Source organism: Allosphingosinicella sp. (assembly GCF_059502505.1).
Window position 1 is genome coordinate 495,357 of record NZ_JCACEU010000019.1, and the last position, 111,622, is coordinate 606,978.

General features: G+C 67.1%; 109 protein-coding genes, 4 tRNA genes and 1 pseudogene (1 of these 114 running past the window's edge). 69 read left to right on the forward strand and 45 right to left on the reverse strand.

Going from position 1 to position 111,622, the window contains the following annotated elements:
* The 3 genes in view from AC5JBD_RS14945 to AC5JBD_RS14955 are tightly spaced (at most 11 nt apart) and all read left to right on the forward strand, a layout consistent with a single transcriptional unit that may run on beyond the window.
* Positions 1-773: the 3' portion of an efflux RND transporter periplasmic adaptor subunit gene (locus tag AC5JBD_RS14945; RefSeq protein WP_495722608.1), read on the forward strand. Its footprint begins 433 nt before the window's first position; the window shows 773 of its 1,206 coding nt (coding positions 434-1,206); the start codon falls outside the window, past its left edge; its stop codon occupies positions 771-773.
* A gap of 11 nt (positions 774-784) precedes the next feature.
* Positions 785-4,009 (forward strand): efflux RND transporter permease subunit, encoded by a 3,225-nt coding sequence (locus AC5JBD_RS14950; RefSeq protein WP_495722609.1) that lies wholly within the window; start codon positions 785-787, stop codon positions 4,007-4,009.
* Positions 4,006-5,400 carry an efflux transporter outer membrane subunit gene (locus AC5JBD_RS14955; protein ID WP_495722610.1) on the forward strand — a complete coding sequence of 465 codons (1,395 nt, stop codon included), beginning with the start codon at positions 4,006-4,008 and terminating at the stop codon, positions 5,398-5,400. The genes AC5JBD_RS14950 and AC5JBD_RS14955 overlap by 4 nt, the downstream gene beginning before the upstream one ends.
* Before the next feature lie 381 nt (positions 5,401-5,781).
* Here the strand turns inward: AC5JBD_RS14955 and AC5JBD_RS14960 are convergent, their stop codons facing one another.
* From AC5JBD_RS14960 to AC5JBD_RS14975, 4 genes are all read right to left on the reverse strand, one after another.
* A complete protein-coding gene (locus AC5JBD_RS14960) occupies positions 5,782-9,000 on the reverse strand; it encodes an autotransporter outer membrane beta-barrel domain-containing protein (RefSeq protein ID WP_495722611.1) in 3,219 nt (1,072 codons plus the stop codon).
* A gap of 112 nt (positions 9,001-9,112) precedes the next feature.
* Complete coding sequence (locus AC5JBD_RS14965) at positions 9,113-11,488, reverse strand: TonB-dependent receptor (protein ID WP_495722612.1); 2,376 nt, start codon at positions 11,486-11,488, stop codon at positions 9,113-9,115.
* Positions 11,475-12,434: a FecR family protein gene (locus tag AC5JBD_RS14970; RefSeq protein WP_495722613.1), complete on the reverse strand. Its 960-nt coding sequence runs from the start codon at positions 12,432-12,434 to the stop codon at positions 11,475-11,477. Before AC5JBD_RS14970 ends, AC5JBD_RS14965 begins: the two co-directional genes overlap by 14 nt.
* Positions 12,435-12,470: 36 nt before the next feature.
* Positions 12,471-12,989: an RNA polymerase sigma factor gene (locus tag AC5JBD_RS14975; RefSeq protein ID WP_495722614.1), complete on the reverse strand. Its 519-nt coding sequence runs from the start codon at positions 12,987-12,989 to the stop codon at positions 12,471-12,473.
* Between the two features lie 244 nt (positions 12,990-13,233).
* On the opposite strand from AC5JBD_RS14975, the gene AC5JBD_RS14980 reads away from it, so the two are divergent.
* The 3 genes from AC5JBD_RS14980 to AC5JBD_RS14990 all read left to right on the forward strand — a co-directional run bounded on the left by AC5JBD_RS14980 (position 13,234) and on the right by AC5JBD_RS14990 (position 16,189).
* Positions 13,234-13,318: transfer RNA gene (locus tag AC5JBD_RS14980), tRNA-Leu, on the forward strand.
* 125 nt (positions 13,319-13,443) lie between these two features.
* The gene (gene tig / locus AC5JBD_RS14985) at positions 13,444-15,054 is read left to right on the forward strand and encodes a trigger factor (protein ID WP_495722615.1); all 1,611 of its coding nucleotides are present in this window, start codon (positions 13,444-13,446) and stop codon (positions 15,052-15,054) included.
* 187 nt (positions 15,055-15,241) lie between these two features.
* Positions 15,242-16,189 (forward strand): glycosyltransferase, encoded by a 948-nt coding sequence (locus tag AC5JBD_RS14990; RefSeq protein ID WP_495722616.1) that lies wholly within the window; start codon positions 15,242-15,244, stop codon positions 16,187-16,189.
* A 160-nt stretch (positions 16,190-16,349) separates the two neighbouring features.
* Here AC5JBD_RS14990 and AC5JBD_RS14995 read toward each other — a convergent pair whose 3' ends face one another.
* Positions 16,350-16,748, reverse strand: coding sequence for a VOC family protein (locus tag AC5JBD_RS14995; protein WP_495722617.1), 399 nt, complete (start codon positions 16,746-16,748; stop codon positions 16,350-16,352).
* 80 nt (positions 16,749-16,828) lie between these two features.
* Here AC5JBD_RS14995 and soxR point away from each other — a divergent pair, with 80 nt between their 5' ends.
* Positions 16,829-17,293 (forward strand): redox-sensitive transcriptional activator SoxR, encoded by a 465-nt coding sequence (gene soxR, locus AC5JBD_RS15000; protein WP_495722618.1) that lies wholly within the window; start codon positions 16,829-16,831, stop codon positions 17,291-17,293.
* Between the two features lie 5 nt (positions 17,294-17,298).
* On the opposite strand, the gene AC5JBD_RS15005 is transcribed toward soxR, so the two are convergent.
* Positions 17,299-17,727: a hypothetical protein gene (locus AC5JBD_RS15005; RefSeq protein ID WP_495722619.1), complete on the reverse strand. Its 429-nt coding sequence runs from the start codon at positions 17,725-17,727 to the stop codon at positions 17,299-17,301.
* A gap of 130 nt (positions 17,728-17,857) precedes the next feature.
* Here AC5JBD_RS15005 and AC5JBD_RS15010 point away from each other — a divergent pair, with 130 nt between their 5' ends.
* Positions 17,858-18,235, forward strand: a complete 378-nt coding sequence (locus AC5JBD_RS15010; protein WP_495722620.1) for a GFA family protein — start codon at positions 17,858-17,860, stop codon at positions 18,233-18,235.
* A 6-nt stretch (positions 18,236-18,241) separates the two neighbouring features.
* Here AC5JBD_RS15010 and AC5JBD_RS15015 read toward each other — a convergent pair whose 3' ends face one another.
* Both AC5JBD_RS15015 and AC5JBD_RS15020 read right to left on the reverse strand, forming a co-directional pair.
* Positions 18,242-18,598, reverse strand: coding sequence for a hypothetical protein (locus AC5JBD_RS15015; protein WP_495722621.1), 357 nt, complete (start codon positions 18,596-18,598; stop codon positions 18,242-18,244).
* Between the two features lie 62 nt (positions 18,599-18,660).
* Positions 18,661-19,200, reverse strand: a complete 540-nt coding sequence (locus tag AC5JBD_RS15020; protein WP_495722622.1) for a D-Ala-D-Ala carboxypeptidase family metallohydrolase — start codon at positions 19,198-19,200, stop codon at positions 18,661-18,663.
* Positions 19,201-19,399: 199 nt separating this feature from the next.
* On the opposite strand from AC5JBD_RS15020, the gene clpP reads away from it, so the two are divergent.
* The 7 genes from clpP to AC5JBD_RS15055 all read left to right on the forward strand — a co-directional run bounded on the left by clpP (position 19,400) and on the right by AC5JBD_RS15055 (position 26,302).
* Positions 19,400-20,047, forward strand: coding sequence for an ATP-dependent Clp endopeptidase proteolytic subunit ClpP (gene clpP / locus AC5JBD_RS15025; protein WP_495722623.1), 648 nt, complete (start codon positions 19,400-19,402; stop codon positions 20,045-20,047).
* A gap of 101 nt (positions 20,048-20,148) precedes the next feature.
* Positions 20,149-21,408, forward strand: a complete 1,260-nt coding sequence (gene clpX, locus AC5JBD_RS15030; RefSeq protein ID WP_495722624.1) for an ATP-dependent Clp protease ATP-binding subunit ClpX — start codon at positions 20,149-20,151, stop codon at positions 21,406-21,408.
* Between the two features lie 96 nt (positions 21,409-21,504).
* Entirely contained in the window at positions 21,505-22,620 is a 1,116-nt protein-coding gene (locus tag AC5JBD_RS15035) for a class I SAM-dependent methyltransferase (protein WP_495722625.1), read from the forward strand.
* Between the two features lie 61 nt (positions 22,621-22,681).
* Positions 22,682-23,221 (forward strand): hypothetical protein, encoded by a 540-nt coding sequence (locus tag AC5JBD_RS15040; RefSeq protein ID WP_495722626.1) that lies wholly within the window; start codon positions 22,682-22,684, stop codon positions 23,219-23,221.
* A 98-nt stretch (positions 23,222-23,319) separates the two neighbouring features.
* Positions 23,320-25,677 (forward strand): endopeptidase La, encoded by a 2,358-nt coding sequence (gene lon / locus AC5JBD_RS15045; protein WP_495722758.1) that lies wholly within the window; start codon positions 23,320-23,322, stop codon positions 25,675-25,677.
* A gap of 151 nt (positions 25,678-25,828) precedes the next feature.
* Positions 25,829-26,104: an HU family DNA-binding protein gene (locus tag AC5JBD_RS15050; RefSeq protein ID WP_495722627.1), complete on the forward strand. Its 276-nt coding sequence runs from the start codon at positions 25,829-25,831 to the stop codon at positions 26,102-26,104.
* Between the two features lie 123 nt (positions 26,105-26,227).
* Positions 26,228-26,302, forward strand: a tRNA-Val gene (locus tag AC5JBD_RS15055).
* Positions 26,303-26,450: 148 nt separating this feature from the next.
* Here the strand turns inward: AC5JBD_RS15055 and AC5JBD_RS15060 are convergent.
* On the reverse strand, positions 26,451-26,651 hold the full coding sequence (locus AC5JBD_RS15060; protein ID WP_495722628.1) for a hypothetical protein: 201 nt from the start codon (positions 26,649-26,651) through the stop codon (positions 26,451-26,453).
* Between the two features lie 115 nt (positions 26,652-26,766).
* Between AC5JBD_RS15060 and AC5JBD_RS15065 the strand changes: the two genes are divergently transcribed.
* Together AC5JBD_RS15065 and AC5JBD_RS15070 are read left to right on the forward strand one after the other, a co-directional pair.
* Positions 26,767-26,843, forward strand: a tRNA-His gene (locus AC5JBD_RS15065).
* Between the two features lie 29 nt (positions 26,844-26,872).
* Entirely contained in the window at positions 26,873-27,922 is a 1,050-nt protein-coding gene (locus tag AC5JBD_RS15070) for a Glu/Leu/Phe/Val family dehydrogenase (protein WP_495722629.1), read from the forward strand.
* A gap of 97 nt (positions 27,923-28,019) precedes the next feature.
* Here the strand turns inward: AC5JBD_RS15070 and AC5JBD_RS15075 are convergent, their stop codons facing one another.
* The gene (locus tag AC5JBD_RS15075) at positions 28,020-28,940 is read right to left on the reverse strand and encodes a DMT family transporter (protein ID WP_495722630.1); all 921 of its coding nucleotides are present in this window, start codon (positions 28,938-28,940) and stop codon (positions 28,020-28,022) included.
* 100 nt (positions 28,941-29,040) lie between these two features.
* On the opposite strand from AC5JBD_RS15075, the gene ccmC reads away from it, so the two are divergent.
* From ccmC to AC5JBD_RS15110, 7 genes are read left to right on the forward strand one after another with little or no spacing between them, the layout of a single operon-like run.
* Positions 29,041-29,754 (forward strand): heme ABC transporter permease CcmC, encoded by a 714-nt coding sequence (gene ccmC, locus AC5JBD_RS15080; RefSeq protein ID WP_495722631.1) that lies wholly within the window; start codon positions 29,041-29,043, stop codon positions 29,752-29,754.
* Complete coding sequence (locus tag AC5JBD_RS15085) at positions 29,751-29,882, forward strand: hypothetical protein (RefSeq protein WP_495722632.1); 132 nt, start codon at positions 29,751-29,753, stop codon at positions 29,880-29,882. The genes ccmC and AC5JBD_RS15085 overlap by 4 nt, the downstream gene beginning before the upstream one ends.
* A complete protein-coding gene (gene ccmE, locus AC5JBD_RS15090; RefSeq protein ID WP_495722633.1) occupies positions 29,879-30,331 on the forward strand; it encodes a cytochrome c maturation protein CcmE in 453 nt (150 codons plus the stop codon). Before AC5JBD_RS15085 ends, ccmE begins: the two co-directional genes overlap by 4 nt.
* A complete protein-coding gene (locus AC5JBD_RS15095) occupies positions 30,328-32,256 on the forward strand; it encodes a heme lyase CcmF/NrfE family subunit (RefSeq protein WP_495722634.1) in 1,929 nt (642 codons plus the stop codon). The genes ccmE and AC5JBD_RS15095 overlap by 4 nt, the downstream gene beginning before the upstream one ends.
* Entirely contained in the window at positions 32,253-32,780 is a 528-nt protein-coding gene (locus tag AC5JBD_RS15100; RefSeq protein WP_495722635.1) for a DsbE family thiol:disulfide interchange protein, read from the forward strand. Before AC5JBD_RS15095 ends, AC5JBD_RS15100 begins: the two co-directional genes overlap by 4 nt.
* 29 nt (positions 32,781-32,809) lie before the next feature.
* Complete coding sequence (locus tag AC5JBD_RS15105) at positions 32,810-33,214, forward strand: cytochrome c-type biogenesis protein (RefSeq protein ID WP_495722636.1); 405 nt, start codon at positions 32,810-32,812, stop codon at positions 33,212-33,214.
* On the forward strand, positions 33,214-33,873 hold the full coding sequence (locus AC5JBD_RS15110) for a tetratricopeptide repeat protein (RefSeq protein ID WP_495722637.1): 660 nt from the start codon (positions 33,214-33,216) through the stop codon (positions 33,871-33,873). The genes AC5JBD_RS15105 and AC5JBD_RS15110 overlap by 1 nt, the downstream gene beginning before the upstream one ends.
* A gap of 38 nt (positions 33,874-33,911) precedes the next feature.
* Here AC5JBD_RS15110 and AC5JBD_RS15115 read toward each other — a convergent pair whose 3' ends face one another.
* Both AC5JBD_RS15115 and ald read right to left on the reverse strand, forming a co-directional pair.
* Positions 33,912-34,133 carry a DUF3072 domain-containing protein gene (locus tag AC5JBD_RS15115; protein ID WP_495722638.1) on the reverse strand — a complete coding sequence of 74 codons (222 nt, stop codon included), beginning with the start codon at positions 34,131-34,133 and terminating at the stop codon, positions 33,912-33,914.
* A 61-nt stretch (positions 34,134-34,194) separates the two neighbouring features.
* The gene (gene ald, locus AC5JBD_RS15120; protein WP_495722639.1) at positions 34,195-35,298 is read right to left on the reverse strand and encodes an alanine dehydrogenase; all 1,104 of its coding nucleotides are present in this window, start codon (positions 35,296-35,298) and stop codon (positions 34,195-34,197) included.
* Positions 35,299-35,459: 161 nt separating this feature from the next.
* On the opposite strand from ald, the gene AC5JBD_RS15125 reads away from it, so the two are divergent.
* Positions 35,460-37,412, forward strand: coding sequence for a potassium transporter Kup (locus AC5JBD_RS15125; protein ID WP_495722640.1), 1,953 nt, complete (start codon positions 35,460-35,462; stop codon positions 37,410-37,412).
* A gap of 17 nt (positions 37,413-37,429) precedes the next feature.
* Positions 37,430-37,918 carry a 2'-5' RNA ligase family protein gene (locus AC5JBD_RS15130; RefSeq protein WP_495722759.1) on the forward strand — a complete coding sequence of 163 codons (489 nt, stop codon included), beginning with the start codon at positions 37,430-37,432 and terminating at the stop codon, positions 37,916-37,918.
* A 3-nt stretch (positions 37,919-37,921) separates the two neighbouring features.
* Here the strand turns inward: AC5JBD_RS15130 and AC5JBD_RS15135 are convergent, their stop codons facing one another.
* Complete coding sequence (locus AC5JBD_RS15135) at positions 37,922-38,347, reverse strand: DUF3775 domain-containing protein (RefSeq protein WP_495722641.1); 426 nt, start codon at positions 38,345-38,347, stop codon at positions 37,922-37,924.
* A gap of 155 nt (positions 38,348-38,502) precedes the next feature.
* Here AC5JBD_RS15135 and AC5JBD_RS15140 point away from each other — a divergent pair.
* The 4 genes from AC5JBD_RS15140 (at position 38,503) to AC5JBD_RS15155 (ending at position 40,274) form a co-directional block, all read left to right on the forward strand.
* A tRNA-Met gene (locus AC5JBD_RS15140) sits at positions 38,503-38,579 on the forward strand.
* Between the two features lie 25 nt (positions 38,580-38,604).
* On the forward strand, positions 38,605-38,850 hold the full coding sequence (locus AC5JBD_RS15145; protein WP_495722642.1) for a hypothetical protein: 246 nt from the start codon (positions 38,605-38,607) through the stop codon (positions 38,848-38,850).
* Between the two features lie 36 nt (positions 38,851-38,886).
* Complete coding sequence (locus AC5JBD_RS15150) at positions 38,887-39,546, forward strand: hypothetical protein (protein WP_495722643.1); 660 nt, start codon at positions 38,887-38,889, stop codon at positions 39,544-39,546.
* A 14-nt stretch (positions 39,547-39,560) separates the two neighbouring features.
* On the forward strand, positions 39,561-40,274 hold the full coding sequence (locus AC5JBD_RS15155; protein ID WP_495722760.1) for a DUF72 domain-containing protein: 714 nt from the start codon (positions 39,561-39,563) through the stop codon (positions 40,272-40,274).
* Here AC5JBD_RS15155 and AC5JBD_RS15160 read toward each other — a convergent pair.
* Together AC5JBD_RS15160 and hppD are read right to left on the reverse strand one after the other, a co-directional pair.
* Positions 40,261-41,385 (reverse strand): alanine racemase, encoded by a 1,125-nt coding sequence (locus AC5JBD_RS15160; protein WP_495722644.1) that lies wholly within the window; start codon positions 41,383-41,385, stop codon positions 40,261-40,263. The genes AC5JBD_RS15155 and AC5JBD_RS15160 overlap by 14 nt on opposite strands.
* Positions 41,385-42,440 (reverse strand): 4-hydroxyphenylpyruvate dioxygenase, encoded by a 1,056-nt coding sequence (gene hppD / locus AC5JBD_RS15165; RefSeq protein ID WP_495722645.1) that lies wholly within the window; start codon positions 42,438-42,440, stop codon positions 41,385-41,387. Before hppD ends, AC5JBD_RS15160 begins: the two co-directional genes overlap by 1 nt.
* A gap of 150 nt (positions 42,441-42,590) precedes the next feature.
* On the opposite strand from hppD, the gene trxB reads away from it, so the two are divergent.
* Positions 42,591-43,556: a thioredoxin-disulfide reductase gene (gene trxB, locus AC5JBD_RS15170; RefSeq protein WP_495722646.1), complete on the forward strand. Its 966-nt coding sequence runs from the start codon at positions 42,591-42,593 to the stop codon at positions 43,554-43,556.
* Here the strand turns inward: trxB and AC5JBD_RS15175 are convergent.
* Together AC5JBD_RS15175 and AC5JBD_RS15180 are read right to left on the reverse strand one after the other, a co-directional pair.
* Positions 43,542-44,663 (reverse strand): GNAT family N-acetyltransferase, encoded by a 1,122-nt coding sequence (locus AC5JBD_RS15175; RefSeq protein WP_495722647.1) that lies wholly within the window; start codon positions 44,661-44,663, stop codon positions 43,542-43,544. The two genes, trxB and AC5JBD_RS15175, sit on opposite strands and share 15 nt — an antisense overlap.
* Positions 44,660-44,941 carry an acyl carrier protein gene (locus AC5JBD_RS15180; protein WP_495722648.1) on the reverse strand — a complete coding sequence of 94 codons (282 nt, stop codon included), beginning with the start codon at positions 44,939-44,941 and terminating at the stop codon, positions 44,660-44,662. Before AC5JBD_RS15180 ends, AC5JBD_RS15175 begins: the two co-directional genes overlap by 4 nt.
* A 93-nt stretch (positions 44,942-45,034) precedes the next feature.
* Here AC5JBD_RS15180 and AC5JBD_RS15185 point away from each other — a divergent pair, with 93 nt between their 5' ends.
* The 12 genes from AC5JBD_RS15185 to AC5JBD_RS15240 all read left to right on the forward strand — a co-directional run bounded on the left by AC5JBD_RS15185 (position 45,035) and on the right by AC5JBD_RS15240 (position 60,664).
* Entirely contained in the window at positions 45,035-46,537 is a 1,503-nt protein-coding gene (locus tag AC5JBD_RS15185) for an acyl-CoA ligase (AMP-forming), exosortase A system-associated (protein ID WP_495722649.1), read from the forward strand.
* An 8-nt stretch (positions 46,538-46,545) separates the two neighbouring features.
* The gene (locus AC5JBD_RS15190) at positions 46,546-47,766 is read left to right on the forward strand and encodes a pyridoxal-dependent decarboxylase, exosortase A system-associated (protein WP_495722761.1); all 1,221 of its coding nucleotides are present in this window, start codon (positions 46,546-46,548) and stop codon (positions 47,764-47,766) included.
* Positions 47,767-47,998: 232 nt separating this feature from the next.
* Entirely contained in the window at positions 47,999-48,610 is a 612-nt protein-coding gene (locus AC5JBD_RS15195) for an XrtA/PEP-CTERM system exopolysaccharide export protein (protein WP_495722762.1), read from the forward strand.
* 41 nt (positions 48,611-48,651) lie between these two features.
* Positions 48,652-50,202, forward strand: a complete 1,551-nt coding sequence (locus tag AC5JBD_RS15200; protein WP_495722650.1) for an XrtA system polysaccharide chain length determinant — start codon at positions 48,652-48,654, stop codon at positions 50,200-50,202.
* 11 nt (positions 50,203-50,213) lie between these two features.
* Complete coding sequence (locus AC5JBD_RS15205; protein WP_495722651.1) at positions 50,214-51,290, forward strand: P-loop NTPase family protein; 1,077 nt, start codon at positions 50,214-50,216, stop codon at positions 51,288-51,290.
* Positions 51,287-52,924, forward strand: coding sequence for a porin family protein (locus AC5JBD_RS15210; protein ID WP_495722652.1), 1,638 nt, complete (start codon positions 51,287-51,289; stop codon positions 52,922-52,924). Before AC5JBD_RS15205 ends, AC5JBD_RS15210 begins: the two co-directional genes overlap by 4 nt.
* Positions 52,925-52,949: 25 nt before the next feature.
* Positions 52,950-53,972: an XrtA/PEP-CTERM system-associated ATPase gene (locus AC5JBD_RS15215; RefSeq protein WP_495722653.1), complete on the forward strand. Its 1,023-nt coding sequence runs from the start codon at positions 52,950-52,952 to the stop codon at positions 53,970-53,972.
* A gap of 24 nt (positions 53,973-53,996) precedes the next feature.
* A complete protein-coding gene (locus AC5JBD_RS15220; RefSeq protein ID WP_495722654.1) occupies positions 53,997-54,842 on the forward strand; it encodes an XrtA system polysaccharide deacetylase in 846 nt (281 codons plus the stop codon).
* Positions 54,839-55,897, forward strand: a complete 1,059-nt coding sequence (locus AC5JBD_RS15225; RefSeq protein ID WP_495722655.1) for a FemAB family XrtA/PEP-CTERM system-associated protein — start codon at positions 54,839-54,841, stop codon at positions 55,895-55,897. Before AC5JBD_RS15220 ends, AC5JBD_RS15225 begins: the two co-directional genes overlap by 4 nt.
* On the forward strand, positions 55,894-57,132 hold the full coding sequence (locus AC5JBD_RS15230; RefSeq protein WP_495722656.1) for a TIGR03087 family PEP-CTERM/XrtA system glycosyltransferase: 1,239 nt from the start codon (positions 55,894-55,896) through the stop codon (positions 57,130-57,132). The genes AC5JBD_RS15225 and AC5JBD_RS15230 overlap by 4 nt, the downstream gene beginning before the upstream one ends.
* Complete coding sequence (xrtA, locus tag AC5JBD_RS15235) at positions 57,129-58,685, forward strand: exosortase A (RefSeq protein WP_495722657.1); 1,557 nt, start codon at positions 57,129-57,131, stop codon at positions 58,683-58,685. The genes AC5JBD_RS15230 and xrtA overlap by 4 nt, the downstream gene beginning before the upstream one ends.
* Positions 58,685-60,664, forward strand: a complete 1,980-nt coding sequence (locus AC5JBD_RS15240; protein WP_495722658.1) for an XrtA/PEP-CTERM system amidotransferase — start codon at positions 58,685-58,687, stop codon at positions 60,662-60,664. The genes xrtA and AC5JBD_RS15240 overlap by 1 nt, the downstream gene beginning before the upstream one ends.
* On the opposite strand, the gene truA is transcribed toward AC5JBD_RS15240, so the two are convergent.
* Positions 60,556-61,326 (reverse strand): tRNA pseudouridine(38-40) synthase TruA, encoded by a 771-nt coding sequence (gene truA / locus AC5JBD_RS15245; RefSeq protein WP_495722659.1) that lies wholly within the window; start codon positions 61,324-61,326, stop codon positions 60,556-60,558. The genes AC5JBD_RS15240 and truA overlap by 109 nt on opposite strands.
* Entirely contained in the window at positions 61,323-62,228 is a 906-nt protein-coding gene (gene fmt, locus AC5JBD_RS15250; protein ID WP_495722660.1) for a methionyl-tRNA formyltransferase, read from the reverse strand. The genes truA and fmt overlap by 4 nt, the downstream gene beginning before the upstream one ends.
* Before the next feature lie 66 nt (positions 62,229-62,294).
* On the opposite strand from fmt, the gene recR reads away from it, so the two are divergent.
* Positions 62,295-62,891: a recombination mediator RecR gene (gene recR / locus AC5JBD_RS15255; protein WP_495722661.1), complete on the forward strand. Its 597-nt coding sequence runs from the start codon at positions 62,295-62,297 to the stop codon at positions 62,889-62,891.
* 31 nt (positions 62,892-62,922) lie between these two features.
* Entirely contained in the window at positions 62,923-63,462 is a 540-nt protein-coding gene (def, locus tag AC5JBD_RS15260) for a peptide deformylase (protein WP_495722662.1), read from the forward strand.
* A gap of 4 nt (positions 63,463-63,466) precedes the next feature.
* On the opposite strand, the gene AC5JBD_RS15265 is transcribed toward def, so the two are convergent.
* Positions 63,467-63,901, reverse strand: a complete 435-nt coding sequence (locus tag AC5JBD_RS15265) for a hypothetical protein (RefSeq protein WP_495722663.1) — start codon at positions 63,899-63,901, stop codon at positions 63,467-63,469.
* On the reverse strand, positions 63,901-64,275 hold the full coding sequence (locus AC5JBD_RS15270) for a four-helix bundle copper-binding protein (protein ID WP_495722664.1): 375 nt from the start codon (positions 64,273-64,275) through the stop codon (positions 63,901-63,903). The genes AC5JBD_RS15265 and AC5JBD_RS15270 overlap by 1 nt, the downstream gene beginning before the upstream one ends.
* 132 nt (positions 64,276-64,407) lie before the next feature.
* On the opposite strand from AC5JBD_RS15270, the gene AC5JBD_RS15275 reads away from it, so the two are divergent.
* Positions 64,408-65,847: a DNA recombination protein RmuC gene (locus AC5JBD_RS15275; protein ID WP_495722665.1), complete on the forward strand. Its 1,440-nt coding sequence runs from the start codon at positions 64,408-64,410 to the stop codon at positions 65,845-65,847.
* A gap of 9 nt (positions 65,848-65,856) precedes the next feature.
* On the opposite strand, the gene AC5JBD_RS15280 is transcribed toward AC5JBD_RS15275, so the two are convergent.
* The 8 genes from AC5JBD_RS15280 to AC5JBD_RS15315 are packed head-to-tail and all read right to left on the reverse strand — an operon-like array spanning position 65,857 to position 71,479.
* On the reverse strand, positions 65,857-66,234 hold the full coding sequence (locus AC5JBD_RS15280) for a hypothetical protein (RefSeq protein WP_495722666.1): 378 nt from the start codon (positions 66,232-66,234) through the stop codon (positions 65,857-65,859).
* A 55-nt stretch (positions 66,235-66,289) separates the two neighbouring features.
* Positions 66,290-67,096 (reverse strand): TrmH family RNA methyltransferase, encoded by an 807-nt coding sequence (locus tag AC5JBD_RS15285; RefSeq protein WP_495722667.1) that lies wholly within the window; start codon positions 67,094-67,096, stop codon positions 66,290-66,292.
* A 32-nt stretch (positions 67,097-67,128) separates the two neighbouring features.
* Positions 67,129-67,395, reverse strand: coding sequence for an HPr family phosphocarrier protein (locus AC5JBD_RS15290; RefSeq protein ID WP_495722668.1), 267 nt, complete (start codon positions 67,393-67,395; stop codon positions 67,129-67,131).
* A gap of 2 nt (positions 67,396-67,397) precedes the next feature.
* The gene (locus AC5JBD_RS15295) at positions 67,398-67,805 is read right to left on the reverse strand and encodes a PTS sugar transporter subunit IIA (RefSeq protein WP_495722669.1); all 408 of its coding nucleotides are present in this window, start codon (positions 67,803-67,805) and stop codon (positions 67,398-67,400) included.
* Positions 67,806-67,814: 9 nt separating this feature from the next.
* On the reverse strand, positions 67,815-68,744 hold the full coding sequence (gene rapZ, locus AC5JBD_RS15300) for an RNase adapter RapZ (RefSeq protein WP_495722670.1): 930 nt from the start codon (positions 68,742-68,744) through the stop codon (positions 67,815-67,817).
* Between the two features lie 8 nt (positions 68,745-68,752).
* Positions 68,753-69,193: an HPr kinase/phosphorylase gene (locus tag AC5JBD_RS15305; RefSeq protein WP_495722671.1), complete on the reverse strand. Its 441-nt coding sequence runs from the start codon at positions 69,191-69,193 to the stop codon at positions 68,753-68,755.
* Positions 69,190-70,782 carry a sensor histidine kinase gene (locus tag AC5JBD_RS15310; protein ID WP_495722672.1) on the reverse strand — a complete coding sequence of 531 codons (1,593 nt, stop codon included), beginning with the start codon at positions 70,780-70,782 and terminating at the stop codon, positions 69,190-69,192. Before AC5JBD_RS15310 ends, AC5JBD_RS15305 begins: the two co-directional genes overlap by 4 nt.
* A complete protein-coding gene (locus tag AC5JBD_RS15315; protein WP_495722673.1) occupies positions 70,769-71,479 on the reverse strand; it encodes a response regulator transcription factor in 711 nt (236 codons plus the stop codon). Before AC5JBD_RS15315 ends, AC5JBD_RS15310 begins: the two co-directional genes overlap by 14 nt.
* 163 nt (positions 71,480-71,642) lie before the next feature.
* Between AC5JBD_RS15315 and AC5JBD_RS15320 the strand changes: the two genes are divergently transcribed.
* From AC5JBD_RS15320 to AC5JBD_RS15330, 3 genes are all read left to right on the forward strand, one after another.
* On the forward strand, positions 71,643-73,238 hold the full coding sequence (locus AC5JBD_RS15320) for a phosphoenolpyruvate carboxykinase (protein ID WP_495722674.1): 1,596 nt from the start codon (positions 71,643-71,645) through the stop codon (positions 73,236-73,238).
* Positions 73,239-73,330: 92 nt separating this feature from the next.
* A complete protein-coding gene (locus tag AC5JBD_RS15325) occupies positions 73,331-73,786 on the forward strand; it encodes a hypothetical protein (protein ID WP_495722675.1) in 456 nt (151 codons plus the stop codon).
* A gap of 85 nt (positions 73,787-73,871) precedes the next feature.
* Positions 73,872-74,528, forward strand: coding sequence for a glutathione S-transferase family protein (locus AC5JBD_RS15330; protein WP_495722676.1), 657 nt, complete (start codon positions 73,872-73,874; stop codon positions 74,526-74,528).
* A gap of 33 nt (positions 74,529-74,561) precedes the next feature.
* Here the strand turns inward: AC5JBD_RS15330 and AC5JBD_RS15335 are convergent, their stop codons facing one another.
* A complete protein-coding gene (locus AC5JBD_RS15335; protein ID WP_495722677.1) occupies positions 74,562-74,798 on the reverse strand; it encodes a hypothetical protein in 237 nt (78 codons plus the stop codon).
* A 310-nt stretch (positions 74,799-75,108) separates the two neighbouring features.
* Here AC5JBD_RS15335 and AC5JBD_RS15340 point away from each other — a divergent pair.
* A pseudogene (locus AC5JBD_RS15340) lies at positions 75,109-75,342 on the forward strand (DUF2171 domain-containing protein); the annotation flags it as partial.
* Between the two features lie 209 nt (positions 75,343-75,551).
* Here the strand turns inward: AC5JBD_RS15340 and AC5JBD_RS15345 are convergent.
* Genes AC5JBD_RS15345 through AC5JBD_RS15355 form a run of 3 tightly spaced genes read right to left on the reverse strand, consistent with a single transcriptional unit; the run spans position 75,552 to position 78,828 of the window.
* Positions 75,552-77,378, reverse strand: coding sequence for a DUF885 domain-containing protein (locus AC5JBD_RS15345; protein WP_495722678.1), 1,827 nt, complete (start codon positions 77,376-77,378; stop codon positions 75,552-75,554).
* Positions 77,379-77,404: 26 nt separating this feature from the next.
* Positions 77,405-77,854, reverse strand: a complete 450-nt coding sequence (locus tag AC5JBD_RS15350) for an NfeD family protein (protein ID WP_495722679.1) — start codon at positions 77,852-77,854, stop codon at positions 77,405-77,407.
* Positions 77,851-78,828, reverse strand: a complete 978-nt coding sequence (locus AC5JBD_RS15355) for an SPFH domain-containing protein (protein ID WP_495722680.1) — start codon at positions 78,826-78,828, stop codon at positions 77,851-77,853. The genes AC5JBD_RS15350 and AC5JBD_RS15355 overlap by 4 nt, the downstream gene beginning before the upstream one ends.
* A gap of 73 nt (positions 78,829-78,901) precedes the next feature.
* On the opposite strand from AC5JBD_RS15355, the gene AC5JBD_RS15360 reads away from it, so the two are divergent.
* From AC5JBD_RS15360 to AC5JBD_RS15380, 5 genes are read left to right on the forward strand one after another with little or no spacing between them, the layout of a single operon-like run.
* On the forward strand, positions 78,902-79,708 hold the full coding sequence (locus AC5JBD_RS15360; protein WP_495722681.1) for an HpcH/HpaI aldolase/citrate lyase family protein: 807 nt from the start codon (positions 78,902-78,904) through the stop codon (positions 79,706-79,708).
* A gap of 38 nt (positions 79,709-79,746) precedes the next feature.
* The gene (locus AC5JBD_RS15365; RefSeq protein WP_495722682.1) at positions 79,747-81,207 is read left to right on the forward strand and encodes a M28 family peptidase; all 1,461 of its coding nucleotides are present in this window, start codon (positions 79,747-79,749) and stop codon (positions 81,205-81,207) included.
* 53 nt (positions 81,208-81,260) lie between these two features.
* Entirely contained in the window at positions 81,261-82,718 is a 1,458-nt protein-coding gene (guaB, locus tag AC5JBD_RS15370) for an IMP dehydrogenase (protein WP_495722683.1), read from the forward strand.
* Positions 82,719-83,903 carry an RsmB/NOP family class I SAM-dependent RNA methyltransferase gene (locus AC5JBD_RS15375; RefSeq protein ID WP_495722684.1) on the forward strand — a complete coding sequence of 395 codons (1,185 nt, stop codon included), beginning with the start codon at positions 82,719-82,721 and terminating at the stop codon, positions 83,901-83,903.
* A 30-nt stretch (positions 83,904-83,933) separates the two neighbouring features.
* Complete coding sequence (locus AC5JBD_RS15380) at positions 83,934-84,440, forward strand: tetratricopeptide repeat protein (protein ID WP_495722685.1); 507 nt, start codon at positions 83,934-83,936, stop codon at positions 84,438-84,440.
* Here the strand turns inward: AC5JBD_RS15380 and rsmA are convergent.
* The 4 genes from rsmA to AC5JBD_RS15400 form a co-directional block, all read right to left on the reverse strand.
* Complete coding sequence (gene rsmA / locus AC5JBD_RS15385) at positions 84,437-85,258, reverse strand: 16S rRNA (adenine(1518)-N(6)/adenine(1519)-N(6))-dimethyltransferase RsmA (RefSeq protein ID WP_495722686.1); 822 nt, start codon at positions 85,256-85,258, stop codon at positions 84,437-84,439. The two genes, AC5JBD_RS15380 and rsmA, sit on opposite strands and share 4 nt — an antisense overlap.
* 1 nt (position 85,259) lies before the next feature.
* Positions 85,260-86,255, reverse strand: a complete 996-nt coding sequence (gene pdxA, locus AC5JBD_RS15390) for a 4-hydroxythreonine-4-phosphate dehydrogenase PdxA (protein WP_495722687.1) — start codon at positions 86,253-86,255, stop codon at positions 85,260-85,262.
* 1 nt (position 86,256) lies between these two features.
* Positions 86,257-87,594 (reverse strand): peptidylprolyl isomerase, encoded by a 1,338-nt coding sequence (locus tag AC5JBD_RS15395; RefSeq protein WP_495722688.1) that lies wholly within the window; start codon positions 87,592-87,594, stop codon positions 86,257-86,259.
* Between the two features lie 105 nt (positions 87,595-87,699).
* The gene (locus AC5JBD_RS15400; RefSeq protein ID WP_495722689.1) at positions 87,700-89,919 is read right to left on the reverse strand and encodes an LPS-assembly protein LptD; all 2,220 of its coding nucleotides are present in this window, start codon (positions 89,917-89,919) and stop codon (positions 87,700-87,702) included.
* 149 nt (positions 89,920-90,068) lie between these two features.
* Here AC5JBD_RS15400 and AC5JBD_RS15405 point away from each other — a divergent pair, with 149 nt between their 5' ends.
* Positions 90,069-91,547: a leucyl aminopeptidase gene (locus AC5JBD_RS15405; RefSeq protein ID WP_495722690.1), complete on the forward strand. Its 1,479-nt coding sequence runs from the start codon at positions 90,069-90,071 to the stop codon at positions 91,545-91,547.
* A gap of 10 nt (positions 91,548-91,557) precedes the next feature.
* Positions 91,558-91,995 (forward strand): DNA polymerase III subunit chi, encoded by a 438-nt coding sequence (locus tag AC5JBD_RS15410; RefSeq protein WP_495722691.1) that lies wholly within the window; start codon positions 91,558-91,560, stop codon positions 91,993-91,995.
* Between the two features lie 58 nt (positions 91,996-92,053).
* On the opposite strand, the gene AC5JBD_RS15415 is transcribed toward AC5JBD_RS15410, so the two are convergent.
* Positions 92,054-92,563: a hypothetical protein gene (locus AC5JBD_RS15415; protein WP_495722692.1), complete on the reverse strand. Its 510-nt coding sequence runs from the start codon at positions 92,561-92,563 to the stop codon at positions 92,054-92,056.
* A gap of 460 nt (positions 92,564-93,023) precedes the next feature.
* On the opposite strand from AC5JBD_RS15415, the gene ndk reads away from it, so the two are divergent.
* Positions 93,024-93,446 (forward strand): nucleoside-diphosphate kinase, encoded by a 423-nt coding sequence (gene ndk / locus AC5JBD_RS15420; RefSeq protein WP_495722693.1) that lies wholly within the window; start codon positions 93,024-93,026, stop codon positions 93,444-93,446.
* 95 nt (positions 93,447-93,541) lie between these two features.
* Here ndk and AC5JBD_RS15425 read toward each other — a convergent pair whose 3' ends face one another.
* The 3 genes from AC5JBD_RS15425 to purM are packed head-to-tail and all read right to left on the reverse strand — an operon-like array spanning position 93,542 to position 95,853.
* Positions 93,542-94,150, reverse strand: a complete 609-nt coding sequence (locus AC5JBD_RS15425) for a hypothetical protein (RefSeq protein WP_495722694.1) — start codon at positions 94,148-94,150, stop codon at positions 93,542-93,544.
* Positions 94,137-94,757 (reverse strand): phosphoribosylglycinamide formyltransferase, encoded by a 621-nt coding sequence (purN, locus tag AC5JBD_RS15430; RefSeq protein WP_495722695.1) that lies wholly within the window; start codon positions 94,755-94,757, stop codon positions 94,137-94,139. The genes AC5JBD_RS15425 and purN overlap by 14 nt, the downstream gene beginning before the upstream one ends.
* Positions 94,750-95,853: a phosphoribosylformylglycinamidine cyclo-ligase gene (gene purM / locus AC5JBD_RS15435; RefSeq protein WP_495722696.1), complete on the reverse strand. Its 1,104-nt coding sequence runs from the start codon at positions 95,851-95,853 to the stop codon at positions 94,750-94,752. Before purM ends, purN begins: the two co-directional genes overlap by 8 nt.
* A 60-nt stretch (positions 95,854-95,913) precedes the next feature.
* On the opposite strand from purM, the gene AC5JBD_RS15440 reads away from it, so the two are divergent.
* Genes AC5JBD_RS15440 through AC5JBD_RS15455 form a run of 4 tightly spaced genes read left to right on the forward strand, consistent with a single transcriptional unit; the run spans position 95,914 to position 101,441 of the window.
* Positions 95,914-97,179: a heavy-metal-associated domain-containing protein gene (locus AC5JBD_RS15440; protein WP_495722697.1), complete on the forward strand. Its 1,266-nt coding sequence runs from the start codon at positions 95,914-95,916 to the stop codon at positions 97,177-97,179.
* Between the two features lie 7 nt (positions 97,180-97,186).
* Positions 97,187-97,807 (forward strand): P-loop NTPase family protein, encoded by a 621-nt coding sequence (locus AC5JBD_RS15445; RefSeq protein ID WP_495722698.1) that lies wholly within the window; start codon positions 97,187-97,189, stop codon positions 97,805-97,807.
* Positions 97,808-97,809: 2 nt separating this feature from the next.
* Entirely contained in the window at positions 97,810-99,978 is a 2,169-nt protein-coding gene (locus AC5JBD_RS15450; protein ID WP_495722699.1) for an RNA degradosome polyphosphate kinase, read from the forward strand.
* 8 nt (positions 99,979-99,986) lie between these two features.
* Positions 99,987-101,441 (forward strand): Ppx/GppA phosphatase family protein, encoded by a 1,455-nt coding sequence (locus AC5JBD_RS15455; protein ID WP_495722700.1) that lies wholly within the window; start codon positions 99,987-99,989, stop codon positions 101,439-101,441.
* 1 nt (position 101,442) lies between these two features.
* Here the strand turns inward: AC5JBD_RS15455 and AC5JBD_RS15460 are convergent, their stop codons facing one another.
* Positions 101,443-101,745, reverse strand: coding sequence for an I78 family peptidase inhibitor (locus tag AC5JBD_RS15460; RefSeq protein WP_495722701.1), 303 nt, complete (start codon positions 101,743-101,745; stop codon positions 101,443-101,445).
* The gene (gene rnd / locus AC5JBD_RS15465; RefSeq protein WP_495722702.1) at positions 101,742-102,917 is read right to left on the reverse strand and encodes a ribonuclease D; all 1,176 of its coding nucleotides are present in this window, start codon (positions 102,915-102,917) and stop codon (positions 101,742-101,744) included. The genes AC5JBD_RS15460 and rnd overlap by 4 nt, the downstream gene beginning before the upstream one ends.
* A 109-nt stretch (positions 102,918-103,026) precedes the next feature.
* Between rnd and aspS the strand changes: the two genes are divergently transcribed.
* The 3 genes from aspS (at position 103,027) to AC5JBD_RS15480 (ending at position 106,200) form a co-directional block, all read left to right on the forward strand.
* Positions 103,027-104,847: an aspartate--tRNA ligase gene (aspS, locus tag AC5JBD_RS15470; RefSeq protein ID WP_495722703.1), complete on the forward strand. Its 1,821-nt coding sequence runs from the start codon at positions 103,027-103,029 to the stop codon at positions 104,845-104,847.
* 109 nt (positions 104,848-104,956) lie between these two features.
* Positions 104,957-105,733 carry a polyphosphate kinase 2 family protein gene (locus AC5JBD_RS15475; RefSeq protein WP_495722704.1) on the forward strand — a complete coding sequence of 259 codons (777 nt, stop codon included), beginning with the start codon at positions 104,957-104,959 and terminating at the stop codon, positions 105,731-105,733.
* 77 nt (positions 105,734-105,810) lie between these two features.
* Positions 105,811-106,200 (forward strand): hypothetical protein, encoded by a 390-nt coding sequence (locus AC5JBD_RS15480; RefSeq protein WP_495722705.1) that lies wholly within the window; start codon positions 105,811-105,813, stop codon positions 106,198-106,200.
* On the opposite strand, the gene greB is transcribed toward AC5JBD_RS15480, so the two are convergent.
* Entirely contained in the window at positions 106,197-106,691 is a 495-nt protein-coding gene (gene greB, locus AC5JBD_RS15485; protein ID WP_495722706.1) for a transcription elongation factor GreB, read from the reverse strand. The genes AC5JBD_RS15480 and greB overlap by 4 nt on opposite strands.
* A 9-nt stretch (positions 106,692-106,700) precedes the next feature.
* Entirely contained in the window at positions 106,701-108,737 is a 2,037-nt protein-coding gene (locus tag AC5JBD_RS15490; protein ID WP_495722763.1) for a lytic transglycosylase domain-containing protein, read from the reverse strand.
* A 101-nt stretch (positions 108,738-108,838) separates the two neighbouring features.
* On the opposite strand from AC5JBD_RS15490, the gene dapA reads away from it, so the two are divergent.
* The 4 genes from dapA to AC5JBD_RS15510 all read left to right on the forward strand — a co-directional run bounded on the left by dapA (position 108,839) and on the right by AC5JBD_RS15510 (position 111,622).
* Positions 108,839-109,714: a 4-hydroxy-tetrahydrodipicolinate synthase gene (gene dapA, locus AC5JBD_RS15495; RefSeq protein ID WP_495722707.1), complete on the forward strand. Its 876-nt coding sequence runs from the start codon at positions 108,839-108,841 to the stop codon at positions 109,712-109,714.
* Positions 109,715-109,769: 55 nt separating this feature from the next.
* Positions 109,770-110,519 (forward strand): GNAT family N-acetyltransferase, encoded by a 750-nt coding sequence (locus AC5JBD_RS15500; protein ID WP_495722708.1) that lies wholly within the window; start codon positions 109,770-109,772, stop codon positions 110,517-110,519.
* A 73-nt stretch (positions 110,520-110,592) separates the two neighbouring features.
* Positions 110,593-111,075 carry an SsrA-binding protein SmpB gene (smpB, locus tag AC5JBD_RS15505; RefSeq protein ID WP_495722709.1) on the forward strand — a complete coding sequence of 161 codons (483 nt, stop codon included), beginning with the start codon at positions 110,593-110,595 and terminating at the stop codon, positions 111,073-111,075.
* Positions 111,076-111,085: 10 nt separating this feature from the next.
* Positions 111,086-111,622, forward strand: a complete 537-nt coding sequence (locus AC5JBD_RS15510) for a DUF2062 domain-containing protein (RefSeq protein ID WP_495722764.1) — start codon at positions 111,086-111,088, stop codon at positions 111,620-111,622.

Genomic DNA, 111,622 nt, shown 5'->3' on the forward strand with positions numbered 1-111,622 from the left:
AGCGCCAGGCCGCGGTTCGCGCCGGCGAGGCCGAAGTCGCGGCCGCGCAGGCGGCGGTGCGCGCGCAGCAGTTGAACCTCGGCTTCACGCGAGTGACGGCGCCGATTTCGGGTCGGGTCTCGGAGCGGCGGGTGGACGTCGGCAATTCCGTGGCCGCCGACCAAACGGTGCTGACCACGATTGTTTCGACCAACCCGCTCCACTTCGCCTTCGAGGGATCGGAGGCGCTGCTTCTGAAGTATCAGCGGCAGGGCGCCGGCGCAGAGCGTGGCACGCCGGTGCGCATTCGCCTTCAGGACGAGGCGACCTACACCCACGCCGGCACCCTCGATTTCGTCGACACTGTGGTGAACACAGGCGCCGGCACCGTCCGCGCCCGCGCAGTCGTGTCCAACCCCACAGGTTTCCTGAAGCCCGGCATGTTCGGTCATGCCCGCCTCGCCGCCTCGCAGCCCTATCGCGCGCTGCTGGTGCCCGACACGGCGATCGTTACCGACGCCGCCCGTCGCGTCGTCTACCTGGTCGATGCGAAGAATACAGTGATCGCCCGACCGGTCGAGCTGGGGCCGCTGACCGGCAGCCTGCGCGTCGTCAGGACCGGTATCGGCCCCACCGACCGGGTGATCATCGGCGGCATCCAGCGGGCGCGGCCGGGGCAGAAGGTGCAGCCGAAGCCTGGACGGATCGCCGCCGCGACCGGGCCTGAGCCGGCTGCCCAGGCGCCTGCGCTGTCGCCGCCCTCTGTCGCGATCCCCGTCGCCGCCGGCCGCTGAGGAGCGGGTCCATGAACATCTCCCGCTTCTTCATCGAACGGCCGATCTTCGCGAGCGTCATCGCGATCTTCATCACCCTCATCGGTGCCTTCGCCTACCCGCAGCTGCCGCTCGCCCAATATCCGGAGATCGCGCCGCCGACGATCAGCATCAACGCCGCCTTCCCGGGCGCGTCGTCGGAAACGGTGGCGCAGACGGTGGCGACGCCGCTCGAGCAGGAGATCAACGGCGTCGAGGGCATGCTCTACATGTCCTCCTCATCCACTAGCGGGGCGGCGGGCATCACCGTCACCTTCGAGCCGGGGACCGACCTCGATGCGGCGCAGGTGCTGGTCCAGAACAGGGTGGCGCTCGCTGAGCCGCGCTTGCCCGAGCAGGTGCGCCAGATCGGCGTGACCGTCGCCAAGCAGTCGTCGGGCTTCCTGATGATCGTGGCTCTGACTTCGACCGATCCCAACCTCGACGTGGATTATATCGGCAATTTCGCCAACACCGGCCTCCGCGACCGGCTGCTGCGCCTCGAAGGCGTCGGCGGAGTGCTCGTGTTCGGCGGCGGCAATTATTCGATGCGGATCTGGATTGATCCCGACAAGGCCGCCGCGCGCAACCTCACCGCCGGCGAGATCGTCCAGGCGCTGCGCAGCCAGAACGTGCAGGTCGCGGGCGGCGCCGTCGGCCAGCCGCCTTATGGCAGCGGCAATCCCGCCTTCCAGCTCCCGATCGAGGTGCAGGGCCGCCTCACCGATCCGGCGCAGTTCGCCGACGTAGTGATCAAGACCGATCCGTCTGGAGCTCTGACGCGGGTGCGCGACGTTGCCCGGGTGGAGCTCGGCAGCCAGGAATATGGCATCGAAGGGTCGTTCAGCGGCAAGCGCGGCGTTGCGCTCGCGATCATCCAGCAGCCCGGCTCCAACGCCCTGGACGCGGCCGAGCTGGTGCTGAACGAGGTCGAGGCGGCGTCGAAGGATTTCCCGCCCGGCATCGTCTACTCCATCCCTTACAACCCGACCGAATATGTCGCGGCCTCGGTTGAGGCGGTGCAGGAGACCCTGCTCGAGGCGATCGTGCTCGTCATCCTGGTGGTGATGGTGTTCCTGCAGACCTGGCGCGCGGCGATCATCCCGATCCTCGCCATTCCCGTCGCGCTGGTCGGCACCTTCGCGGTCCAGCTCGCCCTTGGCTTCTCGATCAACTCGCTGTCGCTGTTCGCGCTGGTGCTCGCCGTCGGCATCGTCGTCGACGACGCCATCGTCGTGGTCGAGGCAGTGGAGAAGCACGTCCGCGAGGGGCTGACCCCGCGCGAGGCGGCGCATCGCACGATGCGCGAGGTGTCGGGCGCCCTGATTGCGATCGGCCTGGTGCTGACCGCCGTGTTCGTGCCGACGGCCTTCGTCTCTGGCATCCCCGGCATCTTCTATCGCCAGTTCGCCGTGACCATTGCCGCGGCCTCGCTCATCTCGCTGCTCGTCTCGCTGACCCTGTCGCCGGCGTTGGCGGCATTGCTGCTGAAGCCGCTCAAAGAAGGCCATGCCGATGACGGGCCGCGCATCATGCGCCCGGTGCGGATCGCCGCGGCCAAGTTCAACGCCGGCTTCGACTGGTTGTCGGACCGCTATGGGCGCGTAACCGGCAGGCTGGTGCGCAAGGCCAGCCTGATGCTGATCATCTATGCCGGCCTGCTGGGCCTCACCGGCTGGCAGCTCACCTCGACCCCGACCGGCTTCATCCCCGAGCAGGACCAGGGCGTGCTGATCGGCGTCGTCCAGCTGCCGCCGGGTGCCTCTCTCGAGCGGACGAGCGAGGTGCTGAACCGCGCTTATGAAATCGTTCGCGCGCAGAAGGGCGTGGTCGATGCGGCGACCTTCGCCGGCCTCGACGGCTCGAGCTTCTCGCAATCTTCCAACGCGGGGACGATGTTCGTCCGCCTGTCCGATTGGGGCGATCGCCAGGAGAAGGGGATGAGCGCCGGCGAGCTGTCGCAGGCGCTCACCATGGCGATGGGCGGAGCGATCGAGGACGCCAACATCTTCGTGATCGCGCCGCCCGCCGTGCCCGGCCTCGGCACCGGCAACGGATTCACGATGATGATCCAGGATCGCACCGGCGCCGGCTACCAGGCGCTCGAGCAGGCCACCTTCGCGATGATGGGCGCCGCGCCGCAGCGGCCGGAAGTGACGCAGGTCTTCTCGCTGTTCAACACCGGTTCGCCGCGAATCGACGCCGACGTGGACCGCGATCGGGCGCAGCTGCTCGGCGTGCAGCCGTCGCAGGTCTACGAGGCGCTCGGCACCTATATGGGCTCGACCTATGTCAACGACTTCAACCTGCTCGGCCGCACCTTCAGGGTGACTGCGCAGGCGGAGCCGACGGCGCGCGACGACCTTTCCGATATCGGCCGGCTGCAGGTGCGCTCGGTCAGCGGTGAAATGGTGCCGCTCTCTTCCGTGGCGACGCTGCGGAACGACAGCGGACCGTCACGCGTGGTGCGCTACAACCTCTTTCCGGCCGTCGAACTGCAGGGCCAGGCGGCGCCGGGCGTCTCCTCGGGCGATGCGCTGACAGTGATGGAGGAGCTGGCGCAGGCGACGCTGCCCCAGGGCATGACCTACGAATGGACCGGCCTTGCCTATCAGGAGAAGGCGGCGGGCAGCAGCTCGACCCTGATCTTCCTGCTGGCGGTCCTGTTCGTCTTCCTGGTGCTCGCCGCGCAATATGAGGCGCTGACGTTGCCGCTGGCCGTCATCCTGATCGTGCCGATGTGTATCCTCGCGGCTTTGTTTGGCGTCACTTTGCGCGGCATGGACAACAACATCTTGACGCAGGTGGGCCTCGTCGTGCTCGTGGCGCTGGCCGCCAAGAACGCCATCCTGATCGTCGAGTTCGCCAAGCAGGCGGAGGAGGAGCACGGCTTGGACCGCTTCCAGGCGGCGGTGACGGCGGCGCGGCAGCGGCTGCGGCCGATCCTGATGACCAGCTTCGCCTTCATCTTCGGCGTGATCCCACTGGCGATCGCGGTGGGCCCGGGCGCGGAGATGCGCCAGGCGCTCGGCACGGCGGTGGTGTTCGGGATGATCGGCGTCACCCTGTTCGGCCTCATCTTCACCCCGGTCTTTTATGTCGTGATGCGCGGGCTCGGGCAGCGCTTCCCGCGGCGGCAGAAGGAAAACCTCTATCCCACCTCCTACGGCGGCACGGCTCACGACCCGTTGCCGAACGAGGGCGGAGCTCCCGCATGAAGCATCTTCTGATAGCAGCCACCAGCGCGCTCGCGCTCGCCGCCTGCACGACCGTCGGTCCCGACTACCGCTCCCCAACTTCTGCTGCGCCGGCGCAGGACTCGCTCGTCGGCGTCGCATCTCCGGCCTTCACCGGTGAAGAGCCGCCGGGCCGTTGGTGGAGCCTGTTCCAGGATCCGGTCCTCGACGGCCTCGTCGAGCAGGCGCTGGAGCGCAACACGGATTTGCGCGTCGCTGCGGCCAACCTGGCCCAGGCGCGAGCCGTATTGCGGGAGGTGCGCGCCGGACGCCTGCCGACGACCAACGTCAGTGGCGGCGCCAGCTATGCCGATCCGGGGCCGGGCGGAGCCGACGTCGTCTTCGATGCGGGGCTGGACGTCGGCTACCAAGTCGACCTGTTCGGCCGTATCCGGCGCGCGACGGAGGCGAGCCGTGCCGATGTCGAGGCGGTGCAGGCGGCGTTCGACCTCGCCCGCATCACCGTCGCAGCCGAGACGACCCGCGCCTATTCCGACGCCTGCAATGCCGGACGTCAGCTCGAGGTGGGGCGCGAGACGGTCCGTATCCAGGAGCGCACCTTCGATCTCACCCGTCGCCTGTTCGAGGGCGGCCGTGCGACCGCGCTCGATACCAATCAGGCAGGAGCGTTGCTCGAACAGAGCAGGTCCGCCATTCCGACGCTTGAAGCACAGCGTCAGACGGCGCTCTACCGGCTTTCGGTGCTGACCGGGCGCCCGCCGGCGGAGTTCCCGGCGATCGTTGCCGCCTGCTCGACGCCGCCTTCGATCAGCCGGCCGATTCCCGTCGGTGACGGCGCCTCGCTCCTCGCCCGGCGACCGGACGTGCGGGGGGCCGAACGGGAACTCGCCGCGGCGACGGCCCGGATCGGCGTCGCCACCGCGGAGCTTTACCCCAACATCAGCCTGGGCGCGTCGGTGGGGTCGACCGGCACCTCGCTCGGCGGCATGACGTCTGGCAACGGCTTCCGGTTCAGCCTTGGGCCCTTGATCAGCTGGACCTTCCCCAACACGGCCGTCGCCCGCTCCCGGATCGCGCAGGCGGAGGCGGGGGCCGAGGCGGCGCTGGCCCGCTTCGACGGCACCTGGCTGCGGGCGCTGGAAGAGACGGAGAGCGCGCTCACCCGCTACGCCCGCGAGCTCGACCGCGTCGCTGCGCTGAGGCGGGCGCGGGCGAACGGTCAGGAGGCGGCGAGGATCGCCCGCCTGCGCTACCAAGCCGGTCGGGAAGGCTTCCAGATCGTGCTGGAGGCGGAGCGCACGCTGGCCCAGACGGAGACGGCGCTGGCCCAGGCGGAAGCGCAGCTTTCCGACAATCTTATTTCGGTGTTCCTGGCCCTTGGCGGCGGTTGGCAGACGAGTAGCGCCGCTTAGCCGCCGTCAAGCTCCTCGATCCTGGTGAATTCGAAGAGTGTCACCTTCCCGCGTTGCACGAAGGCTTGGCCGGCCTGGAGAGCATCTTCCACTGCTTCAGCGGAACTGCGCCGCCACGGCCCGCGAACGGCAGGGGTGATGTAGCGGAAGCGGCGCTCTGTCTCCTTGGGTCCAAGGTCCGGCACCACGCGAGCACGAGTGCCGGATCAGGGCCGGAGGGCTTGGTTGAGGTCGGCGAGCTGGAACAGCAGGAGCGCCAGCGTGACCAGGGTCACGCCCGCCATGCCGAGCAGAAGCCGAAACTCCTCAGTTCTCCGGTCCATCACTACCTCCTGCCCCTAAGACGTCACCACCGGCCGAGACCCGCACCCGCCTGCTGCGTCACAGCGATGCCTGCAGTCCGACGCGGAGCGAGATCGCAGCTCGGCCCTGCTGCTCCTCCGCGCCAAATTCGCCGCCGACCGAGAATTCCGAAATGCCGCCGAGCAGCCGGAGCCTGCCGACCCAGCCGTCCTCGCGGTCTTCGGGAAGCAGGGTGAAGGACGAGCCGCTCCCGAAGCGGGCGACCGTCTCGCCGATCGAGCCGCCGAGGATCTGCCGGCGCCCGCCTTCGAGCTCGGCGCGGAACCAGCCCTTGCTGCGATCGAGGTTGCCGAAGTCATAGCCGGCAGTGAGCGTCGCCTCGGCGGCGAACTCGTCGCTCGTGCGATCGCCGATGATCAGGTTCATCGCATCGCCGCCGTCCTTCTCGGTGTAGCCGTCCTCGGACAGGCGGTAATAATCGAGCGATGCCGCCGGCCTGAGGCTCAGGCGACCCAGCGGGATCTCGTATGAGAGGCCTGCGGCGAGCGAATAGAGCTGTCCGTCCCAGTCGCCGCTCGCGGTGCGGGTGACGGTCTCGCTGCCCATCGTGCCGGTGAAGGTGCGGGTGCCGTCGAAGGCGATGAACGCGGCCGAGGCGCGGGCATGGGCTCGGAGCGCTCCCCAGTCGCCGCGCCAGTAGCCGGCAAGCTCGAACTGGTCGGCGCTCACCTCGTTGGCATTGTCGCCATTCTCGTCACGGCCGCCGAGGTAAGCCAGCGATGCACCGAGATTGCCCGCGCCGCCCATCTCCACTTCCAGGCCGCCCGAGGCGCCCCAGCCCGTGATGTCGTAGGACGAGGTGTCGCCGATATCCTTGGAGGTGCCCCAGGCCACCTGCTGCAGCCAGAAGCCCCAGCCGCCCATGTCGGCGAGCGGCGAATTGGGATCCCTGAGGAAGCGGGCGCTGGCACGGGAGCCTTGCGTCACCGTCTCGAACACGCCGCCAGAATGTTCGGGGAGCATCTGCTGGACGGCTTCTCGGAAGCCCTCCGCGTCAGTCATCTCGAGGAACGCGCCGGCGACCTTGGCATCCTTGTCCAGCGCGGTGAACATCGCGTCCCAGCCGCGCGTTTCCGAGCCGTTGAGGCCAATCTCGGCCGCGGTCTTGCGGCCGATCGTCACGGCGAGCTCGCCCGCCTGCTCGTCGGCACTGAGGCTGCTCTTGAGGAAGACCGGGAGCAGCACCGAAGTCGCGGTGAGGCCCGCGCTGCCGGTGAGGCTGCCGGCCTTCAGCACCGTGAACTTGCCGACCGAGCCGCCAACTGTGGTGAGCTTCACCTGGAGCTTGGAGCCTTGAGCGAAGGAGGCGGCGCCTGCCACCTGGTAGAGCGTGCCCTTGCCGGTGGACGGATCGATGGTGACGCCGAGCACGCCCTGGGCACCGACAGCAAGCGATCCGATCGCGACCGGGCCGGTGGTCTTGACGTCGAGCGTGCCGCCATTGACCTGCACGGCAAGGGCGCCGGCGTTGACGAGCGAGCCGCTGAACTTCGCGGTTCCGGAAAGCTGGAGCTGGTCGGCGCCACCGCCGAAGTCCGCGCTCCCGTTGAAGACGGAGGTGCCGGCCAGCGTCAGCCTGTCGGCACCCGATCCAAACTGCACGTTCCCCTCATAGGCGGCGTCGCCACTCATGGCGAGGCGGTTGGCGCCGGCTCCGAACTGCGTCACTCCCTTGACCGCGCCATCGGCAAGGTCGAGCAGGTCGTCGCCGGCGCCGAACAGGATGCTGCCCGTGATTGAGGGGGAGGCAGCACCCTGTCCTGGCTGGATCTGGCGCACGACGGCGCCGGAATTGTTTGCGCGAAGGTCGATCGCAACGGCGCGGCCGCTGTCGAGCGGCGCGCCGAGCGCGCCGATGCTGCCGCTATTTTCGACCAGCGCCAGCTTGCCGGCATTGTCGACGATCGCTCCCGCATGGCCGCTGCCGCTTGTGGTCGCGAGGATCTTGCCGCTGTTGCGGACCGAGGTGACCGTCGCGCCGTGATCGATGACGATCGCGCGGTTCACGGCCGTCGCGGCGCCGCCGCCGTCGGCCTGGATCGTGCCGCCGACGCGAATCTCGTTCACGGTCGCGCCCGAGCCGATCCTCACCGCGGTTGCGCTTGCGCCATTGGAGGCGGCGGTCACCTGGCCGTTGACGGTGAGGCCGCCGGCGACATTCACCGCGCCGCCGAGGCCGCCGATCTGGAGCCCGTTAGCGGCGACGCCGCTATAGACGCCGCGCCCCGCGATGCCGCCCTTGACGACGATGCCGTGGTCGCTGCCGGCAACCGCGCCCACGGTGATGGCGCGATCGGCCGCGCCGACCTGCACCGCCGCCGCGGCGCCGTAGGAGACGACGCTGGCGGCGCCTTCCTTCTCGTCCTCAATCCCGTCCTTGTCCTCATCCTTGTCGTCAGGTTTGGCGTTGGGCGGCGGGACGTCGAACAGGATGCCCTTGGCGACATTGCCGCTGATCCTCAGCGCATTGCCGCCCTGGAGGAGGTCGTCGGCATCAAGCTTAGACGTGTCGGCCGGTGCCGCGATCGAACGATATCCGGTCGAGCTGAGGCCGCCCTGAATGACCAGCGCCCCGCCGATGTCGTCGTCCAGCGCCGCGCCGATGGCGCCCACGCCGGTGGCGGCGACGTTCCCCGATATGCTGACGTTGCCGGTGACTTCCTGGGCGCGGATGCCGACCGCGTGGTCGCCGGTCACGGTGACCGCGCCGGAACTGATCAGGGATCCGGCGAGGCGGGTGTTGGCGGCAATTCCGACCGAATCGTTGCCCTCGATCGCGATCGTGCCGCTGTTCGCGACCGTCCCGGTGAAGGTGCCGCCAGGTGCGAGGCGGACGCCGAAGCGGCGGGCGCCGGTCGCAAAGGGGCCGTCGAGGTCGCCGTCCTTGTCGCCGTCGGTCGGCGTGTAGCCTTCCAGCAGCTCGATCTTGCCGCTGTTCGTGATCGTCCCCGAGATGCCGGACCCGGCGAGAATGCCGGTGGCGTCATTGGCATCGGTGATCGTGATCGCGCCTTCGTTCGTCACCTTGTTGTTGCTGTCGAGCGTGACGGCTGCGCCGGCCCCGGTCGGCACCACCGAACCTGCCGCGCCGATTTTAATATCGTCCGCCGCGCCGGATTTGATCGTCGAGCTCTTCACGCGATCGGTGACCTTGGTCCCGATCGTGGTCTCTGCCTGCGCGGCAGCGGCAATCATGGCGATGGAAGTGAGGCAGGTACAGGCCAGCAGGTTACGCATTTCGATCCTTCTTGTGTCGGGTGCGGCGCTGCCCGTTCCCCCGGCAGCGGCCGCTCGATCACAAGACGAAGCGGGTCCTTGGGACCCGCACCGTCAGGCTCGAAAATTTTCTCTAGAAGCGGAAATCCCAGCCGAGCCGCAGCGTCCGCGGCCGCAGCGGGGTCACCTGCCGGCGCTCGAGCAGGGTGAACGGAGACCCAAGCGCAAAGCGATTGCCGGTCTCGTCGAGCACATTGGAGAGGATGAGCGAGAGGCTGTGCCGATCCCATTCGAGCCGGGCTCCGAGCCGGGTGTCGAGCCAATCGCCCTGCGGCTCTCCGAGGATCGGCCCGATGCCAAGGCGCGAGCTGCCGACATAGCGCGCCGAGGCGGTGAGGTGCAGGTCGAGACCCGGTGCCACCGGCGTCGCATAGGCGGCTCCGAAGTGGCCGTTGACCTCAGCCACGTTGGGCAGTGACGCGCGCGGGCTGATGATGATGCTGGGGGCGGGATTGGTCACCCTGCTCTCGTTGAGCACCGCGCCCAGACCGAGCGAGAGGCCGGGGAGGGGGCGCCAACCCAGCCGCAGGTCCAGGGTCCAGATCCGGCCGTCGCCGATATTCTGCGTCGTCGGAAGGCCCGAAAAGTCGATGATGTCGGCCTGGATGTCCCGCCAGTCGGTATAGGCGACCGAAGCAGCGACATCGAGCCCGCCGACGCCGCCGCGGCGATAGCGAAGCCCAGCTTCGCTGGTCGCGACGCGGTCGTTGCGGAAGCGCTGGATGACGTCGCCCGTGACGGCGAGGCCGCCGGGGCGGAAGCCCTGCTGGTAGCGCAGGAAGAAGAGGAGATCGGGACCCGCGCTGGCGGTCAGCGCGGCCGAGGGAAGGAAGCTCGTCTCCGTCCTGCCCCCCTCCAGCGCTGCAAGGAGCGCACGGAGCGCCACGGGCGCATCGACCGCGGCCCCGGTCAGGTGAGACCGGCTGAGCCTGCCCCCGGCGGTCAGGCTCAGGAACTCCGCAGGCTTCACCGTCGCCTCGCCGAACAAGGTGCCTTCCTGGACCGAGTTGCGGACGCCGGTGATCGGGACCGGAGCCGTCGGATTGCCGAGCGCCCGTTCCTGCTCGGAGCGGTTGCTGATGAGGCTGGCGCCGACCAGCCAGCCCGTGCCGTCGCCCCCGTCGCTGGAGAGGCGGGTCTCGGTCGAGACCATGCTGATCCTGCTCGTCTGCTCGAACAGGGCCGGCGGCCCGCCTTCGCGGGTGGAATCGTAGCGCTCCTGCAGCTTCTGCCGCACCAGCCCGAATGTGCTGACGAGCTGCAGGTCGCCCCAGCTCTTGCTCGCCGCAAATTGAGCCAGCGCATAGTCACTGCCGAAATCCTGCTGCACCATGCTTCGGCGAGTGAGCGGCGGCAGATCGCGGTCGGCGAACTGGGAATCCTCGCCCCGGATGCGCTGCGCGGCCGCGCCCACGTCGAACTGCCAGCCGCTTTCGGTCGTGGCGCGAAGCGATACCCGCGCGCCGATCGTTCGCGTGCGGTTCACATCCTCGAGGCCGCGCCCGACATCGTCGATATAGCCGCCCTCGCTCTCGGCATAACCGACGAGGCGAAGGCCGATGCGGTCCCGGGCGAGCGGCAGATTGAGCATCCCCGCCGCGTCCGCCCCGGGCGCGCCGTGCTGAGTGAGCGATCCGCCGACCGAGACCGCTCCCTCGGTCCGGCGCGCGTCAGGTGCGGTGGGGACGACGCGGATCACGCCGCCGAGCGAGCCGGCGCCGTAGAGCGTGCCCTGCGGCCCCGCGAGGATCTCGACGCGCTCGATGTCGTAGAGCCGCAGATCCGGGTCGGGCGCATTATAGTTGAGCCGGACCTCGCCGAGATATTGACCGACCGTCGCCTGGGTCGGCCCGTTGAAGCTGGAGTCCGCGATGCCGCGGATGAAGAGCTTGTTGCGGCCGGAGCCGAGATGCGTGGAGGTGAGGGCAGGCACCTTCTCGGTGAGCGCGTCGGTACCGCGCAGACCGTCGAACACGGGATCGCGCCCGTCGACCAGGGTGGCGGCGCCCGGATAGGCAGCGAGCAGGACGCGCCGCTTGCTCGCAGTGACGATGATGTCCGGCTGTTCCTCTGCCGGCGGTAGGGGAGGCTCGGGCTCCACGCGCGGTGCCGGAAGCGGCGGAGGCGCGGCGCGTCGCATGCGCGGCTTCGGCGAGCGCATGATCACCCAGGCGTTGGGCCCGATCGGGACGGCACGCGCACCCGTCCCGGCGAGCATACGGGCGAGCGCCTGTTCCACCGAAAGCGCACCGTGCACCGGCTTCACGCGGATCGAAGCGAGCGCTGGATCGCGCACGCCGATGCTGAGCCGCGCCTGGCGCCCCAACGCCACGACGGCGTCGCCGAGGCGCCCTGCGGGCAGGGTAAAGCTATGCTGCTGTGCGGCGGCGGCGGCGGCGCTCAGGGACAGGAGGCAGGCGGAGGCGGCAAGGAGGCTAGCGGGATGCACTGGCCCTCGTCAGGAGCCAGCCGTCGCCCGACCGGCGCAGATGGAGACCAAGCAGCGCGGCGCTGCGCCCGAGCACGTCACCCGGCTTGCCGTCGAGCGAGAGGACGCCGCTGAAGGGGCGCGAGGCCACTGCATCCTCGACCCGGATGCTGATGCCGAGGCTGCGCCCCAGATCGCTCGCGACGAGCGAGATCGGTGCGCCCGAATAAACCAACCGCCCCTCCCGCCATCCGCCGACGGCATCCAGCGCGACCTTGCTCAGCCTGACCGTCTCGCCGGCGCGCTTGACCAGCTGCATGCCGGGCTCGAGCTTCGTCGCCTCCTGTGCGGGATTGAAGAGCACCATGCCTTCCGAGACTGCGACCTCGAGCCGCTCAGGCTCGGCAACCACGTTAAAGACGGTGCCCATGTCGCGCAGCACCGCGCCGCCGGCCTCGACCTCGAACGGCCGAGCCTCGTCATGCCGGATTTCAAACAACGCTTCGCCCTGATCGAGGCGTGCGTAGCGCGGCCGGTCTCGGTCGAGCATCACCTTCGATCCGCCGTTCAACGCGATCCGGCTGCCGTCGTCGAGCGCGACGATCCGCCGCTCGCCGGCGGCTGTCTCCACCGCGTAGGGGCTGCTCCCGGTGCCGAGCACGGCATAGGCACCGGTGAGGACGATGCTGGCCGCGGCAGCCCATCCGACAAACCGGCGGCGGGTCGGGTGGCGGGGTGCGGCAGGCGGCGCGAGCAGCGGTGGCGCCGGAATGACGGGCGCCGGCGCGGCCGGCGCGAGCGAGCCCGCGTCTGCATCGGCGAGCGCCGCCTCATCATAGGCCGCCGCGTGGGCGGGGTCGGCTTCGAGCCAGGCGGTGAAGGCCTGCCAGTCCTCGTCACCGGCATCGCGCAGCCGGATCACCCAGCCGATCGCCTCCCGTTCAATTTCCTGTCTCGTCTTCAGCATCCACACGCCCTCAGGGTCGTGACGCCGCGGCAAGGCTCAACCCGCATCGAGACGCCTTCGGAGCTCGATCAGGGCGCGATAGGCTTTCTGCAGATGCTTCTCGACGGCGCTGAGGCTGATGCCGAGCTCGGCCGCGATCGCAGCTTGACTGAGCCCTTCCACACGGAACCTGCGGAAGATGATCTCGGTGCGCTCGCCCAATGCCTTCAGTGCAGTCTCCGCAGCGGCGAGCTCGTCCCTCGCGATCAACGCCCGCTCGTCGGAAGGCGCATCCGAGGCAGGCTCCCCCACCGCCTCGTCGGCGCTGGACCATAGATGGTCGCGCTTCGCCTGGCGCAGATCGGCGCGGCGGCGGTCCAGCATGAGATTGTTGGCGATGCGGTAGAGATAGGGAAGGGGGTCGCGCACCGGACCCGACACCGCTGCCGACGCCTTGAGCCAGAGTTCCTGGACAAGGTCTTCCGCCGCATCGCCGGCGCCGCGCGCCCTCAGGAAGCGCAGCAAGGCTGGCCGGCTGACGAGATAGACCTGCTCGAGACCGGCTGCGGCAGGCACCGCCGGGGCCTGTTCGTCTCCCTCCGGCTCCGTCAGCCTTTCCTCCGTTCCCTCCCGCGCCACGAGGGGCCTGTTTCATCGCCGATATGAACGCAGGATTGACGAATTCTCGGCTGCTTGCGCCGCTTTCCGCTAGGCCATTGTTTCAAAAGGGCGAGGGTGACGGAGGCAGATTCGTGATCGGCCAACTCCGCCTTGCCCTCCCGCGCCGCCCTGCTATATCCCCGCCCCAACCGGCGGCCCGGCGGGCGTGGCGGAACTGGTAGACGCGGCAGATTTAGGTTCTGTTGTCGAAAGATGTGGGGGTTCGAGTCCCTCCGCCCGCACCAGTTGCCATGACTTAAAGCCGTCCGGCGGGCGGCTTCGATGGGCAACTCCCCGAGCGTAAGCGAGAGGGGGCGCCGCGACCCGAGATGCCGCTCCGCAAGATCCCTGAATGTAAGGCCTTGATAACATGCAGACTGTCGAGACGTTGAACGAGGGCCTGAAGCGCGCCTTCAAGATCACCATCCCCGCCAAGGATATCAATGCGCGGGTCGACAAGGAGCTGAAGACGGTCGCGCCGCGCATCCGCATGCCCGGCTTCCGCCCCGGCAAGGTGCCGCCGAACCTGGTCCGCAAGATGCACGGCGCCGCGCTCGAGCAGGAGGCGCTCAACAACGCCATCCAGGAAGGCGTTCAGCAGCTGATGGCGGACCAGCGCATCCGCCCGGCGATGCAGCCTTCGGTCGCCCTGGAGGATCATGCGCCCGGCAAGGACGCGGTCGTCAATGTCGAGGTCGAGACGCTGCCGGAGATCCCGACGCCCAAGATCGAGAACCTCAAGCTCGAGCGGCTGACGGTCGAGGCTTCGGACGAGATGGTCGACGAGCAGGTCACGCGGCTCGCCGCCGGCCAGAAGAGCTTCGATCCCGCGCCCGCTTCCTATGCGGCTCGCATGGGCGACCTCGTCATCATGGACTTCGAGGGCAAGGTCGACGGCGAGCTGTTCGAGGGCGGCAAGGGCGAGGGCATGTCGGTCGAGCTCGGCTCCGGCCGCCTCATCCCCGGCTTCGAGGACCAGCTGGTCGGCGCCAAGGCCAACGAGCAGCGGACGCTGAATGTCACCTTCCCCGAGGATTACAACGTCGATTACCTCAAGGGCCGCCCCGCGACCTTCGACGTCACCGTCAACGAGGTGCAGAAGCCGCGCGAGGCGCAGGCCGATGACGAGTTCGCCAAGTCGCTCGGCCTCGAGAGCATGGAGCAGCTGCGCGGCCTGCTGAAGGGTCAGGTCGAGCAGGAGCTGAACGGCCTCACCCGCACCCACATGAAGCGCAAGCTGCTCGACCAGCTCGCCGCTGCCCATGATTTTCCCGTGCCGCCGTCGATGGTCGAGGCAGAGTTCCAGCAGATCTGGCAGCAGCTCGAGCATGAGGCGAGCCACGAAGCCGACCCCGCCGCTGCGCTCGCGGAGATGGAGAAGGAGCGCGACGAATATCACGCCATCGCCGAGCGCCGCGTTCGCCTCGGCCTGCTCCTGTCTGAGATCGGCCAGGCCAATGGCGTCGACATCAGCAGCCAGGAGATGAACGCGCTGATCGCCCAGGCCGCGCAGCAATATCGCCCGGCCGATCGCGACAAGTTCATCCAATATGTCCGCAACGAGCCGATGGCCGCGGCGCAGCTCCGCGCGCCCTTGTTCGAGGACAAGGTCGTCGACCTGCTCTTCTCCCGCGCCGAGATTACCGACCGGACGGTGAGCCGCGCCGAGCTGGAGGCCGAGATCGAGGGCGAGGAGGGGCATGTCCACGGCCCCGGCTGCGGTCACGATCACGACCATGATCACGCGCCTGCTCCCAAGGCCAAGAAGGGCAAGAAGGCCGCCGCCGACGCTCCCGCGGCCGAGCCGAAGAAGGCCAAGGGCAAGGCGAAGGCCGCCGAGGCTCCGGCCGAGGAGACCGCTCCGGCCGCCGAGGAGGCGCCTGCCAAGAAGCCACGCGCTAAAAAGGCCGCTCCCGAGGAGGCTCCCGCCGCCGAGGAGAAGCCGGCCAAGAAGGCCCGCGCCAAGAAGACTCAGGGCTAATTTTACCCCTCTCCCTTAGATGGGAGAGGATACGTAGCCTTAGCGCCTCTGCCGCATAGGCGGAGTTGGTGAGGGTGACACCGTCCGCGGATATTCTCAGCCGCTGTCACCCTCACCCAGCTTCGCCAAGCTCGCAAAAGCTGCTCGCTAAGGCTACGCAACCCTCTCCCATCAAAGGGAGAGGGGAGTGCTGGGGGATTTGCCTTTGTCGAAGCTCCGCATCGCCGTTCTGCTTCCCTGCTACAATGAAGAGGCGGCGATCGCGCAGACGGTGGCGGGATTCCGCGCCGCGCTGCCGGGCGCCGTCATCTACGTTTACGACAATAACAGCGCCGACCGCACCCGCGAGGTCGCGGCCGAGGCAGGCGCGATCGTCCGCACCGAGCGGATGCAGGGCAAGGGCCATGTCGTCCGCCGAATGTTCGCCGACGTCGAGGCCGATATCTATGTGATGGCCGACGGCGACGCGACCTACGATGCCGCCGCCGCTCCCGATATGGTGGCCCGCCTCATCGAGGAGCGGCTCGACATGGTCGTCGGGGCTCGAAAGTCCGAGGTCGAGGAGGCGTATCGGCGCGGCCACCGGCTCGGCAACCGCCTCTTCACCGGCCTCCTCGCCAATCTGTTCGGCCGCTCGTTCAGCGACATCTTCTCGGGCTACCGCGCCTTTTCGCGCCGTTTCGTGAAGAGCTTCCCGGCCCTCTCGCGAGGCTTCGAGACCGAGACCGAGATCAGCGTCCACGCGCTGGAGCTGGCCATGCCGGTCGCCGAGATCGTCACCGCCTACGGGGCCCGTCCGGAAGGTTCGGCGTCCAAGCTCTCCACCTACCGCGATGGCTGGCGGATTGCGAAGACCATCCTGCACCTGTTCCGCATCGAGCGCCCGGTGCTCTTCTACGGCGGATTGGGCGTGTTCCTGGCTGGCATCGCGGTGGTGCTCAGCATCCCGCTCGCCATCACGTTCGCCCAGACCGGCCTCGTTCCGCGCTTCCCGACCGCGATCCTCGCCACCGGCCTGATGATCGTCGCCTTCATGAGCTTCATGTGCGGCCTCATCCTCGACACGGTCGTTCGCGGCCGTCGCGAGGTGCGGCGGCTCCATTATCTGAGCCTGCCGGCGGTTGGGGAAGGCTGAAGCTTCCGCCCGGACGGTCAGTCGCAGCCGCAGCGCGCCGGTCTGCGCATGACCCGCAGACATTGCTCGCGCCACGATCCCCGCGCTTGCATGCAGAACAGGGAGGCGATTTCGCGTTCCGCGAACCTGTTCTGCGCGAGAATGAGGAGCGCGGACGGGTTCACGCCGCCATCTCCTGTTTCTGCTTGTAGCTGACGACCTCGAACTCGATGCCGTCATTGTCGAAGAAGTAGAAGCGTCGCCCGGGCTCGTAGTCGCCATGGTTGAATGGCGTCAGCCCGGCTGCCGCGACACGGCTCTCAAGGGTTTCCAGGTCATCGACCACGACCGCGACGTGGTTGAGCGGGGCGCCTTTGGGCCAGGCCAAGGGTGCGCCATCGCTGTCGGCCATGGTATAGAGGGCGAGATATTGCTCGTCGGTGCCGATGTGGACTGTGCGGCCGCCCGCCATCGCCCGTCCTCGCCATCTCACTCGCCAACCGAAAATTCGCTCGAGCAACTCCGCCGTGCGCTCCGCATCGCTGACGGTGATGTTCACATGCTCCAGACGCGCTTCCATGTCGTTTCTCCTGTTGATCACTTGCCGAGTCGTGCAACCTCGACCTAAGTTGAGGTCAAGCTTTTTCGGTGGGAGAGAGAATGAGCGGCCTGCTGAGCATCGGAGACCTGGCGCGACGCACCGGCGTGTCCGTCTCGGCGATCCGCTTTTACGAAGCGAAGGGGCTGCTCAGCCCGATCCGCACCGGCGGCAATCAGCGCCGCTACCTGCGCTCCGACATCCGCCGGCTGTCTTTCGCGCTGATCGCGCAGAAGCTCGGCCTGACGGTGCGGGAGATCGAGGCCGAACTGGCCCGGCTCCCGCTCGGCCGCGCACCCACGCAAGACGACTGGCAAGCGCTGAGCGAGCGGATCCGGGACCGGCTGGACGAACGCATCTCGCTGATGCAGCGCACTCGCGACCGGCTGGCCGGCTGCATCGGATGCGGCTGCCTCTCGCTCGAGCGATGCGCGCTCTACAATCCCGGCGATCGGGCTGGAGCCGCCGGGCCGGGACCGCGCTTCCTGCTTGGGGACGCGCCGGAAGACTCTTCCCGATCGGTGTGACGCTCCTAGAGGCGCTGATCCATCGATTCGAACGCAGCCACCTGCTTATCGCCGCAGTAGATCGCGACCTTCCCATAGGCGTTGGCGAGCGGCTCCTCGTAATGGACCGCGGGACTGACGGCGGTGCCCGGCGACGCCTCGAGCGAGAGGTCGAAGGCAGCGGTTCCGGCGCCGGCGGAAGGACGCTTCTTCAGCGCGGGCTTGTAGCCGGCCATCATGAAATCGACCTGTCCGTCGACCGAGAAGCGACTGTTCTCGATCTGGGCATACCAGCCCCGCGTTACCGTGAACGGACATCCCCGCTCCTTCGCGGTGAGATCGACCGTCGGCTCCTGCTTGGGCGCATCGGCCTTGGCCGCAGCTGTCGCCTCCGGCTGCTTGGCGGGCTCCGATCCGCAGCCAGCCAGCAGGACCCCCCCCAACAAGATCGCCATTCCGCGCATCGGCATTCCTTCCCTATATCAGGTCCCTGATCCGGCTCCGATACACGAAGATCAAGCAGAACCGTCAGCCCTAGGCGGAGTGTCGCCCACGACGGTGCGGACGTGAAGGAGGAAACGACTGATGCACAAGGGATCCTGCCTCTGCGGCGCGATAAGTTTCGAAGTCGCCGGCGAATTGAAGGCGCCGGACGCCTGCCATTGCTCGATATGCCGCCGGCAATCGGGCCATTATTGGGCCTCCACCGACCTCCCCCGAGACAGGGTGACGATCAGCGGCGAGGAGAATGTGACCTGGTTCCAATCCTCGCAGCGGGTGAGGCGGGGCTTTTGCTCGACTTGCGGCTCGGTGCTGTTTTTCGATCCCGTCCACAGGGACTGGATCGCCATCGCCATGGGCGCCTTCGAAGCGCCGACCGGCACCCAACTGGAGAAGCATATCTTCGTCGCCAGCAAGGGCGATTATTACGAGATCGCGGACGACGTTCCGCAGGAGCAATAGCGGCCGTCAGCGCGGGCGGCTGACGGAGCTGCGCAGCGCCTGTGTCCGGACATCCAGCTCGTTCCGCTCGAACCGGGAGAGACCGTCGCGGCCATAACGGTCGGCGAGGCGGCCGATCAGGCGCGTTTCGCGGCGGAGCTGGCGGGCCTCCCTGCGCGACAGGTCACCCGTTTCCCGGCCGCGGTCGATTCGGCCCCTGATGTCGCGAAGCTCCCGTCCGACGCCCGGACCTGGAAGGCGGCTGTCGCCGATGAACGGATTGATGCGAGGCGAGGGAGTCGAAGGATGCGATCCGGCGATCCGCGCGCTCGCGGGGGCGGTGGCCGCCAGAGTCAGAACGAGCAAGGGGATGAGACGGCGCATCTGGACCTCCGCGAAATCGGACCGCCAGTCTCCGCCTGCCAAGCTGAACGGAAGCAGAACCGTTACGGCGCCGCTTCGAGTGGTCTGAGGCGCGGCTTGGGCTCTTCCGGGAAGGCGCAGCCGTCGGTCCGGTCGGGGCGGCGGCGGGCGTTGAGGCCGGGATCGCTCGGCGCCGGGCATGTGGGCTCGGCGGCGGCGAGTTCGGTCGCCTCGGAAGGCGCTTTGGCTGGGGCGTCACCAATGATGCCGAACGCGAAGTGGCTGTGATCGCCCTCGTCCAGCGACTCGATCAGCACGAAGCCGGCCTTGCGATAGGCGGAGGCGATCTCGGCGTGACGAACGCCAGGGCGGCGGGCGATGTCGATCGCGCGGCCAGAGAGGTGGAAGCTGTTCTCGGCGCCGCCGACCGCGCGGTTGCGCTCGGGTGTGCGCCTGACGCTGGTGACCACGCCCCACTTGGCGCCGAGGTCCACAGCCGAGGAGATCGGCTTCGGCGCCCGTTTCGCCTCCGGTGCAGGCCGCGAATCTGACGACGCAGAGGCAGGGACTTCGGGCGTCCCGCCTGCGACCAGCATCGCCAGAATGAGAATGACCCCCGTCATCATGAACCCGCTGCCCCGAGCCTCCCGCCTGCACGACTGCTCCGACCGCGCGCGAGATGCAAGTCCCTAACCGCCCGGTTCGTCGCGGCACGGCTCGGTTCGCCGCTTGCGCCCGTTGCAGGACGGGACAGGGCTTGAACCTTCGCGCCGATGCTCCGATGTTCGGCGCATCCGCACTTTACAGGACCTTCCAGGCATCATGGACCATCGCGACATCAGCTCCGCCCTCGTTCCCATCGTTATCGAGCAGTCGAATCGGGGCGAGCGCAGCTTCGACATCTATTCGCGGCTGCTGCGCGAGCGGATCGTGTTCGTGACCGGCCAGGTCGAGGACCATATGGCGACCCTCATCACCGCCCAGCTGCTGTACCTGGAGAGCGAGAATCCGAAGAAGGACATCTTCATGTACATCAACTCGCCGGGCGGCGTGGTGACGGCCGGCATGGCGATCCACGACACCATGCAATATATCCGGCCGCGCGTCGGCACGGTCTGCATCGGCCAGGCGGCGTCGATGGGTTCGTTCCTGCTGGCGGCCGGCGAGCCGGGCATGCGGGTTGCGCTCACCAATGCGCGGATCATGATCCACCAGCCGTCGGGCGGGGCGCAGGGCATGGCCAGCGACATCGAGATCCAGGCCAAGGAAATCCTGCGCATCCGGCACCGGATGAACGAGCTCTACGCCCAATATACCGGGCAGACGCTGGAGACGATCGAGAAGGCGATGGACCGCGACAAGTTCCTGTCCTCCGACGAGGCCAAGGAGTTCGGCATCGTCGACGAGGTGTTCGACAAGCGCCCGGCGGCGGGCGAGGGGGATGCGACGCACCAGGCCAACGCGGCCTGAGCTTCGACCCACGTTAATGATTAGGCCATTGAGATCGTGCGATAGTGCGGTAACATGGGCCAGCTGACGGGCGCCTAAGTGTCGCCCCGACAAGGAAGAATATGACGAAACTGAGCGGCGGCGATTCGAAGAGCACCCTCTACTGCTCGTTCTGCGGCAAGTCGCAGCACGAGGTGCGCAAGCTCATCGCCGGCCCGACGGTTTTCATCTGCGATGAGTGCGTCGAACTGTGCAACGACATCATCCGTGAGGAGACCAAGTCGGCGCTGGTGAAGACTCGCGACGGCGTTCCGACGCCGGGCGAGATCTGCAAGGTGCTGGACGATTATGTGATCGGCCAGAGCCACGCCAAGCGCGTGCTCTCGGTCGCGGTGCACAATCATTACAAGCGCCTGGCGCACGGCGCCAAGGGCGCCGACGTCGAGCTCGCCAAGTCGAATATCCTGCTGGTCGGCCCGACCGGCTGCGGCAAGACCCTGCTCGCGCAGACGCTCGCCCGCATCCTCGACGTGCCGTTCACGATGGCCGACGCGACGACCCTCACCGAAGCCGGCTATGTCGGCGAGGATGTCGAGAACATCATCCTGAAGCTGCTCCAGGCTTCGGACTATAATGTCGAGCGGGCGCAGCGCGGCATCGTCTATATCGACGAGATCGACAAGATCAGCCGCAAGTCCGACAATCCGTCGATCACCCGCGATGTGTCCGGCGAGGGCGTCCAGCAGGCGCTGCTGAAGCTGATGGAAGGCACCACCGCCTCCGTCCCGCCGCAGGGCGGGCGCAAGCATCCGCAGCAGGAATTCCTGCAGGTCGACACGACCAACATCCTGTTCATCTGCGGCGGCGCCTTTGCCGGCCTCGAGAAGATCATCGCCGACCGCCTGCAGGGCAAGTCGATCGGCTTCGGCGCCTATGTCGCCGCGCCGGACGAGCGCCGCACCGGCGAAGTGCTGCGTCAGGGCGAGCCGGAGGATCTGCTGAAGTTCGGCCTGATCCCGGAATTCGTCGGCCGGCTACCGGTGATCGCGACATTGGAGGATCTCGACACGGAGGCCCTCGTCAAGATCCTGCGCGAGCCGAAGAACGCCCTCGTCAAACAGTATCAGAAGCTGTTCGACATGGAGGACGTGAAGCTGAGCTTCACCGACGAGGCCATGGTGGCGATCGCCAAGCGCGCGATCGAACGCAAGACCGGCGCCCGCGGCCTCCGCTCGATCCTCGAGAACATCCTGCTCGACACCATGTTCGACCTGCCGTCGATGGACGGCGTCGACGAGGTCATGATCGACAAGGACGTGGTCGAAGGCCGCAAGGACCCGGTCCGCGTCTACGCCGAGAAGAAGGGCGAAAGCGCCGCCTGATTTCGGCGGCGCCGCAATTTCAACGCTCGCTCAAACGATGGCGCCAACGGCGCCTCGTTAACCCTTTGCGCCTCACGCCAAAGGGAGGGCAAGACGTTGGAAGCTATACTCGACATATATGAAGAGCGCACCGAAACCGGTGCCGCCGCAGCGGGCGGTCTCGATCCTGCGAAGCTCGAAGCCTTTATGGGCAAGATGGTCGGCGACATGGGCGCCGCGAACGGCGGCGCGCTCGTCATCCTCGGCGAGCGGCTCGGCCTCTATAAGGCGCTGGCGCAAGGCGGCCCGGCCACCCCGCAGGAGCTGGCGGACCGCACCGGCACGCACGAGCGCTACGTGCGCGAATGGCTGAGCGCGCAGGCAGCAGCGGGCTATGTGAACTATGATGCCGAGGCCGGCCACTTCTTCATGGCGCCGGAGCAGGTGATGGCGCTCGCGGACGAGGACTCGCCGGTTTATCTCGCCAGCGCATTCCAGCTCACCGCGTCCGTCTACATGGACGAGCCGAAGATCGCCGAGGCGTTCCGGAGCGGCCAGGGCGTCGGCTGGCACGAGCATTCGAACTGCCTGTTCTGCGGCGTCGAGCAATTCTTCCGCACCGGCTACCGGGCTCATCTGGTCCAGGAATGGCTGCCTGCACTGGATGACGCGGTCGAGCGGCTCGATGCGGGGGCGAAGGTCGCCGATATCGGCTGCGGTCACGGCGCATCCACCATCATCATGGCTGAGGCCTTCCCGAACAGCGAATTCGTCGGCCTCGACTATCACGAGGCGTCGATTGAACGGGCGCGGGACGCGGCGGCGGAGGCCGGCAGTCCGGCGAACCTGCGCTTCGAGATCGCGACCGCCAAGGATAGCCCGGGCGCCGGCTACGATCTCGTCACCGTGTTCGACGCGCTGCACGATATGGGCGATCCCGTCGGCGCCGCGCGCCGTGTGCGTGAGATGCTGACGCCCGAAGGCATCTTCATGATCGTCGAGCCGATGGCGGGCGATTCGCTGGTCGACAACCTCAACCCCGTCGGACGGATGTATTATGCGGCCTCGACCATGATCTGCACGCCCGGCAGCCTGGCGCAGGAAGTGGGGCTGGGGCTCGGCGCCCAGGCCGGACCGAAGCGCCTGAAGCAGGTGCTGGCAGAGGCGGGTTTCACTCGGGTGCGGATCGCGGCGTCGACGCCGTTCAACCTCATTCTGGAGGCGCGGCCCTGACCAGAGGTGGCGGGGCGTCAATATGTTGATGCCCCGCCACCGCCACGCCATATCGCGGCGAATGATACAAGAACCAGCGCCGGCGGAGCGGCCTCTCTCCCTTCGTTTCCTGCCGCGCTTCCTCTTCAGGCCTGAGGGATCGAAGTTCGCCTGGGTGCTGAAGGCCTGGCTGCTCGTGCTGCTGCCGAGCATCCTGCTGTCGGTGACCGTCAGGGTCTCTGTGCCCTCCGCGCAGGGGCCGGACCTGCCCTTGTCCGGACCGGTGATGGTCGCTCTTGTCGCGCTCGTCGGGCCGCTGCTCGAGACCCTGATCATGGGCGTGGTCCTGCTACTGTTCACCAGGTTCATGGCCTCCGGACCTGCCGTCTGGCTGAGCTCGATCTGCTGGGGCGTGGCGCATAGCTGGGGAGCGCCCACCTGGGGATTGGTGGCGTGGTGGCCATTCCTGATCTTCTCGACGGCCTTCCTGACCTGGCGCGAACGCGGCCTCGGCACGGCGATCCTGATCGTCACCGCCATCCATGCACTCCAGAACAGCTTCGCCGTATCGTTGCTGCTGCTCGGCCCGTTCATTGATGCGTTGACCCGCGGCCCCATATAGGTGTCAATGAAACGGCCGCGCGCGGCTCGTACTGGAGTTTGGAATTGACCGAAGCTTTCCCCGTTCTTCCGCTGCGGGACATCGTCGTCTTCCCGCAGATGATCGTTCCCTTGTTCGTCGGCCGCGACAAGTCCGTCGCGGCGCTCGAAAGCGCCATGCAGGCCGACAAGCAGATCTTCCTCGTCTCGCAGCTCGATCCGGCCGAGGACGACCCTGACCGCGAGGCGCTCTACGACCTCGGCGTCGTCGCGACCGTGCTCCAGCTGCTGAAGCTGCCGGACGGCACGGTGCGCGTGCTCGTCGAGGGACAGCGGCGCGCGATGCTCACCACGCTACGCGAAGATGGCCAGCATCTCGTCGCCGAGATCGCCCCGGTCGACCAGGACGAGCCGGAGGGGCCGGAAGTCTCCGCTCTGATGCGCTCGGTCGTCGAGCAGTTCGACTCCTACGCGAAGCTCAACAAGAAGCTGCCGGCCGAGACGGCGGTGCAGCTGGGCCAGATCGAGCAGGCGTCGAAGCTCGCCGACGCGGTCGCCGCCAACATCAATATCAAGGTGTCGGACAAGCAGGCCCTGCTCTCAGAGCTCAATCCTGTGCGCCGTCTGGAAATGGCCTTCGCCTTCATGGAGGGCGAGCTCGGCGTGCTGCAGGTCGAGAAGAAGATCCGCAGCCGCGTCAAGCGCCAGATGGAGAAGACGCAGCGCGAATATTATCTGAACGAGCAGCTGAAGGCGATTCAGCGCGAGCTCGGGAATGAGGGCGAGGAAGGCGAGGGGGACGAGCTTGCCGAGCTCTCCCGCAAGATCGCCAAGACCAAGCTCTCCAAGGAGGCGCGCTCCAAGGCCACTCAGGAGCTGAAGAAGCTCAAGGCGATGGCGCCGATGTCGGCCGAGGCGACCGTCTCGCGAAACTATCTCGACGTGCTGCTCGGTCTGCCGTGGGGCAAGAAGTCGAAGCTGAAGCACGACATTTCAGAGGCGCAGCGGATCCTCGACGAGGACCATTATGGCCTCGAGAAGGTCAAGGACCGCATCGTCGAATATCTCGCCGTGCAGGCGCGGACCAACAAGCTGAAGGGGCCGATCCTGTGCCTCGTCGGCCCTCCGGGCGTCGGCAAGACCTCGCTCGGCCGCTCGATCGCCAAGGCGACGGGGCGCGAGTTCGTGCGCCAGTCCCTGGGCGGTGTGCGCGACGAAGCGGAGATCCGCGGCCACCGGCGCACCTATATCGGCTCGCTTCCGGGCAAGGTCGTTTCAAACCTGAAGAAAGCAGGCACGTCCAACCCACTGTTTTTGCTCGACGAGATCGACAAGCTCGGCCAGGATTTCCGGGGCGATCCCGCCTCGGCTCTGCTTGAGGTGCTCGATCCGGAGCAGAATTCGAAGTTCCAGGACCATTATCTGGAGCTCGATTACGATCTCAGCGACGTGATGTTCGTCACGACCGCCAACTCGCTGAACCTGCCGCAGCCCTTGCTCGACCGAATGGAGATCATCCGGCTGGAAGGCTATACGGAGGACGAGAAGGTCGAGATCGCCAAGCGGCACCTGATCGAGAAGCAGATCGAGTCCCACGGCCTCAAGGACGGCGAGCTGGTCTTCACCGAACCCGGCCTGCGCGCGCTCATCCAGGGCTATACCCGCGAGGCGGGCGTGCGCACGCTCGAGCGCGAGATTGCCAAGGTCGCGCGCAAGGCGCTGCGCCGCATCCTCGAAGGCAAGACCGAGAAGGTCGAGTTGACCCCCGATAATGTCGCCGACTTTGCGGGCGTGCGGAAATTCCGCCACGGCATCGGCGAGGAAGAGGACCAGATCGGCGCCGTCACAGGGCTTGCCTGGACCGAGGTCGGCGGCGAGCTGCTCACGATCGAGGCGGTCACCGTCCCCGGCAAGGGCCAGATCAAGACCACCGGCAAGCTCGGCGAGGTGATGCAGGAGTCGGTCCAGGCGGCCTTCTCCTTCGTCAAGGCGCGCAGCCCCAGCTACGGCGTCAAGCCAAGCCAGATCGGACGCAAGGACATCCACGTCCATCTGCCCGAGGGCGCCGTGCCGAAGGATGGACCCTCGGCCGGCATCGGCATGGTCACGGCGATCATCTCGACCCTCACCGGCATTCCGGTGCGGCGGGACGTCGCGATGACCGGCGAAGTGACGCTGCGGGGACGCGTGCTGCCGATCGGCGGCCTGAAGGAGAAGCTGCTGGCGGCCCTGCGCGGCGGCATCAAGACCGTCCTGATTCCGCAGGAAAACGAGAAGGATCTCGCGGAGATACCGGCGACCATTACGACCGGTTTGGAGATCGTGCCGGTGACCCATGTCGACGAGGTGCTCGCCCGGGCCCTCGTCACGCCGGTCATGCCCATCGAATGGACCGAGGCAGACGAACTGGCAGCGCTGCCGCCGACGGAGCTTGCCGCGGCGCCGGACGATGTGGTCGGGGTTTCAAGTCGCCACTGATTTGTTGCAGAGCAGCAACGACCTGGACTGCTAAGAAGCGCGGATTTCTCAGGAAATCCGCGCTTTTCCTTTTGACTCGGGGCCGCCACCTGCTCTTAGGTGGAGGTTCGGCAGATTGCCGCGATTCCAATGTAACAGGGGTTCTGGGAGCATGAACAAGCAGGAGCTAATCAGCTCGGTCGCCGAAACGACCGGTCTCGGCAGGAGCGATGCGAGCAAGGCCGTCGAGGGGGTTTTCGACGCGATCGGCAGCGCGCTCAAGCGGGGCGACGAAGTGCGCCTGGTCGGCTTCGGCACCTTCTCCTGCTCGAAGCGCAAGGCCTCCACGGGCCGCAACCCGCGCACGGGCGAGCCGATGCAGATCAAGGAATCCACCCAGCCCAAGTTCAAGGCGGGCAAGGGCCTCAAGGATTCCGTCAACGCCTGATCTCAACCGGTGGCGGCTCGCGAGAGGCGCCGGTCTTTTTCGTCCGGGCGATGCTGGACAGGTATGAAGCGGCACCTTATGTGCCGCACTTCCGCGAGCCCGGAGCGGCCGCGGCGCGGGCGTGGGCGCGTAGCTCAGTGGTAGAGCACACCCTTCACACGGGTGGGGTCGTAGGTTCAATCCCTACCGCGCCCACCACGCCTCTCTCCGAGCTTTGACTGAGCTGACCATCTCACAGCCGCTCGCGCTGAGCGTGTCGAAAGGCTGTCCTTCCTCACGTCCCTCAAGAAGGGCTTCGACCTGCGCAGCGGGGGCGGAGGAGAAGGACCGGCCGAAGCGACGAAGCTCAGTGGCGCGAGCTACTCGCAGTTTCTTTGGCGCCGAGCTTCTCTGCCGTCCGTGCCACCTCCTCATCAGTCGGCGGCTCGGGCAGCTCCTGGCCCGGCCCGAGCGCTTCGTCCGGGATGCCGGGAGCGGTGCCGGCGATCGGTTCGTTCACTGCCCGCTCGTTCGGGCCGGTGCTGATTTTGGCTCTGTCTTCGGCCATGGCTCTGGTCTCCGTTTCTGAGAGAAAAGCGAGCGAGCCCGCTGCCAGGTTCCTTCACCGGATGATTCCTTGACGCACCGGCGCGCCGCACCTTATGTGCCGGCCACAATTCACGGCGATCGTAGCTCAGCTGGTTAGAGCATCGGTTTGTGGTACCGAGGGTCGCGGGTTCAAGTCCCGTCGATCGCCCCACTTCTTCTTCAAAAGCTCAGGACAAAGCCATGCAGTCGCCTTGGGATTTTCCCGATTTTGACGACCATGAGGTCGTGCATTTCGTCACCGATCGGGAAACGGGGCTGAAGGCGATCATTGCGGTCCACTCGACCCATCTCGGCCCGGGCGCGGGCGGCACCCGGCTGTGGCATTATCCGAACCGCGCCGATGCCATCCATGACGTGCTGCGTCTGTCGCGCGGCATGAGCTACAAGAACGCCATGGCCGGGCTCGCGCTCGGCGGCGGCAAGGCAGTGATCCTCGCCGACGAGGCACGCACCAAGTCGCCCGAGATGTTCGCGGCGTTCGGCCGGGCGGTCGAGGGGCTCTGCGGAAAATATGTGACCGCCGAGGATGTCGGCGTCACCGTTCCCGACCTCGTTGAGGTATCGAAGCATACCAGCTACGTCTCAGGCCTGCCGGTGGCGGCGGGCGCGGTCGGCGGGGATCCGGGGCCGCATACCAGCTACGGTGTCTTCCTCGGCATCAAGGCCGCGGTGCGCGCCAAGCTCGGCAAGAGCAGCCTTCAGGGGCTCCACATCGCCATTCAGGGTGCCGGCAGCGTGGCGAGCGGCGTCGCCCGCCGCGCGGCTCAGCAGGGTGCGCGGATCAGCCTCGCCGACATTGACGGCGCCCGCGCGCAGAAGCTCGCCGACGAGGTCGGTGCCGCCGTAGTGCCGGTCGACCGGATCATGACGCTGGACGCCGACGTGCTCAGCCCCAACGCCCTGGGCGCCATTCTCACTGCGGAGTCGATCGCGGCGCTCAACGTGCCGATCGTCGCAGGCGGCGCCAACAACCAGCTGGCGAGGCCGGTCGAGGGCGACCTCATCCACCAGCGCGGCATCCTCTATGCGCCGGATTATGTGATCAACGCCGGCGGCATCATCAACGTCGCGTCGGAATATCTGAAGGATGCCGACGAAGCCGGCGTCAAGGCGAAGATCGAGCAGATCCCGGGCCGCCTCGAAGCGATCTGGGCCGAGAGCGATGCGACGGGCCGCAACCCCGCGGCGGTGGCGGATGCGATGGCGCAGCGGCTGATCGGCCGCGGCTGACGCAAGTCGTCATCCCGGCGAAGGCCGGGATCTCAGGACGAGAAGACGCCGGCTAGTCCCCAGCTGAGACCCCGGTTCCGCTGGGGTGGACGGACTGTCAGAGGGGCGGCGCCACCCGAGGCTTTTCGCGGCCGAGCTTGTGCTCGCGATAGACGGTGTAGAGTCCGCTGGCGATGATCACGAGCGCACCCGCCCACGTGGTCGCCGGAGGCTGGCTCGCGAAGATGAACCAGCCGAGCAGCACAGCCCATAGAAGCTGGGTATAGTCGAACGGCACCACGACAGAGACCGGTGCGTAGCGTAGCGACGAGGTCAGGAAGAGCTGGCCGAAGCCGCCGATCAGGCCAAGTGCTACGAGGATCGCCCAAGTCCTCAGGTCGTGCGCCTGTGCATAGAAGGGCATCAGCGTCCCAAGCGCGAGCATCGACAGCAGTGTGAACCAGAGCACGATGGTCTGCGTGCCTTCGGTTCGGCCGATCTGGCGGATGGTGATCGTCACTACACCGACGCCGAAGGCCGCCAGCACGGCAAGCAGCAGGCCGATCTCCGGCACGTGTGTGCCGCCCGGCCGCATCACTACCAGCACGCCGACGAAGCCCAGTGCCACCGCGCTCCAGCGATGGCGGCCCACCTTCTCCTTCAGCACCAGCGCCGACAGCACTACTGCGAACAAAGGCGCGGCGAAGCCGATCGTGGTCGATTCCGCGAGTGGCAGGTAAGCGAGCGAGCTGAACGCCAGCACCATGGTGGTGAGGCCGATCGCCGCACGGCTGACATGCGCCATCGGGCGCTGCGTTCGCCACGCATCGAAGTTCCGGCTCCAGGCGATCCACAGCAGCAAGGGCGGCAGCCCGAACGCGAAGCGGTAGAAAGCGAGTTCGGGCGTGCTGACCCCGTGCGCGTAGCCGAGTTTTATCATTGCCGCCATGAAGGCAAAGCAGGTGGTCGCACCGATGCGCAGGCCGATGCCGAGCAGGCGGTCCTGCTCCGGGCGAGAGGCGTGGGTGGGTCTTGCCATGAAGCGCCGGTCTCTGCGGCCCGCCTCAAAAAAGGGCAAGCCGGGCACGCATAAGCTTTGAGCTTTGCGCGCGCTTCGCTAAACAAGCCGAGGGCAAAAGATGCATATTTACGCGAATCCGGCGCGATTTCTGAAGCTTGCACGTCCGCTGACCGTCTGGCTGGGCTGGTCGGGAGCGGCGTTGATCACGTTTGGACTGCTCAGCGGCCTGTTCCTTGCGCCCAAGGATTACCTGCAGGGGGACAGCGTCCGCATCATGTACGTCCATGTGCCCGCTGCCTGGCTCGGCATGGGCGGATGGACCGGCATCGCCGTGGCGAGCCTGATGCAGCTCATCTGGCGTCACCCGCTGGCCAACGTCGCGGGGCGGGCGCTGGCGGTGCCGGGCGCGCTCTTCACCGCCATCTGCCTCGTCACCGGCTCGCTCTGGGGCCGGCCGACCTGGGGCACCTATTGGGAATGGGACGGGCGGATGACCTCGATGCTCGTCCTCTTGTTCCTCTACATCGGCTATATCGTGCTCGCCGACGCCGACCGGGAGCGGGGCGGGGAGGGGCGGATCACTGCCATTTTCGGCCTGATCGGCGCGATCAACATCCCGATCATCAAATATTCGGTCGAATGGTGGAACACGCTCCATCAGGGGCAGAGCATCGGTGTCACCGGCTCCAGCATCGACGCGTCGATGGTCTGGCCTCTGCTCATCTCCACGATCGGCTTCTCACTTCTGTTCGGCGCGATCGTGCTGATGCGGATGCGGACCATGCTCGCCCGCCAGAAGATCGAGGCGCGTCTCCGGAGAATGGCAGCGTGAACCACTGGCCCTTCATCATCGGCGCCTATGCCTTCGCCCTGATCGGAACGCTCGGCGTGTCCCTGTGGAGCTGGACGTCGATGCGCCGCGCCGAGGCCGAGGCAGATGCGGTGAGACGCGAACGGTGAAGGCGAAGCATCAAAGGCTGACATTGCTGGCACTGGCGATAGTCGCGGTGCTCGGCGCGGTGCTGCTTGGCATGTCGGCGCTGCGTGACCAGGCGGCCTATTTCTACGCGCCGGCAGACGTCGCCCGGAAGGGCGTGCCGCTCGACAAGGCGGTGCGGATCGGCGGCATGGTCAAGGGCGGCTCGATCAAGCGCGCCGAGGATGGCGTCACCATCGACTTCATCGTCGGCGACGACACGCCAGCGACCATTCCCGTCCGCTTCACCGGCATCGCGCCCGATCTGTTCAAGGAGAATAGCGGCGTGGTGGCGGAGGGGCGGTTCCTGCCGAGCGGCCTGTTCGTCGCCGACGAGATCCTCGCCAAGCATGACGAGAATTACATGCCGCCGGAGCTCGCCCGCGATGGCGCGAAGCACAAGACCAAGAGCCTGGAGGCGGGAAGCACATGATCGCAGAGGGGGGGCTGGCAGCTCTGTGGCTGGCGGCGGCGCTCTCGCTGCTGCAGCTGGCATTGGGCGCGGTGTCGCTGCGCCCGGGCGGCCAGACTCTGATGCGCACCGTTCGGCCGATCGCGATGGCGCAGGCTCTGCTGGTCGCCTTGTCCTTCCTGATCCTGATCCAGCTGTTCCTGCGGACGGACCTCTCGGTGAAGCTGGTGGCGGCGAACAGCCACTCGATGAAGCCGTGGCTCTACAAGTTCGCCGGCACCTGGGGAAACCATGAGGGCTCGATGCTGCTCTGGGTCACGATCCTCGCGGTGGCCGGCGGCGCGGTGGCGCTGCTCGAGCGGCGCCTGAACGAGCGCACGATGATCGCGACGCTGGCGGCGCAGGCGGCGATCGGCCTCGGCTTCTACGCCTTCCTGCTCTTCGCCTCGAATCCGTTCGAGCGCCTGAGCCCCGCGCCGATCGAAGGGCAGGGGCTCAATCCCCTGCTCCAGGACCCGGGCCTCGCCTTCCACCCGCCGACGCTTTACCTCGGCTATGTCGGCATCTCGATCGCTTTCTCCTTCGCGGTCGGCGCCCTGATCACTCGCGACGTCGGCCCGGCATTCGCCCGCGCGATGCGGCCCTGGGTGCTCGCCTCCTGGGTGTTCCTGACGCTGGGCATCACCGCCGGCAGCTACTGGGCCTATTACGAGCTCGGCTGGGGCGGCTGGTGGTTCTGGGACCCGGTCGAGAATGCCTCGCTCATGCCCTGGCTCGCAGCGACGGCCCTGCTCCATTCGGTGACGGTGCTCGCCACGCGCGACTCCCTTCGTGCCTGGACGGTGATGCTGGCGGTGGTCGCCTTCTCCATGTCGATGGTCGGCACCTTCCTGGTCCGCTCCGGCATCCTCACCAGCGTCCACGCCTTCGCGGTCGATCCGCAGCGCGGCGCTTTCATCCTGATCCTGCTCCTCTTTTATATCGGCGGCGCGCTGACCCTGTTCGGGCTTCGCGTTCACACCGTGAAGGAAGGCGCGACTTTCGAGGCGGTGAGCCGCGAAGGCGCATTGGTTGCCAACAACCTGCTCTTCTCCGCCATCCTGGGCATCGTGCTGGTCGGAACCCTCTACCCCTTGGGAGTCGAGGCGGTGACCGGCGAGAAGCTTTCCGTCGGCCCGCCTTATTTCAACACCGCAGCCGGCCCGATCGCGCTGGCGCTGATCGCGATCATGGCTGCCGGGCCGCTGATCAAGTGGCGCCGCGACAAAGCGAAAGATCTGTTAGGCCGCCTCGCCTTGCCGGTGCTTCTGTCGGCACTGGCGCTGTTCCTGGTCGTGCTGCTCGCGCCGAAGATTTCGATCTTCCCGTTCCTCGGGCTGGTGCTCGCCGCCGGTGTCGCCGCGGCTTCGTTCGCACCTTTGTGGAAGCGCAACCTGCGGCGGACGCCGCTCTTCACCTGGGGTATGGTGATCGCCCATTTCGGCATCGCCGTCAGCCTCGCGGGCATGGCCGCCGAGAGCGCCTTTACGCAGGAGAAGCTGGTCGCGGCGCGGATCGGGGAGACTATCAAAGTCGGGCCATATTCGGTGCGCTTCGATTCCGCCGATCCGATAGCCGGCCCGAACTGGACGGCGATCGAGGCGAAGCTCACTGCCCGCCGCGGCGACGGCGAGCCATTCGTGCTGACGCCGCAGGCGCGGATGTTCAGCTCTCCCCCGACCGAGACGAGCGAGGCCGCGATCGTCACCAGCCTCACGGGCGGGCAGCTTTATACCGTGATCGGCAAGTCGGACGAGCAGGGGCGGTGGCAGCTCCGTCTGTGGTGGAAGCCGGCCGTGACCCTGATCTGGCTGGGCGGCGTCCTGATCGCGCTGGGGGGCATCCTTTCAGTGATCGGCCGCGTCAGGCGCGAGCGCCGCGCGCCGCTCCAGGAGGCGTACGCGTGAAGCGGCTGATCCTGTGGGTACCGCTGGCGGTGTTCGCCATCTTCGTCGTGACTGTCGCCATTGGCCTTTACGCGCCGGCCGACCGCGTCATCACGTCCAAGCTGATCGGCAAGCCGGTGCCCGAATTTGCTTTGCAGCCTGCGGTCGCCTCGCACCCGCCGCTCGCGTCGGCCGACCTCAAATCCGGCGAGCCGCGCCTGCTCAACGTCTTCGCCAGCTGGTGCGTGCCTTGCATCGCCGAGGCGCCGCAGCTGATGGAACTGAAGCGCCGCGGCATCCCGATCGATGCCATTGCGATCCGCGACCGTCCGCAGGACGTCGCCGCTTTCCTGGCGCGATGGGGCGACCCGTACCAAAGGATCGCGAGCGACCCCAACACGCAGGTGCAGATCGCATTGGGCTCGTCGGGGGTGCCGGAAACCTTCGTCGTCGACGGCCAGGGCATCATCCGCCACCAGCATATCGGCGACATCAGGCCCGAGCATATGGCCGACATCGTCCAGGCCTATGAGGCGGCGCGATGAGCGTCCTGCGCTTCTCTTTTCCGGGGCACATGTTGCTTCTGGCCTTGCTGCTATCGACCAGCTCGCCTGCCTTGGCGGATTCGCTGATGCCCGCCTCCGAATATGCGTACAAGCAGCTCACCGACCCCAAGCAGGAAGCGCAGGCCGTCGATTTGATGGAGACGCTGCGCTGCCTCGTCTGCCAGGGGCAGTCAATCGCCGACAGCGACGCGGAGATGGCCGGCGATATGCGGGCGCTGGTGCGCCAGCGGATCGAGGCGGGTGAGAAGCCTGAAGCAATTCGCCAGTGGCTGATCGATCGCTACGGCAATTGGGTGAGCTATGCGCCGCCGGTCGAGCCGGTCACCTGGCCGCTCTGGGCCGCGCCGACCCTTCTGATCGCCGCCGGCCTGTTCCTCGCCCGCGGCCGCTTCCGGAAAAAGAGGGCGGGTTAATGGGTTTCGTTCTGCTCTTAAGCCTTGCCGTCATCGTTCTGATTGCGCTGTGGAAGCTCGGCAAATTCGATCGCAATGCGCTGCAGCTGGCCGCTGCGGCTCTGCTGGTCGCGGCTGCTGGTTATGCGTGGCAGGGCAGCCCCGGTCTCGACGGCAAACCGGTTCCGCCGCCGGCCAAAGTCGAGCTGCCTGACAGTGCCTTCTCCCAGACCCGCGAGGCGATGCTCGGCACGTTCGATTCGGCCGCCGGCTGGCTGACCATGGCGGAATCCTATCAGCGCAGCGGCGACACGCAGGGCGGTGCGGAGATACTTCAGAGCGGGCTCAGGAAGGATCCCAACAACCCGGACCTGTGGGTCGGCCTAGGCAATGCGCTCGTCATCCACGCCGATGGCATGATGACGCCCTCGGCGGAGCTCGCCTTCCGCCGCGCCGCGCAGATCGCGCCCGAACATCCAGGCCCGAAATTCTTCTTCGGCTTGGCGCTTGCCCAGGGTGGCAAATATGACGAGGCGGAAAGCCTCTGGCGCGGCCTCCTTCAGACCGCGCCGCCCGACGCGAGTTGGCGGCCGATGGTCGAGGAGCGGCTCGCCATGCTGGCACAGGCGCGCGGGGCAGGGATGGGCGCGATGCCGTCCCCCCAGGTGCAGCAGCCCTAACTGCCCTCCCATCGCCTTCGGCGACATGGAGGACAAGGTCAGTGATCGATGCCGCGCCCGGTCTCGTGCTGGAGTTCGTCGATCTTCTTCGAGGCTTCCGCCTTCGAGAGCTCCGGATTGAAATTCTCTCCGGCCTCGCGGGCGAGAGTCTTTAGATAGGAGGCCTGGGGCCCCGTCATCGCCTCATCGCCTGTCACCCACTCGTCGGGATCCTTGGCGGCATTCTCGGTCGGGTCGGGCTGTTTCTGCTGGGTGGCCATGATCGTTTTCCTGCTCGGTTTCAGCAGGATCAACGACCATGTTCCACTTGTGTTCCCCGCCTCAGGCCGCCGCCTCGAACGGCAGGTTCAGCGCTTCCGCGACTGCCTGGTGGCGGATCTTGCCGCCGGAGACGTTGAGTCCATTGGCGAGATGCGGATCAGATTTCATCGCCGCTTCAGCACCTTGGTTCGCAAGCTTGAGAACGAATGGCAGCGTCGCATTGTTGAGCGCGAATGCCGATGTTCGGGCGACGGCGCCCGGCATATTGGCCACGCAATAGTGGATGACGCCGTCCACCTCGTAGACCGGATTTTCGTGGGTGGTCGGGCGCGACGTCTCGAAGCAGCCGCCCTGGTCGATGGCGATATCAACCAGCACCGAACCCCGCTTCATCGTCTTCAGCATCTCGCGGGTGACGAGCTTCGGCGCCGCCGCGCCGGGCACCAGCACGGCGCCGATCACCAGAGCGGCATTCTGCACGGCGTGCGCGATCGCGGCTTTCGAGGCGTAGGCGGTCTTGATCTGGCTCGAGAAGAACATGTCGAGCTCGGCCAAGCGGTTCATCGAGATGTCGTAGATGGTGACGTCGGCGCGCATGCCGACCGCCATCTGGGCCGCGTTGACGCCCGAGACGCCGCCGCCGAGGATCGCGACCTTGGCCGGCGCCACGCCCGGCACGCCGCCGAGCAGCACGCCGCGGCCGCCCTGCTCCTTTTCGAGATAGTGGGCGCCGACCTGGACCGACATGCGGCCGGCCACTTCGGACATCGGCTTCAGCAGCGGCAGCGAACCGTCGCGCGCGGTCACGGTCTCATAGGCGATGCAGGTCGCACCCGACTTGATGAGGCCGTGCGTCTGCTCTGGGTCGGGCGCGAGGTGGAGATAGGTGAAGAGCAGGTGCCGCGGCTCCAGCAGCGCGATCTCCTGCGCCTGCGGCTCCTTCACCTTCACGATCATGTCGGCGGCGGCAAAGGTCTCGGCGGCGCTGCCAGCGATGCGGGCGCCCGCCTCCACATAATCCTCGTCGGAAAAGTCGATGCCGGTGCCGGCACTGGTCTCGACGATGACCTCGTGACCGGCCGCAACCAGTTCGGCCACCGAAGAGGGCGTGAGGCCGACGCGATATTCGTGGTTCTTGATCTCCTTCGGCACGCCGACGCGCATCTTCCTGCTCCTGATTAGGCGATTGGTGGCGAGTCCATAGCCAGTGCGGATTGATTTGTCGCCGTTGCGAACCCACATGGCCCCATGCTAAGCGCGCCCGCTGCCTTGCGGGCCCAGGGCTTAGATGTGAAAGGTTGCACGGCGTCCCGCCTGCCTGACTCATGAACGATAACGCCGCCGCCCCAGCCCTGCCTGCGGACCGTCCGCCGGCTTCGGCCCAACAGCATCACCATCACCAGGGCGGCCTCGGCAAGCTTGCCCTGGGCGCGGTCGGCATCGTCTTCGGCGACATCGGCACCAGCCCGATCTACGCCTTTCGCGAGACCTTCGCCGGCCACCACCCGCTCGCGCCGGACCGGCTCCACATCTACGGCGTCCTCAGCCTGATCTTCTGGTCGATGATGCTGGTCGTGACGCTCAAATATGTCATGACGATCATGCGTGCCGACAACAAAGGCGAGGGCGGCAGCCTTGCCCTGCTGGCGCTGATCAACCGCAACATGGAGCGGACGGACCGGCGCTGGACGCGCGGCATCGTCCTCCTCGGCGTGTTCGCGACCGCGCTCTTCTACGGCGACAGCATGATCACGCCGGCCATTTCGGTGTTGTCGGCCGTGGAGGGCATCACCACCGTCCAGGCAGGCCTGGAGCCCTACGTGATCCCGGCCGCGATCGGCATCCTGGTCGGTCTGTTCGCCATCCAGTCGCGCGGCACGGCGCGGGTCGGCGCCCTGTTCGGGCCGATCATGCTGGTCTATTTCTTCACGCTAGCGGGGCTCGGCCTGTACCATATTTCGGGCGATCCTGGGATCATCCTGCAGACGCTCAATCCGCTCAACGCCGTCACTTTCTTCGCGACCGACAAATGGCTCGCCTTTTTGGCGCTTGGCTCGGTCGTGCTCGCCGTGACCGGCGCCGAGGCGCTCTATGCCGACATGGGCCATTTCGGGCGCAAGCCGATCGGAATCTCCTGGCTCGTCTTCGTCATGCCCGCCCTGATGCTCAACTATATGGGGCAGGGGGCGATGATCCTCTCGCTCGATCCGGAGCGGGCGCTGGAGGTGGTGAAGAATCCCTTCTTCTTCCTCGCCTCCGAAGCCTTCCGTCTGCCGCTCGTCATCCTCGCGACGCTCGCCACCATCATTGCCAGCCAGGCGGTGATCTCCGGCGCCTTTTCCGTGACTCAGCAGGCGATCCAGCTCGGTTTCATCCCGCGCCTGCGCATCCTTCACACCAGCGCTGCAGCGGCCGGGCAGATCTACATCCCGGTGATCAACTGGGCGCTGATGGTGATGGTGATCCTGCTGGTGGTCACCTTCGGCAGCTCGACCAACCTCGCCGCCGCCTACGGCATCGCGGTCACGGGCGCGATGTTCATCGATACGGTGCTGATCGCCGTCGTGCTGTTCCAGCTCTGGCGCTGGAACCGCATCGCTGCCGGCCTGCTGCTCGCCGTGTTCTTCATTGTCGACATCGCTTATTTCGGTGCCAATCTCACCAAGGTGCCGGAGGGCGGCTGGGTACCGCTTCTGATCGGCTTCGTCGCCTTCACGTTGCTGACAACTTGGGCGAAGGGCCGCAAGCTGATGATCAACCGAATGAACGAGGCGGCGATGCCGATCGGCGTGTTCATCAAGTCTGCCGCCAACAGCGCCGCGCGCGTGCCGGGCACCGCGGTGTTCATGACCACCGCCTCGGACGGCATTCCCCACGCGCTGCTGCACAATCTGAAGCACAACAAGGTGCTGCACGAGCGCGTGATCCTGCTCACCATTCGCATTGAGGACGTGCCGTTCGTGGAGCGGGGCTGCGAATATGAGCTCGACGATCTCGGCAGTGGCTTTTTCCGCCTGATCATCCATTACGGCTTCATGGAAGATGTCGACGTGCCCGGCGCGCTCGCGCGGCTGGAAGGCTGCGGCGGCATCTTCAAGATGATGGACACGAGCTTCTTCCTCGCCCGCCAGACCCTGATCACGTCGTCCCGCCCCGGCATGGCGGTTTGGCGCGAAAAGCTCTTCGCGTGGATGCTGCGCAATGCAGAAAGCGCGATGGAGTTCTTCAAGCTCCCCACCAATCGCGTGGTCGAGCTCGGCTCGCAGGTCGAAATCTGAGCGCCGGCGCGCCGATCATCGTCACCGCAACCTTCGGCGATGGCGACAATGGCTGGCTCCAGGAGCTCCGCCGCACGCATTTCCCGCCCGAGCGGAACCAGGTGCCGGCGCACCTTACGCTGTTCCACCACCTCCCGCCGGGCATCGAACGCGAGCTCGGCCAGCGCCTCGGCGCCTACGCCGCCGCGCCCGCGCCGCGCGCCACCATCGCCGGCGTGATCGATCTCGGCGCCGGCACCGCCTTCCGCATCGACAGCGAAGAGCTGGAGGACATCCGTTATGACCTCGCCGAAGCATTCCGAGGCCTGCTCATTCCGCAAGACTTCGCGCCCTGGCGGCCGCATGTCACGATCCAGAACAAGGTCGAGCCGCGCGAGGCACGAACGCTCCAGCAGCAGCTCCGCGCCACCTTTCAGCCGCGCCCGCTCGCCATCAAGGGGCTGGCGTCATGGCGTTACCTGGGCGGCCCGTGGGAGCCGATCCGCACCCACATATTCCGCGGCTGACGATTAGTCCGACTGGCCGACGCCCTCGCAGCTATAATCGAAGGCAGCGAGACCCGCCTCCAGGTGCCCGGCGAGCAGGGGCATGTCGAGCAGCTCGTCGATCGCCGATTCGGGGTCATTATCCGACGCTTCCGCAAAGGCGTCTTCCCACTCGCTGACGTCGTAGGTGCCGCGGCCGACCCAGGCGAGGGCGAGCGTCTCCGCGAGCTGGTCGTCGGCGAGGTCGTCGAGCGTCGCCCGCATCTCCTCCTCGACCCCACTGTTCAGTTCGTCCTCCAGCACCGACAGCGCCTGATCCTCGGCATCATCGTCGAAATCGTCGACATTGTCCGGATCCTCGTCGGGATCGGCGGCCGGCACCTGCGCCTCCATCTCCTTGGCGCGCAGGATCAGACGGCAAAGCGTTTCCAGGGGGGTGAGCAACTCCATATGTCGTCCTTCCGTCGCACCGATTTGGGTGATGCAACGACGGGTGCGACGGGCGGTTCCGGAAGCGGGCGGGGGAGCGGTTGACCCAAAAAGCGCCGCTCCCTATAGCGCCGCGACGCCGGCCGCGAAGGCCGGGCGAGCCTTGGCGCGTTCGGGGCGGAGTAGCTCAGCTGGTTAGAGCAGCGGAATCATAATCCGCGTGTCGGGGGTTCAAGTCCCTCCTCCGCTACCAACGGTAGAGTCGGGTATTCAACTCAGTGAAGGGGGCGTGGCAGCGCCAGGAGCGGCAGCCTCGCGGCTCGGCGTTCGAGCTCGGCGTCCATTTCGCGCAGCGCGGCCACGGCTTCACGGGTCGGGCGACGCACTGCCTCGCGGCGGCAGCGGCGCGCGAGGTCGCGGAGATGGGCGGCATCGGACATGGGGTAACAACCGTCGGCGCCCGTGCCGGGTTCCTGAAGTGCCTCCGGGCGGGATGGCTAGGCGCCTCTCCGGCTTCCCGCTAAACCTCGCGCACCGGTCTGCATTTCCCTGGAGTTCCTATGGTTTCGATCTCGCGCGGCGTGCTCCTCGGAGCGGCTCTCTTCGCTCTTCCCGGGGCGGCGGCCGCCCAGGACATCAAGCCGCTGCCGAAGCAGGAGGCCGCACCAGAGCCGGAAGCCGACAAGTCGGCAGCCGAGGGACCTAAGCCGGCGGCCACGGCAGCTGCGAGCGATCCCTTTGCGGCCATTCCTCCGGCCAGGCCGGAGGACGTGAAGTCCATCGATGCGATCATTGTCGCACTTTACGACGTGATATCCGGCGACTCCGGCAAGGAGCGGGACTGGAACCGCTTCCGCTCGCTTTTCTACCCCGGTGCGCGGATGATCCCCACCGGAACCAACGCCACCACGGGCAAGGTTGGCGCGCGGATCGCCACGCCCGACGATTATATCCGCGCCAATGAGGCGTTCCTGGAGGGCGAGGGCTTTCACGAGCAGGAAATGAGCCGGCACGTCGACAGCTTCGGCACGATCGCTCAGGTCTTCTCCTCCTACGAGGCGCGCAAGAAGCTGAGCGACGAAAAGCCGTTCCTGCGCGGCATCAACAGCATCCAGCTGCTGAACGACGGTAATCGCTGGTGGGTGATGACGGTCGCCTGGGCGCCCGAGTCCGCAGCCTCTCCGCTGCCCGACCAATATAGCAAGAAGCTGGAGCGCTGAGCCCAGAGCCGCGCATCGGGACGGCGGGGTGGTCGGTCGCGACCGGATCGGCCGAGCATTTCCCAGCCGAGGGCACCGGCCTTCAGCGCTATAGCGCCCGCTTCTCCTGCGCAGAGATCAATTCGACGTTCCATCGGCCGCACCGTGCCTCGACCTACGAGCGCTGGGCAGCATCGGTCCCGAACGACTTCCGTTTCTCGGCCAAGCTCCCGAAGACGATTACCCACGGATTGAAGCTCGCCGACTGTCGCGAGGAGACCGTGCGCTTTCTGGACGAGGTCGCGCCGCTCGGCGACGCGCTTGCGATCCTGCTGGTGCAGCTTCCGCCAAGCCTCGCCTTCGATCGGGAAGTGGCGCGCCGGTTCTTTGACACGCTTTGCGAACGCACCGCGCTCCAGATCGTTTGCGAGCCGCGTCATGTAACCTGGTTCGAGGATGCTGCGGACGCGCTCCTGGACCGGCTGCGTGTCTCACGGGTCGCCGCCGATCCGGCGAAGGTCGCCGCCGCGGCCGCCCCCGGCGGGTGGCGGGGCCTCGCTTATTACCGGCTGCACGGGTCGCCCGTGGTCTATCGCTCCAGCTATGACGACGGTCGGCTCGAAGCCTATGCGGCTGCCGTCGAGCGGGAGCGGTCGGAAGGCCGACCGACCTGGTGCATCTTCGACAATACCGCCTCGTCGGCCGCGACCGGCGACGCGCTGAAGCTGCAGGCGCTCACCAGCCGCTGACGCGACCCCATGTGTCGGACACCTCGGTGCCGCCATCGACGACGAGGCTGCGATCATAGGCTGCGGCGGTCATGCAGACATGATTGGGGAAGACCCGCACCTTCGTTCCAATCGGCAGCCGGTCGAAGGGAAGGGGGGTGGCGCCCCGGATCTCGCCATGCTCCTGATGGACGCCGTCTACCACCAGCCGCCCGAAGGCACGTGACCCTTGGAGGTCCATCACCAGGCCGTAGCCGTAATCGTCGCCCTGGAGCGCCGCCGTCGAGCGGTCCTTCGAGAGGGCGAGGCCTCCGGCATCGATCACGATCTGGTTGTGCTCTGGCCTGTGACTAACCACCGTCGCCAGCACCGAGACGGCCATATCGTCAGGCCCGTGGGATCCGATAGCCGCCTGATAGAGGTCGCCCGCCATGTATACGCCCGGGCGGAGCTCGGTGAGGCCTTCGGCCGAGGCGGCGTGGACTGCGGTTGGGGTGGAGCCTGCGCTGACACCCGGAACGGTGAACCCCGCGGCGCGCAGTCGCTCGGCGGCGGTGACGACCGCAAGCCTTTCCTCCTCTGCGACGGCAGCGATGGCTGCCGAGTCACGGCCGCTGTAAGAATGACCGCCATGGGTGGCGACACCCACCAGGCGAGCTTTGGACTCTGTAATGATTCGAGCGATTTCCACCAGCTTGCTATCTTCCGGTGCGAGCCCGGTGCGGTGGTCGCCGCTGTCGATCTCGATCCAGACGCCAAACCGATCGGCGTGACGGTGCTCGGCGACTGAGCGCGCTGCCTCGACGCCGTCGAGGAAGATCCCGAAGCGCGAGATCCGCGCCGCGATGTCGGCGGCGCGGTCGAGCTTATCTGAGGTGATGCAGACGGCATATTGGATGTCTTCGATCCCGCAATCGGCGAAATAGTTCGCTTCCTGCAGGGTCGAGACGGCGATACCGCCATGCTCCGGGTCGATCGCGATCCGGGCCGCCTCGATCGACTTCAGCGTCTTCATGTGCGGCCGCAGGCGGACGCCGAGGCTTCGGCACTTGGCCAGCATCCGCTCGCAATTGCGCCGGAGCCGTGTGCGGTCGAGCACCAGCGCCGGCGTGGCGGCGTCGGCCAGGTTCATCAGGCGTCGGCTTTGGCGGGGATCACACCGCGGCGGATCTGGTCGAGCTCGATCGACTCGAACAGCGCCTTGAAATTGCCCTCGCCGAAACCCTGGTTGCCCTTGCGCTGGATGATCTCGAAGAAGATCGGGCCGATCATATTCTCCGTGAAGATCTGGAGGAGCAGGCCCTCGCCGGTCTCCGGCGACCCATCGATCAGGATGCGGCGGTCGCGCATTGCCTGGATGTCATGGGCATGGCCGGGGATGCGCTTGTCGATCATGTCGTAATAGGTTTCGGGGCTATCCTGGAACTTGACGCCGTTAGCGCGGAGCGCGTCGACCGTCGCGAAGATGTCGTCGGTGGCGAAGGCGAGGTGCTGGATGCCTTCGCCCTTATACTCCTTCAGATATTCGGCGATCTGGCTGTATTCGTCCTGGCTCTCGTTAAGCGGGATGCGGATCTTGTCGTCGGGCGCGGTCATGGCGCGGGAGAGAAGGGCGGTCTGCTTCCCTTCGATGTCGAAATAGCGGATCTGGCGGAAGTTGAAGATGCGCTCGTAGAATTGCGCCCAATAGTCCATCCGGCCGCGGTTGACGTTGTGGGTGAGGTGATCGAGCGTGTGCAGACCCGCCGAGACCGAGTCCCGCGTGGTGCCGGGGACGGTCTCGAACGCTTCTTCGTAGAGGCGCCGGGCGCCCTCGCGGTCGACGAGATAAAGGTAGGAGCCGCCAATGCCTTCGATCGCCGGCGTGCCGTAATTGCCGTCGACCGTCGTCGCGCCTCTTTCTACAGCCAATTGAATGGCTTGTTCGGCATCCTTCACGCGAAATGCCATCGCACTGGCCGAAGGGCCATGCGCCTGGCGGAAGTCGGCGGCCTGGCCACTCTCATCCATGTTCAGGAGGAAGTTGACGTCGCCCTGCGCATAATGGCGGATGTTGCGGCTGCGATGATTGCCCACATGAGCGAAGCCGAGCTTGGTGAAGAGGCCCGCCAGCGCTTCGGGATCGGGGCTGGTGAACTCGACGAACTCGAAACCGTCGAGACCGAGCGGGTTGTCATGGACTGTCATCGAAAGAACCTCTGCGCGCTGGAACGGGAATGGCGGCTGTCTACCAGCCCCTGTCGGGAGCCGCAAATCGACGCCAGCGGATTGGACTCGGGCAGCGCGAGTGCCTATCTCGCGCCAGCCTGATCCACATCACGAACAGAGTCCCGACACATGGCTGCTACCCACTCCACGCGCATGCTGATCCTCGGCTCGGGACCCGCGGGTCTCTCCGCTGCCATCTACGGTGCACGCGCAGGCATGGCGCCGATCGTGGTGCAGGGCATTCAGCCCGGCGGCCAGCTCACCACCACGACGGACGTCGAGAACTATCCCGGCTTCAAGGATGTCATCCAGGGCCCGTGGCTGATGGAGCAGATGCAGGCCCAGGCTGAGCATGTCGGCGCCCAGATGATGTGGGACCAGATCGTCGAGGTCGATCTCACCCGCCGCCCGTTTCGGCTCGTCGGCGACGGCGGCACCGTCTATTTCGGCGACGTGCTGGTAATCGCCACCGGCGCTCAGGCCAAGTGGCTGAACCTGCCATCGGAGGAGCATCTCAAGGGCCGCGGCGTCTCCGCCTGCGCGACCTGCGACGGCTTCTTCTACCGCGGCAAGAAGGTGGCGGTGATCGGCGGCGGCAACACGGCCGTGGAGGAGGCGCTCTACCTCACCAACCACAGTCATGACGTCACTCTGATCCATCGCCGCGACAGCTTCCGCGCCGAGAAGATCCTGCAGGAGCGGCTGTTCAAGCACCCGAACATCAAGGTGCTCTGGAACCGCGAGGTCTCCCGCTTCATTGCCGGTGGGCAGCCAGAGGGGCTGACGGGCATCGAGCTCAGGAACACCCGCAACGGCGAGCTCGAGAAGATCGAGGTGGAGGGCGGCTTCGTCGCGATCGGCCACTCCCCGGCGACGGAGCTGTTCAAGGGCCACCTCGCCCTGGACAAGGACGGCTACATAGAGGTCGAGACCGGCACCACCCGCACCAGCGTCCCGGGCGTCTTTGCCTGCGGCGACGTCATGGACAAGGTCTACCGCCAGGCAGTGACCGCCGCCGGCACCGGCTGCATGGCCGCGCTGGATGCCGAGAAGTTCCTCGCCGAGGCCGACTTCGAGGCGTCAGAGGCCGCGTAATGCCTGAAGCCGGTGCTTCAGGTTCCGAAGGCCTCGCTCGACGCTGAGCTGCCAGCGCGGCTCCTGCACGCGCAGCCAGTACATGTTCGGCCCCGGCTGGCCGAGGCTCGTCTTGTAGCGATGATCGCCGGCAAGGAAGTCGAACACGTCGCCGCCCTCGCGCAGCTTCTGCTCGATGTAGAGCGAGAAGCTCACCAGCCCCGGCTTCACCTTGTTGTCCGCTTCATAGGCGAAGCCGCTGAGATAGCTGCCGGTCCAGCCGCCGCGAACGAGACAATGGACGTAGCCGATCGGCGCATCGCCGCAGGAGACGCGGACGATCTCGATGCCGCCGCCTTCGAAATTCTCCTCGATCAGCCGTCTGTGGAACGAGACGAGGAAGGGGTAGCGCCATGCCCCGCCCCCGGTCTTGCGTTGCCAGCTGCGCTCGTGGAGCACGCCCATCTCTTCGAAGAACAGCAAAGCTTCCGCGACGGTTCGCGCCGGCTGGAGGAGGAGAGGGCCGCGGCTTTCGTAGATCTTCATTGCGCGGCGGATCTGATAGCGCGCGTTCGAGCTGAGGCTCGCCAGATAGTCGCCGCCGCTCTCGCGGACGGACTTGAGGTCGACGAAGGCTGTCGTCTTTAGCGCGTCGACCTGGATGGTGAGACCTGCCGCACGAAGCGCTTCATAGCCGTCCTCCGCAAGGCCGCCGATCTGGACCTCGTCGAAGCCGCCCAGTCTTTTTCCGTTCCCCTTGAGAAAGGCGAGTGCTTGCGGCTCGAGGCGCCCGAACCTCGGGTCGGTCAGAAATCCGTTATATTCAATGAAGATGATGTCCTGTTCTTCATAACCCGTCTCATGAAGACAAAGGGTGCGGCTGCGGACGAAACCGTGCCTGCGCTGCCGGCTGCGCCGGAGAAGCCCCAGGCAAACGACCTCGCCGTCTGCCCGGCCGACCAAGACGAAATCGGGAAGGCCGGCTTCTGTCACCCACGCGCCGATCCATGCCCAGGAAAGATAGAAGTTGATGTCCGCGCGCGCCTCCAGCTCGGTCCAGAGGCGGTGCAGCGTGGGTTGGTCAGGCGTTTCCAGCGAGAAGAGGACCGGGCCCGACCCGCGCGTCACCGCAGCGCCTTGGCCCGCGCGAAGGTGAGGAGGGAACCGAAGGTCTCCAGGAGATTGGCGTCCACCTCGTGATCCTCGATCAGGATGCCGAGCCGCTCCTCGAGCTCGGTCAGCAGGCCGGCGACGGCCATGGAGTCGAACTCAGGCAGGGCGCCGAAGAGCGGAGTCGCCTCGTCAAACGCGGCAACCCGGGTTGTCTCGAGGCCGAGCACGTCCGCGAGCACCGCCCTCAGCGTCTGCTCCACTTCCCCCGCATCATCGAGTGCGCTGGCCACCATGACGCGCGCCTAACCGCTTCCCGTGCGCTCGACAAGCCGCGCTTCCCCTTGGCGGCGGCTTACGGCAAAGGCGCGTCAGCCTCAGGAGCCCAGGTGCACGACCTCGATCCCGATCCCCGTCCGCTCGATCACCTGACGCTGCTCGGTGCGCCCGCAGCGCCGGCCCTCATCACGCGCGAGGGCGAACTCGACTATGCGGAGCTCGAGCAGACAGTCGGCGCGCTTGCAGCGGCGCTGAAGGCTAGGGGGCTCGCAGGGGGCGACCGGGTCTCAAGCTGGCTGCCCAAGACCCGCATGACGGCCGTCCTGCCGCTCGCCTGTGCCCGGGCCGGGTTGGTGCACGTGCCGATCAATCCACTGCTCAAGCGGGCGCAGGTCGCGCATATCCTCGCCGACAGCGGCGCCGCCTTGCTGATCACCGGCGAAGCGCGGCTGCGGACCCTGACCGAGGGCGACCTGCCGGCGAGCTGCAGCGCCGTGACGGAAGAGGAGGGGGCCGCCATGCTCGCCGCAGCCGAGCGGCTTCCTCCGTCGTCGGCCGCGCCGGACCAACTGGCGGCCTTGCTCTACACCTCAGGCTCTACCGGCCGGCCGAAAGGCGTGATGCTCAGCCACGCCAATCTGTGGCTCGGCGCGATCTCGGTGGCGCATTATCTGGGCCTGACGGCGGAGGACCGTGTTCTTGGGGTACTGCCGCTGAGCTTCGACTATGGCCAGAACCAGCTCCTCTCCACATGGTCGGCGGGAGGCTGCGCGATCCCGATCGAGTATCTAGCCGCGAAGGATGTGATCCGGGCAGTCGAGCGTCATGACGTCACCACGCTCGCCGGCGTGCCGCCGCTCTGGGTGCAGCTGATCGAGGCGAACTGGCCGCCTTCCGCGCTGCTGCGGCTCAGGCGGCTCACCAATTCCGGCGGCCATCTGCCCCCCTCGATCGTGCGCCGGCTGCGGGAGATGTTCCCGGCAGCCGAGATCCACCTGATGTACGGCCTCACCGAGGCGTTCCGCTCGACCGCGCTCGCTCCGTCCTTGCTGGACGAGCATCCGGATTCGATGGGCGCCGAAATCCCGTTTGCAGAGGTGATGGTGGTGGGGGCGGACGGCGGCCAAGCCGAGGCGGGCGAGCTGGTCCATGCAGGTCCGCTGGTCGCAAGGGGTTATTGGAACGACCCCGAGCGCACTGCCGAGCGCTTTCGGCCGGCGCCGTCGCATTCGCGTTACGGCGGCACCGCCGTCTGGTCCGGTGACCGCGTTCGCCGCGACGCCGAGGGCCTGCTCTATTTCGTCGGCCGCGAGGATGCGATGATCAAGACGAGCGGCAATCGCGTCAGCCCGACCGAGGTCGAGGAGGCGGCGGTCGCCAGCGGCCTGGTCGCCGAGGCGGTTGCGCTCGGCTATCCCGACCATCGCCTCGGCGAGGCGATCGCGCTCGTTGTCCGCGGCGACAAGGGCATCGAGGCGGAGCTCAGAAATCATCTGAAGCGCGAGCTACCCAATTTCATGCAGCCTTCCGCGATCCTGTGGCGAAGCGAGCTGCCGCGGAATCCGAACGGCAAGCTCGACCGGGCGCGGCTGAAGAGTGAGCTGATGGCGTGACGAAGCCGATGGGAGCGATACCGGCCGGTTTCGGCTCGGAAGGTAGCGTGATGACGATCGGCGGCAGGCGGATCGACGCCCTCATCGCCGAGGCCGGCGATACGCCGCTCTTTGTCTACGATGCGGACCTCGTCCGCCAGCGCATCGCCCGCTTCCGAGCCGCATTTCCGGGCGTGCGGCTTCACTATGCGGTAAAGGCGAATCCGTTCGAGCCGCTGTTGAGACAGATTCTGAAGATGGTCGACGGCCTCGATGTCGCTTCAGCCGGGGAACTGCGCCTTGTCCTGGACGCAGGGGCGGAGGGCGAGTCCGTTTCTTTCGCCGGCCCGGGCAAGCGCGAGCGCGAAATCGAGGAGGCGATCCGCGCGGGCGTGACGCTCAATTGCGAGTCCGAAGGTGAAGCCGAACGCGCCATCGCGATTGGGGAGCGGCTGGGCGTGACGCCGCGGGTGGCCGTCCGGGTAAACCCGGATTTCGAGATCCGCGGCTCGGGGATGCGCATGGGCGGCGGCGCCAAGCCGTTCGGGGTGGATGCCGAGCGCGTGCCCGCGCTGGTCCGTCACATTCTGGATGCCGGTCTCGACTGGCGCGGCTTCCATATCTTCGCGGGGTCGCAGGCGCTCGATGCCGGCGCCCTGATCGATGCGCAACAGGCAACACTCGACCTAGCCGCCAACCTTGCCGAGGCCACCGGCGCCGCTCCGCCGACGCTCAATCTGGGCGGCGGTTTCGGAATCCCCCATTTCCACGGGGAGCAGCCGCTCGACGTTGAATATGTCGGCGATGCCCTTGCAGGCGCTTTGAAGAGCAAAGCACAAATACTTGCGAATACAGAAATATTCATCGAACTTGGCCGATGGCTGGTGGGTGAGGCGGGGGTTTACCTGACGCGCATCCTCGATCGCAAGATCAGCCACGGCAAGACCTTTCTCGTCACTGACGGCGGCATGCACCACCAGCTCGCGGCTTCGGGCAATTTCGGCCAGGTCGTGCGCCGCAACTATCCTGTGGCCATCGCCAATCGGGTGGACGAGGAGCCGGTCGAAGAGGCGAGCATCGTCGGCTGCCTTTGCACGCCGCTCGATCGCCTTGCGGATGATGTCCTGCTGCCCAAGGCGCAGGTCGGCGACGTCGTGGCCGTGTTCCTGGCCGGCGCCTACGGCCTCTCCGCCAGCCCGCAGCATTTCCTCGGCCAGCAGCCGGCGCGTGAGATGCTCGTCGGCGGGTGAGCCAGGTTCCTTCCGCCGCCGTTCCGTTCCTCGGTTAAGCTACTAGAATCAATCAGTCCCACCTTGGGACAGGCTCGAAAAGCCCCTTGTTCCTAACCGGAATTTTACCTCTTGGCCTGATAGCAGGAGCCAAATCTGCGTGAGGCCTCCGCGCGGACGGCGGTGGCGCAGCTAAGGCTTTGAAGAGGATCGAACCATGCGCGCAACGGCCAAGTTCAAGCTAGCCCTCTGGATGGGCGTCAGCGGGGTCGCTCTGACCGGCTGCAGCACTGCCTCCACCACCGGCAATTCGCTTCCCGCGGCCTCCTTCGTCAGCACCGACGACGAGGTCAGCGAGAAATACATTATCGGCGCCCTCGACGAGCTCACCGTCTTCGTGTGGCGCAACCCGGAACTTGGCGCCAAGGTGCAGGTCCGGCCCGACGGCCGCATCACGACACCGCTGATCACCGACATGGCTGCGGTCGGCAAGACGCCCGCCCAGCTCGCCGAGGACATCAAGAAGGTCCTCACCCAATATATCGAGGACCCGCTGGTCTCAGTGATGGTCGACAAGTTCCAGGGCACCTTTTCGCAGCAGGTGCGGATCGTGGGCGCGACCGAGAAGCCGGCCTCGCTTCCCTATCGCGCCAACATGACCCTGCTCGACGCGATGATCGCGGTCGGCGGCCTCTCCGAATATGCCGCGGGCGACCGCGCCCGTCTGGTGCGCCAGGACAGGGCGACGGGACGGCAGATGGAATATGACCTGAAGATCGCCCGCCTGCTCAAGAAAGGCGACACCAGCGCCAATGTGAAGCTGGAGCCGGGCGATGTGATCATCATCCCCGAGAGCATGTTCTGAACGACGCCCGCCGCACCCCCAGCTGAGAGAGCCGAGCGTCCATGGACGGACTTTACGAACAGGCCCGCATAGCAATCCACTCGGTCTGGCGCCGGCGCTGGCTGGCGCTCGGCGTCGCCTGGGGCCTGTGCCTGGTCGGCTGGCTGGCGGTCGCCCTGATCCCGAACAGCTACGAATCCCGCGCCCGGGTGTTCGCGCAGCTTCAGTCGATCCTCCCGAACCAGATCGGCATCACCGCGGCCGAGCGCCAGGGCGACCTGCTGCGCGTCAAGCAGACGCTCACCTCAACCGAGAATCTGGAGAAGGTGGTCCGCCGCACCGACCTCAACCTGCTGATCGGCAGCGAGCGCGATCTCGCCGCTCAGGTCGAGAAGCTGCGCGAGACGATCAAGATCACCGCCCAGCAGGACAACCTCTTCGAGATCAGCGCCGCTTCGGGCGTCGCCGGCTTCTCCAACGCGCAGAATGCCAAGACCGCATCGGCGATCGTCCAGAACCTGCTCGACTTGTTCATGGAGGAAAATCTCTCGGGCGACCGCGCCGAGACGGGGCAGACGCTCGGCTTCCTCGATGAGGAGCTCCGCCGCCGCGAGCGCCAGCTCCAGGAGGCCGAACAGCGCCGGGTCGACTTCGAGACCCGCTTCATGGGCATGCTGCCGGGCGAGGGTTCGATCGCCCAGCGCATGACCGCCGCCCGGGCCGAGCTCTCCAATATCGATCAGACCCTGATGTCGGCGCAGAGCTCGCTCAACGCGATCCGCAGCCAGATGGGCGGCATTCCGCAGAGCATCGCGACCCCGAACTTCTCGGGCGCCGGTATCGGCTACGCCACCTCGCAGATCGCCGCGCTGGAAGGCCAGCTCAGCCAGGCGCGGTCGAAGGGCTGGACCGACAACCATCCGGACGTCATCACCGCCCGCCAGCAGATCGAGCGCCTTCGCCCTCAGGCGGCGCAGGAGCGCGCCAGCAATCCCGGCGGCGGCGCGATCAGCACTCCCAACCCCGCCTATACCGCGCTTCGCGCCATGGCCGCCGAGAAGGAAGCTCAGGCGACTGCCGCGGCCGCTCGCAAGGGGCAGATCGAGGCGGCGCTGCAGCAGCTCGCCTCCAAGCAGGCCGAGGAGCCCGGCGCGGTCGCCGAGCAGGCGCGGCTCAACCGCGACTACGAGGTGCTGAAGCGCCAGTACGACAAGCTGCTCGAGGATCGCGAGCAGGTGCGGCTCAGGAGCGACGTCCAGAGCAAGACCGACGCGATCAACATCAAGGTCATCGATCCGCCGAGCCGCCCCAACGTGCCGGCAGCGCCGAACCGGCCGCTGCTGCTGACCATCATCCTGTTCGTCGCGCTTGCCGCAGGCGCCGGCGCGGCCTTCGCCAAGGCCCAGATCCAGACCACTTTTCCCACCCAGAGCCGTCTCGAGCAGGTGACTGCCCTGCCGGTGCTGGGCTCGGTCGGCGAAGTCATAACGTCGGAGCGCAAGGCGGAGGCGAAGCAGCGGCTGAAATGGTTCGCTGGCGCCGGCGGCGCGCTCGCGGCCAGCTATGCGCTGCTGATGCTGGTCGAGTTCTGGCAACGCAGCACGGTCGCGTGAGGGAGCCGAAGATGAACCAGCACAGCCCCCTCAAGGCCCGCGCATCGCTCGTCGAACGGGCAGCCGAGATATATGATTTCACCGCCGCGATCCGCGGGCCGGTGGTGCCGGAAGGCGATGCGGACGAGGCTGACTCGGCTCGCCATGCGGCGGGCGAGGAGGGGGCACGGCAAGCGCGGCGCCGTAAGAAGCCGCTGGTGCTGTCGGCGCCTGAAGAGACATCCGAAGCCATTCTCGAGCTCGATGCCGAAGTGGCGCCGGAAGCGGATGAGGCCTCGGCCGAAGCCGCTTCCTTCCCCCTCGTGATGGTCGACGATGCCGGGGCGGGCGCGCGTCAAGCCGGCTCCGCAACTCCGTGCCGCTATGGGACGGTCGATCGGGAGGGCTTGCTCGACGCGGGCTATATCCTTCCAGATGCTCCGGTGAGCGCCCTTGCCGAGGAGTTCCGCATCATTAAGCGTCAGCTGCTCCTCAAGGTGAGCGGCCAAAGCGATTTGCCCGAAGACAAGCGCCAGACCATCCTGGTCTGCTCGGCCCAGGCCGATGAAGGCAAAACCTTCTGCGCGCTCAACCTGGCGCTGTCGCTGGCCGGGGAGCGCGACGTCGAGGTGCTGCTGGTCGACGGCGACTTCGCCAAGCCCGAAATCCTCTCCATCCTTGGCCTGGAAGGCGGCCCCGGCCTGATCGACGCGATCGCCGATCCCGATGCCGATCCCAACGCCTATGTGATCGAGACTGACGTCAAGGGTCTCTCGGTTCTTCCTGCCGGCCGGCAGGCGAACGACGTGACGGAGCTGCTCGCCTCCGAACGCACCCGGCAGGTGCTCGCCGCGCTCACCCGCAATCACCCGAAACGCGTCGTTATCTTTGATTCGCCGCCCGCCTTGATGGCATCGCCCGCCTCGGTGCTTGCCGCTCATGTCGGCCAGGCCGTGATCGTCGTCCGCGCCGACGTGACGACGGAGGCGGACCTGAAGGAGGCCGTGGCTCTGCTGTCGGGCTGCGAGCATGTCAGCCTGATGCTCAATGCCGCGGCGTTCGCCGTCGGGCCGCGCCGCTTCGGCAGCTATTACGGATACGGTCAGTGATCGCCCTCGCCGCCTTGAAGCATCTGGCGGTCGTCGCGCTCGCCGCGGCGGTGGCGCTCGGCGCCTCGACGCCGGCGGCGGCCGAGGTCCGCACCCACGTCTCGCCCTATATCGAGCTGCAGCAGGTCTTCACCGCCAACCTCGACGATGGCGATGTGCTTACCTACACGGCCGTTGCCGCTGGCGTGGATGCTGGCGTCTCGACGCGGCGCGTGCAGGCGCAGATCAGCTACCGCTACCAGCGCAATATCGGATGGGACGACGAGTCCCCGGACGGTGACGTCCACAGCGGCATCGCGCAGGTCAGCGCCGAGCTCATCCCCAACACGCTCAAGGCCAATGCCGGTGCGCTGGCGACACGTTCGAGGGTCGACGGCAGCGGGCCGTTCTTCGGCTTCAGCGACTCGGATTTCGACAACGCAGCCGACATCTACAGCTTCTACGCTGGCCCCGATTTCTCCAGCCGCATCGGCGACGCCACCGTCGCCGCGAGCTATCGCTTCGGCTATGTGAAGGTCGACGACAAGAGCCTGCGGGGCATCCCGCTGGCGCCTGGCGCGGTGCGCCTCGATCGCTACGACAGCTCCACCAATCACAGCCTCTCGGCCAGTGTCGGCATGGGGCCGGGCGAGCTGCCGTTCGGCTGGACGGTCGGCGGCGGCTACGTCTTCGAGGATACCAGCCGGCTCGACCAGGAGTTCGAGGGCAAGTTCATCCGCGGCGACATCGTGCTTCCCGTGTCTCCGACCTTCGCCCTCACCGGCGGCGTCGGCTACGAGGAGATCGAGTCCAGCCAGCAGGACATCCTCCGCGGCGCCAACGGCGCGCCCGTCTTGACGCCCGGCGGTCGCCTGATCGGCGATCCGTCGCGGCCGCGCCTCCAGTCGATCAGTATCGACGGCGTGATCTGGGACGCGGGTTTCATCTGGCGCCCGACGCGCCGCACCGAGCTGCAGGGCCGCGTCGGCCGGCGCTACGGCGGCACCCTCTTCACCGGCTCGCTCAGCCATCGCATCGGCCGCGACTATGGCGTCACCGCCAGCGTTTATGACGGCATCGAGAGCTTCGGCCGACTGACCGTGGCCAATCTGGCCGCGGTGCCGGTCGACTTCGACCTCCGGCGCAATCCGTTCACCGAGGATGTCGGCGGCCTCGGCGGCTGCGTCTTCGGCAACGATCCCGGCACCGGCGTCTGCTTCGACGACGCCTTCCAGGCGATCGCCGCCGCCAACTTCCGCAATCGCGGCGCCAACGTCACTTTCTCCGGCGGCCGCGGCCCGTGGGATTTCTCGGTCGGCGCCGGCTATGCCCACCGCCGCTATTTCTCGCCCAACGTCACCGACGGCTTCGCGCTCGACCGCCTGACCGACGAGAGCTTCACCCTGTCCGCCGGCGCCACCCGCCGCCTCAGCCGCACGTCGAGCGTATCGGTCGATGGCTATGCGGGCTGGTTCGACAGCGGGATCGACAATTCGGAGACGTTGTTCAGCACCGGCATCTCCGGAAGCTACGAGCGCCGCTTCCTGTTCGACAGGCTGCAGGCGCAGGCCGCCATCGGCCTCTTCCACACCGCGACAGGCCGCTTCGACGGCACCTTCGCCTCGGCCCTGTTCGGGCTGAGATACAGATTCTGAAGGGCGGGGGCCCACGGAGATTTCGATGTATACCGAACATTTCGGCTTTACCGACCGTCCCTTCCAGCTGACGCCGGACGCGCGCTTCTATTTCGGCAGCCGCACCCACAAGAAGGCGATGGCCTATCTCGGCTACGGCCTCGCCCAGGGTGAGGGCTTCATCGTCATCACCGGCGACGTCGGCGCCGGCAAGTCGACGCTGGTGGCGCATCTGATGGCGACGATCGACCGCTCGCGCCTCAATGCGATCAACGTCGTCTCGACGCAGGTCGAGGGCGACGACATGCTCCGCCTTGCGGCGCAAGGCATGGGTCTGCCGACGGAGGAGGTGGAGAAGGCGCAGCTCTTGGAGCGCGTCGAGCATCATCTCGAGGACCAGGCGCGCAAGGGCAAGCGCACCCTGCTGATCGTCGATGAGGCGCAGAACCTGCCGACCTCCTCGCTCGAAGAGCTGCGCATGCTCTCCAACTTCCAAGTCCGCGGTCAGGCCCTGCTGCAGATCTTCCTGCTCGGCCAGCCGGAGTTCCGCGAGGCGCTCCAGTCGGACAGCCTTGAGCAGCTCCGTCAGCGGGTGATTGCCACTCATCATCTGGAGCCGATGGAGGAGAATGAGGTCGAGCCTTACATCATCCATCGGCTTGGCCTCGTCGGATGGGATAATCGTCCGGCTTTCGATGAGGACGCATTTGCGGAGATCTACGACGCAACGGGCGGCGTGCCGCGCCGGGTGAACCAGCTCGCCGGGCGTCTGCTCCTCCACGCGTCGGTCGAGCAGCTCGATCGGATCGACGCGGGTATCGTGGCCGCAGTCGCCGAGGACATGGCGGAGGACGGCCCGCGCGTCCGGCCGATGCGCGCCGAGCTCGCGGAAATCACCGCGCAACAAGGCGAGGCGATTCGCGACCTCGGCCTCGAGCGCCGGGTGGCCGCGATCGAGGGCCGCCTCGAGGAGCAGGAGCGGGCGCTCCGCCGCGTCTTGACCCTGCTGGTCGACTGGGTCGAGAATGACCGGGACGACGCTCCGGTCATCCGTCACAACGCGGCCTGAGCGACCGCCCACGGGGGCCGATCCATGCTCAATGCCCTGTCGGTAGACGTCGAGGACTGGTTCCAGGTCGGCGCCTTCGAAACCGTCATCGCCCGTGATACCTGGGACACGCTGCCGCAGCGGGTGGAGCGCAACAGCGAAGCCGTGCTCGAGCTGTTCGACCGCGCCGGCGTCAAGGCGACCTTCTTCACCCTCGGCTGGATCGCGGAGCGCTACCCGGCGCTGATCCGCCGTATCGCCGATGCCGGCCATGAGATTGCCAGCCACGGCTGGGACCATGTCCGCGTCTTCACCATGACCAGCGCGATGTTCCGGGCGGACCTGGAACGGGCGCGGATTGCGATCGAGGATGCCTGCGGGCAGGCGCCGACCGGCTATCGCGCACCGAGCTTCTCGATCGACAAGCGCACGCCCTGGGCGCACCAGGTGCTGGCCGAGGAAGGCTATGCCTATTCCTCGAGCGTGGCACCGGTGCGGCACGATCATTATGGCTGGCCCGAAGCGCCGCGCTTCGCTCACCGGCCGTTGAGCGGTGCGGAGCTGATCGAGCTTCCCGTCACCACAGTGGAGATCGGCGGGAGGCGCCTAGCCGCGGGCGGCGGCGGCTTCTTCCGGCTGCTGCCCTACCGCTTCTCGAGCTGGGCGATCTCGCGCGTCAATGGGAACGAGCAGCGCCCCGCGGTCTTCTACTTCCACCCGTGGGAGATCGACCCCGGCCAGCCGCGGGTGCAAGGCGCGCCGCTCAAGTCGCGCCTCCGCCACTATAGCAAGCTCGCCGCGATGGAAGCGAAGCTGATGCGGCTCCTGAAGGCGCACCCATGGGGCCGTACGGACGAGGTCGTGGCGCACGAGCGCGCCCGGCTCCAATGAACGCCTTCGCCCCTGTCGCCGGGCTCGCGGTTCGAGCAGCCGACCTCGAGGATTCGGCCGAGCGCGGTCGCATCGACGCGTTCGTCGCCGCGCACCCTGAGGGCGAGGTCTTTCACCGTCCCGCCTGGAGTCTGGCCGTCGAAAAGGGCTGCGGTCAGTCCGCTCATTATCTCGTGGCGGAAGGCGGGGAGGGGCTCCAGGGGCTGCTCCCGCTCACCGAGATCAGGTCCAGATTGTTCGGCTCCGCTTTGGTTTCGTCAGGCTTCGGCGTCGGCGGGGGCATTCTCGGTGAGGGTGGCGAATTGCTTGCCGATGCGGCCTGGACACTGGCGCAGAAGCTTGGCTGCGATACGGCCGAGCTGCGAGGCGGCGATCTTCCGCCTTCATGGCAGCCGCGGAAAGGCGTCTATGCGAGCTTCGTGCGCGGCCTGCCGGGCAGTGACGAAGCGATCCTGAAGGCGATCTCGCGCAAGCAGCGGGCCGAAGTAAGGCGAGCGCAGACGTTCGGACTGGATGTGAAGATCGGCCGCGGCGCCTCTGACCTTGCCGATCATTACACCGTCTATTCCGAGAGCGTCCGCAACCTCGGCACGCCCGTGTTTCCGCGCACGCTCTTTTCCGCCATGCTCGATGCATTCGGCGACGATGCCGACATCCTCACCGTCGGCAAGGACGGCCGTCCGGTCGCGAGCGTGCTCAGTTTCTACTTCAACGGCACCGTCCTTCCTTACTGGGGCGGCGGCGCCGGAGTGGCGCGGGCACTTCGCGCCAACGAACTCATGTATTTCGAGCTGATGCGGCATGCGGCTCGCCGCGGCTGCACCCGCTTCGACTTCGGTCGATCGAAGCTCGGCACGGGCGCCTTTGCGTTCAAGAAGAACTGGGGCTTCGAGCCAAGGCCGCTCGTCTACGCGGTCCGCGCGGCGGAAGGCGCGGCACCGCGGGAGATCAATCCGCTCAGCCCGAGATACCGGCTCCAGGTGGAGCTGTGGAAGAAGCTGCCTCTCTCGATCGCCAATCGCCTCGGCCCGGTAATCGCGCGAGGGCTGGGATGAGCGCAGACATCCTCTTCCTGGCGCATCGCATCCCGTACCCGCCCGATCGCGGCGACAAGATCCGGTCTTGGCATGTCCTCAAGCATCTCGCCGGCCTCGGTCGCGTACATGTCGCCTGCTTTGCCGACGACGAGGCCGATGCCGCGCATCTGCCCGCGATGAAGCGGGAGCTCGGAGACGCACTCGGCGACATTCACGTAGAAGCGCGCACCGTCAGCAAATTCGCTGCCGCCGCTCGAGCGTTCCCGGCGGGGCAGCCGATCTCGCTCGCCATGTTTGACAGCCTGAAGCTCCGCACGTTCGTGAAGGACGTGCTGGAGCGCCAGCCGATCGGGACCATCTACGCTTTCTCCGGACAGATGGCGCAGTTCGTCCCGCAGCCTTGCCGAGCCCGGTTCCTGATGGATTTCGTCGACATGGATTCGGCCAAGTTCGCCGATTATGCGGGGGAGGGCTCCGGCGCGATGCGTTGGGTTCATCGCTGGGAGGCCGAACGCCTGTTCGCCTTCGAGCGCGCCACCGCCGCCCGCGCCGATGCCAGCATCTTCGTCAGCGAAGCCGAAGCCGGCTTGTTCAGGCGCAACGCGGCGCTCCCGCGAGTCGACATCCGGGCAATCGGCAACGGCATCGATCTCGACTTCTACGATCCCACCGCGGGCTTTCCCCGCTTGGGGCCGGCGGAGCAAGGGAAGGGGCCACTGATCGTCTTTACCGGTCAGATGGATTACCGCCCGAATGTGGAGGCGGCGGCCTTCTACGCCACACAGGTCCTTCCGCTCATCCGGGAGGTGCGTCCGGACGCGCGCTTCGCGATCGTTGGCCGCAGGCCCACCCAGACCGTAGCGGCTCTTGCAGCGCAGCCGGGCGTCACCGTCACGGGAGCTGTGCCGGACGTCCGCACTTGGCTCTCGGCCGCCGATCTGGTGGTGGCGCCGCTCGCCATCGGGCGCGGCATCCAGAACAAGGTGCTGGAAGCAATGGCGATGGCACGTGCCGTCATCGTCTCGCCGGCTGCCTTTGCGGGTATTGACGCCGAGGCGGGCCGCGATCTGCTCGTCGCGGATGGAGCCGGGGCCCAGATGCGCCACGCGATCGGCCTCATCGCTGCTCCCGCTCGCGCTGCCGAGATCGGCGCGTCCGCCCGCAGGAGGATGGAAGCGCGCTATCGCTGGGACGCGCAGCTTGCCCCACTCACGGAGTTGCTGCGCTTTCCCACCCGCCTGGCGGCCGCATGACCATCCAAATTCCGATCGAGAGTGCCGACAGGCAGCGCTCGGCCGTGGAGGGATGGCGCCTGCACCTGACCGGTCTCGCCGCGGCGGCCGCCGCGATCCTGCTGCTTTTCTGGCGCGACGCGTCCGACATGGTGCGGGTCTGGTCGGAAAGCGCCACCTACAATCATTGCGCTCTCATTCTGCCGATCATCGCCTGGCTGATCTGGCAGCGCCGGGACGAGCTGCGCCAACTCGCCCCTTCCGCCTGGCCGCCCGCTCTCCTGACCGTCGGTGCGGGTGCGCTGGCCTGGCTGCTCGGCGAGGCGGGCAGCGTCGCGCTCGCTCGTCACGCCGGGCTCGTGCTCATGCTGCAGGGTGCGGTGATCGCCTGCCTCGGCAATGCGGTCGCCCGCGGCCTCGCTTTCCCGCTCTTCTACGCCTTCTTCCTGATCCCCTTTGGCGACGAGTTCGTGCCGCTGATGCAGCACGTCACCGCCGAGATGTGCATGGCCCTGCTCGGCCTGGTCGGCATCCCCGCCCATATCGAAGGCATCTTCATCACCATTCCGAACGGCTATTTCGAGGTGGCGGAAGCCTGTTCGGGGGTGCGCTTCCTGGTCGCCATGACGGCATTCGGAGCCCTCGCCGCGAACGTCTGTTTCCGCTCATGGTCCCGCCGAATCGTCTTCATGGCCGCGGCAATCGTGGTGCCGATCCTCGCCAACGGCGTCCGCGCTTTCGGCACGATCTACATCGCCCACAAGACCAACAGCGACTTCGCCGCCGGCTTCGACCATGTCCTCTATGGCTGGATCTTCTTCGCAATCGTGATCGCGCTGCTGCTCGCGATCTTCTGGCGCTTCTTCGACCGCAGCGTCTCCGATCCCTGGCTCGACCCGCGCACGCTCCAGCCGGCCGGCGCATCGCCGGGTTCGCGCCCCAAGCTCATCCAGGTCAGCGCTGCCGTAGCGGCGCTCGCGGCGCTTCCCTTGATCTGGTCGAGCGCCGTCGCCTCAGCGGGTGCGCAGGCTGCCCCGGGGCACATCGAGCTGCCGCGCGTGCCCGGCTGGGAGCGGGTATCGAGCGCCGAGGGCCGTCCGTGGCAGCCGAGCTTCGAGGGCGCCGACATCATCCGTATGGGTCGTTATCGCAGCCCGAGGGGCCACCAGGTCGATCTCGCCATTGCCGTGTTCGTGCGGCAGGAGGAGGGAAGGGAACTGGTCGGCTTCGGCCGTGGTGCCGTCGCGCCCGGTGGTGCCTGGGCGTGGATCGCAGAAGGTCCACCTCCGCCCGGCGGACGGCTCGACCGGATCGCCTCGCATGGGACTGTGCGCGAGGCAGCGATCTTCTACCGGGTCGGCGACAGACTGACCGGCAGCGAGGCGAGGGTGAAGCTGGAGACGATGAAGGTGCGGCTGCTGGGCGGGCGCCAACGTGCCGTGGCGGTGCTGGTGTCCGCCGAAGCGCCGGGCGAAGGCGCCAGTCCGCGCCCTGCCATCGACGCCTTCATTGCCGCGCTCGGCCCCATCGACGCTCTTGCCGACAGGGCCGCTGGCCTGCCACGGTCGCGCTGATGTGCGGCATCGCAGGCATATTTCACCTGACGGTGCCCAAGCCCGTCGATCCGGCGCGCGTGCGCGCGATGAGCGACGTGTTGGCGCATCGCGGCCCCGACGGCAGCGGGGTGTGGACCGCGCCCGGAGTCGGTTTTGGCCACCGTCGCCTCTCGATCATCGACCTTGCCGGCGGTGCCCAGCCGATGCTGACGCCGGACCAGCAGGTCGCCATCACCTTCAACGGTGAAATCTACAATTTCAAAGAGATTCGCGCCGATCTTGAAAAGGCGGGGCACCAATTCGAGACGAGCAGCGACACCGAGGTGATCCTCGCAGCCTGGCGGCAATGGGGGCCAGGCTGCCTCTCGCGCCTGCACGGGATGTTCGCCTTCGCATTGTTCGACGCCGGCACGCAGTCGCTCTTCCTTGCGCGCGACCGCCTGGGGGTGAAACCGCTATATTATGCCGAACTCTCGGACGGCTCGCTGATCTTCGCTTCCGAGCTCAAGGGCCTGCTCGCCCATCCGCTGCTGCGCCGCAGCCCCAGCCCGCAGGCGATCGAGGATTATCTCGCTTTGGGCTACGTGCCGGACGATGCTTGTGCGGTCGCCGGCGTGAGGAAGCTTCCTGCCGGCCATTGCCTGCTCGTTCGCCGCGGTCGGCCGATGCCCGAGCCGGTCTCCTGGTGGGATGTGGATTTCCACAAGCGATCAAGAGGATCGGCGGAGAACCTCTCGCACGAACTGATCGGTCACATGCGCGCGGCGGTGCGTTCGCGGATGATCGCCGACGTGCCCCTCGGCGCCTTCCTGTCCGGCGGCGTCGACAGCTCGGCGGTGGTCGCCTTCATGGCCGAGGCGAGCCGCAAGGCGGTCGAGACCTGCTCGATCGGCTTCGACGAGGCCGATCATGACGAGACCCGCTACGCAGCCCTGGTGGCGCAGCGTTTCGCGACCAGCCACCGCAGCCGCACCGTCGCTGCAGCCGACTTCGGCCTGATCGACACGCTCGCCGACGCGTTCGACGAGCCTTTCGCCGACGCTTCCGCGCTCGCGAGCTATCGTGTTTGCGAGCTTGCTCGCGAGAAGGTGACCGTCGCCCTATCAGGAGACGGCGCCGACGAAGCCTTTGCCGGCTACCGCCGCTACCGCCTCTACGCCGCTGAGGAGCGGGTACGCGGCGTTGTGCCCGATGGCGCCCGCAACGCCCTCGGCCGCGTCGGCGATCTCTATCCCAAGCTCGACTGGGCGCCGCAGATCTTCCGCGCCAAGACCAGCTTGCAGGCGATCGGCGCGACCAGCGAGGAAGCTTACGCAAGGGCAGTAGGCGTCACCTCGCCGGAGCTGCGTGCCACACTCTACACGCCCGCCCTCCGTGCGTTGCTCCAGGGCCACCGCGCCGAGGACCGTTACGTGCAGGCGATGCGCTCCGCTCCGGCCGAGGACTCACTTTCCCGCGCCCAATATGCCGATCTCAAGATCTGGCTGCCTGGCGACATCCTCACCAAGGTCGACCGCACCAGCATGGCTGTCAGCCTCGAGGCGCGCGAGCCTTTGCTCGACCACCGCCTGGTCGAGTTCGCGGCCGGTCTGGCGCCCAATATCCGTCTCCGCCGCGGCACCGGCAAATGGCTGATGAAGCAGGCACTGGACGGCATCCTCCCGCCGGAGATCCTGTCTCGCCGAAAGATGGGCTTCGTCACGCCGATCAGCGCCTGGTTCCGTGGTCCGCTCGCTGCTCAGGCGGCCGCCATCGCCCACAGCCCCGCTTTCGCCGAGCTCGGCTGGTTCGACACCGCCGCCATCGCCCGCATCGCCGCCGACCACCGCTCCGGCCGCTCAGATCACGGCCGCCTGCTCTGGCAGCTGATGATGCTCGAAAAGTCGCTTCAGCGCCTCTTCGCGATCGGCGTCTCCTCGCCCGGATACACGGCTTCGACAAAATACAGTCCGTCCGGCGGCGCGTTGAAGCCGAGGGCGGCGCGGTCCCGCGCCTGAAGCGCCCGCTTCAGGTCCCGTTCGCTCCACTTTCCGCGCCCGACCAGCTGCAGGCATCCGACCATCGATCGCACCTGATGGTGCAGGAAGGAGCGCGCCGCCGCCTCGATCTCGATCAGGCTGCCGAAGCGGCGCACCGTTAGAAGGTCGAGCGTCTTGACCGGGCTCTCGGCCTGGCAGTGAGCCGATCGGAAGGTGGTGAAATCGTGCCGCCCGACCAGCAGCTGCGCCGCATGGTGCATCGCATCGGCATGGAGCACCACCGGCACGCGCCATGCCTTTCCCGCATCGAGCGCCAGCGGCGCGCGCCGGTTTTGGATCCGGTAGACGTAGCGCCGCCCGACGCAGCTGAACCGCGCATGCCAGTCGTCCGGCACGACCTCGGCCTTGAGGACCGCGACCGGCTGTGGGCGGAGCTTTGCATTGAGGCCGTCGGCGAGGCGAAAGGGCGTGATCGGCCGGGCGATGTCGACATGGGCGCTCATCGCCAGCGCGTGGACGCCGGCGTCGGTGCGGCCGGCGGCATGGAGGATCGCCTGCTCACCCGTGATCGCCTGCACGGCCTCCTCGATCGCCTGCTGGACCGACGGCCCATGCGCCTGGCGCTGCCAGCCCATATAGGGCAGGCCATCATATTCGACGGTGAGGCGGAAGCGCGTCATCCGAGCCGGGTTCCGGCTGGGATGGGAAAGCCGCGCAGCAGCTCCGCTGGCGTCATGGCAGCACGCCCCGCCCGTTGAACGACGCGCGGGGCGAGTGCGCCGCTCGCGCACGCGATGGTCAGCGCATTGTCCAGCACCGTGCCCGGGGCGCCGCTCGCCGCCACCGGATCGGCCGCCAGCACCTTGATCCGTTCGCCGCCCGCTTCGAAGAATGCGCCCGGCATCGGGTTGAACGCCCGCACCTGCCTCTCCACCGCCTCGGCGTCGTGCGCGAAATCGAGCCGCGCCTCATGCTTCTCGATCTTGGACGCATAGGTGACGCCCTCCGCCGGCTGCGGCACCGCTTCGATTTCGTCGAGCCGGTCCAGCACCTCCGCCATCAGCGCCGCGCCGATGCGGGCGATCTCGTCGGTGAGGTCGCCGGCCGTCTTCCGGTCCACCGGCGTCTCGCGCGTCGCGAACATCGGACCCGTATCAAGCCCGCGCTCCATGCCCATGATGGTCACTCCGGTGGTTGCGTCGCCGGCGAGGATCGCCCGCTGCACCGGCGCCGCCCCGCGCCAGCGAGGCAGGATCGAGCCATGGACGTTGAGGCAGCCGCGCCTCGGGGCAGCGAGGATCGGCTCCGGCAGGATCAGGCCGTAGGCTGCCACCACCGCGGCATCGAGGCCGAGCGCCGCGAACGCGCTCTGCTCGTCCTCGTTTCGCAGTGTCAACGGAGTCCGCACTTCGATCCCGGCAGCTTCGGCGTGCTGCTGGACCGGGGAGGGGCGCAACGCCTTGCCCCGGCCCGCGGGCCGGGGCGGCTGCGAATAGACCGCCACCACCTCATGCCCGGCGGCGATCAGCGCCTCGAGCGTCGGCACGGCGAAGTCGGGTGTTCCCATGAAAGCAAGGCGCATAGGGCGCCCTTTTGCGGGCGCGCAAAAGCACTGGCAAGCGCGGCGTCCCGCTCATATCTCCGCTCCATGGCCTCGCCCGAAATTGAAGCGCTGACGCAGGCGCTCGCGCGCCTCCCCGGCCTCGGCCCGCGCTCGGCCAGGCGGGCGGTGCTCCACCTGCTGAAGAAGCGCGAGGCGGCGATGACGCCCTTGCTTCGGGCGCTGGAGGCGGTGAACGAACGCCTCGCCGTCTGCGCCACCTGCGGCAATGTCGACACCACCAATCCCTGCGGCATCTGCGCCGATCCGCGCCGCGATGCGCGTCTGCTCTGCGTCGTGGAGGAGGTCTCCGACCTGTGGGCGCTCGACCGCTCCCGTCTCTTTCCCGGACGATTCCATGTGCTTGGCGGCCGTCTTTCAGCTCTGGAGGGAGTTCGGCCGGAGGATTTGACGATCGACCGCCTGATCGGCCGCGTTGCCGACGGCGGCATCGACGAGGTGGTGCTGGCGATGAACGCGACGCTCGAGGGCCAGACCACCGCCCATTATCTCGCCGAGCGGCTCGAACGCTTCCCGATCCGCCTCACCCAGCTCGCCCACGGCCTGCCCGTCGGCGGCGAGCTCGATTATCTTGACGAAGGCACGCTGGCGCAGGCGTTGCGCGCGCGGCGCCCGGTGGCTTGACCAGCGAAGCCGCCGACCTTAGCTCGCCTTCATGTCCCTGCTCCCCATCATCGAGGTCCCCGATCCGCTCCTCCGCGCCACTTCGGTGCCGGTCGAGCGGGTGGACGACGAGCTTCGCGGCCTCGTCGCCAACATGTTCGAGACCATGTACGCGGCGCCGGGCATCGGACTCGCCGCGGTCCAGGTAGCGGTGCCGCGGCGGCTGTTTGTGATCGACCTCCAGGACCCGGAAGAAGAGGGCGGCGAGCCGGTCAGGAAGCCTCTCGCCTTCATCAACCCGGAGATCCTCTCCACCTCGAGCGAGACCAATGTCTATAATGAGGGCTGCCTCTCCATTCCCGACCAATATGCCGAGGTCGAGCGTCCCGCGAGCGTCCGCGCGCGCTGGCTCGACGAGCAGGGCCGGCAGCACGAAGAGGAGATAGAGGGCCTCCTCGCCACCTGCTTCCAGCACGAGACCGACCACCTGAACGGCGTGCTGTTCATCGACCACATCTCGCGCCTCAGGCGAGACATGGTCTTGAAGAAGCTCGCCAAGGCACGGAAAGACAACAGGAAGCTGGTCGCCTGATCCTTCATTCGCGCAGCTTCTCGAAGCGGGTGACGATGAAGGCGGTCGACCAGCCGATCAGCACGAAGCCGATCAGGGCCTCGACGCCGGTGATCAGCCGCCACCGCTCCGGAAAATCGTCCGTGGTCTGGCCGAGCGTCGCATAGGCCGAAGCGGAATAATAAAGCGCCCCTTCGAGCGTCCCCAGGGCGTCGACGAGCAGGTAGAAAGCCGCGAAGATCCAGATTTCGAAGATGTGCAGCGCGAACAGCGACAGCACCATGCCGCACATCAGCACGACGCCCCTTATGTCGAAATGGAGCTGCTTCAGCCGATCCTCCTTGAGGTCCAGCACTCTCGATATGCCGACGATCCCGAATGCGTGGACGATCGTCATCAGGATCACCAGCACCGCCGCCACGGCGAGCTGGAGCCCGAGCTCGATCGTTTCCCCTTCCACTAGTGGAAGGTTTCGACGGCGGCGCGGCAGTCGCGCGCGCATTCGCGGCACATCTCCGCGCAAAGCTTGCAGTGCTGATGGTCGTGCCGCTCGCACTCCTCCGCACAGATATCGCAGGCCGTGATGCAGAGCTGCAGCGCTTCCTGCAGCAGGACCTCGTTGCTGCCGGTGCGCCGGGTCGCGACCTTGAAGGTCATGTCGCAGATCTCCGCGCAATCGAGGCAGGTGCGGATGCACTGCCGCATGTCCATCTCCTCGGCCGCGCAGGCATCGGCGCAGGAGGTGCAGATCGCCGCGCAGAACATCGCATGCCGTACCGCCAGCGCGAGCGGCTCGTTCAGGTTGCCGGCGACATCTGGATGCGCGGCGATCATCTTGGCGATAGACATCAGTTTTCTCCTCTTCGAACCGGGCAACGGTGCTTTCGCGCCGGGGGTTCCGCTTAGCGCTTGAGACGCTCGGCAAGCTGCTCTAGGTTCATACTCTGTTCTGGAGAAAACTGGCCGATGGACGCCATGATTCTGATTGCAATGGCTGCGGCGATGATCGCCGCTCTGGCCGTCGGCTATTTTCTCGGGGCCAAGCCGATCAAGGGGTTGCAGCAGGAAGCTGAGGCCTCGAAGCAGGAGCGCGATCAGCTGCGTGGCGACGTCGAGCAATGGCGCGGCAAGTTCAACGAGGCGATCGTCAACCTCGCCGCCGAGCGCAAGACCGCCGAGCGCGTCGAGGCGGCCGACGCCGAGCTCAGGGCCGAGCGCGCCGCCTCCGCCGCCCTTTCTGCCAAGGTCGCGGCGTTCGAACGCGGCGAGCAGGAGCGCCAGCGCGCGCACGACGCGCAGGTCGCCCAACTTAAGGATCTCGAGGCGAAGCTCGAAGCCCGCTTTGGCGAGCTTGCGGGTAAGGCGGTCGAGGGCGCCCATGACAGCTTCCTGAAGCGCGCCGAGGAACGGTTCGGCCATGCCGGGCAGCAGAATGTCGAGAAGCTCAAGTCGCTGCTTCAGCCCGTCGAGGCGACGCTGAAGCGCTACGAGGAGGGCCTGAAGGAGGTCGAGAAGGACCGGGCCAACAGCTATGGCGAGCTGAAGCAGGCAGTCGCGCAGCTCACCCAGGGCAATGAGTCGGTGCGCAAGGAGACGCAGCGCCTCGCCAACGTGATGCGCTCGAGCCCGAAGGCGAGGGGCCGGTGGGGTGAGGAGCAGCTGCGCACCATCCTCGAATCTGCCGGCCTTGCGGAGAATGTCGATTTCAGCCTGCAAAGCACCGTAACCGACGGCGAGCGCCAGCTTCGCCCCGATTGCGTGATCAGCCTTCCCGGCGACCGCTGCATCGTCGTCGACGTCAAATGCCCGCTCGTCGCCTTCGAGCAGGCGTTCGACGAGGAGGATGAGACGCGCCGCGGCGAGCTGCTGCTCCAGCATGCGGCGGCGATGAAAACCTATGCGAACGATCTGGGGCGCAAGGGCTATTGGCGTCAGTTCGACATCTCGCCGGACTTCGTCATCATGTTCATTCCCGGCGAGCACTTCCTCTCCGCCGCCGCCGAGTGCGCGCCCGACCTGATCGAGACCGCCTTTCGCAACGGCGTCATCATCGCGTCGACAATCAACATGCTCGCGCTTGCCAAGATCATGGCCGGCATGTGGCGCCAGGAAAGCCTCGCCGCCCAAGCCAAGGAAGTGGCCGAGGTCGGCAAGGAGCTCTACCGCCGCCTCGCCACGATGGGCGGTCACGTCGCGAAGCTCGGCCGCAATCTGGGTCTCGCGACCGGAGCCTATAATGATTTCGTCGGCAGCCTCGAAAGCCAAGTGCTGACTCAGGCAAAGCGGTTCGAGGCGCTGAAGGTGGAAACCAGCGGCAAGACGATCGAGCCGCTGCCGATGCTCGACACGACGCCGCGCGCACTCACGAAGCTGGACAGCGTGGAGTTCCCCGAAGCGGCGGAATAGACGCTTGGGTCAGGTGTCCCAATCCGGCCGCCGCTCGCCGCCGCAGCCGCGATAGGTTTCGCCGTCGGCGATGACCATGACCGTGTCGGCATAGCCGTGGCCGCTCATCGCGTCGTTGCAGCGGCTGTGGGTCACGTCGACGATCAAACGCGGCGTTTCGTAGCGGTGGCCGTTGAACGCGGTGCGCGGGGCCGGCCGCGCGACATTGATCCGCTTCTCGCCATAATTGCCGAGATAGTCGATGCGGCCGTTCGCGATCGTCAGCGCCCAGCCGGGCTCCTGCCCGCGAGCGGTGTAGGTTTCCTGCGAGGCGGCGGGGAGAATGGCAGCCGGCTGCATGCAGCCGCCGGCGAGGGCGATGAGCGCCCCCGCCGGCCACCTTGGCAACCATACAACACGCGGCGCCATGGCGGTGAAAAGCGCGAGAGAGCGTTTCGGTTCCTTAACCATGTGAGCGCCACTGGTTGATCACTTCATATGCCATCACTGCTGTCGCCACCGCGGCATTGAGGCTGTCGGCTTTGCCGAGCATCGGTATCTTCACGAGCGTATCGCACTCCGCTTCGTAAGCCTCTGGAAGGCCTTGAGCTTCATTGCCGACGAGGATGAAGGTGGGGCGCTTGTAGCGCGGTTGCTGATAATCCTGGGTGGCGTTGAGGCTGGTGCCGATCAGCTCACCCTCGCCGCTTCTGAGCCAGGCGACGAATTCGTGCCAGGGCGCGGCAGCGATGCGCTGCGTGAAGAGCGCGCCCATCGACGCGCGCACCGCCTCAACCGAAAATGGGTCGACGCAGTCGTCGACCAGGATCAGCCCGCCCGCGCCGACTGCGTCCCCGGTCCTGAGGATCGTACCGAGATTGCCCGGATCACGCAGCGCCTGGGCGACGATCCAGAGACCTGCGCCGGCGCGATCGATGCTGCCTAGGTCGGTGGAAAGGGCCTCGAATATGCCGAGCACCACCTGCGGATTATCCTTGCCCGACAGCTTGTGCAGGATGTCGGCATTGGTCTCGATCGCCTCGCCGCCGCTCGCCTCGACCGCCTCGATCAGCGCCTGCAGCAGCCGGTGCGGTGGCTCGGAACCGTTGTAGAACAGCAGTTTCGGCTGGAAGCCTGAGTCCCGAGCTTCGGTGAGAATGCGGAGCCCCTCAGCCATGAACAGCCCCTCGCTTCGGCGATTCTTCTTGTCGCGAAGGCCGCGGACCTGCTTGACCAACGGGTTAGAGAAGGCGGTGATCGCCCTGGGCATGGCTCAGCCGATGCCGCCAGATGAAAATGCCATCAATCCTCGCCGAACTTGGCTTCGACCAGCTCCGCCAGCGCCGCCACGGCTTCCTCTGCGCCTTTGCCGCTGGCGCTGATCGTGATCCGGTCGCCGCAGGCCGCGCCCAACATCATCAGGCCCATGATTGAGGTGCCGCACACTTTCGAGCCGTCCTTCTCGACCTCGACCTCGGCACTCTGGCTGGCGGCGAGCGTCACGAACTTGGCGCTGGCGCGGGCATGGAGGCCGCGCTTGTTCAAGACGTCGACCGTGCGGCTCGCCATACTCAGGCTGCGGCCTCGCCCAGGATCTCGGAAGCGACCGAGATATATTTGCGCCCCGCCTCGCGCGCCGCCGCCACCGCCTGCTTGACCTCGAGCGTCTTGCGGGCGCCTTCCAGCCGGATCAGCATCGGCAGGTTGACACCGGCGATGACTTCGATCTCCTCGCTGCGCATCAGCGAGATGGCGAGGTTGGACGGGGTGCCGCCGAACAGGTCGGTGAGGATGATGACTCCCTTGCCGGCATCGACCTTGGCGATCGCGTCGGCGATGTCGTTGCGGCGCGCCTCCATATCGTCCTCGGGGCCGATGCAGATCGCCTCGATCCGCTCCTGCGGCCCCACCACATGCTCCATCGCGACGATGAACTCCGATGCGAGCCGTCCGTGGGTCACCAGCACCAAACCAATCATGCAGACACCTTAATTGACCGCCTCCGCGCGCTGGGCGCCTTCGATCACATCGCGCGGCAGCGAGCCGAGATCGCGATGCTCGATGGTGGGCGAAAAGCCCGCCTTGCGCAACCGAGCGGCGACGCGCTCCGCCACGTGGACGGAACGATGGCGCCCGCCCGTACAGCCAAAAGCGAGCGATACATAGGATTTTCCTTCCGCCTCGTAGCGCGGCAGCAGGACCAGCAGCAGCTCCTCGATCCGTTCGACCGCTTCCTCATAGGCGGGGTCTTCGGCGATATACGCGCCCACCGGCCAGTCGAGCCCGGTCAGCGGCCTCAGCTCGTCGACCCAGTGCGGGTTCTGGAGGAAGCGCATGTCGAAGACGTTGTCGGCATTGCGCGGCAGTCCGCGGGCGAAGCCGAAGGACATGACGTGAAGGGTCGGCGCCTCCCGCCCGGTGCCGAAGCGGGTGCGGATCTGGTGCTGCAATTCGGGAGAATCGGTGTCGGTCGTGTCGATGATATGGTCGGACCAGCGCCGCAGCGGCTCCATCAGCTCGCGCTCGGCCGCGATGCCGTCGATCGCCGGGCGATCGAGGGCAAGCGGGTGACGCCGCCGCGTCTCGGAATAGCGCCGCAGCAGCTCGCCGCCGGCACAGTCCAGGAACAGGGTCTCGACCGGATAATCATGCTCCCCCGACAGCGCCTTGATCCGCTGCACGATGCGATGCGCGTCAAAGTCGCGGGTGCGGCTGTCGATGCCGATCGCGAGCGGCCGCCGGCGGCGCCCGCTACCCTTCGACAGCGGCGTTGAGAGAAGATGCTCGAGCAGCGAGAGCGGGAGATTGTCCACCACCTCCCAGCCGATATCCTCGAGCGTGCGCAAAGCCGTCGACTTGCCCGCACCGGAGAGGCCGGTGACGAGCAGGATCCGGTTAGGGGCAGCGCTCTTCCTCAAGGACCTTCTCAGGCAGGCAGGCCGAAATGGCGGAGCGCCATCTCTACCTTGACGGGCGCGGACGGCTCAAGCGCGTTGAGAGCGATGACCGGAAGCTGGACGCCGGCCACCCACACCGGCTCCCGCCGGTCGGGAAGGCGCACGACGTCGAGATCGAGATCGACGTAGAGCCCGACCGGGACGTCGCCGACATGCTCGAGCGAGAGGATGCCGAGCCCGCGCACTTCGATGCGCCCCTCTATATTGGCCGGCGCGCGGGCGAGCAGCCGCCCCTCGACGCGCTGGACGAACGTGTAATCGTCGCTGACGAGGAGAGCGCCGCGATCGATGAGGCGCAAGGCGAGGTCCGACTTGCCGCTCCCCGAACGGCCGTAGATCAGGATGCCGCGGCCCTCCATGGCCACGCAGGAGGCATGGAGCGTCTCCGAGGACAGGCCCGACATGCTCATTCGCTCACCCCTCCGTCCACCGCCGAGAAGCGCATCGTGAAGCGTGCGCCAGGGCGGCCGTCCTGGCGGTCCTCGGCAGCGATCCGCCCATCATGGCCCTCGACGATCGCCTTGGCGATCGCGAGCCCGAGGCCGGAATGGCGGCCGAACGCTTCCCCTTCCGGTCTCATGCTGTGGAAGCGGTTAAAGATCGCCTCACGCGATGCCGGCGGAACCCCGGTGCCCTCGTCCTCGACGGTGACGGTAACTTCGCCGTCGACCGCCGAGGCCTGGATCTCGACCAGTCCGTCCTTGGGGGAGAAGGAAATCGCGTTGTCGACGACATTGTCGATCGCGCGTGCCAGCCGCGAGGCCTTGCCCAAGATGACGGCGCTGCCGACCCTTGGTCGGGCGAAAGCGATGCTCGTGCCGACGGCGCTGGCGCGACCCTCCCAGGCCGGCAGCAGTTCCTCGATGAGCGTGCCGAGGTCGACCGGTTCGAAGCGCGCCCGGGTGAGCTCGGCGTCCAGCCGCGACACCTCCGCGATGTCGACGATCAGCCGGTCGAGGCGGACGACGTCATGACGCACTACGTCGAGCAGCTGGGCACGGAGCGCGGGATCATCCACTTTCTCGAGGCTGTCGACGGCGGAGCGGAGCGAGGCGAGCGGGTTCTTGAGCTCGTGCGTCACATCGGCGGCGAACGCCTCGGTGGCATCGATCCGGTAGCGCAGCGAATGAGTCATGTCGTGCAGCGCCCGGGCGAGCAGCCCGATTTCGTCGCGCCGGGCAGGCAGGGTGGGGACGTCCACTTCCCGAGCCCGACCGAGCCGCACCCGGTGGGCGGCGCGGGCGAGCCGGCGCAGGGGAAGAGCGATCGTGCGAGCAAGGAAGAGCGAAAGCAGGATCGAGAGCAGGGTCACGGCCAGCAATACCAGGCCGAGCCGCAGCCGCTCGGCGCGGACGATGCGAGTCACGTCCCGGGCGTTGATCGTCGACAGCAGGATGCCGCTGCCTTCCATCCGCGCCGTCACCGGAGCGATCGGCACCGCGGCCGAGATGACCGGGGTCAGATCGCGCGCCTGCCGTATCCGGACCTCGAGCTTCGAACCGCCATTGACGGCGGTCGCTTCCGGCCACGAGGGAAGAATGTCTCGCGGCGGCTCCTCGAACTCCGCCAGCTCCTCCGCGCCCGCCACGAAGTCGACGGCGCGGTCGAGGGAGCGCGCGGCCTGCCGCTGCCAGGGCTGGCCTTCAGGGTCGCGCAGGCGATAGGTGGGCGTGCCGCCCTTCCAGCTGTCGAACGGCTGCGCCGACGCTTCGCCGCGCGGATAGACACGGAGCCTGAGGCCGGTGAGCGCGCCCATCCGCCTCAGCAAGCCCGGCCGCATCTCGACTGGCGCCGCATTCGCTGCCTGCGCAATCAGGATCGTCTGCTCGGCGATCTGCTGCGCGCGCTGGTCGAGCAGCCGGGCGCGGTAGCTGTCGAGATAGAAGAAGCCGCCCGCCAGGATGGCGAGCGCGAGGATGTTCACCGCCAGGATGCGGGTGGTCAGCGGCACCCGTCCCGACCAGCGGAGCCTCAGCTCCTGCTCGTCATTCCTCGGCAAAGCGGTAGCCTACGCCGTAGAGCGTCTCGATCGCCTTGAACTGGCCGTCGACAGCGCGGAACTTGCGCCGCAGCCGCTTGATGTGGCTGTCTATCGTGCGGTCGTCGACATAGATGTCGTCCTGATAGGCCACGTCCATCAGCTGGTTGCGCGACTTCACCACGCCCGGCCGCTGGGCGAGCGCCTCCAGGATCATGAATTCGGTGACGGTCAGCGTCACATCCTGGCCCGCCCAGGTGACGCGGTGGCGGGCCGGGTCCATGGCAAGGCGACCGCGCAGGATCTGTGCCTTCTCCGGCTCGCTCGGGCTCTCCTCGGGCGGCAGCGCGCGCATCTCGGTGCGCCGCAGGATCGCGCGGATGCGGGCGATCAGGAGGCGCTGGGAAAAGGGCTTGGCGATATAGTCGTCGGCGCCCATGGCGAGGCCGAGGGCCTCGTCGAGCTCGTCATCCTTCGACGTGAGGAAGATGACCGGGACGGCGCTCTTTTCCCGAAGGCGGCGCAGCAGTTCCATCCCGTCCATGCGCGGCATCTTGACGTCGAGCACGGCAAGATCGGGCGGATTGTCGACGAGCGCCTTCAGCGCGGTCTCGCCGTCCGAATAGAGGCGCGTGATGAAGCCCTCAGTCTGGAGCGCGATCGACACGGAGGTGAGGATGTTGCGGTCGTCGTCGACGAGCGCGATCGTCTTCGACATTTATCGTATCTTTTCCGCCACGGTCAGCGTCTTATCCAAAGCGGGAAGGGGCCGCAACCGGCGCCCTTGAAGCCTGTCCCGCTCTTATATATGCGCTCGGCCACACACGTGAGCGGTCCGGTTCCGGCCGCCGATATCGCTTATTCGAATCAGGGAGAGAGACGTGGCCAATCGCGTGCCCGCACATGGCCTTGCGCAGCAGGGCATCGACACCGGGGCGAAGGTGAACTGGAATCTCGGCACCGCCGAGCTCGTCGAGCAGGCGCTGCAGCGCGGCGAGGGTCAGCTCGCCAAGGACGGGCCGCTGGTCGTCCAGACCGGCAAGCACACCGGCCGCTCCGCCAAGGACAAGTTCCTGGTCCGCGACGCCGAGACCGAGAGCACGATCTGGTGGGACAACAATAAGTCGATCAGCCCGGAGCATTTCGCGGCGCTAAAGGCCGACTTCCTCGCCGAGCTCGGCAAGCGCGAGACCCTCTTCGTCGCCGACCTCTATGGCGGCTCGCAGCCGGAGCATCGCGTCAACGTGCGCGTGATCAACGAGCTCGCCTGGCACAACCTCTTCATCCGCACCCTGCTGGTGCGTCCGGACACCGGGGAGCTGGCCGGCTTCACGCCCGAATTCACGATCATCGACCTGCCGAGCTTCGTCGCCGATCCGGCGCGCCACGGCACCCGCTCGGAGACGGTCATCGCCGTCAACCTCACCGAGAAGCTGATCCTGATCGGCGGCACCAAATATGCCGGCGAGATGAAGAAGTCGGTGTTCGGCGTGCTCAACTATCTGCTTCCCGCCAAGGGCGTGATGCCGATGCACTGCTCGGCCAATATCGGCGCGCAGGGCGACACCGCCGTCTTCTTCGGCCTCAGCGGCACCGGGAAGACGACCCTGTCCGCCGACCCGAGCCGCACCCTGATCGGCGACGACGAGCATGGCTGGTCGGACACGGCCGTCTTCAATTTCGAGGGCGGCTGCTACGCCAAGATGATCCGCCTCTCGCCTGAAGCCGAGCCGGAGATCTTCGCGACCACGAAGCGGTTCGGCACTGTGCTCGAGAATGTCGTCATGGACCCGGAGACGCGCACGCTCGACTTCGACGACGCGAGCCTGGCCGAGAATAGCCGCGGCGCCTATCCGATCGACTTCATCCCGAATTCGTCAGCCGACAATCTCGGCCCCGTTCCGCGCAACATCGTCTTCCTGACCGCCGACGCGTTCGGCGTCCTGCCGCCGATCGCAAAGCTGACGCCAGACCAGGCAATGTATCACTTCCTCAGCGGCTACACCGCCAAGGTCGCCGGCACCGAGATCGGGGTGACCGAGCCGGAAGCCACCTTCTCGACCTGCTTCGGCGCCCCGTTCATGCCGCGCCACCCGAGCGTCTACGGCAACCTCCTCAAGGAGCGGATCGCCAAGGGCGGCGTCGATTGCTGGCTGGTCAACACCGGCTGGACCGGCGGCAAATATGGCGTCGGCAAGCGCATGCCGATCAAGGCGACCCGCGCTTTGCTCAACGCCGCGCTCGACGGCAGCCTCAAGAATGCCGAGTTCCGCAAGGATCCCTATTTCGGCTTCGAGGTGCCGGTCGCGGTGCCGGGCGTCGACAGCTCCATTCTCAACCCGCGCGAGACCTGGGCGGACAAGGACGCCTACGACGCGATGGCGAAGAAGCTGGTCGGCCTCTTCATCAACAACTTCGCCAAGTTCGAAGCCCATGTCGACCAAGGCGTGAAGGAATCCGCACCGACGGCAGCCTGACGCCCTAGCAACAGCATTTCACTTGGGGAGCGCGTCGGCGGCGGCCGGCGCGCTCCCTTTCTTTTTGCGCGCTACAAAGTTGGAGGAAGGCGATGAGCGATCATGAAACGAGACTGTTCGCCGACGATGCGGCGATCCGAAGATTGGGGGAGGGGCTGCTCGCCTGCGCCCTGGAACGGGCCGAATGGACCCATGAGGCGCATATCGCCTCCTGCTGCTGGCTGCTGGTCGAGCGGCCGGACATCCTGCCGGAACGCGACCTGCCCGACATCATCCGCCGCTTCAACGAGAGCGTTGGCGGCGTCAACAGCGACACCGAGGGCTATCACGAGACGATCACCCAGTGCTTCATCCGCGGCGTCCGCGGCTTCCTCGCCCGCACCGACACCGCGCTGTCCCTGGTCGAAAAGGTCAACGCGCTGCTGCAGGCGCCCGAGGGTCGGCGCGAGTGGCCCCTGCGCTTCTACAGTCGGGAGCGGCTCTTCTCGAAGGAGGCGCGGCTGGGGTGGGCGGAGCCGGATGAGGCAGCGCTGCCGGCAACGCTCTAGTCGCCATGGGTGCAAGGCGGACATTCGCTTGCCGGCCTGTTAGATCGGGGATCTTCCTCTTGTCGAAGTCACCAGGAGCTTTCCAATGACCCCCATCATCACCGCTTTCGAAAGCTCGCCTGATGAGGGGCAGGGACTGGCGCGCGACATGCGGGTTCGCTGGGCGCTCGAAGAAGCGGGCCAGCCGTACGACGTGCGCCTGGTCTCGTTCAGCGAGATGAAGGAACCCGCGCACCGTGCGCTTCACCCGTTCGGGCAGATTCCGACCTATCAGGAAGGCGATCTCGTCCTGTTCGAGTCCGGGGCAATCATCTTCCATGTCGCCGAGCACAATGCCGGCCTGCTGCCCGATGATGCCAATGGTCGGGCGCGTGCCATCACCTGGATGTTCGCAGCGCTGAATACCCTGGAGCCGCCGATCGTCGAGCGCGAACAGGCCCCGTATCTGGAGCGCGACAAGAGCTGGTATGAGGAGCGCCTGCTTATGCTGGACGATCGCGTGCGTGTCCGGCTGGACGACCTTTCCAGGCGGCTCGGCGATGCCGACTGGCTCGACGATGCGTTCAGCGCCGGAGACCTGCTGATGGTGATGGTGCTACGCAGGCTGGAAGGAACCGGCCTGCTGGAGGAATATCCGAACCTGTGCGCCTATGTCGCCCGCGGCGAAGCGCGGCCCGCCTATCAGCGCGCCTTCAACGATCAACTGGCGGTTTTCACCGACGCACGTCCGGTCCGAGGATAGACGTCCGTAAACGGCGGGAGGGCTATCAGCCGCTCAGGGGCTGACGGGCTCATCCTCGTCGAACGGGAACGTCTTGGTCGCCGCCAGGATGACCAGCACCAGGATGGTGACGCCGAGCAGCGGGATGATGAAGCCGGTGCGGTAGAGCTCGTTGCCCTCGACCGTCTCGGCGGCGGGCTCCGGCGCCTGCGGGATCGATGCGCTCTGGGCGAGCACCGGACTGGCCACGAGCGACAAGGCAGCCAGGGAAACGATCGTCTTCTTCAGCACTTCAATCCTCCATCTTCCCAAACCGGGCGCCAACATGATGGGCATCTTGGAAGCGGCGACCCCGTCTCCGCTCCCTTATGTCCGTCACGTGCTCCAAGGGCTAGACGCCGCGGGAACAGCCGACCCGCATCCAGCACAAGACGGCGAATGCCGCAATGGGCGGAATGCGGCTGATCCACATTGCGAGGTTGGAATTCGAAGGAGGCTCCGCCTCCACCGGGTTTCGCCACGGCCTGTCCACGCTGGCTGCATCCATTCCGCCGCCGACACGTTTGCAGGGGGAGATCAACCGCAAGCAGGAGAAAAATCCATGGCCTTCATCAGCCAGATTCGTGAGCATATGGAGATTGTCGGCGCCGACGGCGCGCGGGTTGGCACGGTCGACAAGGTCGAGGGCGACCGGATCAAGATGACCAAGCCGGACAGCGGCTCGCACAGCGGCCATCATCACTACATCCCCGGCGGCCTGATCTCCGGGATCGACGGCAACACGGTCCGGCTCTCGGCCAATGCCGACAACGCCTTGCTGTTCGAGGAAGAAGAGGGCGGCGAGCCGCTCGGCGAGCAGAGCATCTTCAACTGGAAGACCGTCAGCATCGGCGTCGCCGCCGTTGCCGGCGTCGCGGCGGCCGCGGGCGCCTATGTCATGCAGAGCCGCCGCTGGGAGGATGACGACGACGACCGCCGCGGCCGCCGGCGCCGCAGGGACTGAGCCCGCTTCCCCTCCCTTAGCAAGGAGGGGAGCCCGGCCCGCTAGGCCCTTCGCTCGGCGATCAGCCGGTCGATGTCGCGCTCCAGCACGGTCAGCGGGCGCGGGCCGCCGCCGACCGTGACGTCGTTGAAGACCTTGAGGTCGAAGCGTTGGCCGAGCGCCGCCCTGGCGCGGTCGCGCTGGCGATTGATCTCGGTGTGGCCGACCTTGTAGCCGCAGGCCTGGCCGGGCCAGACGGCATAGCGGTCGATCTCGCTCGCGACGCTGTCGACGGTGCCGCCGGTCGCCTCTGCGAACCAGGTCAGGGCGCGGTCGCGGGTCCACCGCTTCGAGTGGATGCCGGTATCGACCACCAGTCGCGCGGCGCGGAAGGCCATCGACTGGAGATAGCCGAGCCGCCCTTCGGGATTGTCGTCATAGACGCCGAGCTCGCCGGCAAGCTGCTCGGCATAAAGGCCCCAGCCTTCGCCGAAGGCGCTGAAGCCGCCGCGGGTGACGGTGCGGATCAGCGGCAGCTTCAACACATATTCGCCCTGCCAGACATGGCCGGGGATCGCCTCGTGATAGGTGAGGCTGGGCAGGTCGATGCGGCTGTGCATGTCGGGGCTGCGCAGGTTGATCCAGAAGCGGCCGGGGATGGTGCCGTCGATCGAGCCGGCGCCGCCATAGGCGCCGGGCGCGCCGAGCTCCTCGGCCGGCGCAATGCGGCGGACCTCGACATTGCCTTTGACCAGCGTCGCGAAAGCCTGGGGCAGGCGAGGCCGGAGCTCGGTGAGCTGCGCCTCAATGAAGGCCATGATCTCGGAGCGTCCCTTGTCGCCTTCGGGGAAGGCGTAGCGCGGGTCCTTCAGCATCGCGCGGTAGCGTTCGCTGACCGTGCCGCTGGTGAAACCGAGCTTGCGCATCAGCGCGTCCATCTCGGCCGTGTAGCTCTTGAGCTCGTCGAGGCCCTGGCTGTGGATCTCGTCGGGAGTCCGGCGGGTGGTCGTCGCTGCGCGCAACGCCCAGGCGTAGTAGGCCTCGCCCCGGGGAAGCTTCCACGCACCGAAGTCGGAGGTGGCGCGGCGGCGATGCTCCTCGAGCTCGGCGATCTGGCGGTCGAGCGCGGGCGCGACTTCGCTCGCGGCGATCCGCTCCGCGCGCGCCGCCCAGTCGCCGGGGACCTTGTCGGTGCGCTTGGCGAGCGAGGTGACGATCAGCCAGTCGCCGGGACTGCCCTCGCGCGTCTTGCGTAGCGCGGTCAGCGTCTTGTCCAGAATGATGTCGGGCGCGACCACGTTCTTGCCGCGGTCCGCGCGGAGGCGCCGGGTCTCGCCGTCAAGCTGACGGGCATGTTCGCTCAGCCGCGCGAGATAAGCTTCGGCGTCGGCGGCGGTCTCGACCTTGTGATCCGAGTCGAGGAACTTGGGAACGTCCAGATACGAGCCCATATTCTGGGCGACGACATAGGGCCCATTACGCCAGCCTGCGGTCGCGACGTCGCCATAGCCGAAGGCGAAGCCGTCGCGGGCATTGCGGTAGGTCGTCTGGACGATCTCGATATTGCTCGCGGTGGCGTTGGAGAGGCCCTTGCGTTCGATCCCCTCGAGCCGGCGGAGCGCGGAATCGAGCCAGGCGGCCTCGCGGGCAACACCTTCCGGGGAGCTGTCGGACAGCCGGGACTTGAGCGCAGCGCGGGCGCCGGTGTCGATGCCGAGCGAGGTGGCCGTGGTAGGGGCCAGCCGCAGATGCTCCTCGGCTATCTGGTCGAGCAGGGCGTTCGCTGCGGCATCGCCCGATCCCTGCATCGCGAGGAGCGGGGAGGGAATTGCGCCGGCCAGCCCGATTGCGCCCGCATTGCGGATCAGCGCACGCCGCGTCGTCTTCATCGTTCAGATCTCCGATTGCACATGTTCTAGGAGGAGGGGTTGGGCAGCGCCTCGGTCGGCGTGACGATCAGGCAGGAGCCCTGCGCGCCGGTGATCCTGACCCGGGCACCGGTGGGCGCGTCCGGGCCGCGCGCCGACCATACGCCGTCACCCACTTTCACTCTGCCGCGGCCATGCTCGATATCCTCCACCACGACCACAATCTCGCCGACGAGCCGCGCCGCGCGGTCGTTCAGCAGCGGGTCGCTGCTCTCGACTGCATTGCCGTAGAAGCGGCGGCCGAAGAAGACGCTGGCGACGGAGAAGAGCCCGAACAGCACGAACTGCACGGTGAGCGGGATGCCGAGCAGGAGAGCGGCCACCCCGGTCAGCGCCGCTGCCGCCGCGATCCAGATCAGGAAGGCGCCCGGCACGACCAGTTCGGCGATCGCCAGCACGATCGCCGCCGACAGCCACCACCAATGCGTGTCCATCATTCGCGCGAGCCCTCGAACGGCCCGCGCCGGACCTGCGGAACCGTAGGTGCCTTTGCGACCGCGGGCGCGCCGCCGAACGCGTCGCGCGCCAGTTCGCCGATGCCGCCCAAGGTGCCGATCAGATTGGTCGCCTCAACGGGGAACAGGATTGTCTTGGCATTGGGCGAGTTCGCGAACTGGCCCACCGCCTCAACATATTTCTGGGCGATGAAATAGTTGATCGCCTGCGCGTTGCCGCCGGCGATGGCGTCGGAGACCATCTGCGTCGCCTTGGCCTCGGCTTCGGCCTCGCGCTCGCGGGCCTCGGCGTCGCGGAATGCGGCCTCGCGTCGGCCCTCCGCTTCCAGGATCTGGCTCTGCTTCTGACCCTCGGCGCGGAGGATCTCGGACGCGCGGCTGCCCTCGGCTTCGAGGATCACGGCGCGCTTCTCGCGCTCCGCCTTCATCTGCCGGCCCATGGCGTTGACGATGTCCGCGGGCGGGCGGATGTCCTTGATCTCGACGCGGGTGATCTTGATGCCCCACGCCTCCGTCGCCTGGTCGACAACCGACAGGAGGCGGGCATTGATCTCGTCGCGCTTGGACAGGGTCTCGTCGAGGTCCATCGAGCCCATCACGGTACGCAAGTTGGTGGTGGTGAGCTGCATGATCGCCACATAGAGGTCGGAGACCTCATAGGCCGCCTTGGCCGCGTCCAGCACCTGGAAGAAGACCACACCGTCGGTCGAGACCATGGCGTTGTCCTTGGTGATGATCTCCTGCCCGGGGATGTCGAGCACCTGCTCCATCATGTTCACCTTGCGCCCGACGCGGTAGAAGAAGGCCGGGTAGAAGTTGAAGCCGGGTCGCGCGATGGTGGTGAAGCGGCCGAAATATTCGATCGTATAATGATAGCCTTGGCTGACGATCTTCACGCTGGCGAAGAGGAAGAGGAGCACCATCAGGGCCAGTGAGCCGAACACCGTTTCGATCATCGCCGCACGCCTCCCACCGCTTCGATGGGTATGATGTAGACAAAAGGTGCCTCTTCCAAGCAGAATCCCGCGCATGGCCCATGACCTCCGCCTCTGCCGCACGATCCTGTTCCTCCCCGCGTCAAATCCGCGCGCAATCGAGAAGGCGCGGGCGCTCCGCGCGGACATGATCGTGCTCGACCTCGAGGATGCGGTGAAGCCGGAGGACAAGGCCGAGGCCCTCGAGGCGGCAGTCGCGGCGGTACGGGAGGGCTTTGGCGGCCGCCCCGTCGCGATCCGCGTCAACATGCAGGGCAGCCGCTGGTACGGCGAGGACGTGGTCGCGCTGCGCCACAGCGGCGTCGATTTCGCGATCCTGCCTAAGGCAGAGACGGCGAGGCAGGTGCATGATCTCGCGGTGCTGGTCGAGGTGCCGGTGCTGGCAATGATCGAGACGGCGCGCGGGGTGCTTGCCGCCCCATCGATTGCCCTTGGCACGAGCGCGCTGATCGCCGGCACCAACGATCTCTCTGCCGATCTCGCCATTCCGGCGGGCGGAGGGCGTGCCGGGCTCATGCACAGCCTGCAGACGGTGGTGCTCGCCGCCCGGGCGGCGGGGATCGCCGCTTTCGACGGGGTCTACAACAAGCTCGAGGACGACGAGGGCCTGGCCGAACAATGCCGCGAGGGCAGGGCCTTCGGCTTCGACGGCAAGTCGCTGATCCATCCGAGCCAGATCGAGACCACCAACCGCATCTTCGGCCCCTCCGAGGAAGAGGTTCAGGCGGCCGAGCGGCTGATCGCCGCGGCGACCGGCGGCGCCGAGCGTTTCGAGGGCCGGATGATCGAATCCATGCATGTCGATCAGGCCCGCGCGTTGCTGGCGAGGGCGCGCCGCTAATCCCTTGCCGGGGCGCCGCGGCCGCTTTAAGCGCGCTCATGCGTCACATCCTGTTGCTGGCCGCCGCGCCTTTCCTTCTCGCCTCTCCCTCGCAGGCCCACGCCGCGCCCAAGGGGCCGACCGTCACGCCGGAGGCGATGATGCGGCACATCGAGGTGCTCGCCAGCGACGCATATGAAGGCCGCAAGCCGGGCACGGCCGGCGAGACGAAGACGCTTCAATATCTGGCGACGCAGCTTGCCGCTCTCGGTCTTGAAGGCGGGGCCGCGAACGGCGGCTGGTATCAGCCTGTGCCGCTGGTCGAGCGGCGACCCTTCGCGCACCGTGCCCTCTGGACGGTAAATGGTGCCGCCGCCGATATGGGCGAGGACAGCCTGATCCTGGTCGGCAAGGACGCGGTGGAGACGGTGGCGGACGCCCCGGTATGGTTCGTCGGGCATGGCAATGCGCCAGAAATAGACGGCGCAAACCTGAACGGCGGCATTGCGCTCATGCTCTATGACGCGCCGAAGGGTTCCCCAAGCGCAAGCGAGCGCGCATCCGCCGTTCGCGCTGCCGGTGCCGCTGCCGTCATCACCGTGTTTCCAGAGGTGGTGCCCTGGTCGGCAGTGACGACATTGCTCAACGCCGGAAGCACGAGCCTGCAGAGCAAGCAGGTGCCCGAGGTTGAGGGTGCGATGCCGTTTGCGGCCGCGGCGCGGCTGGCGGGGCAGGAACTGCTGGGGCGCGCCAAGAGCGAAGGTTTCCGTGCGGCGCCTACGCAGGCGCGGGGAACGCTCGACGTGTCGACCCATGTCTGGGCCTATGAGACACACAATGTGATCGGCCGCCTGCGCGGCAAGGGCAGCAGAGGCGAGAGCATCCTCTATCTCGCCCATTGGGACCATCTCGGCATTTGCGGGGCGGAGGATGCCGAGGACCGCATCTGCAACGGAGTGGTCGACAATGCGAGCGGCCTCGCGATGATGATCGAGATCGCCCGCCATCTCGCCCGCGGCGAACGCGCGTCGCGCGACATCCTGTTCATGGGCACGACCGCCGAGGAGATGGGTCTGATCGGCGCGGAATATTTCGGTGCGCACCCGACCGTCCCGCTCCAGTCGATCGTCGCTGCGATCAACATCGACACGGTCGCGATCGCCGGCCGCGGTGAACCCGTCGCGATCGTCGGCCGCGGCACCACGCCGCTGGACCCTCTCGTGGACGCCACCGCTCGCGAGCTCGGCCGCGCCGTCGACACAGACACGGAGGCGAATGCATTCGTCCAGCGGCAGGATGGCTGGGAGCTGACCAAGGCCGGAATTCCAACGGTGATGGTTGGCGGCTCCTTCGCCAACATGGGCAAGCTCCAGGCCTTCCTTGGCGGGGCTTATCACAAGGCCGATGACGACCTCGACCGGCCGATCGAGTTGGGCGGCGCGGCGGAGGATACGGACCTCCTGATCGCCCTCGGCCGCAAGCTTGCGGATCCGAAGCGTTATCGGCCGCAACGCCGCTAGCCGCCGCCGCAGCCCATCTCTAGAAGCGCCCAAAGCTCAAGCGAGTCAGCCCCATGGACATCACTCTCGGCCTCACCTTCGACGACGTGCTGCTGAAGCCCGGCGAATCGGACGTGCTCCCGAGTGCCGCCGACACCCGCACCTCCGTGACCAGGGAGATCGGCCTCAACATCCCGATCCTCTCCTCGGCGATGGACACGGTGACCGAGGCGGACATGGCGATCGTGATGGCGCAGCTGGGCGGGATCGGCGTGCTTCACCGCAACCTCTCCGTCGAGGAGCAGGCGGCGGCGGTGCGGGCGGTGAAGCGCTTCGAGAGCGGCATGGTCGTGAACCCGATCACGATGACCGCCGAGCAGACACTGGCCGATGCGCTGGAGCTGATGGCCAAGCATCGCATCTCCGGAATACCGGTGACCAATGGCGGCGGCAGGCTGGTCGGCATCCTGACCAACCGCGACGTCCGCTTCGCCGAGAACCCGCGCCAGCCGGTTTCTGAGCTGATGACGAGCGAGAATCTCGTCACCGTCGGGCCGGGCGTCACCCAGGAGGAGGCTAAGCGCCAGCTCCACCAGAGGCGGATTGAGAAGCTGCTGGTCGTCGACGAGAACCAGCGCTGCATCGGCCTCATCACCGTCAAGGATATAGAGAAGGCGGTGACCTATCCCAACGCGACCAAGGACGGCTCCGGCCGCCTGCGCGTGGCCGCGGCGACCACGGTCGGGGACAAGGGCTTTGAGCGCAGCGAGGCGCTGATCGACGCCGAATGCGACCTGATCGTGATCGACACCGCGCACGGCCACAACAAGGACGTCGCTGCGGCGGTAGAGCGGATCAAACGGATTTCAAACCGCGTCCAAATCGTCGCGGGCAACGTCGCCACGGCCGAGGCGACCAAGGCGCTGATCGGCGCAGGTGCCGACGCGGTGAAGGTCGGCATCGGTCCGGGATCGATCTGCACCACGCGCGTCGTGGCGGGCGTCGGCGTGCCGCAGCTTACGGCGATCCTCGACTCGGCGGGCGAGGCCAGCAAGAGCGGCACGCCCGTCATTGCAGACGGCGGCCTGCGCACCAGCGGCGACGTCGCCAAGGCGCTCGCTGCGGGCGCCTCCACTGTGATGATCGGATCGCTGCTCGCCGGCACCGAGGAGGCACCGGGCGAGACCTTCCTGTACCAGGGCCGCGCGTACAAGAGCTATCGCGGCATGGGCTCGGTCGGCGCGATGGCGCGCGGCTCGGCCGACCGCTATTTCCAGCAGGACATCAAGGACCAGCTGAAGCTCGTGCCCGAGGGCATCGAGGGGCAGGTCCCGTACAAGGGGCATGCCAAGGACGTGATCCACCAGCTGGTCGGCGGAGTGAAGGCGGCGATGGGCTATACCGGCTCGAGGACGCTGGAGGACCTGCGGCAACGTGCGCAGTTCGTGCGGATTACCGGGGCGGGCCTGCGGGAAAGCCACGTCCATGACGTCGCGATCACCCGCGAAGCGCCCAATTATCCGACTCGCTAAGTGACGCCCGCCGCTCGCGCGCAGGCGGCGATCGAGCTGCTCGACGACATCATCGAGGCGGCCCGTTCCGGCGGGGCGGCGGCGGATACGCTGATCGCACGCTACTTCAAAACACGCCGCTATGCCGGCTCGAAGGACCGGCGGGCGGTGCGGGAGCTGGTCTATCGCGCCATCCGGCGGACCGGGGATCGGCCGCCGTCGGGGCGGGCGGCTCTTCTTGGCCTGGCGGCGGACGATCCGGAGCTACTCGCCCTGTTCGACGGCTCGCCGCACGGGCCAGCGCCCAAGGGGGCGGATGAACCGGCCGCCGAGGCTTGCGCAGTGCCGGCTTGGCTGGCGGAACGCTTCGATCCTCTGCTGGATACCGTGGAGTTCGATGCGCTGCTCGAGCGGGCGCCGCTCGATCTCCGGGTCAACCGCATCAAGGGAAATGTCGCGGAGGCACAGGCACAGCTTGCGGATGCGCAGCGGACGCCACTCTCTCCGATCGGACTGCGGCTGCCGGAGGGGTTTCGCGTCGAGGAGACGCAGGCCTGGCAATCCGGCCTGGTCGAGATCCAGGACGAGGGCAGTCAATTGCTGGCGGTGGCCGGTGGCGCCGCGCCGGACATGCATGTTATCGACCTCTGCGCAGGTGCGGGCGGGAAGACGCTCGCGCTGGCCGCCGAGATGGCGAACCGGGGCCGTATCCTCGCCTGCGATACGGATCGGGCGCGGCTGTCCCGAATCGGGCCGCGGCTGGAGCGGGCAGGGGTTTCGATCGTCGAGACGCAGTTGCTCAATCCCGGAGCCGAGATCGAGGCGCTGGAGGCGTTTCGCGGGCGTGCCGATCTGGTGCTGGTGGACGCGCCCTGCTCGGGGACCGGCACGTGGCGGCGCAACCCTGAGACACGCTGGCGGCTGACCTCAGAGCGGCTGGCGCGACTGGTTGCGCTCCAGGCCCATCTCCTTGAGGTCGCTGCTTTACTCGTGCGGCCGGGCGGGCATCTGGTCTATGCCGTTTGCTCGCTGCTGGAGGAGGAGGGGCGGGGCCAGGCCGAAGCATTCGGCCGGCGCCGTTCAGCTTTCATATTGCAGCCCTTGTCTATGACGGGTGGACGGCCGGCCGGAAGCGGACATATCCTCACTCCCGCCCATGACGGCACGGACGGCTTTTTCGTCGCGGCGTGGCAGGCGCCATGCTAAGCTTCGTCGCGACAGATTATGGAGATCTTGATGCGCCTTACGCCCATTGCTCTTTCGGTGGCGCTTGCGCTTGCGACGATGGCGACGGCCGGCCACGGCCAGCGGCCCGATGACCAGATCGACGCCCGCTCGATCGCGCTGCTTCAGCAGGGCCAGGCGCTCACCGCGGCCGGACAGTACAATGAAGCGATCGACTCGCTGGAAACGGCGCTCGCCGTCGATCCGCGCAACCGCGCCGCTTACGTCGCGCTGGCGCGAGTCGCGCAGGCGCAGAAGCTTCCCGGCAAGGCAACCGGCCTTTACGCCGAGGCGCTGAAGCTGGAGCCGAACGATGTCGGCGCGCTCGCGGGCCAGGGTGAGGCTTTGGTTCAGCGCGGCGCCGTCGAACGGGCCAAGCGCAATCTCGAGCGGATCAAGTCGCTCTGCAAGGAGCCGTGCCCGCACGCGACGACGCTCGCTGCCGTGATCGCCAAGGGTCCGCCGCCCGAGGTCGTCACCGCTCGCGCCACGACCCCGCCGGCGGCGGCCAAGAACTAAGCGCTCAACTCCCTCGCGATCCGGACGAACTCGTCGACGCTGAGCGTTTCGGCCCGGCGCTCGGCGTCGATCCCGAGCCTTTCCAGCGCATCGAGGGCTCCGGCGAGGGACTGCAGGCTGCGCCGCAGCATCTTGCGGCGCTGACCGAAAGCAGCCGCGGTCAGCGCTTCCAGCGTGGCCGCGCGTACGCCGGGAGGCGCTTCCCGCGGCACGATGTGGATGACTGCCGACATCACCTTGGGCGGCGGCACGAAAGCCGAGCGGTGGACCTTCATCGCCAGCTTCGCCTCGCTCCGCCACTGGGCGAGGACCGCCAGCCGTCCGTAAGCCGAGCCGCCCGGCTTCGCGACGATGCGCTCGGCCACTTCTTGCTGGAACATCAGTGTCAGCGATGACCACCAGGGGGGCCAGGCCTCACCACCGAGCCAGCGGACGAGCAGGGCCGTGCCGACATTATACGGCAGGTTAGCGACGATATGGGCGCCTCGGCCGGCGACCGCCTCCTCGTCGACTGCCATGGCGTCGCCCTCGACTACCGAGAGCCGACCCTCAGAGGCTTCGTCGAGTTCGGCGAGGGCGGGGAGACAGCGGCGATCCCGCTCGACGGCGACGACATCGGCGCCGGCCCGCAGCAAGGCACGAGTCAGGCCACCGGGGCCGGGACCTACTTCATATGCCCTTGCCCCGCGGAGGTCGCCGGGAATGCGCGCGATACGGTCGAGCAGTTGTTCGTCGAGGAGGAAATTCTGCCCGAGCGCCTTGGAGGCGCTCAGCCCATGCCTGGCAATCACCTCGCGAAGAGGCGGCAAATCCTTCATTCTAGGCTGCGGCGAGGCGTGCGGCGGAGGCGTGCGCGATCTTCAGCGCCGCGATCATCGCGCCCGGATTTGCCCGGTCCTTGCCGGCGATGTTGAAGGCGGTGCCATGGTCGGGAGACGTCCTGACGATCGGTAGCCCCAGAGTCATGTTGACGCCCTCGTCGAAATAGAGGGTCTTCAGCGGCACCAGCGCCTGATCGTGATACATGCAGAGCGCCGCGTCGTAATTGGCGCGGGCGCGCTGGTGGAACATGGTGTCCGCCGGGAGCGGACCGGTGACGTCGAAGCCGTCGGCCCGCAGTCGTTCGATCGCCGGCGCGATCACCTCGACATCCTCGCGGCCGAGCGCTCCCTCTTCGCCGGCATGGGGATTGAGGCCGGCGACGGCGATCCGAGGCTGCGCGATACCGAACTGGCGCTGAAGGCCCCTGATCGTCGCGCGGGCCTTGCTGATGATGAGCTCGGGCGTCAGCAGGTCCGGCACTTCGCGGAGCGGCGCGTGAACGGTCACCGGAACCGTCCGCAGGTCTGGCCCGACCAGCATCATCGCCACGCAATCGCGGGCGACCCCGCAGCGCTCGGCGACGAACTCGGTCTGGCCCGGATGGGAAAAGCCGATCGCGTAGAGCTGCGACTTGGAAACCGGGCCGGTCACCAGACCCGATGCGGCGCCACCGCGGGTGAGGCCGACGGCCATTTCCAGCGAATCGAGCGTGGCGCGGGCCCCGTCGAAGTCGGGGCTGCCGGGCGTGATCGCGTGCCCGCCCCCGACGCGGATGACTGGCAAGGCGTGAGCGAACACCTCCAGCGCTTCAGCGGGATCGGCGATCGCGCGGACCGGCCCCTTCCAGACCGCCTCGATGGCGTCGCAATCGCCGACTGCGAAGAAAGGCGGCAGATCCACCGCCTCGCGCCGTTCCCAGCCCTTCGCGACGATCTCGGGACCGACCCCCGCCGGATCGCCGAGCGCGACCGCGAGAGGTGCGGGCACGCTCATCTCAGCGATAGTCGACCACCGCATCGCGGCGCAGGTCGCGCAGGTAGCGCTGGGCGCGGCGATTGACGCGCTCTTCCTCCAGCCGGGCATAAACCTGCTCGAAGGAGGGGCCGCCGCTGACCTCCGGGTCGTCTCGGCCGCACAGCACGAGCACGCGGACGCCGTCCTGGACCGTGCCGAACGGCGTCGTCGCCTGGCCGATATTCAGCTTGAGCAGCATATCCTGGAGCGCCGGCGGAAGATCGCGGACCTTGGTGGTGTCGCTCGTCACGACCTCCGCGCCGATGCGGGCTGCCGCTTCCTCGGCGCGGCCGCAGCCGCCCATCGTCTGCGCGGTCTGGGCGAGCTCGACGACCTTCGGCTCCATCTGCTCGCGGGTCGCGCCCTTAGGGAAAGTCACCGACATCTGCTTGAGGCTCAGCACCGCATCGCGCGGATCGGCGGTCAGCACCTGCCGCGTGTCCTGCACCGCGACGATGGAGAACCCGCCGGGGATCGCGATCGGATCGCTGACTTGGCCGACGCGGAGCACGCGGGCGGCTTCGGCAAGCGGCTCGGGGAGCTGCTCGGCACGGACCCAGCCGAGATCGCCGCCGACCGCGGCCGTCGAGGCCTCGGAGAACTGCCGGGCATAAGCGAGGAACGAGGCACCCTGCCGGACCTGGTCGACAATGCGCTGCGCGTTGGCGCGCGTCTCGGCCGCGGTCTCTGGCGTCGCGGCGAGGAAGATCTCGCCGATGCGATATTCCTGCGCGCCCTTGGCCGCGTTGAGCCGCTCGATGACCGATCTCACCTCTTCGTCGCCGACCGCGACGAACGGCTCGATCTCTCGGTTCAGCAGGCGGTTCCAAGCGATCTCGCCATGGATCTGCCGCTTGATCGAGGTCTCGGACGAGCCCTGCGAGCGCAGATAGGCGGTGAAGTCCTTGGTCGAGCGGTTGAAGTTCTTGGCATATTGCTCGAAATAATTGTCGATCTCGCGGGGCTCGACCTTGATCTCGCTGGCCGCCGCCGCCTGGATCTGCAGCGATTCGTCGACCAGGTTGCGCAGGACCTGCGCGCGCAGGCGCGGCAGCTCGTCGGCGGGAATCTGGCCGCCATTGGCGATCATGATCAGGGCAAGGCGATGATCGACGTCCGTGGCGGTGATGACGTCGCCGTTGACGATCGCGGTCGCCTTGCGGACCGAGGGATCGTTGGTGCCGAAGAACTGGACGTTGCCACCCGGTATGTTGAGCGGATTCGTCGGCGCGTTGCCCCCGGTCTGGGCGACCGCCGCGGCTGCGAACGCGCCGCCAAGCACAAGAGCCACCCTGCCAAAAGTGCCGAGCTTCATCATTCCTCCAATAAAAGCAGTCGCCTAGTCTGGCGAAAATTTGCTGAACCTGAGCTTAGCGGCCTTTGCGCGAAAGTGGCACCGCTTTTTGCGTTTCGATGCGCGAGATCAGACGCCGCGGCCGAGATTCTTGAGCGACACCCGGAACAGGAATGTGTTGCCACGCCGGAAATCGCCGGTGCTCTCATAATCCCGGCGCCAGGTGACGCCGATCTCGATGCAGTCGTCATCATAGCCGAAGCCGAGACGATGGCGGACCGGCTCGAAGCCATCGGCATCCGATAGCGGGTCCTCCTCCGCATTGGTGAGGTCGAGCACCGTCGAACCGAAGATCGACCAGTAACGGGCGAAGCGGACACGTCCGCCGAGCCTCAACTCCTCGCGGTCGCGCAGATCCTCGATCGCGGGGTCGATGTCGCGGTTGAGGCGGAGATAGCCGATCGTCGCATAGGTCTGGCGGCCGCCGAACACCGCATCGACTTCGTTGCGCCTTACCGCCGCATTGTCCTTGTCGAGGCGGAAGCGGTGGACGAAGTTGAGCCGGCGGCCGAACTTCACAGTCGTGCGCCCGACGATGTCGGAGAATTGCTCCGAAAGGCCCGTGCCGGGGGGCAGGATGCTCGGCTTGTCGTCGAGGCGGTAGCTCTGGCCGATCGTGCTGCGGATGGCGACCTGCGGCAGATCGAGCGCCCAGTCGAGGCCGTAGGTGATGCGCGAGCCGTCTTCCCAGCGATCGTAGCCGGGAAAGCGGTTGAGCGCGAACAGATTGCTGTCCTCAAGATCGACCGCGCGCGCATCCTCGTTGGGGATGTTGAGATTCTTGGTCGGCGGCGTCGCGACCAGCTGGACCCGCGGCGTCAGGCGCTGGGTGCCGCCCATGAACGGCCCGATCAGCGGCCAGCGCGCCTCGGCGGCAAGGGCGCCGATCGCACGGGCGCTCCAGCCTTCCTCGCCGCGATAGGCGAGGATCGGCGCCAGCTCGGTCTGGCCGGTATGGTAGACGTCGGCGCGCGCGTAGCCGGTGAACAGCAGCTCCTGTCCCATGGACGTGATCGCCCGCCGCTCCCACCGCGCCGCCCCGAAGGCGCGCTGCGTGTCCTGGCCGTCCGTGCGCAGGATGGCGAGGCTGTTCGCCTGAAGTTCGATCCGGCCATTGAGGACTGGATCGGTCAGGCGCCAGCGCGCGTCGATCGCCGGCAGCACGATCGGCTGCTGGCCGTTATCGTCGGTGATGCGCAGTCCCTGGAACGCCCAACCGGCGATCGAGATATAACTGTCGTCGCTGATCCGCTCCGCATTGACGACCGAGCGCAGGCGATCGTCGCGCGAGATGTCGTAACGCCTGAGGAAGGTGCGGTCCGTGACGTAGCGGGCCGAGCCGGTGACGCTCCACAGGGGGTCGAGCTGGAACCGGCCGTTCGCCTCGAAATAGGCGCGGATGCCCCGATCGCGGCCGGTGGCGCTGACCGCCGATCCGACGGGCACACGCGAGCCATGGGTGACGAAGGCCCCGACCTGATAGGCGCCGAGCCCCGTCAGCGCCCGATATTGCCCCTCCAGCATCGGCAGCACGTCGGAATAAACGTGCGGCGTGATGGTGGCGTCGCGGTTGGGCGCCAGCTTGAAATAATAAGGCAGGCTGAGCTCGAGCCCGTTGCGGCGGCTGAAGCGCACGTCTGGAACGAGGATGCCGGAGCCGCCGCCCTCACTGCCGTCCGGGTGAGACAGGCCGGGGAGGGCGATGATCGGCGTTCCGAACAGGCTGAGGCTGGCGCCTTCGTAGCGGATGCGGTTGCGGACCGGGTCGTGGACGACCTTGACCGCCGTGATCTTCCAGGTCGGATCCTTGGGACAGCCATGTTCGTCCACCACCGCGCAGGGTGAATAGGCCGCGCGATAAAGGGTTGAGTAGCCGTTCTGCCGCTCGCCGCGATCCGCCGCGAGACGGCCGCCATCCTCCAGCACGAGCAAGAGATTGTCGACCACGCCGTCGCGCAGCGTGTCGGTGAGGACGATGCTGTCGCCATAGGCGGCATCGCCCTGCGGGTTGACGATACGGACATTGCCCTCAGCCCGGACCTCGCCACTATCTCGGTTCCAGATCAGCCGGTCTGCGCGCAGATTGTTGCCTTCGCTCGTCATCTGCACGTTGCCGGAGACGGTGACGATCTCCGCTTCCGTGTCATAGGTGAGCTGATCGGCGGTGAAGCTGACGCGGCGCTCCTCCCCGTCGGCGGCGGGAGGCGAGGGACTCTCCTGCGCCGACGCCACCGCGGGGGCGAAGAGCAGCAGCGGCAACGCCGTCAGGATCGAATGAAGGCTCTTCACAACTTCCGCAGCTTGCCCCGCCGCACATACTCGCGACAAGCAGGCCTATCGCATTGCCCATCTTTCGCTGCAATGGCCGACGCTGTCTTTGCAGCGAGCCTACCTTTGCCTATCAGGCGCCGAACCCGCCCTGCCAGGAGATTACTTCCGTGAAAGTCAGTTTTGCCGATACCCGCCCGAGCGGCTCCTATGCGCTGGCGATCCCCGTCTGGGGCGAGGACATGCTGTCCGACCGGCTGAGCGGCCTCGACGAAGCGGCGCGCACGCTGGCCGCCCGTTCGGCCGAGGCGCAGCGCTTCGAGCGGGAGCCGGCTGCGATCGCCGAGACCTTCGTGACCGAAGGCAGCAGCGCGCGACGCCTGCTGATGGTCGGCCTTGGCGGCAAGCGCGACGACGATGCGCTTTACGAAAAGGTGGGCGGCGCACTGGCGGCGAAGCTGCTCATCTCGGGTGAGACGCGCCTGGTAGTGGACCTCAGCGGCCTCGGCCTCGGTGCGGAAGAAGCGGCCAAGATCGGCTACGGCGCCGCAGCGCGCAGCTGGCGCTACGACATCTACCGCACCAAGCTGGCGAAGAAGCAGAAGCCGACGCTCGAGGAGGTCGTGATCGTCGGCGCAGGCGGCGAGAACGGTGCCTGGCAGCACAGCGCGGCCTTGCTCGAAGGCCTGTCGCTCACGCGCGAACTGGTCACCGAGCCGGCCAACATCATCTACCCCGAAAGCTTCGTCGAGCGAGTGCGGGGGCAACTCGAGCCGCTTGGCGCCGAGATCCAGGTGCTGGACGAGAAGCAGATGGCGGAGCTCGGGATGGGCGCATTGCTTGGCGTCGGCCAGGGTTCCGTCCGTCCGCCGCGCCTCCTCGCCATCCGCTGGAACGGGGCAGGGGACGCCAACAAGAAGCCGGTCGTATTCGTCGGCAAGGGCATCACCTTCGATACCGGCGGCATCTCGATCAAGCCCGCCGCCGGCATGGAGGCGATGAAGTGGGACATGGGCGGCGCCGGCGCCGTCGCGGGCGCGATGAAGACGATCGCCACCCGTAAGGCGAAGGCGAACGTCGTCGGAATCTGCGTGCTCGCTGAGAACATGCCGGACGGCAATGCCCAGCGTCCCGGCGACGTCGTCACCTCCATGTCCGGTCAGACCATCGAGGTGATCAATACCGATGCCGAAGGCCGTCTCGTGCTCGCCGACGCGATGACCTGGGCGCAGCGCACCTACAAGCCGGAGATCATGGTCGATCTCGCCACGCTCACCGGCGCGATCATCATCTCGCTGGGCTATGAATATGCCGGCCTCTTCTCGAACGACGACGGGTTGGCCGACAAGCTTTCAAAGGCGGGCCAGGCCGCGGGCGACAAATTGTGGCGCTTCCCGCTCGGCGAGGCCTACGACAAGCAGATGGACAGCCCGATCGCCGACATGAAGAATGCCGGCCCGCGCGAGGGCGGCTCGATCATGGCCGCGACCTTCCTCCAGCGCTTTGTCGAGGAGGGGGTGAAATGGGCCCATCTCGACATCGCCGGCACTGTCTGGGCGAACAAGCCCGGCTCGCTCTACGACAAGGGCGCGACCGGCTATGGCGTGGCGCTGCTGGACCGCTTCGTCAGCGACAATTTCGAGGCGTGACACCCAGTACGTGCTGGTCGACTTCTACCATCTCGCGCAATCGCCGCTGGAGCGGGTGCTACCTTCCATTTGCGAGAAGGTGCTGGCGAGCGGGGAGCGCCTCCTCGTAGTGGCCGGTCCCGACCTGCTGCCGCAGCTCGACAATCTGCTGTGGACCTATGCGGAGGAGGCGTTCCTGCCGCATGGCCGCAGCGACGCGCCAGCGCCCGAGCAGCAGCCGATCCTTCTCTCGCCCGAGATCGAGCCGCGCAACGAGGCCACCAATATCGCGCTCGCGGACGGGGAATGGCGCGAGGAAGCGCTTTCCTTCGCACGCACCTTCTACTTCTTCGACAATGCTCATCTCGACACGGCCCGCGGCGCATGGCGTGCGCTCAAGTCGAAGCCGGGTGCGGAGCCGCGCTACTGGAAGCAGGACGAGCGCGGGAAATGGGTTCAGGGGCCCTGACGAATGGCAAACCCCGCGCACGACGTGCGCGGGGCGCCATCTGCATCAGAACCTGGATTTAGCGGGAACGGCCCCGCTCATAGGTCTGTGTGCAATTGTCGGTGACGGTGGCGCTGCAGGCCGGATAGGAATCCGAACTGTCCGCGGCCTCGCCGGTGGCGGGGTCGACAAGCGGGCCGCCGACGGCGCTGCCGGTCACGCCGTTCCAACCGGCCGGAACCATGGCGGCAGCGGAGATGACGGCGATACCGCGCGCATCTTCTTCGGGATTGGCGTTGCTCGGCTGGACGATCTGGCCGCTCGCCGGCGTCATGTTCGTTGCCATCGTCGTGGTGGACTGATTGCTCATGTCCATCGTCGTGGACGAATGGGTGCTCATGTCGTGGGTGGTCTGGGCACTTGTATCCACGTCGGTGGACATGTCGGTCTGAACCGTGGTGTCAGCCTCGACGCTTGTGTCGACGGCGGTGGTGCCGGTGTCGCTCGGCATCGTGTCGTCGGTGGGGGTGGTCTGGGCGATCGCGGCGCCGCTCATCAAGAGGGCGATGGCCAAGGCAGTTGCTCTCATCACATTCACTCCTAGCTGCTTTGCTGTCAGGCCGCGGACGCACGCCTCGTGGCGGCGGCTCGGGCGGCTGGCTGAGGGTGAAACGCCCGAGCGACCGGTTGGTCCGCATCGTGCGACTGTCTTTCGGCGTGGATCAGACGAGGCGTGACCGGCACGGGCCGACTTGCAGACCTCTTGTCGGTAAGCGGGCGGAGAGCCCGGCGAACTTACTTCCGCTTCTTGCGATAGTGGTCCGCGGCCATGGCGGCGCCTAGGATGAACCCGCCCGGCGCCAGCAGGATCAGGGCCGCCAGACTGACTTTGCCGAGGAGGTCGTTGCGCATGACGACTCTCATACCCGCTGATTGTGAACGCCCGGTTGCGGACGGGGCGGCACGAGGGCCGTCCACTTGCCCTCCGTCCGCACCCCGCCTAGAGAGCGCGCCGAATTCCACCCATCTTACGGAGCACAGGACCGGCCATGGCGACCGAACGCACCTTCTCGATCATCAAGCCCGACGCGACGCGGCGTAATCTCACCGGCGCGGTCACCAAGATGCTCGAGGATGCAGGCCTGCGCGTCGTCGCCTCCAGGCGCATCCACATGACGCGGGAGCAGGCCGAGGGCTTCTATGCGGTCCACAAGGAGCGGCCCTTCTTCAACGACCTCGTCAGCTTCATGATTTCGGGCCCGGTCGTCGTCCAGGTGCTTGAAGGCGAGAATGCAGTGGCGAAGAACCGCGAAGTGATGGGCGCGACCAACCCCGCCAACGCCGACGAAGGCACGATCCGCAAGGTCCATGCGGAATCGATCGAGGCCAATTCGGTCCACGGCTCCGACAGCCCGGAAAATGCGAAGATCGAGATCGACTATTTCTTCAAGCCGGAAGAAATCGTCGGCTAAGCATTCCGTCATCCCGGCGAAGGCCGGGATCTCAGGCCGGCAAAGAAGCCGCACTTTTCACCCGCTGAGACCCCGGCCTTCGCCGGGGTGACGCGCTAGGCGCCGCTCCGTCTCTTCCACAGCGCGTCGAGCTTGGCCTGCGCGTTCTTCGCCGTTCCTCTTTCAATCAGCGACAGGCCGAGCAGCTCGACGTCGGTGTCGAGCAGGCCTTCATCCAACCGGTAGCCGACATCGTAGAGTGCGGTGTCGAAATGGCTCTCGCCGCCGCTGACGAAGCGGGTGGTGATTGCGACGGGAAGCCGGGCGTCGCCCGAGCGGCTCTTCGAGTCGCGGATCTTTTTCACCGCCGATTCAATCCAGCCGGCTTCGATGCGAGGGTCCACCGTGTCGATCGCCTTGGCTCCGAGCGCTGACGGGAAAGCGATGGTCTGTCCCTGGATCGCCTGCTCTGGATCCCGCGCCGCGAGCTTCAGGTTCCGCCGGTCCACACTGGCCGATAGGATCAACGTCTGCGCTTTCTCGCTCTGGGCCTGCTTCTCGGCCGCGCGTTCCGCCTCGGAGCTGCTCCGCTCCTGGTAGCTGTTCCAGAAGGTGAGCCCCGAGATCACCACCGCGGCGACGGCAAGGATTTCGCCCAGCGTTATCCAGCGCCGGCGGATGGCCGCCGCCTCGGCCTTTTGCTGCGCGGTTTCAGGTTCCGACATCGATCGCTCCAGCTCGTCCGTCCCGCTCCGCGAGCAGGCTCCAGCAAAATTCGTCCAGCGCCCGCGGGTATAGCTCATGCTCGGCCTCGAGCACCCGCGCAGCCAACGTCTCCGGATCGTCCCGCGGCTCGATCCGCACCTTGGATCGAGCGAGCACTCGCCCCGAATCCAGCTCCTCGGTGACCAGGTGGACCGAGCAGCCCGCAAATTCCTCCCCGGCAAGCAGGGCACGGCGATGAGTGTCGAGGCCCTTATAGGCCGGCAGCAGGCTCGGGTGGATGTTGAGGATCCGCCCCTCCCAGGCGCGGATGAACTCGGGCGAGAGCAGCCGCATATAGCCGGCGAGCGCGATCACCTCGACGTCGCGACGGCGGAGCTCGGCGTCGACAAGCCGGTCGAACTCGGCGCGTTCGAGCCCCTGGTGGCTGCTCGACCAGACCGGCAAGCCGAACCGCCTTGCCAGCACCAGGCCGCGGGCCTCCGGCACATTGGAGGCGACGAGGACGATCTCATAATAAGGATCGGCCTTGCGCTTATAGTCGGCGAGCGCCTCGAGGTTTGAGCCGCGGCCGGAGATCAGGACCGCGACGCGGACCCGTTCAGCCATGATGGGTGGCGGTCCAGGCGGAGCGGGCCCACCAGCTGTCGGCGGGCCCGGAGACCGTGCAGCCTTTCTGTCCGGCCTCGATGCGGCCGATGGTGAACACCTTCTCGCCCGCCTGCTCCAGCTCGGCGCCGACCGCCTCGGCATTGCCGGGAGAGACGATCGCCACCATGCCGATGCCGCAGTTGAAGGTGCGCGCCATCTCCTCCGGCTCGATATTCCCCTGCGCCTGCAGGAAGGCCATCAGCCGGGGCTGCGGCCAGGCTGCCGCGTCGACGTGGGCGTGCAGCCCGTCCGGCAGGACCCGCGGGATGTTCTCCAGCAGGCCGCCGCCGGTAATGTGGGCGAGCGCATGGATGCGGCCGCTGCGGACGACCGGCAGTAGCGACCGCACATAGATGCGCGTCGGCTCGAGCAAAGCCTCGATCAGCAGCCGGTCCTGGTCGAACAAGGCGGGGCGGTCCAGCTTCCAGTGCTTGTCCGCGGCGAGCCGCCGCACCAGCGAATAGCCGTTGGAATGGACGCCGCTGGAGGCGAGGCCGAGGATGACATCACCCTCTGCAACCTTGTCACCGGTCAGCGCTTCACCACGCTCGACCGCGCCGACGCAGAAGCCGGCGAGATCGTAATCGCCCTCGGCATACATGCCCGGCATTTCCGCCGTCTCTCCGCCGATCAGCGCGCAGCCCGCCTGCTTGCAGCCCTCGGCGATGCCGGCGATCACCTTCTCGGCGACGCCCGTCTCCAGCTTGCCGGTCGCGAAATAGTCGAGGAAGAAGAGCGGCTCGGCGCCTTGAACGATGAGGTCGTTGGCGCACATCGCCACCAGATCGATGCCGACGCCGCCGTGCCAGCCGCAATCGATCGCGAGCTTCAGCTTCGTCCCGACGCCGTCGTTGGCGGCGACGAGCAGGGGGTCCTTGTAGCCCGCCGCCTTGAGATCGAAGAAGCCGCCGAAGCCGCCGAGTGAGGCATCGGCGCCGGGCCTGGCTGTTGCCTTGGCCAGCGGCCCGATCGCCTTCACCAGCGCATTGCCGGCGGCGATCGACACGCCGGCCTTGGCGTAGGTGTAGCTTTCCTGCGTCTCGGCTTCGTTCATCGGGCTCGCCTAGCCAGAACGCGCTTGGATTTCCACGTTTGTGTCGCCAAAAGACGCAGCGTGAAGCTTCCCCGCCGCATTCTCCCCCCTGCATCGCTGGCTCTCGTCGCCCTCGTCGGCGGCGCGGTCTACGCGCAGCTTGAGGGCGGAGACCGCGGCGTGCCGCCGGTCGACAGCGCCAGCACGCTGGAAGTCACCGGCATCGACGTCGACGTAACGGGCAAGACGGCCGACGAAGCGCGGCTCGAAGGCTGGCGCCGGGCGCAGGCCCAGGGCTGGAAGATGCTCTGGGCGCAGACCACGCGCCGGCCGATCACGCAGGCGCCGGCCCTCTCTGATTCGGTGCTCAATTCGATGGTGTCGAGCATCGTCATCGAGAACGAGCAGATCGGCCCGAGGCGCTACATCGCCCGGCTCGGCATCCTGTTCGATCGCGCCCGCGCTGGCCAGATGCTCGGCGTCGGCGGCCCGGCGGGGCAGGCTTCGGCACCTTATCTCGTCGTTCCCGTGATGCTTTCCGGCTCCTCCTACCAGAGCTTCGAATCGCGCAACGAGTGGCTGAAGGCATGGAACCGGTTCCGCACCGGCACGAGCGCGATCGACTATGTCCGCACCTCGGGCGCCGGCACCGATCCCTTGCTGCTCAACCATTCGCAGACGAGGCGGCCCGGACGCGCCTGGTGGCGCATGATCCTGGACGAATATGGCGCCGCCGACGTCATCGTGCCGGAAGTCCATCTGAAGCGGCTCTGGCCCGGCGGGCCGGCGATCGGCACGTTCGTCGCGCGCTACAGCCCGGATAATCGCGAGATCGGCAGGTTCACGCTCCGGGTCGAGCGCAGCGAGCTCGTCCCCAAGCTTCTCGACGAGGGCGTGCGCCGGCTCGACCGTCTCTACACCCAGGCGCTGCAGGCCGGGGTCCTCAGGCCCGATCCGTCGCTGGTGGTCGAGGAGCCCGCCTTCCTCAATGAGATCGCCGAGCAGATCGAACGCGCCTCGGCCGGCCAGGCCGCGCCGCCGCCCGTCCCGTCGACCGCCGTGCTGCCGCAGGTCCCGACCGGCGCGACCACCGCCGTCACCATCCAGGTCGACACGCCCAATCCTGCCGCCGTCTCGCAGGCTGAGCTCGCAGTCAGCCGGGTGCCGGGCGTCACTTCGGCGCTCACCACCAGCCTCGCCCTTGGCGGCACCTCCACGATGCGCGTGACCTTCACCGGCGACCCGGCCGCGCTCGCCGCCGCGCTCCAGGCGCAGGGCTGGCAGGTGTCGGGCTCCGGCGCCTCGCTGCGCATCTCCCGTCCAGGCACGGGCGGCCCGGAAGAGTAAGCGGCAGATGGGCCAGATCGCGCTGCCGCTCGACTGGCCGACGGCGGACAAGGATGAGGATTTCCTCATCGCCGACGCCAACCGCAATGCGTTCGAGCACCTGAAACGCTGGTCGCTCTGGCCTGTGCCCGTCACCTTGCTCACCGGACCGCGCAAATCGGGCCGCAGCCTGCTCGGCCGCATCTTCGTGAGGAAGACCGGCGGCCGCCTCTTCGACGATGCCGAGCGGCACAATGAGGAGACGCTCTTCCACGCCTGGAACGACGCCCTCGCACGCCGCAAGCCCTTGCTGCTGATCGCCGATTTGCCGCCGCCCGGCTGGGACATTCGCCTGCCCGACCTGAGGTCACGGCTCACCGCCACGCCTCACGTCGCGATCGACGATCCCGAGGAGGCGCTGATGGGGCACCTCCTGCTCAAGCTACTCGCCGATCGTGGGGTGATCGTTCCGCCCGATGTGACCGAATTTGTGGTTCCCCGGATCGAACGCAGCTATGTTGCCGTTCAGCAGGCGGTCGATGCGCTCGACAGGGCGATGATGTCGTACCACCGGACGATGAGCATCGCGCTGGCGCGGCGCGTCCTCACCGAGGCGGGGCTGATCAAGAGAGCGAGATTTCGGGCCTGAACATGGACATTTCCGCCGCCACCGCCGCGCTCGACGAGGGCCCGTCCGACCGCACCGCCGAAGAGGCCCGTGCGCTCTACTTCAACCGCGAGCTGTCCTGGCTCGCTTTCAACCGGCGTGTGCTCGAGGAGGCGTGCAACCCCGCTCATCCCTTGCTCGAGCGGCTGCGCTTCCTCTCCATCTCCGGCAGCAATCTCGACGAATTCTTCATGGTCCGCGTCGCCGGCCTAAAGGGCCAGCAGCTGCTGAACGTCCAGGAGGTCTCCGCCGACGGCATGACGCCGGTGCAGCAGCTCGCCGCCATCACCGAGGAAGCCGACCGCCTGACCGCCAGCCAGCAGCTGGTCTGGGCCGACCTTCGCGAAGCGCTCGCCGGCGCCGGCCTGACGGTGATCGGCCGCGACGATATTGACGAGGAAAGCGGCGCCTGGCTCGACCAGCATTTCCGCGAGCAGATCTTTCCCGTCCTGACGCCTCAGGCGATCGATCCCGCCCACCCGTTCCCGTTCATCCCGAACAAGGGCTTCTCGCTGATCCTGGACCTGAAGCGCCTCTCGGACGGCGAGCCGATCCGCGAATTGCTGATGATCCCGTCGACCTTGCCGCGCTTCATCCGCATCCCCGGCGAGGCGGCGCGATACATCTCGATCGAGAGCCTGATCCGGCGGCACATCTCCACCATCTTTCCCGGCTACGAGATGCTCGGCGGCGGCGCCTTCCGCATCATCCGCGACAGCGACATCGAGGTGGAGGAGGAGGCCGAGGACCTCGTCCGCTACTTCCGCAGCGCGATCAAGCGCCGCCGCCGCGGCCGCGTCATCCGCCTGAAGATCGAGGCCGGCACACCCGATGAGCTCGAGGCGCTGGTCCGGGTCGGACTCGACGCGAGCGAGGCGATCGTCACCGAATCGACCGGCTTTCTCGGCATCGGCGACCTTGAAGCCCTGGTCGAGGAGGATCGGCCCGACCTCAAATTCCCGCCCTACAGCCCCCGCTTTCCGGAGCGAATCCGCGAGCATGGCGGCGACTGCTTCGCGGCGATCAAGGCCAAGGACATCGTCGTCCACCACCCGTACGAGAGCTTCGAGGTCGTCGTCGAATTCCTGAAGCAGGCCGCCGCCGATCCGGACGTCGTAGCGATCAAGCAGACGCTCTACCGGGCCGGCAAGCAGTCCGCGGTGATCCGCGCCCTCATCGACGCGGCCGAAGCGGGCAAGTCGGTCACCGCTGTGGTCGAATTGAAGGCACGGTTCGACGAGGAGCAGAACCTGCTCTGGGCGAATGCGCTGGAGCGGGCCGGCGTGCAGGTCGTCTACGGCTTCATCGACTGGAAGACCCACGCCAAGGTGTCGATGGTCGTCCGGCGCGAGGAGCGCGGCTATCGCACCTACTGCCATTTCGGCACCGGCAACTATCACCCGGTCACCGCCCGCATCTACACCGACATCAGCTTCTTCACCGCCGATCCCCGCGCGGGGCGCGATGCCAGCCAACTGTTCAATTACATCACAGGCTATGTCGAGCCGCGCGACCTGGAGCTCATCTCGATGTCGCCGCACCACCTGCGCGACAAGCTGATCGACCTGATCGACGTCGAGATGGAGAATGTCGCCGCCGGCCGTCCCGGTGCCATCTGGGCGAAGATGAACTCGCTGGTCGATCCCATCATCATCGACAAGCTTTACGAGGCGAGCCAGGCCGGCGTGCAGGTCGACCTCGTCATCCGCGGCATCTGCTGCCTGCGCCCGGGCGTGAAGGGGCTTTCCGAGAATATTCGCGTCAAGTCGATCGTCGGCCGCTTCCTCGAGCATGGCCGCATCTGGTGCTTCGGCAATGGCGGCGAACTTCCGAACCGCGAGGCCATGGTCTATGTGAGCTCGGCCGACTGGATGCCGCGCAATTTCGACCGCCGCGTCGAATATATGCTGCGGATCGAGAACCCGACCGTGCACATGCAAATCCTCGATCAGGTGATGGTCGCCAACCTGATCGATAACGAGCAGAGCTGGCGGCTCAACCCCGACGGCAGCTACGATCGTATCTCCGCCGACCACAACAAGCCGTTCAACCTCCACCGTTATTTCATGACGAACCCCTCGCTGTCCGGCCGCGGCGCGGCCTTACGCAGCGATGCCGTGCCCAAGCTTCGCCTCCGCCGCGGCAAGCGCTAAGCGCCCGCATGCTCGAAGCTCCGGTCGCGATCATCGACATCGGGTCGAACTCAGTCCGTCTCGTCGTCTACGCCGGCCCGGCGCGAATCCCGTCGCCGATCTTCAACGAGAAGGTGATGGCGGGCCTCGGCAAGAATGTCGCCGCGAGCGGACGGCTCGGCGACGAGCCGCAGGAGCGGGCGCTCGCCGCCTTGCGCCGCTTCCGTATCCTCACCCGACAAATGGGCGTGAGGCGCACGCGCGTCGTCGCCACCGCTGCCGTGCGCGACGCCGAGAATGGCGCGGAATTCATGCAACGGGTTCGGAAGATCGGCTTCGAGGCGGAGCTCCTCTCGGGCGAAGAGGAAGCGGTCATGGCCGGATTCGGCGTGCTGTCCGGCATTCCCAATGCGGACGGCATCGTCGGCGACCTTGGCGGCGGCAGCCTGGAGCTGGTCGACATTGCCGGCGGCAAGGTGGCGGAACGCGTGTCGCTTCCCTTCGGGGTCCTGCGGAACGGCGCCGTTGCGAAGGGCGAGGAGGGGCTTGCCCGAAAGCTCGCCAAGGCGCTCGACCGCGTCGATATCCGGAAGCGCGCGCGGAAGCGGCCATTCTATCTGGTCGGCGGCTCCTGGCGGTCGCTCGGCCGCCTCGACATGCTGCTCTCCAACCACCCGCTGCCGATCACGCACCAATATCGCATGGCGCCGGGTCGCGCGGCCGAGCTGCACAAGACGATCGCAGCGCTCAAGCCTGACCTGAAGTCACTGCCTGCGCTTCCGGACGCGCGCCTGCCGACGCTGCCGAATGCGGCGCTGCTGCTGAAGGCGGTGGTCGAGGAGCTGAAGCCGAGCGAGCTCGTCGTCTCGAGCTTCGGCATTCGCGAGGGGCTGCTCTACGACGACCTCGATCCGAAGAAGCGGCAACGCGATCCCCTGATCGAGGCAGCACGTGAGGCGGGCCGGGGCCTCGGCCGCTTTGCCGAGCATGGCGCGCTGCTAGACCGCTGGATCGCACCGATCTTCGACGATGACGGTGAATATGCCCGGCTGCGGCTTGCAGCCTGCTTCCTTGGTGACATCGCCTGGGCTGCGCATCCGGACTTCCGCGCCGAGCGCGGCGTCGACATGGCGTTGCACGGCAATTGGGTGGGCGTTGACGGGCCGGGTCGGGTGATGATCGCCCAGGCCCTGTTCTGCAATTTCGGCGGCGGCCGCGCCTTCTCCCAAAACCCGGTGGCGAAGCTCTGCCGGCCCGATCAGCTCCACCGCGCCTCCCTCTGGGGCCTCGCCATGCGCCTTGGTCAGCGCCTCAGCGGCGGCGTCGCCGCCAGCCTGGAAAGCAGCCGCCTGGTAAGGAAAGACGGCCTACTCCGCCTCGAGCTCAAGAAAGGCGACGAGGCCTTGTTCGGCGAAGCGGTCGAACGCCGCCTCGAAACTCTCGCGGAGGCGATGAATGCCGAAGCGAATGCGGTGGCCGTCTAGCTCAGCCGCAGGTCACCCGCTCCACGCGGTTGCGATCGTCGATCGAGATGTTCAGCCGGTCCGCGCGATAATCCATCGTCACTGCCTGGCCGGGGCGGATCCAGCGGATCGTGCGCGCACCGGTGAGCTGCAGCGCCCGCGCGCCCAATTCGCTCGTCGCCGCCTGCCCAACCAGTTCCTGCGCGCTGCTGGCATCGCAGAGCTGGCCGGTTGCCTCGCCTTGAACCGGCAAGGGCTCCTTGCCGGTTGCCGGCGTCATGCACGCGCTCGTCATCGCCAGCAGCGCTCCCGCAACCGCCCTCATGCTTCCGCCTCCGTCCGGGTCATCGCCAGCTTGCCGTTCTTGATCGCGAAGGCGAGCCGCCCCTCGACCAGATCGAGCGCGTCGCGCCCGAACTCCTCGAAGCGCCAGCCCTGGAGGATAGCCAATCCCTCGCGCCGCCCGGCCGCGAGCTGCTCCAGCTCCTCCGACCGCGCCACCAGGCGAGCGGCGACGTTGCTCTCCCGCGCCCGGATCTTCAGCAGAAGCTTGAGGAGGTCGGCGACCAGCGCGCCCTCCTTGCCGAGCCCCGGCTGCCGGTCCTCCCGCGGCGGCATCTCGGAAGCGGGCAGGGGATGGGCGGAGGCCAAGGCATCCATCAGCCGCGCCCCGATATCATTGTTCTTCCATCCTGCCGAAAGCCCGCGAACCCGTGCCAGTCCTTCCTGGTCGGTCGGCGGATGGGCGGCGATGTCGGCCAGCGTCTCGTCCTTCATGATCCGGCCGCGCGGCAGATTCTTCTGCCGGGCTTCGATCTCGCGCCAGGCAGCAAGCGCCTTCAGGCGCCCCAGCACCTCGGGCTTGCGGCTGGCGACGCGTACCCGCTTCCAGGCCTGCGCCGGGTCGTTGGCGTAATTGGACGGATCGGCGAGCCGCTCCATCTCCTGGTCCAGCCAGGCGCCGCGGCCGGTCTTGCGCAGCCGCTGCAGCATCTTCGGGAAGAGCGTCGCCAGATAGGTGACGTCGCCGATCGCATAATCGATCTGGCGCTTGTCGAGCGGCCGCCGCGCCCAGTCCGTGAAACGCGCGCCCTTGTCGAGGCTCTTGCCGAGCATGTTCTCGACCAGGTTGGAATAGCCCACCTGCTCGCCGAGGCCGAGCGCCATCGCCGCGATCTGGGTGTCGAACAGGGGATGCGGCGTGCCGCCGGTCAGGTTGAAGACGATCTCCAGATCCTGCCCGCCAGCGTGGAAGACCTTCAGCACGTCCTCATTGTTGACGAGCAGGTTGAGCAGGGGCGTGAGGTCCAGCCCTTCTGCCTTCGGGTCGATGGCGGCGGCTTCTTCCGTATTGGCGATCTGCACCAGGCAGAGGTCGGGCCAATAGGTGTTCTCGCGCATGAACTCGGTGTCGACGGTGACGAAGTCGGACTTGGCGAGGCGCTCGCACAGCTTGAGCAGCGAGTCGCTGTCGGTGATCAGGGGATGGATATGCATTGCGCGGCATCCCATAGCTTCGGGTTCGGCGCTTGACAAAGACGCGCTGCGAAGGCGAAGCGCAGCCGCGAATTTCCACAAATAGCTAGAAACGAAAGCGGTCCTCCCGATGCACGCCTATCGCACCCATACCTGCGCAGATCTGCGCGCCGAGCATGTCGGCCAGCAGGTGAAGCTCTCCGGCTGGGTGCACAGGAAGCGCGACCATGGCGGCGTGCTGTTCGTCGACCTGCGCGACCATTACGGGCTGACGCAGATCGTCGCGAAGGCCAATTCCGAGGCGCTGCGGGTGCTCGACGGGCTTCGCGCGGAGTCGGTGGTGACGGTGGTGGGCGAGGTCGTCTCGCGCGGCCCCGAGGCGACCAATCCGAACCTTGCCACGGGCGCGATCGAAGTGTCCGCGGACGAGGTGACCGTCCAGTCCGCCGCGCAGGAGCTGCCGCTGCCTGTCGCCGGCGAGGCCGATTATCCCGAGGATATCCGCCTCCGTTACCGCTATCTCGACCTCCGCCGCGAGCGCATCCACGCCAACATCGTCCTACGCAGCCAGGTGATCAGTTCGATCCGCCGGCGCATGATCGATCAGGGCTTCACCGAATTCCAGACGCCGATCCTGACCGCCTCCAGCCCCGAGGGCGCCCGCGACTATCTCGTGCCGAGCCGCGTCCATCCCGGCAAATTCTACGCGCTCCCGCAGGCGCCGCAGATGTTCAAGCAGCTGATCATGGTCGCGGGCTTCGACCGCTATTTCCAGATCGCCCCCTGCTTCCGCGACGAGGATGCCCGCGCGGACCGCTCGCCCGGCGAATTCTACCAGCTCGACTTCGAGATGAGCTTCGTCACGCAGGAAGACGTGTTCCAGGCGATCGAGCCTGTCCTCGCCGGCGTCTTTGAAGAGTTTGCCAACGGCCGCAGCGTCACACCCGCCGGTTCCTTCCCGCGCATCCCCTTCAAGGAAGCGATGCTGAAATACGGCTCCGACAAGCCGGACCTCCGCAACCCGATCCTGATCTCCGACGTCTCGGGCCACTTCCAGGGCTCCGGCTTCGGCCTCTTCGCCCGCATGGTCGAGAGCGGCAGCGTCGTCCGCGCGATCCCGGCGCCCGGCACGGCCGAGAAGAGCCGCAAATTTTTCGACGACATGAACGACTGGGCTCGCAGCGAAGGCCATGCGGGCCTCGGCTACATCACCCAAAAAGGCGGCGAGCTCGGCGGCCCGATCGCCAAAAATCATGGAGAGGAAGCGACCCGCAAACTGATCGCCGAGCTCGGCCTCGGCCCGGACGACGGCATCTTCTTCGCCGCCGGCAAGGAAGGGCAGGCGGCCAAGCTCGCCGGCCTCGCCCGCACACGCGTCGCCGAGCAATTGGGCCTCATCGACGAGAACCGCTTCGACTTCTGCTGGGTCGTCGACTTCCCGATGTACGAATATGACGAGGAGGCGAAGAAGGTCGACTTCTCCCACAATCCCTTCTCGATGCCCCAGGGCGAGCTCGAGGCGCTGGAGAGCAAGGACCCGCTCGACATCCTCGCTTACCAGTACGACATCGTCTGCAACGGCGTGGAGCTATCCTCCGGCGCAATCCGGAACCACCGGCCCGACATCATGTACAAGGCGTTCGAGATCGCCGGCTACAGCCGCGAGGATGTCGACACCAACTTCTCGGGCATGATCAACGCCTTCAAGTTCGGCGCCCCGCCCCACGGCGGCTCCGCGCCCGGCATCGACCGCATCGTCATGCTCCTCGCCGGCGAGCCCAACATCCGCGAGGTCGTGCTTTTCCCGATGAACCAGCGCGCCGAGGATCTGATGATGGGCGCGCCCTCGGGCGTGTCGATGAAGCAGCTCCGCGAGCTCAACATCCGCATCGTCGAACCCGCCGGCGCCGCTGCGAAGAAGGACCCGGCCAAGGTCGTCGCCCCAGAGTAAGCGTTCCTGTCCCTTTCTCCGCTCGGCCTGAGCTTGTCGAAGCCCTGCCTTTTCTTCACACTCGAAAGAGAAGGACAGCCCTTCGACAGGCTCAGGGCAGGCGGTGCGTGTGATCGACCTTCGAGATTACGAATCCGGCGCCAAATATAAGGGCGATTACGAGGACGACCTCGCTGCCCTGCAGGAGCGCCTGTCCACCATCCTCGTCGCCCACATCGTTCACAAAAGGCGCAGCGTGATCGTGTGCGAGGGCTGGGACGCGGGCGGCAAGGGCGGGGCGATCCAGCGCATCACCGCCGGCTGGGACCCGCGCGCTTTCTCGGTCTGGCCGATCAAGGCGCCGACCGAGGAGGAGAAGGGCCGCCATTTCCTCTGGCGCTTTTGGAACAAGCTGCCCGCTGCCGGCGAGATCGCGATCTTCGACCGCAGCTGGTACGGCCGCGTCCTCGTCGAGCGGGTCGAAGGCTATACGAGCGTAGCCAAGTGGCGGAGCGCCTATGATGAGATCAACGCCTTCGAGCACCAGCAGGCGGACGACGGCACGGCGATCGTAAAGCTGTTCTTCCACGTCACCCAGGAGACGCAGGACGAGCGCCTGAAGTCCCGCCTCGACCACCCTTGGAAGCGCTGGAAGGTTACCGAGGAGGATTTCCGCAACCGCGCCCGCCGCGACGATTATCTGGCCGCGACCAGGGACATGTTCGCCCACACCAACACCCGCTGGGCGCCCTGGACGATCATCGACGGCAACAATAAGAAGGCCGCGCGGATTGCCGCGCTGACGGCGGTCGCTGACGCGCTCGAGCGCGCCGTGCCGATGACTCCGCCCGCGGCCTCGCAGGAGGTGCAGGCGCTCGCCGCCGCCATCTTCAGGAAAGATGGTTAACGCCCGTTAACCGGCAACCTTTGCCTCCGCTCCCGTGTTGAAGCCGAAACGATCCTGACGATGCGGGAGTGGCGGCGATGCGTCGGGCCATAATAGCGGCTTTGTTCACGGCGGCGCTCGGGGTGTCCGCCTGCGCCTACTACGACGATTATGGGCGAGGCTATCACGGCCATCGCTATGGCGATTACCGCTATGACGACCGTCACTATCTGGGCTGGAGCCGCGCTCCCGACCACTTCACGGGCGGCGGCGCGCCATTGCTCGATCCATGGTTGGTCCAGACGCGGGAGGGCCGCGCCGTCGTCAGCAGGGGCTTCGACGAGGGGCGCCGCGGTCGCATCAGCGCCGAAACCGCCCACAGGGCCAATGCCTGGTTCCGCCGCTACGCCGATCACAACCGCGACATGCGGCTCACCGATGAGGAGATCCGCCTCGCGCTCGTCCAGGCGGGCGGTCAGCGGTTCTAGGCGGCGCGGGCATCCGGATAGTCGATCGCGATCACCTCATATTCCTTTTCGCCCGAGGGCAGGCGGACGCGGCGCAAGTCGCCGACCGCAGCGCCCCGGACTGCCAGGGCGATGGGTGACTTCCAGCTGACCGCGCCTGAGCCGGCGTCCGCTTCGTCCTCGCCGACCAGGGTGATCACCCGTTCATTGTCGTCCTCGTCCGCCAGCGTCACCTGCGCGCCGAAATAGATGCGAGAGCGGTCCTTCTGGAGGGCGGGATCGAGGACGTTTGCGGCCGCCATGCGCTTCGACAGCCAGTTAATCCGCCGGTCGATCTCGCGCAGCCGCTTGCGCCCATAGATATAGTCGCCATTCTCCGAGCGATCGCCATTGCCGGCAGCCCAGCTGATCGTCTCGACGATGCGCGGCCGCTCGACGCCGAACAGCGCCTCATATTCCTCGCGCAGCCGCCGGTAGCCGGCGGGCGTGATATGGTTGGTCTTCTCCGCCATCAGGCGAAGCTAGCCCGGTCGGCCGCTCTTGCCGAGATAGTAGGAAAGCCGGGTTTGCTCCGGAGTGCGGGAGCGCATCGGGTTCATCGTGTCGTAGACGACCGCATTCTCGAGCACGCGCTGCACGTAGCCACGGGTCTCGGAGAAGGGGATTTCCTCGATCCAGCGGATGACGTCGACGCCCGGCATGCGCGGATCGCCATTCTCGCGGACCCACTTGCGGACATTGCCGGCCCCGGCATTGTAGCTTGCCACTGCCAGCGGCGCGCTGCCGCCCCACTGATCCATCAGCCGCGCGAAATAGGCGCTGCCGAGCTGGATATTATAGTCGGCATCGCGGGTCAGGCGGCTGCCGTCATAGCCGAGCCCCATCTTGCCCGCCTGCTCCTGCGCGGTCGGCCGCATCAGCTGCATCATGCCCAGCGCGCCGGCATGGCTGGCAGCGGCCCTGTCGAACGAGCTTTCCTGCCGGATGATGCCGTTGGCGAGCGACCAGTAATTGCTCTGCGCCGCCGGGATCCTCGCCTCGGGCCAGCCCGCCCGCGTATAGAAAGGAGAGCCGTCGTTGCGCGCGTTCCGCGCCACCCAGACACCGAGATCGGGGCGGCTGATCCGCAAGGCGAGGTCGGAGGCAAGCGCCCGCTCGATCGGGTTGTTCGCATTTTCAGCGAGCGTGCGGACGAACAGCGACTGGTCCTGCCAGGCGCCCATCTGACCCAGCAGCCGCGCGGCCTGGACGAGATCGCGGCGATCATAAGCGGCGCGGTCGGCCGCCGACGGCTGCACCAGCGCCGCTGCCGGAGCCGGCACCGGACGGCCGAGCCGCTCCAGCGCGAGCTGGCCGTAGAAAAGCTCGGGAAAGGCGGCTGCCTCCTCGAAATGGCGAGTGGCGTCGGCGCTCCGGCCGGCGGCTTGCGCGGCACGCCCCGCCCAATAGTAACCCTTGGTGGTCACCTGCGCCGAACGGCCGCCATTGGCATATTTGGCGAACATCTCGGCGGCGTCGGCCGGGCGGTTCAGCCGGTGCAGCGCGATATTGCCGGCGAGCCAGGTGAGACTCGTATAATCGTCGCGCTCGCCGGTGGAGCGGTCGATGATGCGGGTGCCGGGTGCGTAGGCGTCGTCGACCTTGCTCGCGATCTGATAGGCCTGGGCGTAATTGCGGTCCGCTTCGGCGCCGCGGGCGAGTACCAGCAGGGCCTCGAACCAGGCCTCGGCATCGTGCGGGCGGGTCGCGAGGGTGGGCCGCTGGGCGAGCAGCGCCCGCGCCGCGCTGCCCTGATTGGCATCGCGCAGCCAGCGCGCCCGATCCATCAGCAAACCGGCGTCGGTGCTGGCGGCCGATCCGACCAGAGCCAGCTTGCCCGATGCGTCGGGGGCGCCCGTCAGCAGCGCTAGACGCGCATCGTAGATCGCGCGCTTGCCCGGCGACGTCAGCGGCAGCGTGCGAGCCGCGCTCTGATTGTCGCGATTGGCGAGCAGGGTCTCCATGCGCAGGTCGTGATCCTGCGGGGTGAAGGCCGCGCCGAACAGGCTCAGCAGCCGGTCCTCATCCTGGCGCGGCAGGACGCCGCCCTGCCAGGCCTGACGCGCCGCGGCGCGGGCCGGCTCGACACTGCCCTCGGCGAGCAAGGCAAAGGCGTGGCGGGCATGGCCGACCGGAGTCAGCGCGGGATGGACGCGGAAATAGGAAGTGACCTCGCCGGGCCTTGTGCTGTTCGGGTCGATCGCGCGCTCGGCGGTCTTGCGCAACGACGTCTCGCCCGGCCAGCCCCGATAGCTTGTGAGGAAGGAGGCGTAAGAGGAGAAGGGGTGGCCGTCGCTCTGCCTGAGGCTGTTCCAGCGCGCGAGCGCGGCGCTCACCTGAGCGGAGGGCGCCACCGGCGCGGGCTGGTAGGAGGGCACGATTGCCGGCTGTGCGACCTGCGCGGTGCGGGTCTGCATCGCGAGCGGCTTCAGCGGCCGCACCGCCTGCGGCGCCAGCGTCGCGCCGATCGCCACCGCGGAGCCTGCGAGAAGGGCCAAAGTCAGCGCGTTTCTATGCATGCTGGACATCATACAGGCCCCCTCCTTATCAGGCGCTGAACGAACAGGCGCGCCCTCAACTCCCTATGTCGGGATTTGCCCAAAAGGTGAAGGAGATAACCATGTTTCGCGGGTCGATCCCGGCTCTGGTGACCCCATTTCGCGACGACCTGTTCGACGAGCCGAGCTATCGCGCCTTCATCGACTGGCAGATCGCCGAAGGCAGCAGCGCTCTGGTCCCGTGCGGAACGACCGGTGAATCCGCCACGCTCGGCGCCGAGGAGCATTATGGCGTGATCGAGGTCTGCGTGGAGCAGGCGGCGGGGCGGGTCCCGGTAATCGCCGGCTGCGGCTCCAATTGCACCCGCACCGCCATAATCAACATGAAGGCAGCCGAGGAGCGGGGCGCCGACGCGGCCCTGATCGTGCTCCCCTATTACAACCGTCCGAACCAGGACGGTCTCTACGCGCACTTCGCCGCTTTGGCCGAAGCCTGCTCGCTGCCGATCATTGTCTACAATGTGCCCGGTCGCACCGTGACCGACATCCTGCCCGAGACTTTGGGCCGGATCGCGGAGCTGCCGACCGTGGTCGGCATCAAGGATGCGAGCGGGGACCTAGGCCGCGTCAGCGCCCATCGCCGCCTCTGCGGCGAGGAGTTCGTCCAGCTTTCCGGCAACGATGACGTGGCATTCGGCTTTCTCGCCATGGGCGGGGTCGGCACCATCTCCGTCACTGCCAACGTCGCGCCGCGTCTCTTCGCCGACTTCCACGACGCCGTCGCCGCCGGCGACCTGACCCGGGCACACGAAATCCAGGACAAGCTCTTCCCGCTCCACAAGGCATTGTTCAGCGACGCGTCGCCCGGCCCGGCCAAATATGCGGTCAGCCGCGTCCTTCCCGGCTTTCCAGCCGACCTCCGCCTGCCGATCACGCCGCCCTCGGAGGCGAGCCGCCGGGCGGTGGACGCGGCGCTGGAGCATGCTGGGCTGATCTAACGACGCGCGCGGTCTGCGCGGAAGAGGAGGGCGTGTGACGGCTGTATCCGATCCGGTGCGCGAATGCGCCGGCGACCTCTTCCGGCTGTTCGAGCATGGGCAACAGGCGATGTGTCGTCCGCTGTCCCACGGCAGCCTCGCGCTCTCTGGACAGACGGGCGTGGCCGATCTCAACATGGTGGTGCTGGCGCGAGGCTCGACCCGCGACGAATTTTTGAGCGGTCTGGACGCGGTTCGCTCGGGCGGCCTGGATGGCCTGTTCGTGATCGATGAGCGGGAACCTGAGCTTGTCGAGGAGGCGAGGGGGCTTGGCTTGCTCCACGTCGGGCAGCTGCCCTTGATGGAGCGGGTCTCCGTGGAGGAACAGGAGCGCGGGTCGACATTTCAAATTCGGCGGGCGCAGCCCGAGGAGATGGAGATCGGCAATCGCCTCGCCGGCGAGGCCTTCGGAATCCCCGAAGAGGCCGCCAATGGTGCCTTGCCGCCAGCTTTCCTGGAGCGTCCCGGTAACGAATTGTGGTTGGCGGAAGAGGATGGCGCGGCCGTCGGCAGCGGCGTGTTCCTGCGCGACGGCAATCGCGTCGGCGTCTACGTGATGTCCACGCCTGCCGCGAACCAGCGCCGCGGGATCGGTGAAGCGATTCTCGTGCATGCGATGCGGATCTATTCCGACGAGGGCGTGCGCCGCTTCACCCTCGGCGCGACGGAACAGGGATTCCCGCTCTACCAGCGTCTCGGCTTCGAGGTGGTTGCGACGCCGCACCTGTTCGTGGCCGGTGCCTCCCAGCAGTTTCCCGGCCACTGATCCGTCCCGCCCGCGGCCGCTCGTCCAAGTTCGCCGCTTTCCCTCCTCGGTTCTTGACCCTATCTGCCGCCCTATGGTTCGCCCGCGCCCCGAGACGTTCGACAAGCAGAAGGTCGTCGCCGAGAACCGGCGCGCGCGCTTCGATTATGCGATCGAGGACAAATTCGAAGCCGGCATTGCGCTTACCGGGACCGAGGTGAAATCGCTGCGCTTCGGCGAGGGCTCGATCGCCGAAAGCTATGCCGAGGTGAAGGACGAGGAAATCTGGCTGATCAATGCCAATATCCCGGAGTTCAGCCACGGCAACCGCCACAACCATGAGCCGAAGCGGCCGCGCAAGCTGCTGCTCCATGCCCGCGAGGTCGCCAAGCTGCACGGCGCGGTGGCGCGGAAGGGGATGACGCTCGTGCCGCTGTCCATCTATTTCAACGGCCGCGGCCGCGCCAAGGTCGAGCTTGCGCTCGGTCGTGGCCGCAAGGACCCCGACAAGCGCGAATATCAGAAGGAAAAGGATTGGAAGCGGGAGCAGGGAAGGCTGATGCGCGAGCGTGGCTGAAAGTGGCGGCCTGATGGAGCGCTTCGCCGCCTGGACACAGCGCAACATGCCGACGCGCGACACGTTCGAGCGGATCCGCTGGCTGCGGCCGATCGCCCACCGCATCCTGCTTCCCGAATTGTGGCGCTTCCATCGCCGGTCGGTGCCGCGCGGCGTCGCGCTCGGCATCGTCGTCGGGGTGATGATCCCGGTCGCGCAGACGGTCTTCGCGGCGCTGCTGGCGCTGCCGTCGCGAGCCAATGTCCCCGTGGCGGCGCTCACCACCTTCATCACCAACCCGCTGACCACGCCGCCGCTCTGGATCGCCGGTTACTGGATCGGCTCCTGGCTGCTGAAGATCGACCCGGTCGAAAGCCAGGTCGAGTCGGAGGCGATGGGTTGGCTGCAATGGCTGCTGTCGGACGCCGCGCCGGCCACAGCGCTCGGGCTCGTGGTCATCTCCGCGATCGGCGCCGCGATCGGCTACCTGCTCGCCTCGTTCGGCTGGCGCTGGTGGATCGGGCGCAAGTGGAAGCGCCGTCCCATCAGACATCATCGGAGCGTTTGA

Coding starts and splice junctions, on each gene's coding strand:
- AC5JBD_RS15285 (WP_495722667.1), bottom strand. CDS start 67,096: ATGCCCAGGGCGATCACCGCCTTCTCTAACCCGTTGGTCAAGCAGGTC.
- xrtA (WP_495722657.1), top strand. CDS start 57,129: ATGACCATCCAAATTCCGATCGAGAGTGCCGACAGGCAGCGCTCGGCC.
- AC5JBD_RS15075 (WP_495722630.1), bottom strand. CDS start 28,940: ATGGCAAGACCCACCCACGCCTCTCGCCCGGAGCAGGACCGCCTGCTC.
- AC5JBD_RS15330 (WP_495722676.1), top strand. CDS start 73,872: ATGACCCCCATCATCACCGCTTTCGAAAGCTCGCCTGATGAGGGGCAG.
- AC5JBD_RS14970 (WP_495722613.1), bottom strand. CDS start 12,434: ATGCTGAAGACGAGACAGGAAATTGAACGGGAGGCGATCGGCTGGGTG.
- AC5JBD_RS15230 (WP_495722656.1), top strand. CDS start 55,894: ATGAGCGCAGACATCCTCTTCCTGGCGCATCGCATCCCGTACCCGCCC.
- AC5JBD_RS15350 (WP_495722679.1), bottom strand. CDS start 77,854: ATGATGGACACGCATTGGTGGTGGCTGTCGGCGGCGATCGTGCTGGCG.
- AC5JBD_RS15360 (WP_495722681.1), top strand. CDS start 78,902: ATGGCCCATGACCTCCGCCTCTGCCGCACGATCCTGTTCCTCCCCGCG.
- AC5JBD_RS15460 (WP_495722701.1), bottom strand. CDS start 101,745: ATGAGGGCGGTTGCGGGAGCGCTGCTGGCGATGACGAGCGCGTGCATG.
- AC5JBD_RS15200 (WP_495722650.1), top strand. CDS start 48,652: ATGGACGGACTTTACGAACAGGCCCGCATAGCAATCCACTCGGTCTGG.
- recR (WP_495722661.1), top strand. CDS start 62,295: ATGGCCTCGCCCGAAATTGAAGCGCTGACGCAGGCGCTCGCGCGCCTC.
- soxR (WP_495722618.1), top strand. CDS start 16,829: ATGAGCGGCCTGCTGAGCATCGGAGACCTGGCGCGACGCACCGGCGTG.
- AC5JBD_RS15070 (WP_495722629.1), top strand. CDS start 26,873: ATGCAGTCGCCTTGGGATTTTCCCGATTTTGACGACCATGAGGTCGTG.
- trxB (WP_495722646.1), top strand. CDS start 42,591: ATGGCTGCTACCCACTCCACGCGCATGCTGATCCTCGGCTCGGGACCC.
- rsmA (WP_495722686.1), bottom strand. CDS start 85,258: ATGAAGGATTTGCCGCCTCTTCGCGAGGTGATTGCCAGGCATGGGCTG.
- AC5JBD_RS15190 (WP_495722761.1), top strand. CDS start 46,546: ATGGGAGCGATACCGGCCGGTTTCGGCTCGGAAGGTAGCGTGATGACG.
- AC5JBD_RS14960 (WP_495722611.1), bottom strand. CDS start 9,000: ATGCGTAACCTGCTGGCCTGTACCTGCCTCACTTCCATCGCCATGATT.
- lon (WP_495722758.1), top strand. CDS start 23,320: ATGATCGTTCCCTTGTTCGTCGGCCGCGACAAGTCCGTCGCGGCGCTC.
- purM (WP_495722696.1), bottom strand. CDS start 95,853: ATGAACGAAGCCGAGACGCAGGAAAGCTACACCTACGCCAAGGCCGGC.
- AC5JBD_RS15020 (WP_495722622.1), bottom strand. CDS start 19,200: ATGACGGGGGTCATTCTCATTCTGGCGATGCTGGTCGCAGGCGGGACG.
- AC5JBD_RS15315 (WP_495722673.1), bottom strand. CDS start 71,479: ATGTCGAAGACGATCGCGCTCGTCGACGACGACCGCAACATCCTCACC.
- clpP (WP_495722623.1), top strand. CDS start 19,400: ATGGACCATCGCGACATCAGCTCCGCCCTCGTTCCCATCGTTATCGAG.
- purN (WP_495722695.1), bottom strand. CDS start 94,757: ATGGCTGAACGGGTCCGCGTCGCGGTCCTGATCTCCGGCCGCGGCTCA.
- AC5JBD_RS15015 (WP_495722621.1), bottom strand. CDS start 18,598: ATGCGCCGTCTCATCCCCTTGCTCGTTCTGACTCTGGCGGCCACCGCC.
- AC5JBD_RS15425 (WP_495722694.1), bottom strand. CDS start 94,150: ATGTCGGAACCTGAAACCGCGCAGCAAAAGGCCGAGGCGGCGGCCATC.
- AC5JBD_RS15050 (WP_495722627.1), top strand. CDS start 25,829: ATGAACAAGCAGGAGCTAATCAGCTCGGTCGCCGAAACGACCGGTCTC.
- clpX (WP_495722624.1), top strand. CDS start 20,149: ATGACGAAACTGAGCGGCGGCGATTCGAAGAGCACCCTCTACTGCTCG.
- AC5JBD_RS15110 (WP_495722637.1), top strand. CDS start 33,214: ATGGGTTTCGTTCTGCTCTTAAGCCTTGCCGTCATCGTTCTGATTGCG.
- AC5JBD_RS15295 (WP_495722669.1), bottom strand. CDS start 67,805: ATGATTGGTTTGGTGCTGGTGACCCACGGACGGCTCGCATCGGAGTTC.
- ald (WP_495722639.1), bottom strand. CDS start 35,298: ATGCGCGTCGGCGTGCCGAAGGAGATCAAGAACCACGAATATCGCGTC.
- hppD (WP_495722645.1), bottom strand. CDS start 42,440: ATGACAGTCCATGACAACCCGCTCGGTCTCGACGGTTTCGAGTTCGTC.
- AC5JBD_RS15415 (WP_495722692.1), bottom strand. CDS start 92,563: ATGAGAGCAACTGCCTTGGCCATCGCCCTCTTGATGAGCGGCGCCGCG.
- AC5JBD_RS15105 (WP_495722636.1), top strand. CDS start 32,810: ATGTTGCTTCTGGCCTTGCTGCTATCGACCAGCTCGCCTGCCTTGGCG.
- AC5JBD_RS14950 (WP_495722609.1), top strand. CDS start 785: ATGAACATCTCCCGCTTCTTCATCGAACGGCCGATCTTCGCGAGCGTC.
- AC5JBD_RS15010 (WP_495722620.1), top strand. CDS start 17,858: ATGCACAAGGGATCCTGCCTCTGCGGCGCGATAAGTTTCGAAGTCGCC.
- AC5JBD_RS15380 (WP_495722685.1), top strand. CDS start 83,934: ATGCGCCTTACGCCCATTGCTCTTTCGGTGGCGCTTGCGCTTGCGACG.
- AC5JBD_RS15445 (WP_495722698.1), top strand. CDS start 97,187: ATGGGCCAGATCGCGCTGCCGCTCGACTGGCCGACGGCGGACAAGGAT.
- fmt (WP_495722660.1), bottom strand. CDS start 62,228: ATGCGCCTTGCTTTCATGGGAACACCCGACTTCGCCGTGCCGACGCTC.
- AC5JBD_RS15195 (WP_495722762.1), top strand. CDS start 47,999: ATGGGCGTCAGCGGGGTCGCTCTGACCGGCTGCAGCACTGCCTCCACC.
- AC5JBD_RS14955 (WP_495722610.1), top strand. CDS start 4,006: ATGAAGCATCTTCTGATAGCAGCCACCAGCGCGCTCGCGCTCGCCGCC.
- truA (WP_495722659.1), bottom strand. CDS start 61,326: ATGACGCGCTTCCGCCTCACCGTCGAATATGATGGCCTGCCCTATATG.
- AC5JBD_RS15040 (WP_495722626.1), top strand. CDS start 22,682: ATGATACAAGAACCAGCGCCGGCGGAGCGGCCTCTCTCCCTTCGTTTC.
- AC5JBD_RS15125 (WP_495722640.1), top strand. CDS start 35,460: ATGAACGATAACGCCGCCGCCCCAGCCCTGCCTGCGGACCGTCCGCCG.
- AC5JBD_RS15060 (WP_495722628.1), bottom strand. CDS start 26,651: ATGGCCGAAGACAGAGCCAAAATCAGCACCGGCCCGAACGAGCGGGCA.
- AC5JBD_RS15095 (WP_495722634.1), top strand. CDS start 30,328: ATGATCGCAGAGGGGGGGCTGGCAGCTCTGTGGCTGGCGGCGGCGCTC.
- AC5JBD_RS15290 (WP_495722668.1), bottom strand. CDS start 67,395: ATGGCGAGCCGCACGGTCGACGTCTTGAACAAGCGCGGCCTCCATGCC.
- smpB (WP_495722709.1), top strand. CDS start 110,593: ATGGTTCGCCCGCGCCCCGAGACGTTCGACAAGCAGAAGGTCGTCGCC.
- AC5JBD_RS15180 (WP_495722648.1), bottom strand. CDS start 44,941: ATGGTGGCCAGCGCACTCGATGATGCGGGGGAAGTGGAGCAGACGCTG.
- AC5JBD_RS15215 (WP_495722653.1), top strand. CDS start 52,950: ATGTATACCGAACATTTCGGCTTTACCGACCGTCCCTTCCAGCTGACG.
- dapA (WP_495722707.1), top strand. CDS start 108,839: ATGTTTCGCGGGTCGATCCCGGCTCTGGTGACCCCATTTCGCGACGAC.
- AC5JBD_RS15275 (WP_495722665.1), top strand. CDS start 64,408: ATGGACGCCATGATTCTGATTGCAATGGCTGCGGCGATGATCGCCGCT.
- AC5JBD_RS15480 (WP_495722705.1), top strand. CDS start 105,811: ATGCGTCGGGCCATAATAGCGGCTTTGTTCACGGCGGCGCTCGGGGTG.
- AC5JBD_RS15240 (WP_495722658.1), top strand. CDS start 58,685: ATGTGCGGCATCGCAGGCATATTTCACCTGACGGTGCCCAAGCCCGTC.
- AC5JBD_RS15345 (WP_495722678.1), bottom strand. CDS start 77,378: ATGAAGACGACGCGGCGTGCGCTGATCCGCAATGCGGGCGCAATCGGG.
- AC5JBD_RS15220 (WP_495722654.1), top strand. CDS start 53,997: ATGCTCAATGCCCTGTCGGTAGACGTCGAGGACTGGTTCCAGGTCGGC.
- AC5JBD_RS15450 (WP_495722699.1), top strand. CDS start 97,810: ATGGACATTTCCGCCGCCACCGCCGCGCTCGACGAGGGCCCGTCCGAC.
- pdxA (WP_495722687.1), bottom strand. CDS start 86,255: ATGAGCGTGCCCGCACCTCTCGCGGTCGCGCTCGGCGATCCGGCGGGG.
- tig (WP_495722615.1), top strand. CDS start 13,444: ATGCAGACTGTCGAGACGTTGAACGAGGGCCTGAAGCGCGCCTTCAAG.
- aspS (WP_495722703.1), top strand. CDS start 103,027: ATGCACGCCTATCGCACCCATACCTGCGCAGATCTGCGCGCCGAGCAT.
- AC5JBD_RS15270 (WP_495722664.1), bottom strand. CDS start 64,275: ATGATCGCCGCGCATCCAGATGTCGCCGGCAACCTGAACGAGCCGCTC.
- AC5JBD_RS15355 (WP_495722680.1), bottom strand. CDS start 78,828: ATGATCGAAACGGTGTTCGGCTCACTGGCCCTGATGGTGCTCCTCTTC.
- AC5JBD_RS15490 (WP_495722763.1), bottom strand. CDS start 108,737: ATGCATAGAAACGCGCTGACTTTGGCCCTTCTCGCAGGCTCCGCGGTG.
- ccmC (WP_495722631.1), top strand. CDS start 29,041: ATGCATATTTACGCGAATCCGGCGCGATTTCTGAAGCTTGCACGTCCG.
- AC5JBD_RS15150 (WP_495722643.1), top strand. CDS start 38,887: ATGGTTTCGATCTCGCGCGGCGTGCTCCTCGGAGCGGCTCTCTTCGCT.
- AC5JBD_RS15225 (WP_495722655.1), top strand. CDS start 54,839: ATGAACGCCTTCGCCCCTGTCGCCGGGCTCGCGGTTCGAGCAGCCGAC.
- AC5JBD_RS15005 (WP_495722619.1), bottom strand. CDS start 17,727: ATGGCGATCTTGTTGGGGGGGGTCCTGCTGGCTGGCTGCGGATCGGAG.
- AC5JBD_RS15325 (WP_495722675.1), top strand. CDS start 73,331: ATGAGCGATCATGAAACGAGACTGTTCGCCGACGATGCGGCGATCCGA.
- rnd (WP_495722702.1), bottom strand. CDS start 102,917: ATGCATATCCATCCCCTGATCACCGACAGCGACTCGCTGCTCAAGCTG.
- AC5JBD_RS15455 (WP_495722700.1), top strand. CDS start 99,987: ATGCTCGAAGCTCCGGTCGCGATCATCGACATCGGGTCGAACTCAGTC.
- AC5JBD_RS15160 (WP_495722644.1), bottom strand. CDS start 41,385: ATGAACCTGGCCGACGCCGCCACGCCGGCGCTGGTGCTCGACCGCACA.
- AC5JBD_RS14995 (WP_495722617.1), bottom strand. CDS start 16,748: ATGGAAGCGCGTCTGGAGCATGTGAACATCACCGTCAGCGATGCGGAG.
- AC5JBD_RS15395 (WP_495722688.1), bottom strand. CDS start 87,594: ATGATGAAGCTCGGCACTTTTGGCAGGGTGGCTCTTGTGCTTGGCGGC.
- greB (WP_495722706.1), bottom strand. CDS start 106,691: ATGGCGGAGAAGACCAACCATATCACGCCCGCCGGCTACCGGCGGCTG.
- def (WP_495722662.1), top strand. CDS start 62,923: ATGTCCCTGCTCCCCATCATCGAGGTCCCCGATCCGCTCCTCCGCGCC.
- AC5JBD_RS15365 (WP_495722682.1), top strand. CDS start 79,747: ATGCGTCACATCCTGTTGCTGGCCGCCGCGCCTTTCCTTCTCGCCTCT.
- AC5JBD_RS15305 (WP_495722671.1), bottom strand. CDS start 69,193: ATGAGCATGTCGGGCCTGTCCTCGGAGACGCTCCATGCCTCCTGCGTG.
- AC5JBD_RS15115 (WP_495722638.1), bottom strand. CDS start 34,133: ATGGCCACCCAGCAGAAACAGCCCGACCCGACCGAGAATGCCGCCAAG.
- guaB (WP_495722683.1), top strand. CDS start 81,261: ATGGACATCACTCTCGGCCTCACCTTCGACGACGTGCTGCTGAAGCCC.
- ndk (WP_495722693.1), top strand. CDS start 93,024: ATGGCGACCGAACGCACCTTCTCGATCATCAAGCCCGACGCGACGCGG.
- AC5JBD_RS15205 (WP_495722651.1), top strand. CDS start 50,214: ATGAACCAGCACAGCCCCCTCAAGGCCCGCGCATCGCTCGTCGAACGG.
- AC5JBD_RS15135 (WP_495722641.1), bottom strand. CDS start 38,347: ATGGAGTTGCTCACCCCCCTGGAAACGCTTTGCCGTCTGATCCTGCGC.